At 71.5% G+C, this 113,400-nt stretch carries 110 protein-coding genes, 1 tRNA gene and 1 pseudogene (2 of these 112 running past the window's edge); 70 read left to right on the top strand and 42 right to left on the bottom strand.

Translation table 11 applies throughout. From position 1 onward, the window contains the following. Positions 1-1,651, top strand: partial view of a VanW family protein gene (locus VTA80_RS05115; protein WP_407344322.1) — the 3' portion only. Its footprint begins 254 nt before the window's first position; the window shows 1,651 of its 1,905 coding nt (coding positions 255-1,905); its start codon lies beyond the left edge, outside the window; it ends in the stop codon at positions 1,649-1,651. Between the two features lie 4 nt (positions 1,652-1,655). Here VTA80_RS05115 and VTA80_RS05110 read toward each other — a convergent pair whose 3' ends face one another. Then, entirely contained in the window at positions 1,656-1,886 is a 231-nt protein-coding gene (locus VTA80_RS05110) for a hypothetical protein (protein ID WP_407344321.1), read from the bottom strand. Between the two features lie 112 nt (positions 1,887-1,998). Here VTA80_RS05110 and fdxA point away from each other — a divergent pair, with 112 nt between their 5' ends. From fdxA to VTA80_RS05095, 3 genes are all read left to right on the top strand, one after another. Next, positions 1,999-2,325: a ferredoxin gene (gene fdxA / locus VTA80_RS05105; RefSeq protein WP_407344320.1), complete on the top strand. Its 327-nt coding sequence runs from the start codon at positions 1,999-2,001 to the stop codon at positions 2,323-2,325. Between the two features lie 63 nt (positions 2,326-2,388). Beyond that, positions 2,389-3,513, top strand: a complete 1,125-nt coding sequence (gene dapC, locus VTA80_RS05100; protein ID WP_407344319.1) for a succinyldiaminopimelate transaminase — start codon at positions 2,389-2,391, stop codon at positions 3,511-3,513. A 216-nt stretch (positions 3,514-3,729) separates the two neighbouring features. Next, positions 3,730-5,028 (top strand): citrate synthase, encoded by a 1,299-nt coding sequence (locus tag VTA80_RS05095; protein ID WP_407344318.1) that lies wholly within the window; start codon positions 3,730-3,732, stop codon positions 5,026-5,028. Between the two features lie 4 nt (positions 5,029-5,032). On the opposite strand, the gene VTA80_RS05090 is transcribed toward VTA80_RS05095, so the two are convergent. Both VTA80_RS05090 and dapD read right to left on the bottom strand, forming a co-directional pair. Beyond that, positions 5,033-5,911, bottom strand: a complete 879-nt coding sequence (locus VTA80_RS05090) for a hypothetical protein (RefSeq protein WP_407344317.1) — start codon at positions 5,909-5,911, stop codon at positions 5,033-5,035. 7 nt (positions 5,912-5,918) lie between these two features. Then, positions 5,919-6,956, bottom strand: a complete 1,038-nt coding sequence (gene dapD / locus VTA80_RS05085) for a 2,3,4,5-tetrahydropyridine-2,6-dicarboxylate N-succinyltransferase (protein ID WP_407344316.1) — start codon at positions 6,954-6,956, stop codon at positions 5,919-5,921. A gap of 331 nt (positions 6,957-7,287) precedes the next feature. On the opposite strand from dapD, the gene dapE reads away from it, so the two are divergent. From dapE to VTA80_RS05055, 6 genes are all read left to right on the top strand, one after another. Continuing rightward, positions 7,288-8,382 (top strand): succinyl-diaminopimelate desuccinylase, encoded by a 1,095-nt coding sequence (gene dapE, locus VTA80_RS05080; RefSeq protein WP_407344315.1) that lies wholly within the window; start codon positions 7,288-7,290, stop codon positions 8,380-8,382. Positions 8,383-8,404: 22 nt separating this feature from the next. Then, positions 8,405-9,241, top strand: coding sequence for a TIGR00730 family Rossman fold protein (locus VTA80_RS05075; RefSeq protein WP_407344314.1), 837 nt, complete (start codon positions 8,405-8,407; stop codon positions 9,239-9,241). Next, positions 9,238-10,191, top strand: coding sequence for a dihydropteroate synthase (folP, locus tag VTA80_RS05070; RefSeq protein WP_407344313.1), 954 nt, complete (start codon positions 9,238-9,240; stop codon positions 10,189-10,191). Before VTA80_RS05075 ends, folP begins: the two co-directional genes overlap by 4 nt. Further along, positions 10,188-11,543 carry a hypothetical protein gene (locus tag VTA80_RS05065; protein ID WP_407344312.1) on the top strand — a complete coding sequence of 452 codons (1,356 nt, stop codon included), beginning with the start codon at positions 10,188-10,190 and terminating at the stop codon, positions 11,541-11,543. The genes folP and VTA80_RS05065 overlap by 4 nt, the downstream gene beginning before the upstream one ends. Before the next feature lie 131 nt (positions 11,544-11,674). Beyond that, positions 11,675-11,842, top strand: coding sequence for a DUF3117 domain-containing protein (locus VTA80_RS05060; protein WP_130101640.1), 168 nt, complete (start codon positions 11,675-11,677; stop codon positions 11,840-11,842). A 64-nt stretch (positions 11,843-11,906) separates the two neighbouring features. Beyond that, the gene (locus VTA80_RS05055; protein WP_407344311.1) at positions 11,907-13,442 is read left to right on the top strand and encodes a leucyl aminopeptidase family protein; all 1,536 of its coding nucleotides are present in this window, start codon (positions 11,907-11,909) and stop codon (positions 13,440-13,442) included. A 42-nt stretch (positions 13,443-13,484) separates the two neighbouring features. On the opposite strand, the gene VTA80_RS05050 is transcribed toward VTA80_RS05055, so the two are convergent. After that, a complete protein-coding gene (locus tag VTA80_RS05050; protein ID WP_407345694.1) occupies positions 13,485-14,072 on the bottom strand; it encodes an O-methyltransferase in 588 nt (195 codons plus the stop codon). A gap of 223 nt (positions 14,073-14,295) precedes the next feature. Here VTA80_RS05050 and sigE point away from each other — a divergent pair, with 223 nt between their 5' ends. The 7 genes from sigE (at position 14,296) to VTA80_RS05015 (ending at position 20,540) form a co-directional block, all read left to right on the top strand. Next, positions 14,296-14,937: an RNA polymerase sigma factor SigE gene (gene sigE, locus VTA80_RS05045; protein ID WP_407344310.1), complete on the top strand. Its 642-nt coding sequence runs from the start codon at positions 14,296-14,298 to the stop codon at positions 14,935-14,937. Then, positions 14,934-15,923 carry an anti-sigma factor family protein gene (locus VTA80_RS05040; RefSeq protein WP_407344309.1) on the top strand — a complete coding sequence of 330 codons (990 nt, stop codon included), beginning with the start codon at positions 14,934-14,936 and terminating at the stop codon, positions 15,921-15,923. The genes sigE and VTA80_RS05040 overlap by 4 nt, the downstream gene beginning before the upstream one ends. Further along, positions 15,920-17,422 (top strand): S1C family serine protease, encoded by a 1,503-nt coding sequence (locus VTA80_RS05035; RefSeq protein WP_407344308.1) that lies wholly within the window; start codon positions 15,920-15,922, stop codon positions 17,420-17,422. The genes VTA80_RS05040 and VTA80_RS05035 overlap by 4 nt, the downstream gene beginning before the upstream one ends. A gap of 22 nt (positions 17,423-17,444) precedes the next feature. Next, positions 17,445-17,882, top strand: a complete 438-nt coding sequence (locus tag VTA80_RS05030) for a twin-arginine translocase TatA/TatE family subunit (RefSeq protein WP_407344307.1) — start codon at positions 17,445-17,447, stop codon at positions 17,880-17,882. Between the two features lie 85 nt (positions 17,883-17,967). Next, complete coding sequence (trpS, locus tag VTA80_RS05025) at positions 17,968-19,017, top strand: tryptophan--tRNA ligase (protein WP_407344306.1); 1,050 nt, start codon at positions 17,968-17,970, stop codon at positions 19,015-19,017. Next, positions 19,017-19,607: a 2'-5' RNA ligase family protein gene (locus VTA80_RS05020; protein WP_407345693.1), complete on the top strand. Its 591-nt coding sequence runs from the start codon at positions 19,017-19,019 to the stop codon at positions 19,605-19,607. Before trpS ends, VTA80_RS05020 begins: the two co-directional genes overlap by 1 nt. Before the next feature lie 9 nt (positions 19,608-19,616). After that, the gene (locus VTA80_RS05015; RefSeq protein ID WP_407344305.1) at positions 19,617-20,540 is read left to right on the top strand and encodes a YihY/virulence factor BrkB family protein; all 924 of its coding nucleotides are present in this window, start codon (positions 19,617-19,619) and stop codon (positions 20,538-20,540) included. An 86-nt stretch (positions 20,541-20,626) separates the two neighbouring features. On the opposite strand, the gene VTA80_RS05010 is transcribed toward VTA80_RS05015, so the two are convergent. The 4 genes from VTA80_RS05010 to sdhC all read right to left on the bottom strand — a co-directional run bounded on the left by VTA80_RS05010 (position 20,627) and on the right by sdhC (position 24,237). Then, positions 20,627-21,400, bottom strand: coding sequence for a succinate dehydrogenase iron-sulfur subunit (locus tag VTA80_RS05010; protein ID WP_407344304.1), 774 nt, complete (start codon positions 21,398-21,400; stop codon positions 20,627-20,629). Then, positions 21,400-23,313 carry a succinate dehydrogenase flavoprotein subunit gene (gene sdhA / locus VTA80_RS05005; RefSeq protein ID WP_407344303.1) on the bottom strand — a complete coding sequence of 638 codons (1,914 nt, stop codon included), beginning with the start codon at positions 23,311-23,313 and terminating at the stop codon, positions 21,400-21,402. The genes VTA80_RS05010 and sdhA overlap by 1 nt, the downstream gene beginning before the upstream one ends. 76 nt (positions 23,314-23,389) lie before the next feature. Beyond that, positions 23,390-23,857: a succinate dehydrogenase hydrophobic membrane anchor subunit gene (locus VTA80_RS05000; RefSeq protein WP_407344302.1), complete on the bottom strand. Its 468-nt coding sequence runs from the start codon at positions 23,855-23,857 to the stop codon at positions 23,390-23,392. 2 nt (positions 23,858-23,859) lie between these two features. Next, on the bottom strand, positions 23,860-24,237 hold the full coding sequence (gene sdhC / locus VTA80_RS04995) for a succinate dehydrogenase, cytochrome b556 subunit (protein ID WP_407344301.1): 378 nt from the start codon (positions 24,235-24,237) through the stop codon (positions 23,860-23,862). A 161-nt stretch (positions 24,238-24,398) separates the two neighbouring features. Here sdhC and VTA80_RS04990 point away from each other — a divergent pair, with 161 nt between their 5' ends. From VTA80_RS04990 to VTA80_RS04940, 11 genes and pseudogenes are all read left to right on the top strand, one after another. Continuing rightward, entirely contained in the window at positions 24,399-25,538 is a 1,140-nt protein-coding gene (locus VTA80_RS04990) for a mannose-1-phosphate guanylyltransferase (RefSeq protein WP_407344300.1), read from the top strand. Between the two features lie 77 nt (positions 25,539-25,615). Next, complete coding sequence (locus tag VTA80_RS04985) at positions 25,616-26,848, top strand: amidohydrolase (protein ID WP_407344299.1); 1,233 nt, start codon at positions 25,616-25,618, stop codon at positions 26,846-26,848. A 168-nt stretch (positions 26,849-27,016) separates the two neighbouring features. Then, positions 27,017-28,111, top strand: coding sequence for a BMP family protein (locus VTA80_RS04980; protein WP_407344298.1), 1,095 nt, complete (start codon positions 27,017-27,019; stop codon positions 28,109-28,111). Positions 28,112-28,257: 146 nt separating this feature from the next. Further along, positions 28,258-29,843, top strand: a pseudogene (locus VTA80_RS04975) (ABC transporter ATP-binding protein). A gap of 59 nt (positions 29,844-29,902) precedes the next feature. Further along, complete coding sequence (locus tag VTA80_RS04970) at positions 29,903-31,072, top strand: ABC transporter permease (RefSeq protein WP_407345691.1); 1,170 nt, start codon at positions 29,903-29,905, stop codon at positions 31,070-31,072. Next, a complete protein-coding gene (locus VTA80_RS04965) occupies positions 31,069-32,373 on the top strand; it encodes an ABC transporter permease (protein ID WP_407344297.1) in 1,305 nt (434 codons plus the stop codon). Before VTA80_RS04970 ends, VTA80_RS04965 begins: the two co-directional genes overlap by 4 nt. Positions 32,374-32,380: 7 nt before the next feature. Further along, positions 32,381-32,794, top strand: a complete 414-nt coding sequence (locus VTA80_RS04960) for a cytidine deaminase (protein ID WP_407344296.1) — start codon at positions 32,381-32,383, stop codon at positions 32,792-32,794. Next, positions 32,791-34,092: a thymidine phosphorylase gene (locus VTA80_RS04955; RefSeq protein ID WP_407344295.1), complete on the top strand. Its 1,302-nt coding sequence runs from the start codon at positions 32,791-32,793 to the stop codon at positions 34,090-34,092. The genes VTA80_RS04960 and VTA80_RS04955 overlap by 4 nt, the downstream gene beginning before the upstream one ends. 9 nt (positions 34,093-34,101) lie before the next feature. Next, positions 34,102-35,160, top strand: a complete 1,059-nt coding sequence (locus VTA80_RS04950) for a hypothetical protein (RefSeq protein ID WP_407344294.1) — start codon at positions 34,102-34,104, stop codon at positions 35,158-35,160. Between the two features lie 103 nt (positions 35,161-35,263). Further along, positions 35,264-35,509, top strand: a complete 246-nt coding sequence (locus VTA80_RS04945) for a hypothetical protein (protein WP_407344293.1) — start codon at positions 35,264-35,266, stop codon at positions 35,507-35,509. Between the two features lie 30 nt (positions 35,510-35,539). Next, a complete protein-coding gene (locus VTA80_RS04940; RefSeq protein ID WP_407344292.1) occupies positions 35,540-36,676 on the top strand; it encodes an adenosine deaminase in 1,137 nt (378 codons plus the stop codon). Positions 36,677-36,733: 57 nt separating this feature from the next. On the opposite strand, the gene VTA80_RS04935 is transcribed toward VTA80_RS04940, so the two are convergent. Together VTA80_RS04935 and VTA80_RS04930 are read right to left on the bottom strand one after the other, a co-directional pair. Continuing rightward, on the bottom strand, positions 36,734-38,566 hold the full coding sequence (locus VTA80_RS04935) for a phospho-sugar mutase (protein WP_407344291.1): 1,833 nt from the start codon (positions 38,564-38,566) through the stop codon (positions 36,734-36,736). Between the two features lies 1 nt (position 38,567). Further along, on the bottom strand, positions 38,568-39,413 hold the full coding sequence (locus tag VTA80_RS04930; RefSeq protein WP_407344290.1) for a purine-nucleoside phosphorylase: 846 nt from the start codon (positions 39,411-39,413) through the stop codon (positions 38,568-38,570). 88 nt (positions 39,414-39,501) lie between these two features. Here VTA80_RS04930 and VTA80_RS04925 point away from each other — a divergent pair, with 88 nt between their 5' ends. Further along, positions 39,502-40,923 carry an NAD(P)H-quinone dehydrogenase gene (locus tag VTA80_RS04925; protein ID WP_407344289.1) on the top strand — a complete coding sequence of 474 codons (1,422 nt, stop codon included), beginning with the start codon at positions 39,502-39,504 and terminating at the stop codon, positions 40,921-40,923. Between the two features lie 75 nt (positions 40,924-40,998). Here VTA80_RS04925 and VTA80_RS04920 read toward each other — a convergent pair whose 3' ends face one another. The 6 genes from VTA80_RS04920 to VTA80_RS04895 all read right to left on the bottom strand — a co-directional run bounded on the left by VTA80_RS04920 (position 40,999) and on the right by VTA80_RS04895 (position 48,075). Next, the gene (locus VTA80_RS04920; RefSeq protein ID WP_407344288.1) at positions 40,999-43,032 is read right to left on the bottom strand and encodes an endonuclease/exonuclease/phosphatase family protein; all 2,034 of its coding nucleotides are present in this window, start codon (positions 43,030-43,032) and stop codon (positions 40,999-41,001) included. Between the two features lie 135 nt (positions 43,033-43,167). Next, positions 43,168-43,683, bottom strand: coding sequence for a hypothetical protein (locus VTA80_RS04915; protein WP_407344287.1), 516 nt, complete (start codon positions 43,681-43,683; stop codon positions 43,168-43,170). Positions 43,684-43,821: 138 nt separating this feature from the next. Continuing rightward, the gene (gene efeU / locus VTA80_RS04910; protein WP_407344286.1) at positions 43,822-44,682 is read right to left on the bottom strand and encodes an iron uptake transporter permease EfeU; all 861 of its coding nucleotides are present in this window, start codon (positions 44,680-44,682) and stop codon (positions 43,822-43,824) included. A gap of 129 nt (positions 44,683-44,811) precedes the next feature. After that, a complete protein-coding gene (locus tag VTA80_RS04905; RefSeq protein WP_407344285.1) occupies positions 44,812-45,324 on the bottom strand; it encodes an NUDIX hydrolase in 513 nt (170 codons plus the stop codon). Positions 45,325-45,389: 65 nt separating this feature from the next. Beyond that, positions 45,390-47,174 carry a biotin carboxylase N-terminal domain-containing protein gene (locus VTA80_RS04900; protein WP_407344284.1) on the bottom strand — a complete coding sequence of 595 codons (1,785 nt, stop codon included), beginning with the start codon at positions 47,172-47,174 and terminating at the stop codon, positions 45,390-45,392. Between the two features lie 196 nt (positions 47,175-47,370). Continuing rightward, positions 47,371-48,075, bottom strand: a complete 705-nt coding sequence (locus tag VTA80_RS04895; protein ID WP_407344283.1) for a nucleoside triphosphate pyrophosphatase — start codon at positions 48,073-48,075, stop codon at positions 47,371-47,373. Between the two features lie 172 nt (positions 48,076-48,247). On the opposite strand from VTA80_RS04895, the gene VTA80_RS04890 reads away from it, so the two are divergent. Further along, positions 48,248-48,862 (top strand): vitamin K epoxide reductase family protein, encoded by a 615-nt coding sequence (locus tag VTA80_RS04890; RefSeq protein WP_407345689.1) that lies wholly within the window; start codon positions 48,248-48,250, stop codon positions 48,860-48,862. Positions 48,863-48,880: 18 nt separating this feature from the next. Here VTA80_RS04890 and VTA80_RS04885 read toward each other — a convergent pair whose 3' ends face one another. Genes VTA80_RS04885 through VTA80_RS04870 form a run of 4 tightly spaced genes read right to left on the bottom strand, consistent with a single transcriptional unit; the run spans position 48,881 to position 53,178 of the window. Further along, positions 48,881-50,686 carry a DUF885 domain-containing protein gene (locus VTA80_RS04885; RefSeq protein ID WP_407344282.1) on the bottom strand — a complete coding sequence of 602 codons (1,806 nt, stop codon included), beginning with the start codon at positions 50,684-50,686 and terminating at the stop codon, positions 48,881-48,883. A gap of 56 nt (positions 50,687-50,742) precedes the next feature. Then, entirely contained in the window at positions 50,743-50,985 is a 243-nt protein-coding gene (locus VTA80_RS04880; RefSeq protein ID WP_407344281.1) for an acyl-CoA carboxylase epsilon subunit, read from the bottom strand. Further along, a complete protein-coding gene (locus tag VTA80_RS04875; RefSeq protein ID WP_407344280.1) occupies positions 50,982-51,536 on the bottom strand; it encodes a hypothetical protein in 555 nt (184 codons plus the stop codon). Before VTA80_RS04875 ends, VTA80_RS04880 begins: the two co-directional genes overlap by 4 nt. Positions 51,537-51,579: 43 nt before the next feature. Further along, on the bottom strand, positions 51,580-53,178 hold the full coding sequence (locus VTA80_RS04870) for an acyl-CoA carboxylase subunit beta (protein WP_407344279.1): 1,599 nt from the start codon (positions 53,176-53,178) through the stop codon (positions 51,580-51,582). Between the two features lie 122 nt (positions 53,179-53,300). Here VTA80_RS04870 and VTA80_RS04865 point away from each other — a divergent pair, with 122 nt between their 5' ends. Beyond that, positions 53,301-54,161 (top strand): biotin--[acetyl-CoA-carboxylase] ligase, encoded by an 861-nt coding sequence (locus tag VTA80_RS04865; RefSeq protein ID WP_407344278.1) that lies wholly within the window; start codon positions 53,301-53,303, stop codon positions 54,159-54,161. An 82-nt stretch (positions 54,162-54,243) separates the two neighbouring features. Continuing rightward, positions 54,244-55,338 (top strand): adenylate/guanylate cyclase domain-containing protein, encoded by a 1,095-nt coding sequence (locus tag VTA80_RS04860; protein WP_407344277.1) that lies wholly within the window; start codon positions 54,244-54,246, stop codon positions 55,336-55,338. Between the two features lie 14 nt (positions 55,339-55,352). On the opposite strand, the gene VTA80_RS04855 is transcribed toward VTA80_RS04860, so the two are convergent. Continuing rightward, on the bottom strand, positions 55,353-56,084 hold the full coding sequence (locus tag VTA80_RS04855) for an SOS response-associated peptidase (RefSeq protein WP_407344276.1): 732 nt from the start codon (positions 56,082-56,084) through the stop codon (positions 55,353-55,355). Positions 56,085-56,178: 94 nt separating this feature from the next. On the opposite strand from VTA80_RS04855, the gene VTA80_RS04850 reads away from it, so the two are divergent. Then, positions 56,179-57,408 (top strand): multidrug effflux MFS transporter, encoded by a 1,230-nt coding sequence (locus VTA80_RS04850; protein WP_407344275.1) that lies wholly within the window; start codon positions 56,179-56,181, stop codon positions 57,406-57,408. Positions 57,409-57,613: 205 nt separating this feature from the next. Here VTA80_RS04850 and VTA80_RS04845 read toward each other — a convergent pair whose 3' ends face one another. The 4 genes from VTA80_RS04845 to adhE form a co-directional block, all read right to left on the bottom strand. Further along, positions 57,614-58,852, bottom strand: coding sequence for a pyridoxal phosphate-dependent aminotransferase (locus VTA80_RS04845; protein WP_407344273.1), 1,239 nt, complete (start codon positions 58,850-58,852; stop codon positions 57,614-57,616). A 52-nt stretch (positions 58,853-58,904) separates the two neighbouring features. Next, positions 58,905-59,033: a hypothetical protein gene (locus VTA80_RS04840; RefSeq protein WP_407344272.1), complete on the bottom strand. Its 129-nt coding sequence runs from the start codon at positions 59,031-59,033 to the stop codon at positions 58,905-58,907. A 152-nt stretch (positions 59,034-59,185) separates the two neighbouring features. Next, positions 59,186-59,653 carry a hypothetical protein gene (locus VTA80_RS04835; RefSeq protein WP_407344271.1) on the bottom strand — a complete coding sequence of 156 codons (468 nt, stop codon included), beginning with the start codon at positions 59,651-59,653 and terminating at the stop codon, positions 59,186-59,188. 105 nt (positions 59,654-59,758) lie between these two features. Then, on the bottom strand, positions 59,759-62,521 hold the full coding sequence (gene adhE / locus VTA80_RS04830) for a bifunctional acetaldehyde-CoA/alcohol dehydrogenase (RefSeq protein ID WP_407344270.1): 2,763 nt from the start codon (positions 62,519-62,521) through the stop codon (positions 59,759-59,761). Positions 62,522-62,746: 225 nt separating this feature from the next. On the opposite strand from adhE, the gene VTA80_RS04825 reads away from it, so the two are divergent. From VTA80_RS04825 to VTA80_RS04810, 4 genes are all read left to right on the top strand, one after another. Then, complete coding sequence (locus tag VTA80_RS04825; RefSeq protein WP_407344269.1) at positions 62,747-62,902, top strand: hypothetical protein; 156 nt, start codon at positions 62,747-62,749, stop codon at positions 62,900-62,902. A gap of 177 nt (positions 62,903-63,079) precedes the next feature. Then, on the top strand, positions 63,080-63,613 hold the full coding sequence (locus tag VTA80_RS04820) for a GNAT family N-acetyltransferase (protein WP_407344268.1): 534 nt from the start codon (positions 63,080-63,082) through the stop codon (positions 63,611-63,613). Between the two features lie 58 nt (positions 63,614-63,671). Continuing rightward, complete coding sequence (locus tag VTA80_RS04815; RefSeq protein ID WP_407344267.1) at positions 63,672-64,178, top strand: SigE family RNA polymerase sigma factor; 507 nt, start codon at positions 63,672-63,674, stop codon at positions 64,176-64,178. After that, positions 64,175-65,152, top strand: coding sequence for a hypothetical protein (locus VTA80_RS04810; RefSeq protein WP_407344266.1), 978 nt, complete (start codon positions 64,175-64,177; stop codon positions 65,150-65,152). Before VTA80_RS04815 ends, VTA80_RS04810 begins: the two co-directional genes overlap by 4 nt. 44 nt (positions 65,153-65,196) lie before the next feature. On the opposite strand, the gene VTA80_RS04805 is transcribed toward VTA80_RS04810, so the two are convergent. Beyond that, a complete protein-coding gene (locus VTA80_RS04805) occupies positions 65,197-65,757 on the bottom strand; it encodes an isochorismatase family protein (RefSeq protein WP_407344265.1) in 561 nt (186 codons plus the stop codon). 162 nt (positions 65,758-65,919) lie between these two features. Between VTA80_RS04805 and VTA80_RS04800 the strand changes: the two genes are divergently transcribed. Further along, positions 65,920-66,609 carry a hypothetical protein gene (locus tag VTA80_RS04800; protein ID WP_407344264.1) on the top strand — a complete coding sequence of 230 codons (690 nt, stop codon included), beginning with the start codon at positions 65,920-65,922 and terminating at the stop codon, positions 66,607-66,609. A 59-nt stretch (positions 66,610-66,668) separates the two neighbouring features. Here the strand turns inward: VTA80_RS04800 and VTA80_RS04795 are convergent, their stop codons facing one another. Next, positions 66,669-67,340 carry a M23 family metallopeptidase gene (locus VTA80_RS04795; protein WP_407344263.1) on the bottom strand — a complete coding sequence of 224 codons (672 nt, stop codon included), beginning with the start codon at positions 67,338-67,340 and terminating at the stop codon, positions 66,669-66,671. 313 nt (positions 67,341-67,653) lie between these two features. Between VTA80_RS04795 and VTA80_RS04790 the strand changes: the two genes are divergently transcribed. Continuing rightward, positions 67,654-67,938 carry a hypothetical protein gene (locus tag VTA80_RS04790; protein ID WP_407344262.1) on the top strand — a complete coding sequence of 95 codons (285 nt, stop codon included), beginning with the start codon at positions 67,654-67,656 and terminating at the stop codon, positions 67,936-67,938. 66 nt (positions 67,939-68,004) lie between these two features. On the opposite strand, the gene VTA80_RS04785 is transcribed toward VTA80_RS04790, so the two are convergent. Next, positions 68,005-68,346 carry a hypothetical protein gene (locus VTA80_RS04785; RefSeq protein ID WP_407344261.1) on the bottom strand — a complete coding sequence of 114 codons (342 nt, stop codon included), beginning with the start codon at positions 68,344-68,346 and terminating at the stop codon, positions 68,005-68,007. Positions 68,347-68,490: 144 nt separating this feature from the next. Here VTA80_RS04785 and VTA80_RS04780 point away from each other — a divergent pair, with 144 nt between their 5' ends. The 3 genes from VTA80_RS04780 to VTA80_RS04770 all read left to right on the top strand — a co-directional run bounded on the left by VTA80_RS04780 (position 68,491) and on the right by VTA80_RS04770 (position 70,766). After that, on the top strand, positions 68,491-68,799 hold the full coding sequence (locus VTA80_RS04780) for a hypothetical protein (protein ID WP_407344259.1): 309 nt from the start codon (positions 68,491-68,493) through the stop codon (positions 68,797-68,799). Positions 68,800-69,073: 274 nt separating this feature from the next. After that, the gene (locus tag VTA80_RS04775; protein ID WP_407344258.1) at positions 69,074-69,427 is read left to right on the top strand and encodes a VOC family protein; all 354 of its coding nucleotides are present in this window, start codon (positions 69,074-69,076) and stop codon (positions 69,425-69,427) included. 235 nt (positions 69,428-69,662) lie between these two features. After that, a complete protein-coding gene (locus tag VTA80_RS04770) occupies positions 69,663-70,766 on the top strand; it encodes a tyrosine-type recombinase/integrase (protein WP_407344257.1) in 1,104 nt (367 codons plus the stop codon). 77 nt (positions 70,767-70,843) lie between these two features. On the opposite strand, the gene VTA80_RS04765 is transcribed toward VTA80_RS04770, so the two are convergent. From VTA80_RS04765 to VTA80_RS04755, 3 genes are all read right to left on the bottom strand, one after another. Next, positions 70,844-71,299, bottom strand: a complete 456-nt coding sequence (locus VTA80_RS04765; RefSeq protein WP_407344256.1) for a hypothetical protein — start codon at positions 71,297-71,299, stop codon at positions 70,844-70,846. Continuing rightward, on the bottom strand, positions 71,296-71,886 hold the full coding sequence (locus tag VTA80_RS04760) for a winged helix-turn-helix domain-containing protein (protein ID WP_407344255.1): 591 nt from the start codon (positions 71,884-71,886) through the stop codon (positions 71,296-71,298). The genes VTA80_RS04765 and VTA80_RS04760 overlap by 4 nt, the downstream gene beginning before the upstream one ends. 621 nt (positions 71,887-72,507) lie before the next feature. Beyond that, positions 72,508-73,182, bottom strand: coding sequence for a CG0192-related protein (locus VTA80_RS04755; RefSeq protein ID WP_407344254.1), 675 nt, complete (start codon positions 73,180-73,182; stop codon positions 72,508-72,510). Between the two features lie 263 nt (positions 73,183-73,445). Here VTA80_RS04755 and VTA80_RS04750 point away from each other — a divergent pair, with 263 nt between their 5' ends. The 3 genes from VTA80_RS04750 to VTA80_RS04740 all read left to right on the top strand — a co-directional run bounded on the left by VTA80_RS04750 (position 73,446) and on the right by VTA80_RS04740 (position 76,636). Then, positions 73,446-74,921, top strand: coding sequence for a cryptochrome/photolyase family protein (locus VTA80_RS04750; protein ID WP_407344253.1), 1,476 nt, complete (start codon positions 73,446-73,448; stop codon positions 74,919-74,921). A gap of 141 nt (positions 74,922-75,062) precedes the next feature. Further along, positions 75,063-75,494, top strand: a complete 432-nt coding sequence (locus tag VTA80_RS04745) for a DUF3253 domain-containing protein (protein WP_407344252.1) — start codon at positions 75,063-75,065, stop codon at positions 75,492-75,494. Then, positions 75,491-76,636 carry an FAD-binding domain-containing protein gene (locus tag VTA80_RS04740; RefSeq protein WP_407344251.1) on the top strand — a complete coding sequence of 382 codons (1,146 nt, stop codon included), beginning with the start codon at positions 75,491-75,493 and terminating at the stop codon, positions 76,634-76,636. The genes VTA80_RS04745 and VTA80_RS04740 overlap by 4 nt, the downstream gene beginning before the upstream one ends. Here the strand turns inward: VTA80_RS04740 and VTA80_RS04735 are convergent. From VTA80_RS04735 to VTA80_RS04725, 3 genes are all read right to left on the bottom strand, one after another. Continuing rightward, entirely contained in the window at positions 76,623-77,438 is an 816-nt protein-coding gene (locus tag VTA80_RS04735) for an ExeA family protein (protein ID WP_407342803.1), read from the bottom strand. The genes VTA80_RS04740 and VTA80_RS04735 overlap by 14 nt on opposite strands. Further along, a complete protein-coding gene (locus tag VTA80_RS04730; RefSeq protein ID WP_407342804.1) occupies positions 77,435-79,039 on the bottom strand; it encodes a DDE-type integrase/transposase/recombinase in 1,605 nt (534 codons plus the stop codon). The genes VTA80_RS04735 and VTA80_RS04730 overlap by 4 nt, the downstream gene beginning before the upstream one ends. A gap of 92 nt (positions 79,040-79,131) precedes the next feature. Then, positions 79,132-79,500 (bottom strand): hypothetical protein, encoded by a 369-nt coding sequence (locus tag VTA80_RS04725; protein WP_407342805.1) that lies wholly within the window; start codon positions 79,498-79,500, stop codon positions 79,132-79,134. 415 nt (positions 79,501-79,915) lie between these two features. On the opposite strand from VTA80_RS04725, the gene VTA80_RS04720 reads away from it, so the two are divergent. Beyond that, positions 79,916-80,158: a hypothetical protein gene (locus tag VTA80_RS04720; protein WP_407344250.1), complete on the top strand. Its 243-nt coding sequence runs from the start codon at positions 79,916-79,918 to the stop codon at positions 80,156-80,158. Positions 80,159-80,252: 94 nt separating this feature from the next. On the opposite strand, the gene VTA80_RS04715 is transcribed toward VTA80_RS04720, so the two are convergent. From VTA80_RS04715 to VTA80_RS04705, 3 genes are all read right to left on the bottom strand, one after another. Beyond that, complete coding sequence (locus tag VTA80_RS04715) at positions 80,253-80,774, bottom strand: nuclear transport factor 2 family protein (RefSeq protein WP_407344249.1); 522 nt, start codon at positions 80,772-80,774, stop codon at positions 80,253-80,255. A gap of 64 nt (positions 80,775-80,838) precedes the next feature. Then, on the bottom strand, positions 80,839-82,110 hold the full coding sequence (locus VTA80_RS04710; RefSeq protein ID WP_407344248.1) for an ATP-binding protein: 1,272 nt from the start codon (positions 82,108-82,110) through the stop codon (positions 80,839-80,841). A 285-nt stretch (positions 82,111-82,395) separates the two neighbouring features. Further along, the gene (locus tag VTA80_RS04705; protein ID WP_407344247.1) at positions 82,396-83,214 is read right to left on the bottom strand and encodes a bacteriorhodopsin-like; all 819 of its coding nucleotides are present in this window, start codon (positions 83,212-83,214) and stop codon (positions 82,396-82,398) included. A gap of 118 nt (positions 83,215-83,332) precedes the next feature. On the opposite strand from VTA80_RS04705, the gene VTA80_RS04700 reads away from it, so the two are divergent. Beyond that, entirely contained in the window at positions 83,333-84,211 is an 879-nt protein-coding gene (locus VTA80_RS04700; RefSeq protein ID WP_407344246.1) for a B12-binding domain-containing protein, read from the top strand. 88 nt (positions 84,212-84,299) lie between these two features. Here the strand turns inward: VTA80_RS04700 and VTA80_RS04695 are convergent, their stop codons facing one another. Then, positions 84,300-84,671: a hypothetical protein gene (locus VTA80_RS04695; RefSeq protein ID WP_407344245.1), complete on the bottom strand. Its 372-nt coding sequence runs from the start codon at positions 84,669-84,671 to the stop codon at positions 84,300-84,302. 335 nt (positions 84,672-85,006) lie between these two features. Here VTA80_RS04695 and VTA80_RS04690 point away from each other — a divergent pair, with 335 nt between their 5' ends. The 3 genes from VTA80_RS04690 to VTA80_RS04680 all read left to right on the top strand — a co-directional run bounded on the left by VTA80_RS04690 (position 85,007) and on the right by VTA80_RS04680 (position 86,435). Beyond that, on the top strand, positions 85,007-85,240 hold the full coding sequence (locus VTA80_RS04690) for a hypothetical protein (RefSeq protein WP_407344244.1): 234 nt from the start codon (positions 85,007-85,009) through the stop codon (positions 85,238-85,240). Between the two features lie 103 nt (positions 85,241-85,343). Beyond that, on the top strand, positions 85,344-85,988 hold the full coding sequence (locus VTA80_RS04685; RefSeq protein ID WP_407345688.1) for an RNA polymerase sigma factor: 645 nt from the start codon (positions 85,344-85,346) through the stop codon (positions 85,986-85,988). 210 nt (positions 85,989-86,198) lie between these two features. Further along, positions 86,199-86,435, top strand: coding sequence for a hypothetical protein (locus VTA80_RS04680; protein ID WP_407344243.1), 237 nt, complete (start codon positions 86,199-86,201; stop codon positions 86,433-86,435). Positions 86,436-86,598: 163 nt separating this feature from the next. Here the strand turns inward: VTA80_RS04680 and VTA80_RS04675 are convergent, their stop codons facing one another. Together VTA80_RS04675 and VTA80_RS04670 are read right to left on the bottom strand one after the other, a co-directional pair. Further along, positions 86,599-86,979 carry a type II toxin-antitoxin system death-on-curing family toxin gene (locus VTA80_RS04675; RefSeq protein ID WP_407344242.1) on the bottom strand — a complete coding sequence of 127 codons (381 nt, stop codon included), beginning with the start codon at positions 86,977-86,979 and terminating at the stop codon, positions 86,599-86,601. Continuing rightward, positions 86,976-87,176 (bottom strand): hypothetical protein, encoded by a 201-nt coding sequence (locus tag VTA80_RS04670; protein ID WP_407344241.1) that lies wholly within the window; start codon positions 87,174-87,176, stop codon positions 86,976-86,978. Before VTA80_RS04670 ends, VTA80_RS04675 begins: the two co-directional genes overlap by 4 nt. Before the next feature lie 139 nt (positions 87,177-87,315). Between VTA80_RS04670 and VTA80_RS04665 the strand changes: the two genes are divergently transcribed. From VTA80_RS04665 to VTA80_RS04645, 5 genes are all read left to right on the top strand, one after another. Next, complete coding sequence (locus tag VTA80_RS04665) at positions 87,316-88,386, top strand: phosphotransferase enzyme family protein (protein ID WP_407344240.1); 1,071 nt, start codon at positions 87,316-87,318, stop codon at positions 88,384-88,386. A gap of 343 nt (positions 88,387-88,729) precedes the next feature. Next, positions 88,730-90,133, top strand: a complete 1,404-nt coding sequence (locus tag VTA80_RS04660; RefSeq protein ID WP_407344239.1) for a DUF4214 domain-containing protein — start codon at positions 88,730-88,732, stop codon at positions 90,131-90,133. A gap of 1,316 nt (positions 90,134-91,449) precedes the next feature. Continuing rightward, entirely contained in the window at positions 91,450-94,404 is a 2,955-nt protein-coding gene (mobF, locus tag VTA80_RS04655) for a MobF family relaxase (RefSeq protein WP_407344238.1), read from the top strand. A 35-nt stretch (positions 94,405-94,439) separates the two neighbouring features. Then, positions 94,440-94,664 carry a helix-turn-helix domain-containing protein gene (locus tag VTA80_RS04650; protein ID WP_407344237.1) on the top strand — a complete coding sequence of 75 codons (225 nt, stop codon included), beginning with the start codon at positions 94,440-94,442 and terminating at the stop codon, positions 94,662-94,664. Positions 94,665-94,878: 214 nt separating this feature from the next. After that, positions 94,879-95,559 (top strand): DUF6226 family protein, encoded by a 681-nt coding sequence (locus tag VTA80_RS04645; RefSeq protein WP_407344236.1) that lies wholly within the window; start codon positions 94,879-94,881, stop codon positions 95,557-95,559. A gap of 81 nt (positions 95,560-95,640) precedes the next feature. Here the strand turns inward: VTA80_RS04645 and VTA80_RS04640 are convergent. Both VTA80_RS04640 and VTA80_RS04635 read right to left on the bottom strand, forming a co-directional pair. Next, a tRNA-Arg gene (locus VTA80_RS04640) sits at positions 95,641-95,713 on the bottom strand. A gap of 82 nt (positions 95,714-95,795) precedes the next feature. Next, entirely contained in the window at positions 95,796-96,449 is a 654-nt protein-coding gene (locus VTA80_RS04635) for a FadR/GntR family transcriptional regulator (protein WP_407344235.1), read from the bottom strand. A gap of 84 nt (positions 96,450-96,533) precedes the next feature. Here VTA80_RS04635 and VTA80_RS04630 point away from each other — a divergent pair, with 84 nt between their 5' ends. The 15 genes from VTA80_RS04630 to atpB form a co-directional block, all read left to right on the top strand. Beyond that, entirely contained in the window at positions 96,534-97,802 is a 1,269-nt protein-coding gene (locus VTA80_RS04630; protein ID WP_407344234.1) for an MFS transporter, read from the top strand. Positions 97,803-97,839: 37 nt separating this feature from the next. Continuing rightward, entirely contained in the window at positions 97,840-98,844 is a 1,005-nt protein-coding gene (locus tag VTA80_RS04625) for a DUF4190 domain-containing protein (protein WP_407344233.1), read from the top strand. A gap of 79 nt (positions 98,845-98,923) precedes the next feature. After that, positions 98,924-100,603 (top strand): arginine--tRNA ligase, encoded by a 1,680-nt coding sequence (gene argS, locus VTA80_RS04620; RefSeq protein ID WP_407344232.1) that lies wholly within the window; start codon positions 98,924-98,926, stop codon positions 100,601-100,603. After that, entirely contained in the window at positions 100,600-101,970 is a 1,371-nt protein-coding gene (gene lysA / locus VTA80_RS04615; protein WP_407344231.1) for a diaminopimelate decarboxylase, read from the top strand. The genes argS and lysA overlap by 4 nt, the downstream gene beginning before the upstream one ends. A gap of 192 nt (positions 101,971-102,162) precedes the next feature. Then, a complete protein-coding gene (locus VTA80_RS04610) occupies positions 102,163-103,536 on the top strand; it encodes a homoserine dehydrogenase (protein WP_407344230.1) in 1,374 nt (457 codons plus the stop codon). Next, entirely contained in the window at positions 103,536-104,606 is a 1,071-nt protein-coding gene (gene thrC / locus VTA80_RS04605) for a threonine synthase (protein WP_407344228.1), read from the top strand. The genes VTA80_RS04610 and thrC overlap by 1 nt, the downstream gene beginning before the upstream one ends. A gap of 39 nt (positions 104,607-104,645) precedes the next feature. Beyond that, positions 104,646-105,587 (top strand): homoserine kinase, encoded by a 942-nt coding sequence (thrB, locus tag VTA80_RS04600; RefSeq protein ID WP_407344226.1) that lies wholly within the window; start codon positions 104,646-104,648, stop codon positions 105,585-105,587. Between the two features lie 323 nt (positions 105,588-105,910). After that, positions 105,911-108,088 carry a transcription termination factor Rho gene (gene rho, locus VTA80_RS04595; protein WP_407344225.1) on the top strand — a complete coding sequence of 726 codons (2,178 nt, stop codon included), beginning with the start codon at positions 105,911-105,913 and terminating at the stop codon, positions 108,086-108,088. A 155-nt stretch (positions 108,089-108,243) separates the two neighbouring features. Beyond that, positions 108,244-108,492, top strand: a complete 249-nt coding sequence (gene rpmE / locus VTA80_RS04590; protein WP_407344224.1) for a 50S ribosomal protein L31 — start codon at positions 108,244-108,246, stop codon at positions 108,490-108,492. A gap of 125 nt (positions 108,493-108,617) precedes the next feature. Continuing rightward, entirely contained in the window at positions 108,618-109,715 is a 1,098-nt protein-coding gene (gene prfA / locus VTA80_RS04585; RefSeq protein WP_407344223.1) for a peptide chain release factor 1, read from the top strand. Between the two features lie 2 nt (positions 109,716-109,717). Beyond that, positions 109,718-110,659, top strand: coding sequence for a peptide chain release factor N(5)-glutamine methyltransferase (gene prmC / locus VTA80_RS04580; protein ID WP_407345686.1), 942 nt, complete (start codon positions 109,718-109,720; stop codon positions 110,657-110,659). Next, positions 110,656-111,321, top strand: coding sequence for an L-threonylcarbamoyladenylate synthase (locus VTA80_RS04575; protein ID WP_407344222.1), 666 nt, complete (start codon positions 110,656-110,658; stop codon positions 111,319-111,321). The genes prmC and VTA80_RS04575 overlap by 4 nt, the downstream gene beginning before the upstream one ends. Beyond that, positions 111,318-112,448: an MraY family glycosyltransferase gene (locus VTA80_RS04570; protein ID WP_407344221.1), complete on the top strand. Its 1,131-nt coding sequence runs from the start codon at positions 111,318-111,320 to the stop codon at positions 112,446-112,448. The genes VTA80_RS04575 and VTA80_RS04570 overlap by 4 nt, the downstream gene beginning before the upstream one ends. Next, entirely contained in the window at positions 112,445-112,915 is a 471-nt protein-coding gene (locus VTA80_RS04565; protein ID WP_407344220.1) for a hypothetical protein, read from the top strand. Before VTA80_RS04570 ends, VTA80_RS04565 begins: the two co-directional genes overlap by 4 nt. Positions 112,916-113,043: 128 nt before the next feature. Beyond that, on the top strand, positions 113,044-113,400 hold the 5' portion of the coding sequence (atpB, locus tag VTA80_RS04560) for a F0F1 ATP synthase subunit A (protein ID WP_407344219.1). Its footprint extends 453 nt past the window's final position; the window shows 357 of its 810 coding nt (coding positions 1-357); its start codon is at positions 113,044-113,046; its stop codon lies off the right edge, out of view.

The following is a 113,400-nucleotide window of genomic DNA, read 5'->3' as shown; positions in this document are numbered from 1 at the left end:
CCTGACCGTCGCCGGGGTCGTGGTCGTGCTCGGCGGGGCGTACGTCGGCACGTCCTGGGCTCTCGCGGACCGGGTCCCGCGCGGGACCACCGTCGCCGGCGTGGAGATCGGCGGGCTCGACGCCGCCACCGCCGCCACGACGCTCGAGAAGGGGCTGGCCGACGTCTCGGCCGAGCCGATCCCGCTCGTCGCCGGCGAGATCAGCACGACTCTCGTGCCGTCCGACGCGGGCCTGGCGCTCGACGCGGGCGCGACCGTGCGGGAGCTGACCGGGTTCGACCTGCAGCCCGCGCGCCTGTGGCACCACATCTTCGGGGCGGGCGAGCAGCCGCCCGTCACCACGGTCGACGACAAGGCGCTCACGGCAGCGGTCGAGACCGTCGCCGGTGCGCTGGTCACGGCGCCGGTCGACGCGCAGGTCGTCTTCGCGGACGGCCAACCGCACGCGACCGAGGCAGCCGACGGGCTGGAGGTCGACGCCGCCGCCGCGGCGGACGTGCTGCGGTCCACCTGGCTCACCGCGGCTCGACCGCTGGCGCTGCCCACCCGCGTCGTCGGGCCGGACATCACGCAGGACGAGGCCGAGTCTGTGCTCACCACGCTCGCCAAGCCGCTCGCGCGGGCGCCGATCGCCGTCGCGGTCGCCGACCAGACCGTCGAGCTGCCGGCCGACGTCGTGACGTCGCTCGCCACGTTCGTCGCCAAGGACTCCGACCTCGTGCTCGAGCTGGACGGACCGGGCCTCGTCGGGGAGATCGTCAAGCGCACGACCAACCTGTTCACGCCGTCGGCCGACGCGTCCTTCGCGTTCACCGACGGGGTGCCGGCGATCGTCCCGGGCATCCCGGGGACCACGCTCGACCCGGTGGCGCTGTCCAGCGCGATCGCCGCTGCGGCCGTCTCGGACGACCGCACGGCGCGCATGGAGCTCGTCGCGACCGATCCCGCCCAGTCGACGGAGAAGCTGCAGGCCCTGGGCATCACCGAGCTCGTCTCGGAGTTCTCGACCCCGCTGACGAACGAGCCGTTGCGGACCGAGAACCTCGCGACCGGGGCCGGCAAGGTCACCGGCACGCTCGTGCTGCCCGGTGCGACCTTCAGCCTGACCGAGGCCCTGGGCCCGGTCACGGCGGCCGCCGGTTTCAACCAGGCGGGGGTGATCGTCAATGGCGAGCACGTCAAGGGCATCGGCGGCGGGCTGTCGCAGATGTCGACGACGACGTTCAACGCCGCCTACCTCGCCGGATTCGAGGATGTGGCGCACACGCCGCACTCGGAGTGGTTCACCCGGTACCCCGAGGGGCGCGAAGCGACCATCTACATCGGGTCGATCGACATGAAGTTCAAGAACACCTCGCCGTACGGCGCGTTGCTGCGCTCCTGGATCGAGGGCGGGCGCCTGCACGTGGCGATCTGGGGGACCAAGTACTGGACCGTCGAGACCAGCACGAGCGGACGCTCGGGGGTCGTGACGCCCAGCACGGTGCACTCGAGCTCGCCGACCTGCGTGTCGCAGTCGGCGGGCAACCCCGGCTTCTCGGTCACCGTGAGCCGCACGTTGTCGCTCAACGGCGAGGTCAAGGAGACGACCAAGCGGACCACGCGGTACAAGCCGCAGAACGCGATCATCTGCGACGCGCCGACTCCGTAGCCGGTCAGCGGCGCTCGCGCCGGACCGGTGCGGGCGGGATCGGCTTGCCGATCGCGATCTCCGCGGCCGGTACCCGGACGGGGCCGGTGCGGGTGGCGATCTGGACGCCGTCGTCGTCCACGGTGAGAAGGTCGCCGAGGACGTCGGAGTACCCGCCCTCGGCCAGCCGGCGCCGCACGATCACGCGGGTCCCGACGGCCCACGCGCGCCAGATCGGCACGTCATTCGCAGGCATGGCGCTCGTCACGTGGGCCGGGTCTGCTGGATGTGCGTCATTTGGTGGATACTAGAACCCCGGTGCCGATCGAGGCGCATCCGATCGGACGGGCCCCACAGGAGGATCGAACGTGACGTATGTGATCGCCCAGCCTTGCGTAGATGTCAAAGACAAGGGCTGCATCGAGGAGTGCCCCGTCGACTGCATCTACGAGGGAAAACGGTCGCTCTACATCCACCCCGACGAGTGCGTGGACTGTGGTGCGTGCGAACCGGTCTGCCCGGTCGAGGCCATCTACTACGAGGACGACGTCCCGGAGCAGTGGAGCGAGTACTACAAGGCGAACGTCGAGTTCTTCGACGACCTCGGCTCCCCGGGCGGCGCCGCGAAGATGGGCATGATCGCCAAGGATCACCCGATCATCGCCACGCTCCCGCTCCAGGTGGTCAGCGAGTAGGACGGACGTGAGCCAGCCGAGCGTCGTGCTGACCACGGCACCGCGCGTGGCGATCGCCGCCTGATGGGCCTGGCGACCGGCGCGCTACCCCAGTTCCCGTGGGACACCCTCGTGCCGTTCGCCACGATCGCGCGCGGGCATCCCCGCGGGATCGTCGACCTGTCGGTCGGCACGCCGGTCGACCCGACCCCGGTCGTCGTCCGGGACGCGCTGAGGGCCGCGGCCAACTCGCCGGGCTACCCGACCACGCACGGAACCCTCGCGCTGCGCGAGGCCGTCGTGGCGTGGTTCGCGCGCCGGCGAGGAGTGCCCGGCCTCGATCCCGTGGCCGTGCTGCCCACGGTCGGCTCGAAGGAGCTCGTCGCCCTGCTGCCGTCCCTGCTCGGGCTCGGCGCCGGGGACGTCGTCGTCCATCCCCGCACCGCCTACCCGACGTACGACGTCGGCGCGCGCCTCGCCGGGGCGACGCCCTTGCCGGCCGACGACGTCGAGGCCTGGGCGGGCGCGAACGTCCGGCTCGTGTGGCTCAACTCGCCCGGGAACCCGGACGGGACCGTGCGCTCGGTCGACCAGCTCCGCGCGGTGGTCGACGCGGCCCGGGCCGTCGGCGCGGTCGTGGCGTCGGACGAGTGCTACGCCGAGCTCGCCTGGGAGGAGCCGTGGGCCAGTCAGGGCGTGCCGAGCCTGCTCGACCCGCGCGTGACCGGTGGCGACCTGACCGGGTTGCTCGCCGTCTACTCGTTGTCCAAGCAGTCGAACCTCGCGGGCTACCGCGCGGCGTTCGTCGCCGGTGATCCGGTGCTCATCGCCGGGCTGCTGGAGACCCGCAAGCACGCGGGGATGATCGTGCCCGGCCCGGTCCAGGCGGCGATGACCGTCGCGCTCGGCGACGATGCGCACGTGGCCGCCCAGCGCGAGGTGTACCGCGCGCGCCGCGCCCTGTTGCGCTCAGGTCTCGATGCTGCCGGCCTAGAGGTCGACGGGTCGCAAGCAGGGTTGTACCTGTGGGCCCGACCCGCCGGAGCCCCCCAGGACTGCTGGACGACCGTCGCCGACCTCGCCGCGCTGGGGATCCTCGCGGCGCCGGGCGCGTTCTACGGCGCGGCGGCGGCCGGCCACGTGCGCCTCGCCCTGACCGCCTCCGACGAGCGGATCGCGGAGGCCGCAGCGCGCCTGGGCGGGAACTGACGCAAGGTCCCGTTTTCGCCCGATCCGGGTGTGACCCTCGTCACTCGGTGCGAGCACAATTGGGGCGTCCGGAAATCGTTGCGAGTCCCCGGGCGCGGGTAACGTGTGCCGTTCGCGAGCCGCTGACGGCCGCGACTCACGGCTGACCTCGGTCGCCGCCATCATTCTTTCCCCGGTGCGCGAGCAGGTCGCGTGCGGGGATGCAAGGAGGATCGCATGTCCGATGCACTCGCCGAGCCCGGCCACCTCACCGTCGCCGGGAACACGCTCGAGCTCCCGCTCGTCCGCGCAACCCAGGGCAACAACGGCATCGTCGTCTCCTCGTTGCTCAAGGAGACCGGCCTCGTCACGGTCGACCCGGGGTTCATGAACACCGCGTCCTGCGACTCCGACATCACCTACATCGACGGCGACGCCGGGATCTTGCGCTATCGCGGCTACCCCATCGAGCAGCTGGCCGAGAAGTCCTCGTTCCTCGAGGTCGCCTACCTGCTCATCCACGGCGAGCTGCCGACCCCGAGCGAGCTCGACGCGTTCATGGAGCGGGTCAACCGGCACACGTTGGTGCACGAGGACTTCCGGACGTTCATGGGCACGTTCCCGCGCAACGGGCACCCGATGGCGGTCATGTCGTCCGCCGTGAACGCGCTGTCGACGTTCTACCCGGAGTCGCTCGACCCGTTCGACCCCCAGACGGTCGAGCTCGCCACGGTGCTGATCCTGGCCAAGACCCGGACCATCACCTCGTACCTGCACCGCAGCGCCGTGGGGGAGCCCCTGCTGTACCCGGACTACTCGCGCGGTTACGTCGAGGACTTCCTGCGGATGACGTTCGCGGTGCCGTACCAGCAGTACGAGCCCGACCCGACGACCGTCGCGACGCTCGACCAGCTGCTCATCCTGCACGCGGACCACGAGCAGAACTGCTCGACGTCGACCGTGCGGCTGGTCGGTTCGAGCCACGCCAACCTGTACGCGTCGGTCGCGGCCGGCATCAACGCGCTGTCGGGCCCGCTGCACGGCGGTGCGAACGAGGCCGTGCTCAAGATGCTCACCGAGATCAAGGCGGGCGGCGGTGACGCGAGCGCGTTCATGAGTCGCGTCAAGAGCAAGGACCAGGGGGTCCGGCTCATGGGCTTCGGCCACCGGGTCTACAAGAACTACGACCCGCGCGCCGCCATCGTCAAGAAGAGCGCGCACGCCGTGCTGGAGAAGCTCGGCAAGCACGACGAGCTGCTCGACATCGCGATGAACCTCGAGGAGATCGCGCTCAACGACGACTACTTCACCGAGCGCAAGCTCTACCCGAACGTCGACTTCTACACCGGCCTGATCTACAAGGCGCTGGGGTTCTCGGACCAGATGTTCACGCCGTTGTTCGTGCTCGGGCGCATGCCCGGCTGGATCGCGCAGTGGCGCGAGATGATGAGCGACCCCACCACGAAGATCGGCCGCCCGCGCCAGATCTACACGGGCTCCGTCGAGCGGGACTACGTGCCGGTCGACGCGCGCTGACCCGCTACTGCTGGGCGAGGGTGAGCTGGACCTCGCCGGCCGGGATCGGGTCGGTGCCCGACGGCGACCAGGTGGGTTCGGCGCGGGACCAGACCTGATCGGCGACCGCCACGGCGTCGATCTGGAGGCCGTGCGCCACCGCGACCGACCAGTTCGCCAGGGACCAGGCGCGCCGCGCGTCGTCGTCGCCCGCGCCGGTGCCCAGCGCGCCGGCGTCCAGGGTGACGAGGCCGTCCGCCCCCGGGGTCACGGGCACGTCGCCGTGGTCGCGGGCGACCCGCGCCGCCACGACCGGGGCCGAGCCGGCCGCATCGGCGGCGTGGAGCTCGCAGGTCACGGCCGCGGGGGTGTAGCCCGTGAGCGCGGACGCCCAGGCGCGGGCCTGCGGCTCGTGCTGGGCGTAGGCCTCCGGGAAGCCGGATCGCTGGACCTCTTGCGCGGCTTCGGTGATCGGTAGCTGCTCGTAGCCGGCGACCTTGCTCAGCGCGTCGAAGAATGCGTTCGTCGCGAAGACGGGGTCGAGGATCTGCTCGACCGTGCCCCACCCCTGGGACGGGCGCTGCTGGAACAGGCCGACGGAGTCCCGGTCGCCGTGGTCGATGTTCAACAGCTTCGACTCCTGCAGCGCGGTCGCGATCCCGATGGTCGCCGCGCGCGCCGGCATCCCGCGACGGACCGACACCGCCGCGACGAGCGCGGCATTGTCCGCCTGCGCGGTGCTGAGGTACCAGCTCGTGCCGTCGGACAGGGCGGCGCACCGCTCCGTGAGCACGGTGGTGCCGCTGAAGCGGTCGAGCACGACGACCACCGCGGTCACCGCGAGCCCGAGCGTGACGAGCAGGGCGACGGCAGCGCGCCAGGGTCGACGACGGCGACGGGACATCCCGGCGTCAGTGCCGGTGCAGGGCGGCGTTGAGCTCGACGCCGACCCCGGACCGGGCCACGGCCTCGACGCCGCCGGTCAACGAGTTGCGGCGGAAGAGCACGCTGTCGGCGCCCGACAGCTCACGGGCCTTGACGACCTGCCCCGCGAGCGGGCCGCCGTCGTCGTCCAGGAAGCCGACGAGGGTGACCTTGGTGCCGGCCGTGATGTAGAGGCCTGCCTCGACCACGCAGTCGTCGCCGAGCTGGATGCCGAGCCCGGCGTTCGCGCCGAGCAGGGAGCGCCGACCGATCGAGACGACCTCCCGGCCGCCCCCGGAGAGCGTGCCCATGATCGAGGCGCCACCGCCGATGTCGCTGCCGTCGCCGACGACGACCCCCGAGGAGATCCGACCCTCGACCATCGAGACGCCCAGGGTGCCGGCGTTGAAGTTGACGAACCCCTCGTGCATCACGGTGGTGCCCGGGGCGAGGTGCGCGCCGAGCCGCACGCGGTCGGCGTCGGCGATGCGTACGCCCGTGGGCAGCACGTAGTCGACCATCCGGGGGAACCGGTCGACGCCGTAGACCGTGACCGGCGTCCCGGTCGCGAGGCGCAGGCGGAGCCGCGTCGCCTCGAAGCCGTCGACCGCGCACGCGCCGCGGTCCGTCCAGACGACGTTCTCGAGCTTCGCGAAGATCCCGTCGAGGTTCAGGCCGTGCGGCACGACCAGGCGGTGCGAGAGCAGGTGCAGGCGCAGGTAGGCATCGGCGGCATCGAGGGGCGCGGCGTCCACGTCGATGACCGTGCGCACGATGGCGGTGGTGACTCCTCGGGCGGGATCCTCACCTGCGAGGGCGTCCAGGCCGAGGGGCGGCGCCGCGTCGATCGGGGGCGCGCCGAGCGCGGGGGCGGGGTACCAGACGTCGAGGACCGTCGGTGCATCGACCGGGACGCCGCCGACTGTGGTGTCGGCGGTGGTGCCGACTGTGGTGGCGCTGGTGGTGGTACCGCTGGAGGCGGTCATCGTGGCCAGGCCGAAACCCCAGGCGGTGCGCGGACTCATGGGTCCTACCATAATCGGCGGCGGCGGCCCCCCTCGTGCGCGGGCGTCAACGTCGCCACCGCGCGGGCTTCGGCGTGAGCCCCGCCTGAGCTTGTGCGCGCGCACCGGCGCGGGCCGGGGATACCCGATCCGTCCGCGCGGAGCATGGGGAGAATGGGGAGAATGGGGCCAGTGCGGCTGGGGGGATCCGCGGTGGTCCCCGCCGCCCCCGTGCGCAACCTGCTCCGCGCCGATGGGCGGCGCCGGGCGCGGAATGGCAGCGCGCCGCTTGGAGCTGTGGGGGGGTGGACGGGCAGGGTCGGGGTGCAGGGGGATCGGTAGGGTCGGGAGGGTGCCTCTGACTCCCGTGCTGGACCCGACCGGTGACCTGCTCACGCTCACGCGTGCCCTGTGCGACATCCCGTCGGTGAGTGGCGACGAGTCCGCGATCGCCGACGCGGTCGCCGCAGCCCTGCGCCCCTACGCCCACCTCGAGATCCTGCGCGACGGCGACTGCGTCGTGGCGCGCACGCAGCTGGGCCGCGCGGAGCGGGTCGTCGTCGCGGGGCACCTCGACACCGTGCCGATCGCGGCCAACCTGCCGACGACCGTGGTCGGCGAGGGCCCCGACGCCGTCGTGTGGGGCCGGGGGACGGTCGACATGAAAGGCGGCGTGGCGATCCAGGTCGCCCTGGCGGCCACGCTCACGGCCCCGACCCGCGACGTGACCTGGGTGTTCTACGACCACGAGGAGGTCGAGGCCTCGCTCAGCGGTCTCGGCCGGATCGCCCGGAACCACCCGGACTGGCTCGCCGCGGACTTCGCCGTCCTCGGCGAGCCGAGCAACGCCGGCATCGAGGGGGGCTGCAACGGCACGCTGCGGGTCGAGGTGCGCGTACCGGGGGTGGCGGCGCACTCGGCGCGCTCCTGGATGGGGGTCAACGCCATCCACGGCGCAGGCGAGGTGCTGCGTCGGCTTGCCGAGTACGCGCCCCGCGAGGTCGAGGTCGACTCGCTGGTCTACCGCGAGGGCATGAGTGCCGTCGCGATCCGCGGCGGCGTGGCCGGCAACGTGGTGCCCGACGAGTGCGTGGTCACGGTCAACTACCGGTTCGCCCCGAGCATGTCGGTTGCGGACGCCGAGGCGCACGTCCGCGACCTGTTCGACGGCTTCGAGGTGACGCTCACCGATGCGTCGGCCGGTGCCCGTCCGGGGCTCGACGACCCCGCCGCGGCCGACTTCGCCGCCGTCGCCCTGGCGTTCACCGGCGGGGTCCCCGCCCCGAAGTTCGGCTGGACGGACGTCGCACGGTTCGCCGAGCTCGGCATCCCTGCGGTGAACTTCGGCCCCGGCGACCCGCTCCTGGCGCACAAGGACGACGAGCGCTGTGTGGTCGCCCAGATCCAGCTGTGCCACGACGCGCTGCAATCCTGGCTCACCTCCTGAGCGCACCTCCTAGAGTCAAGGGATGACGAGCGACGAGGGCGTGCCCACCCCGGGGAGCGGACGCCGCAGGGGCCCGGTGCTGCTGCGCCGCGGCCAGATCCCCACGACCACGGCCGACCAGCGCCTGCTGGCGGCGCCAGGGCAGGGCGCGAGCTGGCTGCACGAGGACCCGTGGCGGGTCATGCGCATCCAGAGCGAGCTCGTCGAGGGCTTCGGCGCGCTCGCGGAGATCGGTCCGGCGATGAGCGTGTTCGGATCGGCCCGGGTCGCACCCGGCCACCCCGAGTACGTGCTGGCGGAGCGGGTTGGGCAGCGGTTGGCGGAGGCCGGCTACGCCGTCATCACCGGCGGCGGGCCCGGCGTGATGGAGGCCGCCAACAAGGGCGCGAACGAGGCCGGCGGGCTGTCCATCGGGCTCGGCATCGAGCTGCCGTTCGAGCAGGGGATGAACCCGTGGGTCGACCTCGGGGTCAACTTCCGCTACTTCTTCGCCCGCAAGCTGATGTTCGTCAAGTACGCGCAGGGCTTCATCGTGCTGCCGGGCGGGTTCGGGACGTTCGACGAGCTCTCCGAGGCGCTCACCCTGGTCCAGACCCACAAGGTGACTGAGTTCCCGATCGTGCTCGTGGGCTCCGACTACTGGCGCGGGCTGCTGGACTGGCTCGGCGGCCCGGTCCGCGACCGCGGCATGATCGGGCCCCACGACCTCGACCTGATCACTGTGGTCGACGATCCCGACGAGGCGGTCGCGCACGTCGTCGAGCGCGACGAGCAGCTGCGGGCCGCCCAGGAGAAGGCCGTCGCCGAGGCCGCCCTCGCCCAGCACGCCGCCTCGGTCCACCCGGCCGAGGAGGCATGACGCGCCCGACCGGCGTCCCGACGCCCGGCTCGCCCGTCCACCTGCGCGGGCGGACGTTCGGGGTGGACCACCCGGTCGTGATGGCGATCGTCAACCTGACCCCCGACTCGTTCTACGCTCCCGCACGCCACGCGTCCGCCGACGCCGCCGCCGAGGCGGTCGCCCGGGCCGCGGACGAGGGCGCCGACATCGTCGACATCGGCGGGATCCGGGCCGGCCGCGGCCCCCGGGTCGACGCGGCCGACGAGGTGCGGCGGGTGGTCCCGCTGGTCGAGCTCGTACGCTCGCGCCATCCCGACCTCCTCATCAGCGTGGACACCTGGCGCGCCGAGGTCGCCCAGGCCGCCGCGCGCGCCGGCGCCGACCTCATCAACGACACCTGGGCCGGTCACGACCCGCACCTCATGGAGGTCGCCGCGGCCGAGGGCGTCGGCGTCGTCTGCTCGCACACCGGCGGCGCCCTTCCGCGGACGGACCCGTTCCGGGTCGCGTACCCCCGTCGCCTGCCGCCCATGCCCATGCCCGACGGCGACCGGGACCGCGACCCTCGCGACGGGGTCGTCGACGACGTCCTGGCGACGCTGACCGCGGCGGCGGCGCGCGCGGTATCGCTCGGGATCGATCCCCGCTCGGTTCTCGTGGACCCCACGCACGACTTCGGCAAGAACACCTGGCACTCGCTGCACCTGGTCCGCCGGACCGCGGCGCTCGCCGGGCTCGGCTACCCCGTGCTCATGGCGCTCTCGCGCAAGGACTTCGTCGGCGAGAGCCTTGACCTCCCCGTCGACGAGCGGCTCGAGGGGACCCTCGCCGCCACGGCGGTGGCCGCCTGGCTCGGCGCCCGGGTCTTCCGGACGCACGATGTCCGTGCCACGCGCCGCACGCTCGACATGATCGCCGCGATCCGGGGCGACGCAGCTCCAGCCCGGGCCGTGCGCGGGCTCGCGTGACCGGTCCGGCACCCGTGCGCGCGGGGGCCCAGCCCGGGCCGGGCGCGGCCCGGTCTCGCGCCGCCTGGCTCCGCCCGGCCGATTGGCGGTGGTGGGTGCAGGTGCTCACCGTGTTCGCCGCGGCGCGCCTGGTCAGCGCGGTGATCCTCATGGTCGTCGCGCAGGCGCAGGTGGCGAACGTGTGGACCCCGGCGTCCCCGTCGTACTTCGAGTACACGGGCCTGATGTGGGACGCGAGCTGGTACCGCCAGATCGCGGAGAACGGGTACCCGGCCGAGCTGCCGATCGGCGCGACCGGCTCGGTCGAGCAGAACGTCTGGGCGTTCTACCCGCTCTTCCCGTTCCTGGTCCGTGGGGTCATGGCGGTCACCGGCGCGCCCTGGCTGGTGGCCGCGCCGCTGCTCGCGCTCGTCGCCGGCGCGGCCGCGATGCTCGTGATCTACCGGGTCGTCGAGGTCGGCGCCCCCCGGGCCGTGGTGGCGCGGCCGGGCCTGCCGCTCGCGACGGTCACGCTGGTCGCGTTCTTCCCGACGGCGGTCGTGCTCCAGGTCGCCTACACCGAGTCGCTCGCGCTCCTGCTGATCGCCAGCGCTCTGCTCCTGATCGTCCGACGGCGGTACCTGCTCGCGATGCCGGTCGTGCTCGCCCTGGGGCTCACGCGCGCGGTGGCGCTGCCGATGGCGGTCGTCGTGCTCGTGCATGCGGTCTCCCGCTGGCGGGCGAGCCGCCAGACCGTCCACCCGGCCGACCCGGCCGACCCGGCCGACCCGGCCGACCCAACCGATCCGGTCGATCCGGCCGTTCCTGCGGCGCCGCGCCGGGACGTCCTGCGCCGGCGCGACGTCGTCGGGCTCGGCGGGCTGCTCGCGGCCGCTGCGGTCTCGGGGGTCGCCTGGCAGGTCATCTGCGGTGCGGTGACCGGCGTGCCCGACGGCTACCTCCAGACGCAGGCGGCCTGGCGGGCCCGGCCCGACGTCGTTCCCGTGGTGCCGTGGGTGGACATCTCCCGGTGGCTGTTCGGGGGCTGGGGTCTGGTCGTGCTCGTGGCCGTGCTCGCCGGGTTCGTCGCGCTGCTCGTGTGCCCGCCGGCCCGCCGGCTCGGTCCCGAGCTGCTGGCCTGGCCCGCCGCCTACCTCGCCTACCTCGTCGGTGTGGCGGAGCCGGGGACGAGTCTCGCGCGGTTCCTCCTGCTCGCCTTCCCGTTCGCGGCCGTGACGGCGGGGATGGTGCGATCAAGCAAGGGACGCCAACGGTTCTGGCTCGCGGCGATCGTCGTCGTGATGGTGTTGTGCCAGGTCGGCTGGGTGTGGGCGCTGTGGCGCCTGACCCCTCCGTCGGGGTGGCCACCGTGAGTTCGACACGCTCCGGGTGTCGGTGTGACCTAGAATGGTTCCGGACATCCAAGCCGTCTTCCTCGTGGCGCTCCTGATACCGGGCGCGCGTGGTGCGGTGCGGTCAAGAACCAACGAAGGAGATCGACGACATGGCCGCCATGAAGCCGCGGACTGGTGACGGCCCGCTCGAGGTCACCAAGGAGGGCCGCGGCTTCGTCATGCGCGTGCCGCTCGAAGGCGGGGGCCGACTTGTCGTCGAGCTCAACGCCACGGAGGCCCAGGCGCTCGGCGATGCGCTGACGTCGGTCGTCAGCTGACCCGTTGGCTGGTCGCGGCACTACCTCGCGTTCCAAGGCGCCGGTCGGGCGCATCCTTCCTGCAGTGACCACCGCGCGCGGTGGCGTGTCGACCTCGATTCTTCTCGGGTTCGACGACGCCGCCGCGCTCGCGGTGCCCGTTGCGCCGCCCGCCAGCGGTGAGACCGAGGTCCAGCCCCGGACCGGGACCGCGGACGCGGCCGCCCGGTACGGCATCGATCTCGGTGACCTCGCCGAGCGTGCCGGGCTGACGGGCGCTCCGGGCGAGGCCTGGACGCTGCACCTGCCGCGCCGGTTGCTCGCTTCGGGTCCCGAACTCCCCTGGGAGCACCTGCCCGCCCGACTGATCCTCGTCGGGGTCGGTGACGGTTCTCCGCAGGCGCTGCGCCGCGCCGGTGCTGCGCTCGCGCGGCAGACGCGGGGGCTCGGCCGGGTCGTCACCACGCTGGGTTCCGAGGGTGGTCCGCAGGCACCCGAGGCCGTCCGTGCGCTCATCGAGGGCTACCTGCTCGCGTCCTACCAGCTGCCCACCCAGGCCACCGGCACCCCGGCGAAGAGCCCTGCGACCGAGCTCGTGCTCCTCGGGCGGCACGGCGAGCGGGTCGAGTCGGCGATCCTCGACGCGACCGTCGCGGCCCGAGCGACCTGGCTCGTTCGCGACCTCACGAACACGCCGTCGAGCACGAAGAACCCGCCGTGGCTCGCGCAGCGCGCGGTCGACCTGGCCGGACCGCTCGGCCTCGACGTCCGCGTGCTCGGGGTCCCCGAGCTCGCCGCGCAGGGCTTCGGCGGGATCCTCGCCGTCGGGTCCGGTTCGGTCAGCGAGCCCCGCCTCGTCGTCGTCAGCTATCGCCCGGCGAACGAGACCGGAAAGCACGTCGTCGTCGTCGGCAAGGGCATCACGTTCGACACCGGCGGGATCTCGATCAAGCAGCGCGAGGCCATGGTCACGATGAAGACCGACATGGCCGGTTCAGCCGTCGCGCTCGCGACGGTGCTTGCCGCCGCCGAGCTGGGGCTCGCGCACCGCGTGACCGCCGTGCTCCCGCTCGCCGAGAACCACTTCGGTGGCTCGTCCTACCGACCGGGCGACGTCGTGACGATGCGCAGCGGGCGCACGGTCGAGGTCGCCAACACGGATGCCGAGGGCCGGATGGTGCTCGCCGACGCGCTCGCGTTCGCCGATGCGGAGCTCGACCCGGACATCCTCATCGACGTCGCCACGCTCACCGGGGCGGCCAGCATCGGCCTCGGCAAGCAGCACGGCGCGCTGTTCTCGGACGATGCGTCGCTCGTCGCCGGGCTCGAGGCGGCCGCGTCGGTCGCCGGCGAACCCGTCTGGCACATGCCGCTCGTCGAGGAGTACAGCGCTGCGGTCCGGTCGGACATCGCGGACCTGCGCCAGGTGCCGGACCACTGGAAGGGGGCGGGCTCGATCACCGCTGCGCTCTTCCTGCGGGAGTTCGTCGGCCGTCGTCGCTGGGCCCACCTGGACATCGCCGGCCCGGCGCGCACGACGTCGGACAAGCATGAGATCACCGAGGGCGCGACCGGGTACGGCGTGCGCCTGCTGCTGCGCTACCTCGAGTCGCTGCGCTGATCGGGCGCTGGGCTGATCAGGCGCTGCTGCGGGACCTGCGGGTCAGCGACGCACGCCGAGCAGCAGGCCGTCACCGGTCGGCAGCATGGCGGACACGACCCGCTCGTCCGCGCGCAGCGCGCGACCGACCTCGCGGATCACCGTCGTGATCTCGTCGCGGCGCGCCGGGTCCGCGACGCGGTCGTGCCACAGCGCGTTGTCCAGCGCCACCACGCCGCCCGGGCGAAGCAGGCGCAGCGCCTGCTCGACGTACCCCGCGCAGCCCTCGGGATCGGCATCGATGAAGACCAGGTCGTAGGCGCCGTCGGTCAGCCGGGGGAGCACGTCGAACGCGCGGCCGGAGATCGCCCGCGTGCGGGTCGGGCGGATGCCCGCCTCGGCGAACGCCTCCTTCGCGGCGCGCTGGTGCTCGACCTCGACGTCGATCGTCGTCAGCACCCCGTCGAGCGGCATGCCGCCGAGCAGGTACAGCGAGCCGATGCCGGCCCCGGTACCGATCTCGACGACCGCGCGCGCCTGCGCGCTCGCCGCCAGCACGCTCAGCACGGCGCCGGATCCCGGCTGCACCGGGACGCACCCGAGCTGGTTCGCGCGTTCGCGGGCCCGCAGGAAGACGTCGTCCTCGGGGATGAACTCCTCGGAGTAGACCCAGCTCTGGGTCTTGTCGATGGAGATGATGGCCTCCCGAGGCGGGTTTGCAGGTGGCAGGGCGGTGGGGCGATGTTACCGCCGGAACATCTGCGGTGCCCGCTCGCGTTATGACCACTCGTAGAAAGTCCCCGCACCTGGGAGACTTGAAGCCGATCTCCACCGCAGACCTCACCGACCGCTTTCCAAGGAGCTGAACCTCGTCATGGCCGTGGCCACGCCGAACCCCGCGTTGATCCCCGCGTCTGCACCCGAGGCCCAGCCCGAGGACGGCGTCGTGGACCCGTGGACCCCGCCCTCCTGGGAGGAGATCGTGCGGGAGCACTCCGCGCGCGTCTACCGCCTGGCGTACCGCCTGACCGGGACGCAGCACGAGGCCGAGGACCTCACCCAGGACGTCTTCGTGCGGGTGTTCCGGTCTCTCGGCGGGTACACCCCGGGCACGTTCGAGGGCTGGCTGCACCGGATCACGACGAACCTCTTCCTGGACCAGGTCCGCCGCAAGAAGCGGATCCGGATCGACGCGATCGGTGACGACGCGGAGCGGTACCCGGCCACCGGCGAGCTGCAGAACCCCGAGCGCGGCTTCGAGCACGCGAACCTCGACAACGACGTGCAGCGCGCGCTCGCCGAGCTGTCGCCCGGGTACCGCGCCGCCGTCGTGCTGTGCGACATCGAGGGCCTGTCGTACGAGGAGATCGCCGTCACGCTCGGGATCAAGCTCGGCACCGTCCGCTCGCGGATCCACCGCGCGCGGGCCCAGCTGCGGACCTCGCTCGCGCACCGCGCGCCGGGTGCCCTCCTGGTGGGTGACCGAGGCGACGAGGTCGCGGTGAGGCGCCCGTGACGCAGCACCTCGGCACCTGGGTCAGCGCGCTCGTCGACGGCCAGCTCGGTCCGGCGGCCACGGAGCGCGCGCTCGCGCACGTCGCCGCCTGCCCGAGCTGCGCGCACGAGCTCGTGGTCGCCCGCCAGGCGCGCGCGGCGCTGTCGGTGGTGCACGACGTCGAGCCGGCTCCCGATCTGACTGCGCGTCTCCTCGCGCTCGGCGCCGCACCGCAGGTCGACCCGACCGGTCCCGCCGGCCCCGGCGAACGGCGACCCGTCGTGCCGCTCGGGATGTCGGCGTACGCGGTCCCGGCGCGCGCGCTCAGCGGCGACCTCACGGCACGCCGGCGGCCCGGTTACCGGATCGCGGTCGGATCGCTGGCCGGCGTCGGCGTCGCCGCCCTCGGGCTGTTCGTCCTCGGGGACGCCCCACCCGTGGTGCCGTCGGCCCATCCGGCCGAGGCGCTGTCGATCCTGGGCCGCGCGAGCGGACCGGGCGAGACGACCTCGGGCTCGCTCGCCCCGGACCTCGCGGCCCAGATCTCGAGCTCGACGACGTCGACGAGCGGCTCGGGGCTGACCGAGGCCGCCGTGCTCGACTGGATGCGCGGCGCCGGCTGGACCTGTCCGGCGGGCGTGCCCGACGGCTACGAGATCACCGCCGCGCGCCTGACCGGGGACGACGACCTGCTGCTCGAGCTCGACCTGGCCGGGCCCGACGGGCCCATCGTGCTGACCGAGGAGCGGGGCCAGCTCGAGGCGTCGGCACTCGGTGCCGTCCCCACGCAGGCGGTCGGCGACCGGACCGTGTACGTGCTCAACCGTCAGCCCTGGCACGTGGTCTGGCAGTCGGGCGACACGGTCGTGTCGATCGTCGCGGACGCCTCGACGGACAGTGTGACGGCGCTGGTGGCCGACTTCCCGGCCGGCACGTTCGACGACGGCCTGCCCGCGCGGCTCACGCGTGGCTGGGACACGGTGACAGGAGCGATCGCCCACCCATGACGACTGACGACCAGGCCGCTCGCGACCAGACCCCCGGCGGCCCGACCGCCGGCGGCCCGACCCTTGGAGTGCAGAGCTCCAACGCCCAGAGCTCCGACGCCAAGAACCCCGGTATACCGGAGTCTCGTCCGGTCGACGAGCCCCGGGCCAACCCGTTCGCACCGCCGTCGACGAGCCGGTTCGCGAGCCCGGCACCCGCGCCCGCACCCGCACCGGCACCGGCACCGAACTCGTTCGCGGCACCCACGCACCGGCACGCCAGCGCCCCGCCGCCCGTGACCGGGACGTGGGGCGGCGCTGCGCCGTCGTCGTGGGGCCCGCCCCCGCGCTGGGACGTCACGGGCGACCCGCTCGAACCGCTGGCCGGACCGACCGATCGTCCGGGTCGTCGGCGTCGTCCCCGGCACACGCTGAGCGTGGCCTGGCTCGCGCCGCTGGTCGTCGTCGCCCTCGCCGCGGGCGCGGTCGGCGGGGTCGTGGCCGACCGCGTGCTGAGCGATGGGCGCCTGGCCGATGCCGGGCTGCCGGTCACCGCCGTGTCGAGCGGGGTCACGCGGGCACCCGACTCCGTCGCCGGGATCGCCGCGCGGGTGCTCCCGAGCGTCGTCTCGATCCAGGTCGACAGCTCGCAGGGGTCCTCGACGGGCTCGGGGCTCGTGCTGCGGCAGGACGGGTATCTCCTCACGAACAACCACGTCGTCGCCGCTGGGGCCGAGAGCGGCGCCACGATCGTCGTGCTGTTCGCGGACGGGACCGAAGAGCCGGCGACCATCGTCGGGCGCACCGGGGACTACGACCTGGCCGTGATCAAGGTCGAGCGCACGGGTCTGGTCCCGCTCGCGCTCGGCGACTCCGACCAGGTGGCCGTGGGTGACCCGGTGGTCGCCGTGGGCGCGCCGCTCGGGCTCGAGGGCACCGTCACGACCGGCATCATCAGTGCCCTGAACCGGCCGGTGTCCGCGGGTGAGGCGACCGACATCGCGTTCATCAACGCCCTCCAGACCGATGCCGCGATCAACCCCGGCAACTCGGGCGGGCCGCTGGTCAACGGTGCGGGCGAGGTCATCGGCATCAACTCCGCCATCGCCCAGCCGCCGGGGGCGGGGACGGTCGTGGCCGGAAACATCGGCCTCGGGTTTGCGATCCCGTCGAACCAGGCGCGGCGCACCGCGGAGCAGCTCATCGAGACCGGGACGGCGACCTACCCCGTCGTCGGCGTGCTGCTCGACCAGAGCTACGCCGGTGAGGGCGTGCAGGTCGCGACCGAGGCGCAGCAGGGCCAGGAGGCGGTCAGTGCGGGCGGTCCGGCGGACAATGCCGGGATCCGGTCGGGCGACATCATCCTGTCCATCGACGGACGCCCCGTCACGGAGGCGGACGAGCTCATCGTCGCGATCCGGGCGAAGGCTCCCGGTGAGACCGTCTCGCTGCGCGTCCGCACGGGTGACCAGCCCGAACGTGACGTCAGAGTCGTGCTCGACGAGGCCACGAGCAAGTGAGCCTCGCGGGTAGCCTGACCTGATGTTCGGCATCAATGGCAGCGAGTTCGTCCTGCTGCTCCTCGTCGCGGTCATCGTCGTGGGACCCGAGCGCCTCCCGCGCTACGCGGAGCAGCTGGGCGCGTGGGTCCGCACGCTGCGAGGCTTCCTGCGCAACGCCAAGGAGCGGGTCGACGAGGAGCTCGGCGAGCAGGCCGGCGACGTCGACTGGACCGCGCTCGACCCGCGGCGCTACGACCCGCGCCGCATCGTCCGCGAGGCGCTCCTCGACGACCCGCCGCCGCGGGCGGACCCGGGCGTGCGCAGCTACACGTCGCGCGCACGCACGGTCGGCGCGGCCGGGGCGGACGGCGCACCCGCGGCCACCGCAGCCGCGGCTGCCGCTGCCGCTGCACCCGGTGCCGATGCGGGTACACCAGTCGCCCCGGTGGGCGCGCCGTTCGACGACGAGGCGACCTGACGACCAGCCGGTGCCCGCCGGCGCGCGGGTCCGCATGGTGGGCCTTACGGTTCGAACACCCCCGCACACCTGCCAGAATGGGGCGATGCCCTCTGCGTTGAACTCACCGACGCCTGCTGCGCGGCCCCGGATCTTCTCGGGGATGCAGCCCACGTCCGACTCGCTCCACCTCGGTAACTACCTCGGGGCGCTGACCCACTGGGTCGCCCTCCAGGAGACGCATGACGCGCTCTACTGCGTCGTGGACCTGCATGCGCTGACGGTGTCGCCGGACCCGGCAGTGCTGCGGCACCGGACGCGGAGCACCGCCGCGCAGTACCTGGCCGCGGGGGTGGACCCCGCGCGCTCGATCCTGTTCGTGCAGTCGCACGTGGCTGCGCACTCCGAGCTGGCGTGGTTGCTCAGCTGCCAGACGGGCTTCGGCGAGGCCGGCCGGATGACGCAGTTCAAGGACAAGTCAGCCAAGCACGGTGCCGAGGGCACCTCGGTCGGTCTGTTCACCTACCCGGTGCTCATGGCGGCGGACATCCTGCTGTACGACACGAACCTCGTCCCGGTCGGCGAGGACCAGCGGCAGCACCTGGAGCTCTCGCGCAACCTCGCGCAGCGCCTCAACGCCCGGTTCGGGCCGGGCGCCGCCGTCGTCCCCGAGCCCCACATCGTGGCCGCCACGGCGAAGATCTACGACCTGCAGGACCCGACCGCCAAGATGAGCAAGTCGGCCGCGAGCCCGAACGGGATCATCGAGCTGCTGGACAACCCGAAGGTCATCGCCAAACGGATCCGGTCGGCGGTCACCGACACCGGTCGCGAGGTCCAGTACGACCCCGAGGCCAAGGCTGGGGTGTCGAACCTGCTGACGATCTACTCGGCCCTCACCGGCACGCCGGTCGCGACCCTCGAGGCCGACTACGTCGGCAAGGGCTACGGCGACCTCAAGAAGGACCTCGCCGAGGTCGTGATCGACTTCCTCACCCCGTTCCAAGAGCGCTACGCCGGCTATCTCGACGATCCCGGTGCGCTCGACGACGTGCTCGCCGACGGAGCCGAGCGGGCCCGGGAGATCGCAGCGACCACGCTCGCGCGTCTGTACGACCGGGCCGGGCTGCTTCCCGCCCGCGGGCGCCGCTCGTGATGCTGCCCGATCGTGCCGGCGAGCAGATCCGGATCGGGGTCGCGATTACCGTGCCCGAGCCGTACGGATCCGTGCTCCAGCACGCTCGGGCGAGCTTCGGTGACCCCCTCGCGGGGGACATCCCGCCGCACATCACGCTGCTCGGCCCGACCGTGGTCGACCCGGACGAGCTCGCCGAGGTGTCGAGCCACCTGGCGCGCGTGTCGACGAAGGCACGGCCGTTCGTGCTCCACCTGCGCGGGACGGGGACCTTCCGTCCGATCTCGCCGGTCGTGTTCATGCAGGTCGTCGAGGGCATCGCCGAGTGCGAGCAGCTCGAGTCGACCGTGCGCTCGGGGCCGTTGAGCCAGGACCTGCGGTTCAACTACCACCCCCACGTCACCGTGGCGCACGAGGTGCCCGATCCGAACCTCGACCGCGCGTTCGACGAGCTCGCGGACTTCGAGGCCCGGTTCGTCGTGAGCGGCTTCCAGTTCTACGAGCACGGCGACGACAACGTGTGGCGCCCGGTGCGGGACTACCTGCTCACCGGGTCGAACGCGCGCGCCCGGACCACGGTTCCGGACGCCCAGGGGCACGCACGCTCGTAGGCTCGCCCGATGACCCGATCCGCTCCGACACCGGGCCTCCTAGCGCGGGGCAAGGCATGGTGGGCCTGGTGGCTCACGGCTCGGCCGGCGCGCGCGAACGCGCGCTTCGGCTCGGCCGGCGGTGGGGTCCTCACGGGTGGCATCGCCTACAGCGCGCTGTTCTCCGTGTTCGCGGCCTTGACCATCGGTTTCACCATCTTCATGGCCATCCTGGGGAGCAACGAGCGGCTGCGTCAGAACGTGCTCGATGCGCTCTCCGCGTCGTTGCCGGGGCTGGTCGACACCGGTGACGGCCAAGGCCTGATCCAGCCGTCCGATCTCGTCCTGACGGTGGGGCTCAACGTCACCGGGCTGGTCGCGGTGGTCGTGCTGGTCGTGAGTGCGACCGGTGCCCTCGCCGCACTACGGTCTGCCCTCCGTGCGATGTTCGGCGTGCAGGGGGTTGCGGTGAACGCCGTCGGCGGCAAGCTGCGTGAGCTTGCCGGCTTTGCCGGGCTGGCGGTGGCGGTACTTCTCTCGGCGGTGGGAACCATCGCAGTCACGGGCGCGGCCCACTGGCTCCTCGGGCTGATGGGCGTGAGCGACGGCACGGGTCTGGTCGTGCGGATCGCGGGGCTCCTGGTCGCGTTCGTCGTCGACGCCGCGATCTTCGCGGGGATGGTCGTCGTGCTGGTGGGGGTGCGCCCGGCGCGCCGAGACCTGCTGCTCGGGTCGGTGCTGGCGGCGGTCGGGATCGGCGCGGTGCGCCTGCTCGGCACGAGCGTCGTGGCCGGGAGCGTGGGCACGAACCCGCTCTTCGCCTCGTTCGCCGTGCTCGTGACGCTGCTGATCTGGCTCAACCTGCTCGCCCGGATCATCCTGCTGGCCGCGGCCTGGACGGCCAACCCGAACGCTGACCCACCTCAGCCCGACGAGTTCGCCGTTCCGCGGTGAGGTCGCCGATCTGAACCGGCGAACTCACCCGCGACCAGCGAACTCACCCCCAGCCGGCTGCCGGCGGGGGGGGGGGTGGGGGCGAGCTAGAACGCTCGCGTGATCATGGCTCGCTTGACCTCGGCGATCGCCTTGGTGACCTCGATGCCGCGCGGGCACGCCTCGGTGCAGTTGAAGGTGGTCCGGCAGCGCCAGACACCCTCCTTGTCGTTGAGGATCTCCAGGCGCTGGGCGGCGCCCTCGTCCCGGGAGTCGAAGATGAAGCGGTGCGCGTTGACGATCGCGGCCGGCCCGAAGTACTGACCGTCCGTCCAGAACACCGGGCACGAGGACGTGCACGCGGCGCACAGGATGCACTTGGTGGTGTCGTCGAACCGCTCGCGCTGCGCGGAGGACTGCTTGCGCTCCTTGGTCGGCTCGTTCCCGCTGGTGATGAGGAACGGCATGATCTCGCGGTAGGAGGCGAAGAACGGCTCCATGTCGACCACGAGGTCTTTGATCACGGGCAGGCCCTTGATCGGCTCGATCGTGATCGGCTTGTCCGGGTTGAGGTCCTTGAGCAGCGACTTGCACGCGAGCCGGTTCTTGCCGTTGATCCGCATCGCGTCGGACCCGCACACACCGTGCGCGCACGACCGCCGGAACGTCACCGAGCCGTCGAGGTCCCACTTGACCTTGTGCAGCGCATCGAGGAGCCGGTCGGTGCCGTAGGCGCTGACCGTGAACTCCTCCCAGTAGGCGTCCTCGCCCGTGGCCTCCGGGGTGTACCGCCGGATGCGGAGCGTGACGTCGAACGACGGGACGTGGCCGAAAGCGGTCGAGGTCTCCGGCGCGGCGGTGTGCTCGTGGGTGGTCGTCATCAGTACTTACGCTCCATCGGCTCGTACCGGGTCGTGACCACGGGCTTGTAGCCCAGGACGATGTCGAACGTGCCAGGAGCAGCGGCCCCCGGGCCGCCCACAGAAGCAGCGGCCCCCGGGCCGCCCACGGAGACGACCGCTGGCGCCGAACCGGGCAGGTGGGCGTCCGACGACGCGGCGGACGCGGCGACGGCGACGGGCGCACCGACCGGCACGAGCGGCCGACGGTAGGCCATCGTGTGCTTCATGTACCCGGCATCGTCCCGGAGGGGGAAGTCCTCGCGGAAGTGGCCGCCGCGGGACTCCTCGCGGTTGAGCGCGCCGACGACGACGACCTCGGCGACGTCGAGCAGGAAGCCCAGCTCGAGCGCCTCGAGCAGGTCGGTGTTGAACGCCTTGGCCTTGTCCTGGACGCTCACGGTGCGGTACCGCTCCTGCAGCGCGCGCACGTCGGCGAGCGCCTGGCGCAGCGAGGCGTCGGTCCGGAACACCTGGGCGTTCGTGTCCATGGTCTGCTGCAGCTCGCGGCGCACGTCGGCGACGCGTTCGCCGGACGGGCGGGTCCGCATCTCCTCGAGCTCGGCGACGACACCGACCTCGGGCTCCGTCGGCAGCTCGACCCAGTCCGCGCCGATCGCGTATTGCGCGGCCGCGACGCCGGCGCGCTTGCCGAAGACGTTGATGTCGAGCAGCGAGTTGGTGCCGAGCCGGTTGGAGCCGTGCACGGACACGCAGGCGCACTCGCCCGCGGCGTAGAGCCCCGACACGACGTCGGTGTTGTTGCGCAGCACCTGGGACGTGATCGTGGTCGGGATCCCGCCCATGGCGTAGTGCGCGGTCGGGTACACGGGGATCGGCTCGGTGTACGGCTCGATCCCGAGGTAGGTGCGCGCGAACTCCGTGATGTCCGGCAGCTTGGCGTCGATGTGCGCGGGCTCGAGGTGGGTCAGGTCGAGCAGCAGGTAGTCCTTGTCCGGACCGGCCCCGCGGCCTTCCCGCACCTCGTTGGCCATCGCGCGCGAGACGATGTCGCGCGGCGCGAGGTCCTTGATCGTCGGGGCGTAGCGCTCCATGAAGCGCTCGCCGTCGCCGTTGCGCAGGATCCCGCCCTCGCCGCGGGCGGCCTCGGACAGCAGGATCCCGAGCCCGGCGAGGCCGGTCGGGTGGAACTGGAAGAACTCGAGGTCCTCGAGCGGCACGCCGCGGCGGAAGGCGAGCGCCATGCCGTCCCCGGTGAGGGTGTGGGCGTTGGACGAGGTCTTGAAGATCTTGCCCGCGCCGCCGGTGGCGATGATGACCGACTTGGCGCGGAACAGGTGGATCTCCCCGGTCGCGAGCTCGTAGGCGACGACGCCGGAGACCTTGACCTCGGCGCCGTCGGGCACCTCGCCGCCGGTGAGGTCCTCCGAGAGGAGCACGTCGAGCACGTAGAACTCGTTGAAGAACTCCACGTCGTGCTTGACGCACTGCTGGTAGAGCGTCTGCAGGATCATGTGGCCCGTGCGGTCAGCGGCGTAGCAGGACCGGCGCACGGCCGCCTCGCCGTGGTTGCGGGTGTGCCCGCCGAACCGGCGCTGGTCGATCTTGCCTTCGGGCGTGCGGTTGAACGGCAGGCCCATCTTCTCAAGGTCGAGGACGGCGTCGATGGCCTCCTTGGCCATCACCTCGGCCGCGTCCTGGTCGACGAGGTAGTCGCCGCCCTTGACGGTGTCGAAGGTGTGCCACTCCCAGTTGTCCTCCTCGACGTTGGCGAGCGCGGCGCACATGCCGCCCTGCGCCGCGCCGGTGTGCGAGCGCGTCGGGTAGAGCTTGGAGATCACGGCGGTACGCGTGCGCTTCGAGGACTCGAGCGCCGCGCGCATCCCGGCGCCGCCGGCACCGACGATGACGACGTCGTACTGGTGAGTCTGCATCTGTGGTCGTCTTCTCCTGAGCAAGGTTGATCGGGACCGCCATGGGCGCCGCCCACGGGGCGGCGGACGACGTCGGTCAGGCAGTGCAGAACGAGGGCAGCAAGCTCGCGGGGGCGCCCGCCGGGCACGGGTCGAACGTGAAGATCACGAGCGAGCCGAGCGTGACGACCACGATGAAGGCCAGATACAGCGCGAGCTTGAGCACCAGCCGGAGCCCGTCGCGCTCGGCGTAGTCGTTGATGATCGTGCGCACGCCGTTGGTGCCGTGGATCATCGCGAGCCAGAGCATCACGAGGTCCCAGCCCTGCCAGAACGGGTTGGCCCACTTGCCGGCCACGAACCCGAAGTTGATGGCCTTGATCCCCTCGCCCTGGACGAGGTTGACGAAGAGGTGCCCGAAGATGAGCAGGACCAGCACCACGCCGGACCCGCGCATGAACACCCACGTGTAGAGCTCGAAGTTGCCCCGCGTGGTCTTGCGACGCCGGTAGGGGGCCCCCGGGTCGGCGATGACGGACTTGGCCGCCTCGGTCTGCGCGCTCATCCCTAGCCTCCGAACACGTGCATCAGGTGACGCGGCAGGAACCCAGCCATCGTCACGACGAACATCCCGACCACGATCCAGAGCATCACGCGGTGGTACTTCGGGCCCTTGGCCCAGAAGTCCACGACGATCAACCGGATGCCGTTGTACGCGTGGAACACGATCGCGGCGACGAGGCCGGCCTCGGCCAGGCCCATGACCGGGTTCTTGTAGGTGCCGATGATCGCGTTGTAGGTCTCGGGCGACAGGCGCACGAGGGACGTATCGAGCACATGGACGAGCAGGAAGAAGAAGATCATCACTCCGGTCACGCGATGCGCGACCCACGACCACATGCCTTCTCGGCCGCGGTAGAGCGTGCCGGCGGGGGCGCTTGGCACTTCGAGCCTCCTACAGATGCGAGGTTGGACGACGCCGTCCTGGGTTTTGCCCACTGTAGACACGCTGTCCCCCTTCTCGGGGGAATCTGATCGGTACAGGCCCTAAGTCCTAGGCCGAATGTGACCAAAACCACACCCGTCCAATTCACTACCCTGAGGCCATGACAACTGACCCCCGCGGCCCGGTTCCCGACTTCCACGCGGTGATCCCGGCCGGCGGAGCGGGCACGCGGCTGTGGCCGCTGTCGCGCTCCGGCGCCCCGAAGTTCCTGCTCGACCTGACCGGGTCCGGGCGCAGCCTGCTGCAGGCGACCGCGGATCGGCTGACCCCGCTCGCGGGTCCGGGTGGGGTGCTGGTCGTCACCGGCCAGCGGCACGTGGACGCCGTCCGGGCGCAGCTGCCCGACGTCGGCCCCGGTGAGGTCCTGGCCGAGCCGTCGCCCCGCGACTCGATGGCCGCGATCGGTCTCGCCGCGGCGGTGCTGGCCCACCGGCACGGCGGAGAGGTCGTCCTCGGCTCGTTCGCCGCCGACCAGGTCATCCACGGCACGACGGCGTTCGAGCGTGCCGTCCGCGAGGGCATCGAGGCCGCGCGCGCCGGGTTCGTGGTGACCGTCGGCATCGCTGCCGCGCATCCCTCCACCGCGTTCGGGTACGTCCGGTCCGGGGCGTCGCTCGACCTGGCGGGCGCTCCGAGTGCCCGGCACGCGCTCGGGTTCACCGAGAAGCCGGATGCCACCACGGCCGCCGCCTACCTCGCCACCGGGGAGTACCGCTGGAACGCGGGCATGTTCGTGGTGCGCGCGCAGGTGCTGCTCGGTCACCTCGCCGAGCAGCGCCCGGCCCTGCACGACGGCGTCCGCACGCTCGCCGCCGCGTGGGACACCGCGGATCGCGACCGGGTGCTCGCGCAGGTGTGGCCGGGGCTCGAGAAGATCGCCATCGACCACGCGATCGCGGAGCCCGTCGCGGCCGCGGGCGGGGTCGCGTGCGTGCCGGGGGACTTCGGCTGGGACGACATCGGCGACTTCGCCTCGCTGGGCACCCTGCTGCCCGCGCTCGGCGGCGGGGCCGACGACGGCGCGCGCGTGCTCGGTGACGCCGCGTCGGTCGTGCGGCTCGACTCGTTCGGCTCGCTCGTGGTGCCCGGCGCGGACCGGATGGTGGTGGTTCTCGGCCTGGACGACGTCGTCATCGTCGACACCCCCGACGCGCTGCTCGTGACGACGCGGGCGCGTGCTCAGCAGGTCAAGGACGCCGTCGACGCACTGCGGGCCCGGGGGCGCGAGGATCTGTTGTAGCTGTTGCCGGCGCCGACCGGCGGCCCCGGGCTGGGCGGCCGGGGCGCCCGGTCGCCGGGGTGGCTAGGCTCGCGAACGTGCCAGCCGACGTCGCCCTTCTTACCGAGCTCGTCTCCTCCCTGAGCGCCGAGCTCATCGCGATCCGTCGTGACCTGCACGCCCACCCGGAGGTCGCCCGCACCGAGCTGCGCACCACCCGCATCGTGGCGGACCGGTTGCGCCTGGCGGGGCTCAGCCCGAAGCTGCTGCCCGGCACGGGCCTGGTGTGCGACATCGGCCCCGGCCCGGCCGCGAGCGGGCGGCGGCGCATCGCGCTGCGGGCCGATCTCGACGCGCTCACGCTGCAGGACACCTGCGGCCTGCCCTGGCACTCGACGGTGGCCGGGATGGCGCACGCGTGCGGTCATGACGTGCACACGACGATCGTGCTCGGCGCCGGCATCGTGCTCGCCGACCTCGCGGCCCGGGGGAGCCTGACCACCGGGGTCCGACTGATCTTCCAGGCCGCCGAGGAGGTCCAGCCCGGCGGGTCGCTCGATGCGATCTCGGCCGGCGCGCTCGACGGCGTGGGGCAGATCTACGCGCTGCACTGCGACCCGAAGGTCGACGTCGGGTTCATCGGCACCCGGATCGGGCCGATCACGTCGGCGTCGGACGAGGTGACCGTGACCCTGACGGGCTCCGGCGGGCACACCTCCCGGCCGCACCTGACCGGCGACGTCGTGTTCGCGCTCGGCCAGGTCATCACCCAGGTACCCGCGGTGCTCGGCCGGCGCCTGGACCCACGCTCCGGGGTCAACCTCACATGGGGCGCGGTGCAGGCCGGCTCGACGCACAACGCCATCCCGTCGATCGGCACGGTGCGGGGCACGCTGCGTTGCCTCGACGTGCGGGCGTGGGAGCGCGCCTCGAGCGTGTTCCACTCCGCCGTCGAGCAGGCTGTGTCGTCGTACGACGTCGAGGTCGAGGTCCGCCATCAGCGAGGGGTGCCGCCGGTCGAGAACGCCGAGCGCTGCACGACGGCGCTGGAGGTCGCCGCGCGCGACGTGCTGGGGGAGGACTCGGTGCTGCTGACCGAGCAGTCCCTCGGCGGCGAGGACTTCGCCTGGTACCTCACCCGGGTGCCCGGTGCGATGGCGCGGCTGGGCACGCGCACGCCCGGCGGCTACACGCACGACATCCACCAGGGCGATCTGGTGGTCGACGAGCGAGCGATCGACGTCGGCGTGCGGCTCCTGACGCGGGTGGCGCTGACCGCGCGCGAGGTACCACCTATGCCGAGGGTTGCCACGAACATTCCGAATCCATAACTATCCGTGTGGTTACCGGCGAGTATCGCCAGGTCAGGGTGGTCGGCCACTAATGTGCGAAGTACATCAGCCGGCCAGTACTGGCAGGGTCGCACCGCAACGATGCGGACGGTCTTCTCGGGTTTGCGCTGGACCGGTTCGGCGTCTACAGAGCAACAGGAGCACGACGTGAAGAAATTGACACGAGTCGCAAGTCTGGCGGCCATCGCCGCCCTGGCTCTGACGGCGTGTGCAAGCGCGCCCGAGGAGACGACCCCGTCTGCCGGTGCGAGCACGAACGCCGCCGTGGACTTCAAGGCGTGCATGGTCTCGGACGCCGGTGGGTTCCAGGACAAGTCCTTCAACCAGTCCGGCGCCGAGGGCCTGGACCGGGCCGTCAAGGACCTGGGCATCCAGGAGGTCAAGGTCGAGTCCTCCGCCGACACCGACTACGTCCCGAACGTCGACGCGCTCGTCCAGCAGAAGTGCAACCTGATCATCGGCGTCGGCTTCAACCTCGAGGACTCGATCCAGAGCGCGGCCGAGGCCAACACCGACATCAACTTCGCTCTCGTCGACAGCGCGTTCTCCGCACCTGACTTCTCCCCGGTGACGATCACCAACGCCAAGCCGTTGCTGTTCAACACCCAGGAAGCGTCCTACCTCGCGGGCTACGCCGCGGCCGGCATGACCAAGACAGGCGTGGTCGCCACGTTCGGTGGGATGCAGCTTCCCTCCGTGTCGATCTTCATGGACGGCTTCGCCGACGGGGTCACCGCCTACAACACCGACAACGGCAAGTCGGTCAAGCTCCTCGGCTGGGACAAGGCGGCCCAGACGGGCTCCTTCACCGGTGACTTCGACAACCAGGCGAACGGCCAGAACCTCGCCAAGGGCTTCATCGACCAGCAGGCCGACGTCATCATGCCCGTCGCCGGACCGGTCGGTCTTGGTGCGGCAGCTGCGGCCCAGGCCGCAGGGAACGTCACGATCATCGGCGTCGACGCCGACTGGTTCAACACCGCGCCCGACTACTCCGACATCGTGCTGACCTCGGTCATCAAGGAGATCGGCCAGTCGGTCTACGACACGGTCAAGCAGGCGGTGGACGGCAAGTTCAGCGCCGACCCGTACGTGGGCACGCTCGAGAACGCGGGCGTGAACCTCGCGCCGTTCCACAACTTCGACAGCCAGGTCCCGGCCGAGCTCAAGACCAAGCTCGACGAGCTCAAGGCCTCGATCATCTCGGGCGACCTCGTCGTCACCTCGCCCAGCCAGAACTAGGGCAAAGCGCACGTCGACGGTGGCTCCGGCAGCTCGTCTGCCGGGGCCACCGTTTTGCGTCCGGAGTCCTCGCGCGGCGGCACGGGGTCGCCAGGGGCGGGCGATAGTGTTTCGAGCAACAACGACGTTGAAAGGTACCGGGCCACGTGAAGCTGGAACTGCGCGGGATCACCAAGCGCTTCGGGTCCTTGGTGGCGAACGACCACATCGACCTCGTGGTGGAGCCGGGCGAGATCCACGCCCTGCTCGGTGAGAACGGTGCTGGCAAGAGCACCCTGATGAACGTCCTGTACGGGTTCTACGACCCGGACGAGGGCGAGATCCTGATCGACGACGTCCCCGTCGACTTCAACGGTCCGGGCGACGCGATGGCCGCCGGCATCGGCATGGTCCACCAGCACTTCATGCTCGTGCCCGTGTTCACGGTCGCGGAGAACGTGGTCCTGGGGCACGAGCCGGTCAAGGGCGGCGGTCTCATCGACCTGACCGAGGCGCGGCGCCGCGTGCGCGAGATCTCCGACCGGTTCGGCTTCGACGTGGACCCCGACGTGTACGTCGAGAACCTCACGGTCGGCAGCCAGCAGCGCGTCGAGATCATCAAGGCCCTGTCGCGCGAGGCGAAGGTCCTCATCCTCGACGAGCCGACCGCGGTGCTCACCCCCCAGGAGACCGACGAGCTCATCGGCATCATGCGCCAGCTGCGCGACGCCGGGACCTCGATCGTGTTCATCACGCACAAGCTGCGCGAGGTCCGGGCGGTCGCCGACCGCATCACCGTGATCCGCCGCGGCAAGGTGGTCGGCAGCGCGCCGCCGTCGACCCCCGAGACCGAGCTCGCGTCGCTCATGGTCGGGCGCTCGGTGGACCTCGGTGTCGACAAGTCGCCCGCCCAGCCCGGCGAGCTCAGCCTCGCGGTGCGCAACCTGTCCGTCATCGACCCTGCGGGCGTCCGCCAGCTCGACGACGTGTCGTTCGATGTCGCGCGCGGCGAGATCGTCGCCATCGCCGGGGTGCAGGGCAACGGCCAGACCGAGCTGACCGAGGTCATCCTCGGGCTGCAGTCTCCCGTCGCCGGCTCCGTGCAGCTCGACGGCCTCGAGCTCGTGGGTCGCTCGGTCCGGGAGGTGCTCGCCGCCGGCGTCGGGTTCGTCCCGAGGACCGCACCGCCGACGGCCTCGTGGCCGACTTCACGGTCGCCGAGAACCTCGTCCTCGACTTGTTCCACACCGCGCCGTTCGGTAAGGGTTTCTCGCTCTATCCGTCGGCGATCCGGGCGAACGCCGAGAAGCGCACCGTCGAGTTCGACGTGCGGACGTCGTCCGTCGACGCGCACGCCAGCACGCTGTCGGGCGGCAACCAGCAGAAGGTCGTGCTCGCGCGCGAGATGTCGCGGCCGCTGCGGCTGCTCGTCGCGTCCCAGCCGACCCGCGGTCTGGACGTCGGCTCGATCGAGTTCGTGCACTCGCGCATCGTGGCGGAGCGCGACAACGGCACCCCGGTGCTGATCGTGTCGACCGAGCTCGACGAGGTGCTCGCGCTCGCCGACCGCATCGTGGTCATGTACCGCGGCCGCATCGTCGGGATCGTGCCCGCCGGGACCGATCGCGACGTCCTGGGGCTGATGATGGCCGGCGTCCCGCTCGAGGAGGCCACGAGCCAGGCAGCCGCCCACCACACCGTGCTCGGCCAGGCCGACATCGCCATCGCCAACACCGACGAGGAGTCGAAGTGAGCGAACCCCAGGCACCTGCCGTCCGACCGCGTACGCGGGGCGAGCAGGCGCTGCACGAGATGCTGTCCAGCAACTGGTTGGTCACCCTGCTGGCGATCGTGCTGGCGCTCGTGCTCAGCGCGGTGCTCATCGCGGCGGCGGACAAGGTGGTCCAGGACAGCGCGACCTACCTGTTCGCGCGGCCCGCCGACTTCTTCGGTGCGGTATGGAGCTCGGTGTCGAACGCCTACCTCGCGCTCTTCCACGGCGCGATCATCGATCCCGGTGCGGGCAGCGCGGTACGCGTCTTCCGGCCGATCACCGAGACCATGACCGTCTCGGTCCCGCTGATCTTCGCGGGCCTCGGCCTCGGCATCGGCTTCCGCGCCGGCCTGTTCAACATCGGCGCCCAGGGCCAGATCATCCTCGGGGCGATCTTCGCGGGCTACGTCGGCTTCACCTTCGACCTCCCCCCGGTGCTGCACCTCCTGCTCGCCGTGATCGCGGGCGCGATCGGCGGTGGGCTCTGGGCCGGGATCGCAGGCGCGCTCAAGGCGCGCACGGGTGCCAACGAGGTGATCGTCACGATCATGCTCAACAACATCGCCGTGTACCTCATCGCGTTCCTCCTGACCACGTCCGCGTTCCAGCGCGGTGCGAGCAACAACCCGATCTCCCCGCCGATCAAGGACAACGCGCTCTTCCCGCTCCTGCTCGGGTCGGGTTTCCGGCTGCACGGGGGCTTCCTGCTCGCGATCGCGGCCGCGGTCGGCGTGTGGTGGCTCATGAACCGCTCGACGATCGGGTTCGAGTTCCGGGCGGTGGGCTCGAACGCGAGCGCGGCCCGGGTGGCCGGGATCTCGGTCAACGCGAACTTCGTGTGGGTCATGGTGGTCGCGGGCGCGCTCGCCGGCCTCGGCGGCGCCGCGCAGGTGCTCGGCACCGAGCACGCCGGATTGACGGCGGGGGTCGCCGCAAGCTTCGGCTTCGACGCGATCACGGTCGCGCTGCTCGGGCGGTCCAAGCCGCTGGGCACGGTGCTCGCCGGGCTCCTGTTCGGCGCGCTGCGTGCCGGCGGGTTCGCCATGCAGGCCCGCACCGGCACACCGATCGACATCGTGCTCGTGGTGCAGTCGCTCATCGTGCTGTTCATCGCCGCCCCGCCGCTCGTGCGCGCCGTGTTCCGGCTCCCCGAGCGCCGCCAGGCCGAACCCGAGATCAGGATCACCATGTTGGAGGCAGCCAAGTGAGCAGCGTCGTCGCCCCGCCGAAGCCCGCGTCCGGGTCGGGCGCTACCCAGAGTGGCCCCGTCCTCCCGCCGATCAGCTGGAAGGCCCCGATCGGGTATGCCGTCGTCGCCCTGCTGGCGATGTTCGCGTTCGCCATCGGCGCCCCCACCGGGCGTGAGACGACCTTCACCCTGTCCACCTCGAAAGACTTCTTCCAGATCGCACCGATCACGGTGCCCTCCAAGACGACCGCCTTCGTCCTGTGCCTGATCGCGCTCGGGCTCGCGGGGGTGTCGTTCTGGGCGACCCGCTCGCGGCGCAAGGTCGGCGTCTGGTTGCCGGCCGTCTACGGCGTCGTGCTGATCTTCGCGTTCTTGACCTGGGCGGTCGCCGGCAAGACCCAGCCGCTGCCGCTCACGGGGCTGCTCCAGGGGTCGCTCTTCCTGGCCATCCCGCTCGTGTTCGGGGCGCTCGCAGGGCTGCTGTGCGAGCGCTCGGGCATCATCAACATCGCGATCGAGGGCCAGCTGCTCGCGGGGGCGTTCCTCGCCGCCGTCGTCGCGTCGATCACCCATAGCGCCTACGCGGGCCTGATCGCGGCGCCGATCGCCGGTGCGCTGGTCGGGCTGCTGCTCGTGCTCTTCTCCATCAGGTACGTGGTCGACCAGATCATCGTCGGCGTCGTGCTCAACGTGCTGGTCGTCGGCGTGACGAGCTACCTGTTCTCGACCGTCCTGTCCGTCGATCCGGCGACGTTCAACTCGCCCCCGAAGCTGCCGGTCATCTCGATCCCGGTGCTGTCCCAGATCCCGGTGATCGGCCCGGTGCTGTTCCGGCAGACCGTGCTCGTCTACATCATGTACGTCGTGGTCGCGGTGCTCCAGGTCATGATCTTCAAGAGCCGCTGGGGCCTGCGCCTGCGGGCCGTCGGCGAGCACCCCAAGGCGGCCGACACCGTGGGCATCAAGGTCACCCTGACGCGCATGAAGTCCACCGTGCTCGGTGGGGCCGTCGCCGGCCTGGGTGGGGCGTTCTTCACGGTTGCTGCCGGGCTCGCGTTCGGCAAGGAGATGACCGGCGGCAAGGGGTTCATCGCGCTGGCCGCGATGATCCTCGGACGCTGGAGCCCTCGCGGTGCACTGGCGGCGGCGCTGCTGTTCGGCTTCTCGGACAACCTGCGGGTCGTGCTCGGCATCATCGGCACTCCCATCCCGAGCCAGATCATGCTGATGACGCCGTACCTCGTGACGATCTTCGCCGTGGCCGGACTGGTCGGGCGCGTCCGTGCGCCGGCGTCCGAGGGCATCCCGTACATCAAGTGAGGATCGAGTGAGCAGCATCGTGGGCAAAGACATCGACTGGGACGCACTGCGCGCGGCCGCGACGGAGGTGATGCGGCGGGCCTACGTCCCGTACTCGAAGTTCCCGGTGGGGGCGGCGGCGCTGGTCGACGACGGCCGCGTCGTCGTCGGGTGCAACGTCGAGAACGCGTCGTACGGCCTGACGCTGTGCGCCGAGTGCGCGCTCGTGTCCGGGCTGCACGTCTCCGGCGGCGGTCGGCTCGTCGCGTTCGCGTGCGTCGATGCGCACGGCAACGCGCTGATGCCGTGCGGCCGGTGCCGCCAGCTGCTGTGGGAGCACGGCGGCGCCGCGCTCCTGGTGGACACTGTGAGCGGCATCCGGCCGATGACGCAGGTGCTGCCGGACGCCTTCGGACCCGAGGACTTGGTGGAACGAGCATGAGTACCGCAGAACTTTTCGATGCTGTCGACGTCATCCGGACCAAGCGTGACAAGGATCGGCTCAGCGACGCCCAGATCGACTGGGTCATCGACGCCTACACCCGCGGGGTCGTCGCCGAGGAGCAGATGGCGGCCCTCAACATGGCCATCCTGCTCAACGGTATGGATCGCGCCGAGATCGCTCGCTGGACTGCGGCGATGATCGCGTCGGGCGAGCGGATGGACTTCTCCGGGCTGTCGCGACCGACGTCGGACAAGCACTCGACCGGCGGCGTGGGCGACAAGATCACGCTGCCGCTCGCACCCCTGGTCGCCGTCTTCGGCGTGGCCGTGCCCCAGCTCTCGGGCCGCGGGCTCGGGCACACCGGCGGCACGCTCGACAAGCTCGAGTCGATCCCCGGGTGGCGCGCCGCGCTGACCAACGCCGAGATGCTCGCGCAACTCGAGAGCATCGGCGCGGTGATCTGCCAGGCCGGCTCGGGCCTCGCCCCGGCGGACCGCAAGCTCTACGCGCTGCGCGACGTGACGGGCACGGTCGAGGCCATCCCGCTGATCGCGTCGTCGATCATGAGCAAGAAGATCGCCGAGGGGACCGGCTCCCTCGTGCTCGACGTCAAGGTGGGCTCGGGTGCGTTCATGAAGAACCTCGCCCAGGCGACCGAGCTCGCACGCACGATGGTCGACCTCGGCACCGACGCCGGCGTGCGCACCGTTGCGCTGCTGACCGACATGTCGACGCCGCTCGGCCTCACGGCCGGGAACGCGCTCGAGGTCCGCGAGTCCGTGGAGGTCCTCGCGGGTGGCGGGCCGGCGGACGTCGTCGAGCTCACCGTCGCGCTCGCCCGCGAGATGCTCGCGGGCGCCGGGGTCACGGGCGTGGACCCGGCCGAAGCGCTCGTCGACGGCAGGGCGATGGACGTGTGGAAGCGGATGATCCGCGCGCAGGGCGGCGACCCGGACGCGGCGCTGCCGTGGGCGCTCGAGACCGAGACGGTCCTGGCCCCAGCCGACGGCGTCGTCGTCGCTCTCGACGCGCTGGCCGTCGGGGTGGCGGCCTGGCGCCTGGGTGCCGGCCGCGCCCGTCGGCAGGACACCGTGCAGGCGGGTGCAGGCGTCGAGCTGCACGCGAAGCCGGGCGCCCTGGTGCGTGCGGGCGAGCCGCTCATGACGCTGCACACCGACACCCCCGAGCGCTTCTCGCGGGCGCGCGAGGCGCTCCTGGGCGCCGTGACGATCGCGCCCGAGGGGTCCGCCCCGCCGCGCACGCCGCTGATCCTCGACCGCATCGCGGCGGGCTGAGCGGTCACCATGCCGGATGCCACCGGCCGTCAGCCGCATCTGCAGGCGACCACGGTCGCCCGTCGGCTGGGCCGCGTGCTGCGGTTCGGGGCGCCGTCGGGCTGGTACGGGACGCCGGCGGTGTGGGACGGGTGGTGGCCGCCGCCGTCGGTCACGGCCACCGTCGCGGCCCGCCTGGACACCCTGCTCCCGGAGCAGCGGTCGCGCTACGACCAGCTGCTCACGATGGGCTCGGACGCGGGGGTGCCGATGGCGGTCCTCGAGCGCGCCTTCGCCGCGGGTGCCCGGCTCGACGCGCTCGCCTTCCTCGCGGCGGCCTGGCCCGAGCTGACCGATCGTGACCGCGCGCAGGTCGCCACGCCGCTCGTACCGGTCGGCCGGGCGCGCGAGGTGAACCTCGGCGACGAGCGCGCTCGCCAGACCGACGCGACGACGTGCGGCTCGGCGGTCCTCACGATGCTGGCCGCCGCCGGTGACCCGTTGCTCGCGCTGTGGCTCGTCACCGGGCGGGCCGCGGTCGGCGGGGTGCCGCGCGAGGTCCGCGCGCTGTCCGACGCCGACCGCGCCGCACCCGACGTGGCGGGCCGGTTCGGTGCCGTCCAGCGCGCCGTCAAGATTCTGTCGAACCGGTCTGCGGTCGGACCGTTCCCCTGGCCGGCGGGCCTCGGCACACCGCCCCGGGGTGCGGCGCGGGCCGCGCGGTTCCCGGGTGCCGCGTTCCGGTCGGTCCTGATCGACGACACCCAGACCACGACCTTGCGCGCCCTGCTGAGCCGGGCCGAGCGCTCGCTGGCGGCGGGGGTGGGCGTGCCGCTGTTCACTGGTGGCGACCTGGGCGGGGGACTGGCGGCGGCGTTCCCGCGGCATGTCGTCCTGCTCACGCCCGGCCCGGACCAGGCGAGCCTCGACGCGGGCCGGTACACCGTGTACGAGCCGTCGAGCGGGTCGGTGCACGAGATCTCCCGAGCCGAGCTGCTCGCCCCGGACGGCCCCGCGCCGCCCTCGGTGGCTGGTCGCACGCCTGCTGGGCCGTGCTGCCCGGGACCTGAGGGCCGGGCAGGGACCTGAGGCCGTCGACCTGCCCGCCTCGCGGGGCGGGGAGAGGCGCACTGGCGGTCGCCGTCGGGCAGGGCGACGATAGAACCACGAGCACCTGCCCACAGGAGGAGCCATGAGCACCATTCCCGGAGCTGAGGCGTGGCGCGACGCCGGCTTGGCCGAGATCGATCCGGACGGTGTGGTCGAGCTCGTGTCCGAGCCTCATCTGCTCGAGGAGCCGGACGTTCCCGTGCCGCCGCTCGACGAGGAGTACCGACCTGCCGCGCCCCGCCCCGACCTGCGCGGCGAGGCCGATCCGGCCGACGTGACCGAGCAGGCGATCGAGCTCGGGACCGACGAGCGCGAGGATTATCCCTGACGGTATGTGCCCTGACGCTACGGTTGCGGCATGACCCTCGACGTCTCCACCATCGCTGCGCTGCCCAAGGTCGTGCTGCACGATCACCTCGATGGCGGCCTGCGGCCGGCGACCATCATCGAGCTGGCTGCCGCCGCGGACCACGAGCTGCCCTCGACGGACCCGGCCGACCTCGGCAAGTGGTTCGTCCATGCGGCCAGCTCGGGCTCGCTCGAGCTCTACCTCGAGACCTTCACGCACACGATCGCGGTCATGCAGACGCCCGACAACCTGCGTCGCGTCGCGCGGGAGGCCGTGGCGGACCTCGTGGCCGACGGCGTCGTCTACGCGGAGGAGCGCTTCGCCCCCGAGCAGCACCTGCGTGCCGGGCTGTCCCTCCAGCAGGTGGTCGACGCCGTCCAGGAGGGGTTCGCCGAGGGGGTCGCCACGGCCGCGGCGACCGGTCGCACCATCCGCATCGGCACGATCGTCACAGCGATGCGGCACGCCGACCGGGCCGACGAGATCGCCACGTTGGCGCTGGCGAACCGCGACCAGGGCGTGCTGGGCTTCGACATCGCCGGCCCCGAGGAGGGGTTCCCGGCGGCGCGGCAGGAGGCCGTGTTCCGTCGGCTGGACGAGGCGAACTTCCCGGTGACCGTCCACGCCGGCGAGGCGGCCGGGCTCGAGTCGATCGCCCAGGCCGTGCACGCCGGTCGCGCGAGCCGGATCGGGCACGGCGTGCGGATCACCGACGACATCGACATCGTGCGGCCCGACGGCGTCGTGCGGCCGGACGGCGAGGAGCCGGACGTCGAGGACGAGGCCCGGCTCGGCGGCCTCGCGCACTGGATCCGGGACCACCAGATCCCGCTCGAGCTGTGCCCGACGTCGAACCTCCAGACGGGCGCCGCGGCCTCGATCGCGCAGCACCCGATCACGCTGCTGCGGGACCTCGGCTTCGCGGTCACGATCAACCCGGACAACCGGCTGCAGTCCGGCACGACGGTCACGCGCGAGATGACGCTGCTCGTGACCGAGGCCGGCTGGACCCTCGAGGACCTGCGGGACGCCACGCTGACCGCCGCGTGGAACGCGTTCATCCACCACGACGAGCGCGAGGCCCTGGTCGACGACCAGATCCTGCCGGCCTTCGCCACCTCGTCGGAGGGCCGCCACCGCGCCTGACGTAACGTCCGAGCGGTGACGTCCTCGAGGCCGTCACCGCTCGGACGGTGCGGGGGGTCAGGCGAGACCTAGGGCGACCTTGAGGTCGGCCTTGACGGCGTCCAGGCGCTCGCGGGCGACAGTCCGCGCGTGGGTGAGCGCGGCGTGGTCGGCCTCGGGAGCGACCGGGACGATCACCTCGAGGTAGCACTTGACCTTGGGCTCGGTACCGCTCGGACGCACGACCACGCGGGTGCGGTCCTGCGCCAGCAGCCGCAGCCCGTCGGTGGGGGGCAGGTCGGCGGATCCCTCGGCGAGGTCGACCACCTCGATGACCGGCGAGCCCGCCAGCGTCGCGGGCGGGTTGGCGCGCACGCGCGCCATGGTGGCCGGGATCTGGTCGAGATCGGCGAACCGCGCGGCGAGCTGGTCGGTCAGGTACAGGCCGTGCTCCCGGGCCAGGTCGTCGAGCGCGTCGATCAGCGTGCGGCCGGCAGACTTCAGGCCTGCCGCAAGCTCGGCCATGAGGAGCCCGGCGCTCAGGCCGTCCTTGTCCCGCACCCGTGTCGGGTCGACGCAGTAGCCGATGGCCTCCTCGTAGCCGAACAGCAGCCCGTCCACCCGTGCGATCCACTTGAACCCGGTGAGCGTGGCCGCGTGCCCCATGCCGTGCGACGCCGCGATCCGGGCGAGCAGGCGGGAGGACACGATCGAGTTGGCGAGCACGAGGTCGCCGGTCGCGACGGTCCCGTCCGCTCGGTGGGCGACGTCGGCGCGGTCGGCCACGTACGCGCCGAGCAGCGCACCCACCTCGTCGCCGTGCAGCATCCGCCAGCCGTCGGCGGCCGCGGTGTCGGGGCCGCGGAAGATGCGCGCGCGCGGGTCGAGCACGGCGATGGCGCACCGGTCGGCGTCGGGGTCGTTCGCGATGACGAGGTCCGCACCCGTGTCCTGCGCGAGGCCGAGCGCGAGGTCGATCGCGCCGGGCTCCTCGGGGTTCGGGAACGCCACGGTCGGGAAGTCGGGGTCCGGGTCCTCCTGCTCCGGCACGGCGTGCACGTCGGTGAAGCCGGCCGCCCGCAGCACGCGCTCGGCGACCGCGCCGCCGACGCCGTGCATCGACGTGTGCACGATCCGCAGGGTGCGCGGAGCGGTCGGGTCGGCGAGCGAGACGACGCCGGCGACGTAGTCGTCGAGCACCTCGGGCCCGAGCACGGTCCACCCGGACTCCGCCCGCGGCACTGCCGCCACGGAGGTGACCTCGCTGATCCGGGCCGCGATGTCGGCGTCGGAGGGCGGCACGATCTGGACGCCGCGCCCGGACTCGGCCGCCATGCGGCCGCCCAGGTAGACCTTGTAGCCGTTGTCCCGCGGCGGGTTGTGGCTCGCGGTGACCATGACGCCGGCATCGGCGCCGAGGTGACGCACCGCGAACGCGAGCACGGGGGTGGGCAGGGCGCTCGGGAGCAGGAGCGCCTCGATGCCGGCTCCGACCATGACGGCGGCGGTGTCGCGCGCGAAGACGGCGGAGTTGTGCCGGGCGTCGTACCCGATGACGACGCGCGGCACGGCCTCCCGGAGCGTGCCGGTGAGGTGCGCGGCCAGGCCCGCGGCGGCGCGGATCACGACCGCCCGGTTCATGCGGTGCGGTCCGCCGCCCAGCACGCCGCGCAGCCCGGCGGTGCCGAACAGCAGCGGGCCGCTGAAGCGGTCGGCGAGGTCCTCGCGCGCGTCCGTGATCCGCGCGCGGATCGTCTGGGCGGCGAGGGTCATTCCTTCGGGGTCGGGCTGCAGCGCCTCGGTGAGGACGCGCTCGAGCTCGGCCGCGGTGACCGGGTCGGGATCGTCGGCGATCCAGGCGCGGACGTCGGCGGCGAGGGCGAACGGGCTGGCTGCGTCGGTCGTGGTCATGTCAGATCCTCCGGGCGATCTCGGCGAGCAGGGCGCTGATCCGCGGTCCCGCGGCCCGGCCGGCCTCGAGGACCTCACCGTGCGAGAGCGGCGTCGGGCTGATCCCGGCGGCCGCGTTGGTGACGAGCGAGATGCCCAGCACCTCCAGGCCTGCGTGCCGGGCGGCGATCGCCTCGAGCGTGGTGGACATGCCGACGAGGTCACCGCCCAGCACCCCGGCCATGCGGACCTCGGCCGGGGTCTCGTAGTGCGGGCCGCGGAACTGGACGTAGACGCCTTCGTCGAGCGTGCCGTCCACCTCGCGGGCGATCGCCCGCAGCCGCGCCGAGTACAGGTCCGTGAGGTCGACGAACGTCGCCCCCTCGAGCGGCGACGTCGCCGTGAGGTTGAGGTGGTCGGCGATGAGGACCGGTGTGCCCGGCAGCCAGGCCGGGTTCAGCCCGCCGCAGCCGTTGGTGAGCACGATCCGGGTGGCACCGGTCGCGGCGGCCGTGCGCACGCCGTGCACCACGCGCCGCACGCCCTTGCCCTCGTACAGGTGGGTGCGCGAGCCGATCACCAGGGCGAACGTGTCGGTGCCCGCGATCCGGATCGAGCGCGTAGTCGCGCTGTGCCCGGCCACGGCCGGTGCGCTGAAGCCCGGGATGTCCTCGCTCGGGACCTCCGCGACCGTCTCGCCGAGCAGGTCGGCGGCGCCGCCCCAGCCCGAGCCGAGCACGAGCGCGAGGTCGTGCCGGGCGATCCCGGTCACTCGGGCGAGATACGCCGCGGCGGCCCGGGCTACGTCGAACGGGTCGACCCCCGGATCGTCGAGGCTGGGGGAGGCGGTGTCCGTCGTCGGGCTCATGACCTGAGGTTATCGGCCCGGGAGGGTCGAGGCCGCGATCTACCGGTTCGCGCCGTCGGCGGCGGCGCGGGCGGGCATGATGGGCCGTGTGAGCACCTCGGCGCAGGACCTGCAGCGCACGCGCGTCGTCATCCTCGGAGGTGGTCCGGGGGGCTACGAGGCCGCCCTGATCGCCCGCCGTCGGGGCGCGGAGGTCACGCTCGTCGAACGCGACGGGCTGGGCGGCTCGGCCGTGCTGACCGACGTCGTGCCATCCAAGACCCTGATCGCGACGGCGGAGTCGATGACGGTCATCGCCCGCGCGTCCGAGCTCGGGATCCGGCCCGCCGGCGCGGCCGCGGGCGCTCAGGACACCGCCGCCGCCGTGGCCGTGGACCTCGGGGTGGTGAACAACCGCGTGCTCGGCCTCGCGGCGGCGCAGTCCACGGACATCACGGCGCGGCTCGAGCGCGAGGGCGTCCGCGTGGTGCGCGGTGCCGGTCGGCTCGAGGGCCCGCAGCGGGTCGTGGTCGACGGCGTCGGTGCCTTCGAAGCCGACGTCGTCCTGGTCGCGACCGGCGCCGCGCCGCGCGTGCTCCCCGACGCGCAGCCGGACGGCGAGCGGATCCTCACCTGGACCCAGCTCTACCGGCTCACGGAGCTGCCCGAGCGGCTGATCGTCGTCGGCTCCGGGGTCACCGGGGCCGAGTTCGCGGGGGCCTACAACGCGCTGGGCGCCGAGGTCGTGCTCATCTCGAGCCGCGACCGCGTCCTGCCCGGCGAGGACCCGGATGCCGCCGAGGTCATCGAAGAGGTGTTCCAGGCCCGCGGGATGACCGTAATGCAGCGCTCGCGAGCGGAGTCCGCCGTCCGCACGGCCGACGGCGTCGAGGTGACGTTGTCCGACGGACGCACGGTGCGGGGATCCCACGTGCTCCTGGCGGTCGGATCGGTGCCGAACACCGCCGGGATCGGGCTCGAGGAGGCGGGGGTGCGGCTCGGGCCGGGCGGCCACATCCAGGTCGACCGGGTCTCGCGGACCTCGGCGCGCGGGGTGTACGCGGCCGGGGACTGCACGGGCGTGCTGCCGCTGGCCTCCGTGGCGGCGATGCAGGGGCGGATCGCGATGGCGCACGCCCTGGGCGATGCCGTCAGCCCGCTCGAGATCCTGGAGGTGGCCGCCACGATCTTCACCTCGCCCGAGATCGCGACGGTCGGCCACAACGAGGACCAGCTCAAGGCGATCGGCACGGCGTACCGGGTGAGCATGCTGCCGCTGCGCGGGAACCCGCGGGCCAAGATGATGGGCCTGAAGTACGGCTTCGTGAAGCTGTACATCCACTCGGTGACGGGCGTCATCCTCGGGGGCGTGGTGGTGGCGCACCGGGCGAGCGAGCTCATCTTCCCGATCACGCTCGCGTACGCGCACCGGCTCACGGCCGACGACATCGCCGAGTCGTTCACGGTCTACCCGTCCTTGTCTGGCACGGTCGCGGAGGCGGCCCGCATGCTCCACCGCCACACGCCTTGACGGGCCCTGACCGCGCGCCGGCCACGCCCTTGACCGCGCGCTTGACCGCGCGCTGACCGCACGCCGACCGGGGCGCTACCGCGTCGCGGTGGCCGTGAGGGTCGCGACGACCGGCAGGTGGTCGGACCAGGGGACCTCGAGGACGGCCACGTCGGAGAACCGCACGCCGTGCCCGAACACCCAGTCGATCCGCTCGACGGGGTCCGCGCTCGGCGAGGTGAGGGCCGCCGGTTCGCCCGCGGCATCGATGGCGCTGCGGTACCCCGCACCGGTGACGAGGTCGACCTCGGGCGAGCCGGGGGTGGCATTGAGGTCGCCCGCGACGACGGCGGATCCCTGCGCGGGCTCCGCGGCCAGGAGCACGCCCAGCTGGTCGAGCCGGGTGGGGGTGTTCGACGCGCGGTGCTGGAGGTGGACCGAGGTCACGCGCACCGGGGCGCCGTCGGCCAGGTGCACGGTCGCGGAGATCGCGGACCGCCGTTGCGGGCCGGCCCCGTACGGCAGCGGGTGGCGGTCGACGTCCGACAGGGTGAACCGGGACAGGATCGCGTTGCCGAACTGGCGGTCGGCCGCGGGGGCGAACACGACCTGCATGCCCAGCCGGTCGGCGAGCCACGTCGCCATCTCGGCCCCGCCGCCCATGACCCACCCGCGCGAGACCTCCTGCAGGGTGACGATGTCCGCGCCCGAGCCCTCGATGACCTGCGCGATCTCCTCGAGCTCGACCCCCGGCTCGCCCGAGACGCCGTAGTGCAGATTCCAGTCCAGCAGGCGCAACGACGACGTCGGCGCGCGCGCCTCGGTCGTCGGAGCGGGAGGGGCGAGCAGGGCGGGCACGGCCAGCGGGAGGACGACGAGCGCGGCGACGAGCGTGATGGCACTCAGCCGGGCGGGCGAGAGCGCGTCGGCGGTCGCGCGGGGCCGCCCGATCCAGCCCGCCAGGGCGAGCACGACGGCGGTCGCGACGATCACCAGCGCGTTCGGGAACCCGAGCGGGACGTCGTAGTCGACCTGGTAGCCCAGCAGCGGGAGGATCACGCCGAGGCCGGTCGCGCTCGCGGCCACCGCGAGCCGGCGGGTCGACAGCGGGGCCGGGGCCGGGGCCGGACGGCACCGCAGCGCGGTGGCCAGCACGACGGGCGCCGTCGCGATCGCCACGATCAGCGCGAGCGAGCTGGCCACGCCGGTGAACCAGAGTGTGCCGGCGACAGCCGGCGGCAGGGCGACCGCGCAGGTCCACGACCAGCGCAGCACGACGTCGGGCATGCGGGGCAGGAAGCGGACCGCCAGCGAGCCGAACAGCACGGGGATCCACCACAGCGCCCCTGCGATCGGCAGCTCGCGCGTGGTCTGGGAGGCGAGGAAGGACAGGTTCGCCAGCATCATCGCCGCGAGCGCGAGGTAGGGACCGAGCGCCCAGAGTCGACCGGGGCGCACCGGTTCGGGGGGTGCGGCGGAGCGCGCGACCGTGACGGCGAGCGCCACCGCCGCGAGCGTCAGCACGCTGACGACGGCCCAGCCGCTCAGGTCGCCGCGCCACACGGGGTCCCAGGTGTGCAGCAGGGTCTGGAGCGCGAGGCTCAGCCCGGTGCCGATCGCTACCCCGGCCGCGGTGAGCGCGCCGCCGTCGGCCTGGCTGGCCAGTGCGGCGACCGCGAGCACGAGCACCGCGATCGCCAGGGCGACGATGACGAGCCCGCCGACGAAGCGCGCATCGCCGCCAGCGCCCTGCAGGGCGAGCCGCGCGACCGCGAGCGCGATGACTCCCGCCGGCAGCGCGCGGCGCACCGCGGCGTCCGGGCGGCGGGCCGCGCCGGTGAGCACCAGCAGGACGCCGAGCAGGGCGCCCGGCAGGGCGTAGGTGAGCAGTGCGGTCCCGGCGGCCGCGAGCACTCCGGCCGTGAACGCGCGATCGAGCAGGGGGCCGCTGGCCCGCACGAGATCGAGGGTGAGCGCCGTCAGGACGGCCAGGAGCGCGACCTGCGTGAGGTGCGCCCGGTACTGCGCGAACGGTGGCGAGGGTCGCAGGGCGGGCGCCAGCCAGCGCGGCACAGGCTCATCGGGCGCCGCGGGCGGGACCGGCGGTGCAGGCGGAAAGGGTGGCGACATCGACACGACCCCAACCTACTGACCCGACGCGCGAAAGCCCCGCCCGCGCCGGGCGCCGCCGCGACGGGCGGTCGCCGAACCCCGAGAAGTGGTCGTGGTGCACGCGATGGAGCAGCCCCTTCTCGGGGTTCGCCGTCAGGAGGCGCGGCGGCCCGGTGCGGTGCGGACGGCGGGGCTGCTGATGCTTGCCGTCAGGTCGATCTGGCCGGCCGCGATCGCGAACGCGGTCAGCTGCACGCCGTCGGCCCGCAGCGCGACGGCCGACTGGAGGTCGACGACCGCCTGCGGGTCGCCGCGCGGTCCCTGCTCGACGACGACCAGGCCGGTGGGGAGGTTCGCCGCCCGCAGCCCGGAGTTGAGCAGCCCGGTGAGCTGGTTGAGCAGGCGGTGGACGGGGACGGAGCCGGCCCGGACCCCGAGGTCGAACGTCGCTCGGCCGGCGGCGAAAGACCGGAAGGTGGCCTCGACGTGCACGGTGGGGGCCACGGCGGCCAGCGCCCGCAGGGCGAACGGCGGCGAGCTGACGGCCCGCAGGTCGACGTCGGCCTTCACCGTCGCGTCGTTGCAGGACACCTCGCGGACGACCGAGGGCAGCGTGACGCCGCTCAGAGCGAGCTCGAGCGCCTCGGGAAACGACATCGACAGGCGCACGGCACTCCTCGTGGGTTCAACGGCTCGGGCGCCCGGACACCTGGCCGGGCCCCGCCGACGGGCTCACCGTCGGACGGTGCCCATCGTCCCACCGTGCGACCGCGGGCGATGCAGCACGCGGTCCGCGCGGGCGGGTCCTCAGGCTGCGACGGACTCCGACTCGCGCGTGACGGCCGGGACGCTCGCCGCGGGGCCCGGGGCGAACCAGACCGTCCGCACGAACACCGTCACGGTGGGGACCACGTACGCGAACCAGGCGAGCAGCGCGAGCCACGTCGTCGCGGGCGCGAAGTTGAAGACGCCCTTGAGCAGCGTGCCGTACCAGCTTGCGGGCGGGATCGCCGCGCTCACGTCGAAGGCCAGAGAGGTCAGGACCGGGAGCACGCCGGCCTCCTGCAGCTCGTGGACGCCGTAGGAGAGCACGCCGCCGGCCACGACGATGAGGAACAGGCCGGTCCACGCGAAGAACGCCCGCAGGTTGAGCGTGAGGGCGCCCCGGTAGATCGCCCAGCCGATGAGGATCGAGGTCGCCAGGCCGAGCGCCGCACCGAGGAGCGGGTGCGTGGTCGATCCGGTCGACCCGGCGGCGGCCCAGAGGAACAGCGCGGTCTCGAGCCCCTCGCGACCCACCGCGAGCATCGCCATGACGAGCACGGCCCACTTCCCGGCGGAGACGGCGTCGTCGAGCCGGTGGTGCAGGTCCGACTTCAGGTGCCGTGCCGTGCGGGCCATCCAGAAGATCATCCAGGTCACCAGGCCGACGGCGGCGATCGAGAGCGTGCCGCCGATGGCCTCCTGCGTCTGCTCGGTCAGGCCCCGCGGCCCGAAGGTGAGCACGGCCCCGAACGCGAGCGAGATGCTGACCGCGAGGCAGACCCCGAGCCAGAGCTGGGCCAGGGCGTCACGGCGCCCGGTCTTCACGAGGTACGCGACCAGGATGCCGACGACGAGCGCCGCCTCGAGGCCTTCGCGGAGACCGATCAGGTAGTTCGCGACCATGGGGTGCGGCTCTTTCCGGTGGGGGTTGCCTCGCTCGACGAGGGTCGAGTGAGGTACGCCTTACCTAACAACCGGGAACAGTACCTGTTTTTGGTTGACGACGACAGTCTTCGGGTGCACCGCACCGCATCAGGCGGTCGGCGGGTCCTCAAGCAGTGCGCGCAGGTGGGGCCAGGCGTCCGCGAACGCCGGCAGGAGGGGCAGGTGCGCGACGTCGTCGAGCAGCACCCAGGCGACCTCGAGGCTCTCCGAGTCGGTCGCGGCGGGCTCGAACGGAGTCAGGGCCTCCGCGAGCACCGTGGTGTAGCTCCAGCCGCCGTGGTCGAGCACGTCCTCGCCGCGCAGGCGGATGGCCGCGGCCGGGATCCCCGCCTCCTCGCTGGCCTCACGCAGCGCTCCGGCCTCGGCCGACTCGCCCGGGGCCAGCGCGCCGCCGGGGAAGCCCCAGGTGCCGCCCTGGTCGCTCCACAGGGCGCGGTGCTGGAGCACGACGGCGTCGATCGCGCCGTCGTGCGCCCGCCGCGCCAGCAGCAGGCCGGCCGCGCCGTGCAGGCCCCAGTGCCGGTGGCCCAGCGCGCACTGCGCCCAGCCGTCGCCGGGATGGCGATGGAACGGCCGCGGGACGGTGTCGTCGGAGGTCACCGTGTCGTGCGGATGCACAGTCTGGTCAGGACGCACAGTGTGCTCGGGTCGTACCGGTTGGTCGGTCAGCCGACGATGTCGCAGATCAGGGTGCCCGCGCCGACGCTCGCGCCGACATCGGCGGACAGCCCGGTGACCCGCCCGGCCCGGTGGGCCAGCAGCGGCTGCTCCATCTTCATCGCCTCGAGCACGACGACGAGGTCACCCTCGGCAACCTGGGCGCCGTCCTCGACGGCGACCTTGACGATGGTGCCCTGCATCGGGGAGCAGAGCGTGGTGCCCGAAGCCGTCGGCGTGGAGCGCACGGATGCGCGCCGCACCGGGCGGCGGGCGCCGTTGCCCCGGCCCCGGCCGAGCGAGAGCCCGGCGGGAATGATGATCTCGAGTCGCTTGCCGCCGACCTCGACCACGACCCGCTCGGTCGCCGCAGGCTCGGGCAGCTCACCGTCGGTGGGGGCGGGGGGCGCATCGGCACCAAGAGTCGCGAGCCGGTCGGCGAACGCCGTCTCGATCCAGCGCGTGTGCACCGTGAACGTCTCGAGCGGGTCGGCGGGCACGAACGCGACCTCCTCGAGCACGGCGCGGTGGAAGGGGAGGACCGTGGGGATGCCGCCGATCTCGAGCTCGGCGAGCGCCCGGCGCGCGCGCCGGATCGCCTGTGCGCGGGTCGCCCCGGTGACGATGACCTTGGCGAGCAGCGAGTCGAACGCCCCCGAGATGGCGTCCCCCTCGACGACCCCCGAGTCGACGCGCACCCCCGGTCCGGTCGGCAGCTTGAACGTGGTGATCCTGCCCGGACGGGGCAGGAAATTCGCGGCGGGGTCCTCGCCGTTGATCCGGAACTCGATCGAGTGCCCGCGGGTGATGACCGAGTCGTAGCCGAGCGGTTCGCCGGCTGCGATCCGGAACTGCTCGAGGACCAGGTCGATGCCCGTGACCTCCTCGGTCACCGGGTGCTCGACCTGCAGGCGGGTGTTCACCTCGAGGAACGACACCGAGCCGTCGGCGCCGACGAGGAACTCGCAGGTACCGGCGCCGACGTAGCCGGCCTCGCGCAGGATCGCGATGGACGAGCTGATGAGCTGGGCGTTCTGGGCGTCGGTGAGGAAGGGCGCGGGAGCCTCCTCGACGAGCTTCTGGTGCCGACGCTGCAGCGAGCAGTCCCGGGTCGAGACCACCACCACGTTGCCGTGCGCGTCCGCGAGGCACTGCGTCTCGACGTGGCGCGGGTTCTCGAGGTAGCGCTCCACGAAGCATTCGCCGCGGCCGAACGCGGCGACGGCCTCGCGCACCGCCGACTCGAACATCTCGTCGATCTCGGCCGTGGTGCGCGCGACCTTGAGGCCGCGGCCGCCACCTCCGAACGCCGCCTTGATCGCGATCGGCAGGCCGTGCTCGGCGGCGAACGCGTGGATCTCGACCGAGCTCTCGACCGGCCCGGGCGTCCCGGCGACCAGCGGCGCGCCGGCGCGCTGCGCGATCCGGCGGGCGCTGACCTTGTCACCGAGCGACTCGATGGCCGCGGGCGGCGGTCCGATCCAGGTGAGACCGGCAGCGATCACGGCAGACGCGAACGCGGCGTTCTCGGCGAGGAAGCCGTAGCCGGGGTGGACCGCGTCGGCGCCGGAGCGGCGCGCGACGTCAATCAGCTTGGGGATGTCCAGGTACGTCTCGGCCGCACGCATCCCGCTGAGGGCGAACGCCTCGTCGGCGAGCCGCACGTGCAGCGACTCGCGATCGGAATCGGCATACACGGCGACGGACGCCAGTCCGGCGTCACGGCAGGCCCGGACGATGCGGACGGCGATCTCACCGCGGTTGGCGACGAGGACCTTTGAGATGGCGGGCACGGCTCACCGTAACGCCCGCCGTCCGGCCGACCTGCACCGTGCGCCCCTGCGGGCCGAAAGATTGGCAGAACCCCCAAGGCAGATGCTGAGCCTTTGGAGGTTTCCCACGACGACGCGCGCCCGGTTCGCCTCTACGCGGGTTCCGCTTGTGTTCAGGGCACAACGCACCGGCTGTGCGCAGACGGTCGGCGTGACGTCAGCGCGCAGGGGTCGCCGTCGGGCGCCACAGGTCGGGCATCGTCACGCCGAGCTCGCCGAGCAGCTCGCGCAGCAGCGGAAGGCTCACACCCACGACCCCGTGGTGGTCACCCTCGATCTTCGTGACGAACGCGCCACCGAGCCCGTCGACCGTGAAGGCCCCGGCGACGGCGAGTGGCTCGCCGGTGGCGACGTAGGCGTCGATCTCGGCGTCGGTGAGGTCGGCGAAGTGCACGACGGTCGACGAGGTCGCCCCGAGGGTTCCGCGCGTGCCGCCCGCGTCGGGGTCCCGGTCGTCGATCAGCCAGTGCCCGGTGTGCAGCACGGCCGACCGACCGCGCATGGACTGCCAGCGGGCCGTCGCCTCGGCGGCGTCGGCCGGCTTGCCCCAGATCTCGCCGTCGAGCTCGAGCATCGAGTCGCAGCCGAGGACGACGACGTCGCTCACCTCGCCGTCCTGATCGCCGTCGGCCGGGGCATCGCCCGCGTCGAGCGCGGGGCGGTGCTCCACGACCCACTGGGCCTTGGCGTGCGCGAGGACGAGGACGGCGTCGGCCGGCTCCAGCGCGCCGAAGCGCTCGGCGGCCCGGGCGAGCACGAGGTCCTCGTCGACGCCGGAGACCGCGACGAGCGCGTCGATCCCTGCGGCGGCGAGCGTGGCGCGGCGGGCGGGTGAGGCGGAGGCGAGCAGAAGTCGGGTCACGGCCGTCGATCGTACCGGCGCCGGACGCGGGCACGGCCATCCGGATGTTGTCCGCTCAAGGTTCGGACGAGGGGTTCTGGCCCGATCTAAGGTTGGATGTGTGCCCTGCCGGGGCGCGAGCCCCGGGCCGAGAAGAAGATGAGACGAGGCGCAGGTGACGTCGGTGGACGACATGCAGGCGAGTGACGTGGCGCGGCTCGGCCGTGCCAACGCCTGGACCTTCGGCCAGATGCTGTTCTGGGCGGCCGTGAGCCTGCTCGCCTCGTTCGTGCTGTCGGTGGATGCGATCGAGCTCGCGCGCGACCCCGCCGCGAACCTCTCGTGCGACATCAACGCCGTGATCAGCTGCGGGCAGGTCGGGCTGTCGTGGCAGGCCAACCTCTTCGGCTTCCCGAACGCGTTCCTCGGGCTCATCTCCGAGTCGGTCGTCATCACGGTGGCGGTGGCGGGCCTGGCCGGCGTGCGCTTCCCGCGGTGGTTCATGTTCGCGGCGCAGATCGGCTACACGCTCGGGCTGGTGTTCGCGTACTGGATGTTCGAGCAGTCCCTGTTCGTCATCCACATCCTGTGCCCGTGGTGCATGGTCATCTACCTGTCGACCACGCTCGTCTTCTGGAACCTGACCCGGTACAACATCCGGGAAGGCAACCTCTTCCTGCCCGAGGGCGCCTCCCGCCGCGCGCAGGAGTTCGTGCGCAGCGGGAACGACGTCTACGCCGTGGCGGCCTGGATCATCCTGCTCGTCGCGCTCATCATGGCGAAGTACGGCAGCGCGATCTTCGGCTGATCCGGGCCGGTCGGTCCGTCAGCTCAGCGAGGCGCGCATCACGTCGAGCCCGACCGAGCCGAGGGCGAGCGCGCGCTCGTGGAAGGCGCGCAGGTCGAACTCCTCGCCCCGCGCACGGGCCGCGGCCGCGGCGTCGTCGCGCGCCTGCTCCCACAGGCGCTGGCCGACCTTGTACGACGGCGCCTGACCCGGCCAGCCGAGGTAGCGGTTCAGCTCGAACAGCACGAGCGCGTCCGGCATGGTGACGTTCGCGCGCAGGAACACCAGGGCCTTGGCCGCATCCCACGTCCCACCGCCCCAGCGCTCGGGTGCAGGAAGGCCGAGGTGGACGCCGATGTCGAGCACGACGCGCGCGGCGCGCATCCGCTGACCGTCGAGCATCCCGAGCCGGTCGCCGGGCTCGTCGAGGAAGCCGAGGTCACCCATCAGGCGTTCGGCGTACAGGGCCCAGCCCTCGCCGTGGCCGGATACCCAGCAGGCGAGCCGGCGCCAGCGGTTGAGCACGTCCCGCGCGAAGATCGCCTGCCCGGACTGCAGGTGGTGGCCGGGAACGCCCTCGTGGTAGACGGTCGTCTTCTCGCGCCACGTCGTGAACTCGGTGACCTCGAGAGGCACCGACCACCACATGCGCCCCGGGCGGGAGAAGTCGTCGCTCGGCGGCGTGTAGTAGATGCCGCCCTGGTGCGTCGGGGCGATCCGGCACTCGAGCGTGCGCAGCGGCGCGGGGATGTCGAAGTGCACGCCGTCCAGGGCAGCGATGGCGGCGTCGGACGTGGACTGCATCCACTCGCGCAGCTCCTCGGTGCCCACCAGCGTGTGGGCCGGATCGGCGTCGAGCGCCGCGACGGCGCGCGTCACGAGGTCGCTGTCGCTCGCGACGAGGTCGCCCTCGACCGTGACGGGTTCGCCCGTGACGTTGTCGCGCAGGCCGTCGCGTGGCAGGCCGAGGATCTCGCGCGCGACCGCCTCCTGCTCGGCGACGACCCGGTCGAGCTCCTCGAGCCCCCAGGCGTAGGTCTCCTCCAGGTCGACGGTCGCCCCGAGGAAGTACCGCGACCACAGCGCGTACCGCTCGCGGCCCACGGCGTCCGTGGTCGGCGCGTGCGGCGCGAGCTCGTCGTGCAGGAACGTGGCCAGCCGGCGGTAGGCCGAGCGGGCGGCCTCGGCGCCGCGCGTCAGCTCCGTGCGGACCGTGCTCGCGAGGGCGGCGTCCTCGGGGCCGGCCGCGGTCAGCACGGCGTCGGCGGCGTCGTCGGCCACGAGGTAGGTGAAGAACGACGACCCCGGGGCGGCGAGCTCCTCGGCCTGGGAGATGCACTCGTTGACCTGGCGGATCGCCGGGACCCGGCCGCGGGCCATCGACTCGCGCAAGGAAGCGATGTACCCCTCGACGGCGTCGGGCAGCAGGTTCAGGCGGGCAGCGATGTTGGACCATGCCTGCACGGTGCCGGTGGGCATGAGGTCGAAGACGTCCCGCAGCTCCTGCACCGGAGAGGCGATGTTGTTGAGGTCGCACAGCAGCTCGCCCGCCGCATCGAGCTCGAGCTCGAGCCCGATGCGCTCGCGCATGGCGGCGAGGGTGACCGCGTCGACGTCGTCGGTCGGGGTCTGCCCCGCGAGCTCGGCGAGGACCGCGCGGGCCGCGTCGGTGCGGGCGGCGAGGCCGGCGGGGGAGAAGTCCGTCATCTTGTCGTCGAACCCGGTCAGGCCCATCAGCGTGGCCTCGAGCGGATCGAGCTCGGCCATGCGGTCGACGTACCGGTCGGCGATCGCGTCGATCGGGCTCGGTGTGCGAATGGGGAAGGACACGGGACGGGTGGTCATGTCTCGGACCCTACCGGCGGGTACGGCCCGCTCGTGAGGGTCCGGCGGCGCGCTGATCAGCCGCGCAGGCTCCAGCGCCACGCGCCGGGGCCCGCGGCGATCGGGGTGCGCGGCCCGATCCGGGTGCGCATCGCGCGGGCCCGGTCCGTCCACGCGCTGTGGGCCGGCGCGGCGAGCTCCTCAGCCTCGCTGCCGACTGCCGCCGCGAGCCCGGCGACGAGCGCCGCGAGCTCGACGTCGTCGGGCTCACCGCGCACGACGTGGACGAACGCCGGCTCGAGGTCGGGCTCCTCGGTCACAGGTCGTCGTCCTCGTCGGTGAACCCGTCGAAGTCGGCCGGCTCGCCGCGCGAGGTGGCCCACTCCACGACGTCGAAGCCGGCGTCGACCAGCCGGGCCACGAGATCCTCGCCGCCCTGGTCGAGCAGGTCGAGCACCGAGTCCATCGTGACGTCGCTCGTCCCGCTCGGCGGGCCGACGACGAAGCCGAGGTGGAAGGCCTCCGCGGTGTCGCTCGCGGGCGGCGCGTCGAGGTCGGCCGGGGAGTGCTCGTGCTCATCGGCGTCCCAGGCCATCGACGTCAGGTCCGCGTGCAGCCCGAGGGTCGAGTGGACCAGGTCGTACAGCTCGGCGTTCAGCGTGCCGACCCGGGCCTCGAGCGCGAGCACGCGCGGGTCCTCGTCGGCCTCGTGCGCACCGAACTCGGCGCGCACGCCGACGGCCGTGCCGACGTACTCGTGCATCGCGGCCGCGAGCTCGTCGACGCAGCGGTGCAGGACGGCTCCGTCGACACCGACGAGGGGCTGGGAGGAGTGGGCTGCGCCCGACGTGTCGTGGGTGTGTTCGCTCACTGCAGGGTCCGATCGCTGGAGGGATGGCTCATCGACGTGTCGTTCACAGGGGGATGTTGCCGTGCTTCTTGGGGGGCAGGCTCGCGCGTTTGGTGCGTAGCGCGCGCAGGGCTCGCACGATCTGCACCCGCGTCTGCGCCGGCTCGATGACGGCGTCCACGAAACCGCGGTCGGCGGCGTCCCACGGGTTGACGATCGCATCCTCGTAGGCGTCGGTCAGGCGCGTGCGCTCCTCCTCGACGTCGCCGCCGGCGTCGGACACGACCTTGATCGCGGCCCGCTGCAGGATGTTGACCGCGCCGCCGGCGCCCATCACGGCGATCTGCGCCGTCGGCCAGGCGAGGTTCACGTCGGCGCCGAGCTGCTTGGAGCCCATCACGATGTACGCGCCGCCGTAGGCCTTGCGCGTGATGACGGTCACGAGCGGCACGGTCGCCTCGGCGTAGGCGTAGATGAGCTTGGCGCCACGCCGGATGATCCCGTTCCACTCCTGGTCGGTGCCGGGCAGGAACCCGGGCACGTCGACGAACGTGAGGACCGGGAGGTTGAAGGCGTCGCACGTGCGCACGAACCGCGCGGCCTTCTCGGCGGCGTTGATGTCGAGCGTGCCCGCCATGTGCTGCGGCTGGTTGGCCACGATGCCGACCGGGTGACCCTCCACGTGGCCGAACCCGATGAGCACGTTGCGCGCGTACAGCGGTTGGACCTCGAGCAGCACACCCTCGTCGAGCACGTGCTCGAGGACCGTGCGCATGTCGTACGGCTGGGCGTCGGAGTCGGGGACGAGGGTGTCGAGCTCGCGGTCGGCGTCGGTCACCTCGAGGGGGACGTCGCCCGAGGCGAACACCGGCGGGTCGCTGAGGTTGTTCGACGGGAGGTAGGACAGCAGCGACTTCACGTAGTCGAGCGCGTCGTCCTCGTCGGCGGCGAGGTAGTGCGCGACGCCGGATCGCTCGTTGTGTGTGTGGGCCCCCCCGAGCTCCTCGAGCCCGACGTCCTCACCGGTGACCGCCCGGATCACGTCCGGGCCGGTGATGAACATGTTCGAGGTGCCGTCGGCCATCACGATGAAGTCGGTCAGCGCGGGGGAGTACACCGCGCCGCCGGCGCTGGGGCCGAGGATGAGCGAGATCTGCGGGATCACGCCCGACGCCGCCACGTTGCGCCGGAAGATCTCCGCGAACTGCGTGAGCGCCGCGACGCCCTCCTGGATCCGCGCGCCGCCGCCGTCGGCGATGCCGATGAGCGGCACGCCGGTGCGCAGCGCGAGATCCATGACCTTGGTGATCTTCTGGCCGTGCACCTCGCCGAGCGAGCCGCCGAACACGGTGAAGTCCTGGGAGTAGATGCAGACCTGGCGACCCTCGATGGTCCCGTGCCCGACGACGACCCCGTCGCCCGGGATGCGCTTCTTCTCCAGCCCGAAGTTGACCGACCGGTGCCGCGCGAACGCGTCGAGCTCGACGAACGACCCCTCGTCGAGCAGGCCGTTGATCCGCTCGCGGGCGGTCTTCTTGCCGCGTGCGTGCTGCTTGGTCTGGGCGGCGTCTTCGGGTGCGCGGGTCGCGGTGTCGATCCGCTCGCGCAGATCGGTCAGCTTGGCGGCCGTGCCGGTTGCCGGGGGAGTCAGTGCGTCAGTCACAAGGGCGAGACTAGTTGGACCGCCGACGGGAGCGGGAAACCCGCAGGGTTTCGCAGCTCTTTCGCGCGGCCCGACCACGCGCGGATGGGCGCGCAACGGCGCCGGACCGAGATGATGGAGGCATGGTGAACCGACCGGCATTGCGTGCGTCCGTGCTCCGCGAGCTGCTGATGGCGCCGAGCGGTCCGCTGGGGCGGCTCGAGGTGGTGGAGCGCGCCGGATCGACCAACACGGCGCTCGCGGCCGCGCTGAGTCGGGACCCGGCGGGCTGGCCCGGCGTGGGACTGCTCGTCGCGGACCATCAGGACGGCGGTCACGGCAGGGCCGGTCGGGACTGGCTGACCCCGCCGCGCGCAGCCCTGACGCTGTCGATCTCGGTGTGGGCGAGGTCCCCGGTCGGCTCCCTCGGGTGGTTCCCGCTGCTCGCCGGCCTCGGGGCGGTGCACGCGCTCCGCGCGACCGCCGGGGTCCAGGCCCAGCTGAAGTGGCCGAACGACCTGCTTGTGCCCGATCCGCAGGGGCGTGAGCTCGAGGGCTGGGGCACGCTGCGCAAGGTCGGCGGCATCCTCTCCGAGGTCACCCCGACCCCGGCCGGGCCGGCGGTCATCCTGGGCATCGGCGTGAACGTGACCCAGTCCGCCGAGGAGCTCCCGGTGCCGAGCGCGATCTCGCTCGAGCTCGCGGGGGCGCGCGAGCTCGACCGCGAGGTGCTCCTGGCCGCCCTCGTCGCCTCCTGCGCTGACCTGTCCGAGCGCTGGGTCGCTGCCGGCGGCGATGCCGCGGCGGCGGGGCTCGCGGACGAGGTCGCCGCGGTGTGCGCCACGATCGGCAAGCGGGTGCGGGTCGCCCTGCCGGGCGGCAGCGAGCTTCTCGGCGTCGCCCGCCGGCTCGGTCCCGACGGTGCGCTGATCGTGCTCGCCGACGACGGCACGGAGCACGTGGTGCTCGCGGGCGACGTCCTGCACGTGCGGGCGACCGGCTGAGCCGGCCGCGCCCGGGAGATCTCGCCCGCTGCACGCCCCGACGTGCCAACGGCGCGCTCTCCCGGTGAACTAACCTGCTCGTGTGACCTACCCCACGTTTCCGGCTCCCGAACCCGACCAGCCGGCCGCGGGTTCGACCGTCGACGAGCTCGACTCCCTCCTGCTCGGCGGCGACCGCACGCTGACCCTGCGTGATCTCGCCCGGCGATCCATGCCGGGGGTCACCGTCACGGATGCCCGCCTGTTCTGGTCGACGCTCGGCCTGCCGCACGCGGATCCGGACGACGCGGTCTTCACCGAGGACGACGCCGCGGCGCTGGCCCGGATCACCGCGCTGGTCGCCTCGGGGCAGATGGAACGGCGCACGGCGGTCACGCTCACGCGCGCGCTCGGGCACACCTCCGAGCGGCTCGTGCTGTGGCAGGTCGAGGCCCTCGTGGAGGACACCGCGGCGCGCTACCAGCTGGACGACACGAGCGCGCGCCTGGTCGTGCTCGATCGGCTCGCCGAGATCGGCCCGCTGCTCGAGGCCCAGCTGGTGCACTCCTGGCGGCGGCACCTGGCCGCCATGGCGGGGCGGATCGCCGCGGAGTTCGGCGAGGCGCACCGGGCGGACCAGGTCGACCCCACCGCGCTGCCGCTCGCGCGCGCGGTCGGGTTCGCGGACATGGTCTCGTTCACCCGGCGCACTGCAGGGCTGGGCCCGACGGACCTGTCCGTCTTCGTGCAGCGGTTCGAGACCGCGGCGCGCGACGTCGTGACGGCGGCCGGGGGCCGGGTGGTCAAGACCATCGGTGACGCCGTCCTGTTCATCGCCGACGACGTCGTGACCGGCGCGAACGTCGCGCTCGGCCTGGCCCGCGTGCTCGGGCGCGAGCTCGACGTGGACGCGGAGCGGGGCGAGGGCGGGCTCGCCGAGGGCGCGCGAGGTGTGACCCCGGTCCGGGTCGGGTTCGTCCAGGGGCGCGTGCTCTCGCGGTTCGGCGACGTGTTCGGCGCCTCCGTGAACATCGCGGCCCGCCTGACGGACATCGCCGAGCCGAGCACGGTGCTCACCGACACGGCGACCGCTGACCTGCTGAGGCTCGACAGCCGCTTCGTCCTGGCGGAGCAGCCCGCCCGCGACCTCGCGGGTCTGGGCTCGATCGCCCCGGTCCTGGTGAGCGCCGCGGGCTGAGCCCGTCGAACCGTTCAGACCGGCGTGATCAGGTCCGGGGTGTTGTGGGCGACCTTGTTCACCGCGGTCGAGACGGGCGTCAGCGTGAGCTGCGGTGCGGGGGCGGTCAGGATCGCGGCCGCGCCGGCCGCGTCCACCGCGGGATCGAGCCAGGCGTCCCAGTGATCGGGCCGGAGCATGATCGGCTGGCGGTCGTGGACCCGACCCATCTCGTCGACGGCCGTCGTCGTGACGATGGTGGTCGTCACGAGCCAGCGGCTCGGGTCGTCGGGCTCCTTGGTCGGGTCCTTCCAGAACTCGTACAAGCCCGCCATGGCCAGCGGTGCGCCGTCGGCGGCGTGGATGTAGAAGGGCTGCTTGACCTTGGAGAGCGCCCCCGGCTCGGGCGCCTGCCACTCGTAGTACCCGTCGGCCGGTACCAGGGAGCGCCGCGTGGAGAACGCGCGCCGGAAGGCAGGCTTCGTCGCCAGCGTCTCGGCGCGCGCGTTGATCATCGTGCTTCCGATGCCGGGGTCCTTGGCCCAGGACGGCACGAGGCCCCAGCGCGCGGTGCGCAGCGTGCGCTCGATCGCGCCGTGCGAGCCGTCCTCGAGCCGCTCCGGACGTTCGACGACCATCCGCACCAGGTCGGTCGGCGCGACGTTCCACGATGGCGGCAGGAGTCGGACGTCGTCGGCGATGCGCGCGATGTCGAACTGGTCTGCCAGGTCTTGGTCCTCGCGGAACGAGGCGTAGCGGCCGCACATGTGCCCAGCCTGCCTCAGCAGCGCAACCCCGGGGGCGTTCTGGCGTGATCTGCGTGCGCTGAGTGCGGGGCCGATCGATGGGAGAATTGCCTCGATGACTACCGGCGGCCCCCCGACCCCTGCCGACTACCGGCCCAACGCCAAGTACGTCCTGCTGCTCGGGTTGATGTGCGCGCTGCCCGCCGTGAGCAGCGACATCTACCTGCCGTCCCTGCCCGACGTCGCCCGCGACCTGGGTACGACGCAGACTGCCGTGCAGCTGACGATGACGGGCGTGCTGGTGGGCGGCGCCGTCGGCCAGCTGGTTGTGGGCCCGCTCTCGGACCGGTTCGGGCGTCGGCGCCCGGTGCTCGTCGGCATCGCGCTGCACATCGTGATCTCGCTGCTGTGCGCGGTCGCGCCGGGGATCGGGGCGCTGATCGCGCTCCGGGTCGTGCAGGGCTTCTTCAACGCGGCGGCCACCGTGGTCGCGATCGCCGTCATCCGGGACCGCTTCGTCGGGTCGGACGCGTCCCGGCTGCTCTCGCGCCTCATGCTCGTGATCGGGGTGGCGCCGCTGTTCGCGCCTTCGGTCGGCGGGCTGATCGCCGGGCAGTGGGGCTGGCGCGCGGTGTTCGTCGCGCTCGCGCTGTTCGGCGTGGCGCTGTGGGTCGTCGTCTGGCGGCGGCTGCCCGAGACGCTGCCGCCCGAGCGGCGCCGGGCCGCGGGCCTGCGCACCGCGCTCGGCGGCTACGGGGTCCTGCTGCGGGACCAGCACTTCGTGGCGATCGCGGTGCTGCCCGGGCTCGGGATGGCGGTGCTCATGAGCTACGTCGTCGGCTCGCCGTTCGTCTTCCAGGAGGGGTACGGGCTGTCCGCTAACCAGTTCGCGCTGCTGTTCGCGATGAACGGGGTCGCGCTCGTGGGCGGCGCGCAGATCAACGCGAGCCTGGTCCGTCGGGTCGCGCCGATCCGGATCCTGCGCGTCGCCCTGCCGTTGCTCGTCGCGGTCGCCTTCGTGCTGCTCGCCGTCATCCTGACCGGGGCCGGCGGGCTGTTCGGGCTGCTCGCGGTCCTCTGGGTCATGCTCGGCCTGATCCAGCTCCTGCCGCCGAACGCGTCAGCGATCGCGCTGACCCGGCACGGCGCGATGGCCGGCACGGCGGCGGCCTTCATCGGTGCGATGCAGGCGGGGATCGCCGGGGTCGTGAGCCCGCTCGTCGGCGTGCTCGGCGGGGACGCACGGGCGATGGGCCTGGTCATGGTGGGGAGCACGGTCACGGCGCTGCTCGTCCTGGCGCTGGCCACGCCGGCCTACCGCCGCGGCGGATGGCTCCGCCTGTAGCCCCGGGCCTCCTCGGACCCCACCATCTCGCGGCCGGGTACAGCATTCGTCGGTGCGGAGCAAGGTGCTGATGTGGCGCAATCGGTCAGCCGAAGCCGCCCGCGCAGCACTCTGACCCCACGCGTCGCATGCTCCGCGCGGACGAGCGGGTGACTGAGGATTGAGGTCCCGGGGCGGAGGTGGGGCCGGCGCGGCCGGGGGTCGGTCAGCGGTGCAGCGCCCCCAGGCGGTCGACCGCCTCGCGGAGCACCGACTCGCGCTTGACGAACGTGAACCGGACCGCGGACCGCAGCGCGCCGTCGGCCACGGAGCCTGCATGCGTGAACGCGCTCACGGGAACACCGACGACGCCGGCCAGGTCGGGCAGGCGACGGCACAGGTCCGCGCCGTCGTCGAACCCGAGCGGCGCGCCGTCGGCCACGACGAAGTAGGTGCCCTGCGGGCGGACGACGGCGAACCCGGCCCGCTCCAGGCCATCGCACAGCAGGTCGCGGCGCGAGGCCAGCGACGTGGCGAGCTCGCGCACCCAGGCGGCCGAGTCGCCATCGGCCAGGGCGACGGCGATCGCCGGCTGGAACGGAGCGCCCGACACGTAGGTGAGGAACTGCTTGACGGTCCGGACCGCCTCGACCAGCGGGGCGGGCCCGCTGACCCAGCCGATCTTCCAGCCGGTGAACGAGAAGGTCTTGCCGGCCGAGGAGATCGTGACCGTGCGGTCGGCCATGCCCGGCAGGGTCGCGACCGGGATGTGCGTGGCGTCGTCGAACACGAGGTGCTCGTAGACCTCGTCGGTGACGACGATCGCGTCGTGCCGGCGGGCCAGCTGCGCGATGAGGTCGAGCTCGGACCGGGTCAGCACGGTGCCGGTGGGGTTGTGCGGGGAGTTGAGGATGACGAGGCGGGTGCGGTCGCTGAACGCGGCACGCACGGCGTCGGGGTCCAACCGGAAGCCGTCGGGCCCCCGCGTCAGCGCCACCGTGGTGTGGGTGGCGCCGGCGAGGGCGATCACCGCGGCGTAGGAGTCATAGAACGGTTCGAGGGTGAGCACCTCGTCGCCGGGCCCGGCGAGGGCGAGGACGGTGGCGGCCAGGGCCTCGGTCGCACCGGTGGTGATCAGCACCTCGGTCTCGGGATCGAGCTCGAGACCGTAGTAGCGGCGCTGGTGCTCGGCCACCGCCTCGCGCAACGGGGCGATCCCCGCGCCCGGCGGGTACTGGTTGTGCCCGGCCGCGATCGCGTCGATCGCCGCGCGCTTGATGGCGTCAGGGCCGTCGACGTCGGGGAAGCCCTGGCCGAGGTTGACCGCGCCGGTGCGGGCCGCGAGGGCGGACATCTCGGCGAAGATCGTCGGTCGAGAGGTGCCGTCCGGGGCGATCAGCCCGGTCGCGCGCAGGACCTCGCGCCACCGGCCGGGGACGAACGAGGACTCACGCATCGGGGGCATGCCGCGAGGCTACGCGGGGTGGTGCGCGGTCGGGGTGCGGTGCGGCGCGCGATCAGCCGATGCCGGCCGCACCGGCCAGGCCGGCGAGGACGAGCAGCCCGAGCGACAGCCAGGCCGTGACAGTCGACCATGCCGGGGTGTGCCCGGGATGGCCCTGTGGGCGAGCGTCGTTGACGGTCATACCTAAGTGATCGGCATCGTGGGCCGTCATGACACCGGTTTGGCCATGTGAATACGGAAATCACCCGCTCGATCGCTCTTTCGCGGGGCAAATCCGTCGCGAAGTGCGCAGATCGCGCGGGCACGGGGGCGAACCCGTGCCCGCGGGGCCGCTCAGCCCTGGGTCGCCTCGAGTTGCGCCTTGAGCTCGTCGATCTTCGCGGAGAGGGCCTCGAGCGTGGTTTTCGCGGCGCCGTCCACGGTTGCGGCGGTCGTATCGAGCTTGGCACGGGCGTCGGTCAGAGCGGTCTCGGCATCGGCGACGGCCGCGCTCGCCGACGAGCTGGAGGCCTTGGCCGAGTCGAGGGCCGCCTTGGCGTCGTCGATCGAGGTGGTCGAGGAGCTGATCGCGTCCTCGGCGGCGGCCTTGGCCTCGGGGGTCAGATTCTCGAGCTGGGCCTTCGCGTCGTCGATCGCGGTGCTGGCGGAGTCGGCCGCCTTCTTGGCACTGTCCACGGCGGACGAGATCGAGGCTCCCAGGTTGGAGAGGTCAGGGGCCGAGTCACCCGAGCAGCCGCTCAGGGTGAGGACCAGTGCGGTGCCGACGGCGGCAACGGTCATCGGGATCTTGGAGGTGCGCATGGTTGTGCTCCTGTCGATCGGGAACGTCCCATTGTGCCCGCAACGGCCCTGTGCCCCACCGGGACTTCTGGTGGGGCACAGGGCCGAGGGGGGTCCGTCCAGGCCTCAGGAGGTCGCGAGGACCTCGTCCGCGGCGTCCTGATCTGCGTCGGTGTCGTCCGGGACGACGTCGTCCGCGGCGACCTGATCTGCAGCGACGTCGGTCGGGGCGTGCCCGACCGCGGTCTCGGCCCGCTCGGCCCGACGTGCGCGCACGTCCGCGACCGACGTGCCGTAGTAGGCCGCCGTGAGGAGCTCCTTCATGTCCGCCCGCATCGGCATCCGCGGGTTGGCCGGGGCGCACTGGTCTTCGTAGGACCCCATCGCCAGCTCGTCGAGCCGACCGATGAAGTCCGCCTCGGACACGCCCTGCGCGGCGAACGACGACGGGATGCCGACCTTCGAGCGCAGCGCCTCGAGCGCGATCGCGTAGGACTCGACGCCCTCCGCCGGGGTTGCCGCCGGGAGCCCCAGCGTCGCCGCGATGGCCTGGAACCGCTCCGGGGCGACGTAGCTCTCGTACTTCGGCCAGCTCGTTAGCTTGGACGGGATGGACCCGTTGTAGCGGACCACGTGGGGGAGCAGCACCGCGTTGGTGCGGCCGTGCACGAGGTGGAAGGTCGACCCCACGGTGTGGGCCATCGCGTGCACGATCCCCAGGAACGCGTTCCCGAAGGCCATCCCCGCGATGGTGCCGGCGTTGTGCATCTTCTCGCGTGCCTCGGCCGTCTCCGGCGCGCCCGGCTCACCGTTGACTGAGGCCGCGAGGTTGTCGAAGATCAGCCGGATCGCCTGCAGGGCCATGCCGTCGGTGAAGTCGTTCGCGTAGACCGACACGTACGCCTCGGTCGCGTGGGTCAGGGCGTCGAAGCCGGAGTCGGCCGCGAGCGACGTGGGCATCATCGCGGTCAGGACCGGGTCGATGATCGCGACGGTCGGGGTCAGGGCGTAGTCGGCGAGGGGGTACTTCTTGCCGGTGACGGTGTCGGTGATCACCGCGAACGGCGTCACCTCCGCGCCCGTGCCCGACGTCGTCGGGATGCAGACCAGGCTGGCGAGCTTGCCCAGCACCGGGAACCGGAACGCGCGCTTGCGCACGTCGAAGAACTTCTGCTTGAGGTCCGAGAAGTCGATCTCGGGGTGCTCGTACAGCAGCCACATCACCTTCGCCGCGTCCATCGGCGACCCGCCGCCGAGCGCGATGATCGTGTCGGGGCGGAACGCGCGCATCTCGGCGGCGCCCTTGAGCACGGTCGTGACGGACGGCTCGGGCTCGACGGAGTCGATGATCTGCAGCGAGACCTTCTCCCCGCGGCGCGAGAGCACATCGAGCACCTTGTCGACGAAGCCCAGCCGGGTCATGGTCGTGTCGGTGACGATGGTGACCCGCGAGACGCCCTCCATGTCGGCCAGGTAGCGGATCGCGTTCGGCTCGAAGTACGTCTTGGCGGGGACCTTGAACCACTGCAAGTTGTTGTTCCTTCGCCCGATCCGCTTGATGTTCACGAGGTTGATGGCCGAGACGTTGTTCGAGACCGAGTTGGCGCCGTACGAGCCGCAGCCGAGCGTGAGCGACGGGATGAACGCGTTGTAGATGTCGCCGATGCCGCCGAGCGAGGACGGCGCGTCCCGGATGATGCGGATCGCCTTGACGCGCGTGCCGAACTCCTCGGCGAGCTTGTCGTCGCGGGTGTGGATCGCGGCGCTGTGGCCCAGGCCGTCGAACTCCACCATCTGCTCGGCCAACCGGATGCCGTGCTCGGTCGAGGTCGCGCGCAGCACGGCGATCACCGGGGTGAGCTTCTCGCGCGTCATCGGCTCTTCGGGGCCGACGGCGGCCACCTCGACCATGATGATCGACGTGTCGGCGGGCACCGTGAAGCCGGCCTGCTCCGCGATCCAGGTGGGGCTCTGCCCGACGACGGCCGCGTTCAGCTTGGCGCCGGCGCAGTTCTTGTCGTTGGCCGCGACACCGAAGATGAACTTCTCGAGGAGGGCCTTCTCCTTCCTGTTCACGCGGTACGCGTGCAGCACGGCGAACTCGGCCATCGCGGCGTCGTAGATCTCGTCGTCGAGGATGACGGCCTGCTCCGAGGCGCACACCATCCCGTTGTCGAACGCCTTGGACAGCACGACGTCGTTCACCGCGCGCTTGAGCTTGGCCGACTTCTCGATGTAGGCGGGCACGTTGCCGGCCCCGACGCCGAGCGCCGGCTTGCCGCACGAGTACGCGGCCTTCACCATCGCGTTGCCGCCGGTCGCGAGGATCAGCGAGACACCCGGGTGGTTCATCAGGATGCTGGTGGCCTCGAGCGAGGGGTGCTCGACCCACTGGATGCAGTGCTCGGGGGCGCCGGCCGCGATCGCCGCGTCGCGCACGATCCGGGCCGCCGCCACCGAGGAGCTCTGCGCGGCGGGGTGGAACCCGAAGATGATCGGGTTGCGCGTCTTGAGCGCGATCAGCGACTTGAAGATCGCCGTCGACGTCGGGTTCGTCACCGGGGTGATGCCCGCGACGACGCCGACGGGCTCGGCGATCTCGGTGATACCGGTCAGCTCGTCGCGGCTGATGATGCCGACCGTCTTGAGGCTGGCCATCGAGTGCGTGACGTGCTCGCACGCGAAGATGTTCTTCACAGCCTTGTCCTCGAAGATCCCTCGGCGGGTCTCTTGGATAGCGAGGTCCGCCAGGGCGCCGTGCTGGTCCAGCGCTGCGACCGTGGCCTTCTTGACGATGTGGTCGATGTCGGCCTGGGTGAAGGTCGCGTAGGCCGCCAGGGCCTTGGTCGCGCCGGCGACAAGCGCGTCGATCTCGGGGGTAGCACTCACGAGGTCTCCCGTTGATGGGGGTGGACTGGGGGTGGGTAGAGATCCGCGTCGACCTCGTGCGCCCATGCTGTCAGGGCGATTCGCCGGGATTGTGCGTCGAAGGTCCCGCGCGCTCGGGCCACGCCTCCGCGCGTGGGGCCCTCCGCGCGTCGTCCCCCGCGATCGGAGTAGCGTCAAAGACGTGGCTCACACGTTGGTGAGGCACGTCAGAGGGGGATGGGAACAATGAGTGACATCAGCGAACACACTCAGGTGTCGTTCGAGGTGTGTCCGAAGTGTGGCGCGATGGTCGGGGATCTGACCAAGCACGACAGTTGGCACAGTGTGTCCAACAGCACCGCCGCGGAGATCGAGGCGGGTCTGCACGGCGCTGGGATCTGACCGGAAGACCGGGGAGCGCGCAACGCCTCCCCGATGCCCGCGAAGTAGCCCGCGCGTGGACGAGGTGGGCGGCTGTACCGGCTCGGAGAGCGACTTCCGGACACGCTTCGGACGTGGCCGTCCGGGCTGGTATCAAGCCCGCCGGACCTGCCTGGCGGCGGCACCTCAGGTGCGGTCGTGACCTCACCTCGTTGGCCGGCCGCGGAGACCATCGACTGCGCCCGCCTGGTGCTGGAACCCCTGAGGCGTGAGCACGCCGGGGACCTATTTCGCGTGCTCGACGACGAGCGGCTGCGCGGGTTCATCGGGGGCCGGCCTGCGACGGAGGCGGAGCTGGCCGCGCGCGTCACCCGGCAGATCCGCGGTACGTCGAGCGACGGTGCGCAGGGATGGTGCAACTGGGTGGTTCGCCATCGCCAGACCGGGTCGGTGATCGGCACGGTTCAGGCGACGCTCCGCACCGAAGCCCCGGAACGCGTCGCCGCCGAGGTCGCGTGGGTCATCGCCACACCGCAGCAGTCCCACGGGTTCGCCTCCGAAGCGGCGACCGGGATGGCTCGCTGGCTGCTCGCCAACGGCGCGAACGTGCTCATCGCCCACGTCCACCCGGATCATCAGGCGTCGGGCCGGGTGGCCCGACGGATCGGACTCACGCCGACCGCCGTCGTCGTCGACGGGGAGACGCGGTGGTCCACCGAGCCCGAGGACTGAGGCAACTTTTCGTGGGGTCCAGCCGGTATACCTGGTAAGGGCAACGCGAGGGGGAGCTGTGGACCCCGCGGAGGACTTTCGGGGATTCGTGGTGGACCGGCAGCGGGCCCTGCTGCGCACCGCGTGGTTGCTGACCGGCAACTGGTCGGCGGCGGAAGACCTCGTCCAGGCCGCCCTGATCCGGGCCTGGCCCCACTGGGAGCGTGTGGGCGGCGGCGTGGCCGCGTACGCGTACGTGCGCCAGGTCATGGTCAACCTGTCCATCGACTGGCGGCACCGCCGGTGGCGCGGCGAGGTACCGACCGAGCACCTGCCCGACGTCATGCGGGCCGCCGGGACCGATCTCGACCTGCAGCAGGTGCTCGTCGGGGCGGTCCGCGCGCTGCCGCCACGCCAGCGCGCGGTCGTCGTGCTGCGCTACTTCGACGACCTGTCCGAGATCGACACCGCGGCGGCGATGGGTTGCACCGTGGGGACGGTCAAGAGCCAGACGTCCAAGGCGCTGGCTACGTTGCGCGGCAAGCCCGATCTGGTCGACCTTCAACTCCTGGGAAGTGCACTGTGAACCGCGACCTTGCTCAGCTGTTGCAGGACGCGGTGCCGGAGCCGACCGGCCGCCTGGACCCGGACGCGATCCTGCGCACGGCTGGCCGGGCTCGCCCCGCTCGCCGGTGGGCTGCCCCCGTGCTGGCGGTGGCCGTGATCGTCGTCGCGGTCGGGGTCGTGAGCCCGCAGTTGGTGACGCGCTGGCGCGACGAGGCGGCGACGCCGGCCGTCGCTGAGGTCCCGTTGGTCTTGTCCGCGCTCCAGCACAGGGTGCCGTTGCCGCAAGTGGCGGCAGGCGCGGCGGTCGGTCTCGGCGGGATCGAGTACGTCCATCCCGGTGAGGGCAGCCTGGTGGCGACCGTGGGCGACGACGAGATCTACCTCGCCGAAGCCTCGGGCGACCGGTTGTGCGTCTTCGTCGGCAACGAGCTGACCGGGGGTGGTGCCAGCAACGGGTGTCAACCACGGTCGGACCTGCTGACCACGGGCGTCGGGGACGACTACGGCGGCGGCCTTCGGCGGACCGCCGACGGGATCGTGCCGACGTTCTGGCGGTTCATCGTGGCCGCGCCGGACGGTTACACGCTGGCGACGGCGCAGGGCATGACCGCTCTGATCACCTCCAACGTCGCGGTGCTCGACCTGGACACCACCGAGGCCGAGGTGACGATCTCCGGTCCGGCCGTACCGCCGGTCACATTCCACTTCGGCGTTCCCGGCTCGCTCGATGGCGCGACCCCGCCGACCCTCGAGGAGTACGCCCGCGCAAATCTGGAGAGCCTGGCGCGCGACGCCCAGGCCTACCGTCAACAGCACGGCACGACCGCCGGCTTTGCGGACTCGGTCACGGCCGATTCCGACCCTCGGAGTGGCCGCCTGATCCCCGTCCTGACCAACACCACCGCCACCGCCGACCTCGGCGACGGTCGATGCCTGACCATCGACCTCCTGACGGGCACGATCCACGATGCCGCGTGTCCGGGAGGCGAGTGACTGCCGCCGTCGTCGGCGCGAAGGGCCTGCTCGCGATCCGCAGCTCAGGCCGTGGTGCCGAACGTGACGTCTTTGGTCTCGACCGTCCCGGCCGTGCGCCCCGGCGCTTCCTGGTAGGTCCAGTACAGATTCGTGTGCGAGATGACCTGCGCGGGCGGTGGCGCACCCCACTCGGTCTTGTCGCCGGTCGTGTGCGCATCACTGACGAGAGTCGTGTCGTATCCCCGGACGAGGGCGCCGTGCAGCGTCGACCGGATGCACTCATCCGTCTCGGCGCCCACGACCATGAGTCGACCGACCCCGAGGCCGGACAGCGCCGTCTCGAGGGTGGTGTCCTCGAAGGCGTCGCCGTAGCTCTTCGCCACGAGCGGCTCGGTCTTCGCCGGAGTGAGCTCCGGGACGATCCGCCACTCGTTGCTCCCGCTTGCCAGCTCGCCGTCCGAGTGCTGGACCCAGATCACGGGAACCCGTTCTCGCCGCGCCTTCTCGACCAGCGCGCCGATATTGGCGACGACTGCGTCCCGCGCGTGGGCCCCGTCGACGACGCCGTTCTGCACGTCGATGACGAGGAGCGCCGTGTTCGGTCGATTCTCGATGGTGGTCATGGTGTGCCCCTCGCTCAGCGTCGGGATCTGTGCACCTCACCGTAGGTCGCGCCACCGACAGCGGGCACCTGGTGCGGGCCGAGCAGCACGCAGGGAGTGCTCGACGGCGATCTCGCGCGCGGTTTGATCGGTGCAGCAGGTGCGTCGCACTACGCTCCGGGCGTGACCCGTCCTCGAGCGACCCTCGCGGCCGCGGCTCTTGCCCCTGCCTCTGCTCCGGCCCGGGCGCGACGAGCGAGCGCAGTCTGTGCGTTCGTCGTCGCTGCCGCCGTGACCGCCATCGCGATCCTGACGGTGGGTCTGGGCCGGGTGCCGCAGTCGCCTTCCGAGCTGCTCGCGTGGAGTCAGGCGGCAGGCACCCCGCTCGCGCTCCTGAACGAGACCGTCGTGATCGGCGCGGGGCTCCTCGTGCCGGTTGTCCTTGCACTGTGGCGCGCGTGGGCTGCCCGCGACCGGACCGCTGTCGCGATCGGACTGGTGCTGCTGGGCGCCGTCGTGCCGTTGACGTGGACGGTCGGTCTGGTGCAGGGACGGCTCGTGTACCCGATCGGCACGCTCGCCATCACCGACCCGGCGGGGCTCGCGCTCATCACCACACTCTGGCTCGGCGGTGCGCACATGATCAGCCTCGTCCTCACGGCGGCCACGGCGTGCTTCGGCTGTGGACTCGTTCGCATCCGCAGGCTTCGCTGGCTCGGTGTCGTCGGGTTCGTTGCCGCCGCATCACAGCTCCTGCTGGCCTACGCCTGGTTGCTGCCACCCGGTGCATCCGCGGTGCTGCTCCTGCCACTGAGCGCCTTCTTCGTCGGCGTGGGAGCTGACCTGCTCCGGGGCCACCCGGAGCCCCACTGACTCCCGGATCGTCGACGCACACGCGTCGGGGAGCTCCGTCGGGCGACCCGGCGGAGGTGTCAACGCACCGGCTCGATGATGGCACCTTCGGCCGGCAGACCGGACTCAACGATCCGATTCGTGCCCCGGTGATGCTCCCGGAATCGCGCGAAGGCCATCGGGACACCGCGTGCGGCCATGGGGTCGGCCGCGTCCATGACCTGCAGATGGACGTGCGGCTCCGTGGAGTTTCCTGAGTTTCCGCACGCGGCAAGTTGTTGCCCGGGGCGCACGACCTGGCCCTGAACCACGCGGATCGAACCGCGCTGCAGGTGAACCAGTGCCACGTACCCATGCCCTGCCGCGAGCTCCAGCACCACATGGTTGCCGGCAAGGGCGGCGGCACCTCGCCGAAGCCGACCCGCCTGACCAAGCATGTACGGGACGAGGGCAAGTTGTGAGCGCCTGGCCGGGTGGTCCAGTTCGCCCTCGTGGACACGAACCACTGTTCCGCCCGCCGGCGCCAGCACGGGTGCCCCGAACCCCACAAACCGCTCGGGCGGCTCGGTGGTCAGCAGGGTCCGCCAGTCACGTTCGGCTGCGCTGCGTCCCTGAGCGTCAACGGGCACCAGGTCGATGGCGTAGGTGGTGGCCATGACATTCGAGCCGTGGCTCGGCACCCGCCGTGCTGGGGAATTCTGCACGCGGCAGCGCCCTGCGAGCGGCAAGCCCAAGACGACCGCTTCAATCACCCGGACACGCTAACAGGGCGCCTCTCGCGATGACGGCGGGTGCTTGATCGGCCTTTCTAGGCGTTTGACGTGCGCAAACGCCGTCCTGCCCGGTCTGTAGTCGGACGTTCCCGCGGGAACGTCTGATTTCATAAACTGGGACGAAACCATTCACCTGATGGTCTTCTAACCCCGCCGACACACGCAGGTGTCGCCGGGATTCCCGGAATGGGTGCGGCCCTGCCGCTACGGTCGGAGCAATCCGGGTGTTCAAACGCGTGTTGGGGATGTCATGAGGGGTCGAGCTCGGCTTGCCGTTGGTGCTCTCGGCACTGTGGCGCTGGCTGCGATGTTGACGGCATGCAGCGATCCTGGTGACCTGACTATCAGCAACGAGAGTTCCACTGGGGTGACCGTCCTGGTGGGGGACCAGGTGGTCAAGGTCCCCGAGTCGGGAGGGACGGTCCTCCTCGACTACGGATGCACGCCGGGTGACGTGACGGTTGTCACCTCTGGTCCGGCGGTGGTGCTCCCCGGGCCGGTATGCCCAGACACACAGATCATGATCCGCCGCGACGGCACGGTCGAGCTGCAGCCCGCCTCAGCAGGCAGCACCTGAGCGACGGTCAGGATGCGTTGGCTGGCGATGGGTTGCTCGATCTCGGCTTCGCCCGAGGCCAGCGACTCATGCGGGCACCGACGGTTCGGGTGTCACGTCCACGGTGGGGGTGGCCTTGATCTGCAGGACCAGCGAGTCGGCGCCCTCGGCCCACTGCTCGCGCGAGCGGATCACGGGGTTGACCTGCATGCCCAGGCGGACCTGCGCTCGGTCGGCGGCGTCGTACACGTCGACCCGGGCGACGTCGCCCACGACGAGCACGTCGACGTCGTTCGGCGGGAGGCCGGGGGTGCCGTGGTAGCGGGCCGCCCACGATCCGTAGATCAACACGCGTTCGGCGCCTGGGAGGTCGAACTCCTGCCCGATGACGGTCTGCGGTCCGAAGGTGCCCTGCAGCAGCTGGGTCAACGGGGCCGCCGACCGGTTGGCGAGATTGGCGCGCAGGAGGCGGGACCTGCCGATGGTGCGGGGTCATGTGAACGCCGGACTGCGCCTGAGCGAACAGCGGGCCGAGGCCCCGGCCCGGGCGTACAGGCGCACTAGCCTCGCCACATGTCGAGCTGGAGTGGCGTTGAGCCGGACTCAAAGCTGGGAACGTCGCTGCGCAAAGGCCAGCGCCGCGCGCTCTACCTGTTCGTGTGCGTTGCGCCGCTCTTCCTCGTGTTGTTCGTCGGCGGAGCCGTGTCCACCATCCGAGACATGAACGGCAGTCTGACCGCGTACTTCGAAGAGGGCACCAAGGCCGGTCCCGCGTGGATGTGGCTGCTGGCGTTCGCGCTCGGATCGATCACCATGGTGAGTGTTGGAGTCTGGGCCGTGTTCGTACTCGTCAAGGACTCGCTTCACCGTCGATCCACCTGACGGGATGAGCCTCGTCCTCGTCATCAGGGCGCGGGGCGTCTCGTCGCCTAGAGGTTCACCGGCGGGACCGGCACGAGACGGCGCTCGTACAGGCGGCCCCGGACCCGCGCCTGCCCGCTCATCGGTTGCGGATGGTTGTGCGGGATCGGCACCGACCATCACCTTCTTCCATTCAGGTCGCCGGCGACCCAGCACGTAGCGACAGCCAAGGGGTCAACTTCGAGAGACCAGGTCTTCTGCGGACGTGCCACCGACCTCCTGACAATATGGAGACATGGAACGTGTTGTGGGGATTGGCGGGTACTTCCTGCGGGCTGTTGACCCCGAGGCCCTCGGAGAGTGGTATCGCGCTTGCCTGGGCTTGGACGCTGACGAGAATGGGTTGTGGCATCAGGCCGCTGGGCCGACGGTTTTCGCGACGTTTGAGTCCGAGACCGACTACTTCGGGTCCCGTACCCAGCAGGCCATGCTCAACTTCCGGGTTCGAGACCTGGACGCGATGCTCGCGCAGCTGCGCGACTTCGGGGCCAACGTTGACCACGAGACGCAGGTCATGGAGGGTGTGGGTCGGTTTGGCTGGGTGACCGATCCTGAGGGGAATCGGATCGAGCTCTGGCAGCCTGCCTGACCGCGTGGCTGGCCCCCGAGTCCGACCGCCATGACACAGGGCGACGTTCCTGCAGTTCAAAGGGTGCCCGCGAAAGGATTCGAATCATAGAAAGGGCGCGGAACCGGAATGAACAGAAATGAACGAAAGTGCTTCTGAACTGCGGGTATGTTGACATTTCTCGTCTGCCGGGGTGAACTGAGTGGGGTCCTGTGGGGCGTCGCTATGACACGGTAATGACACGAGGTGAGCGACAATGGCAGCTCGGAGAGCGGCTTTCGGGCACGTCCGGAAACTCCCGTCCGGGCGGTACCAAGCCCGCTTCACGGTGCCCGGCAGCGTGTGCACCGAGTACGTCAACGCTCCCTCCACCTTCGCCACGAAGGCAAGTGCGACGCTCTGGCTGGCCAAGCAGCGCACCCTGATCGCCGAGGGCAAGATCGACCCGACCACCGTCAACATCGCGTTCGGCGACTACGCCCAGACGTGGTTGGCCGGTCGCCGGCTCAAGTCGTCCACGCGGGTGCTCTACGACCGGCAGCTGCAGCGCGCGCTGCTGCCGAAGTGGGGTGGGTGGAAGCTCAGGGAGATCACGCCCGCCCAGGTGCGCGCCTGGTACACCACGCTCCTGCCCGACAAGCCCACCGAGCGTGCTCACCTGTACGGCCTGCTGCGCACGATCCTCATCACCGCGTGGCGTGAGGACCTGATCTCCTCGAGCCCGTGCCGCATCGCGGGGGCGGGCACCTCTCGGCGCGCGAAAGCGATCCGACCGGCGAGCCTGGCCGAGCTTCAAGTCTTGGCTGCGCACATTGAGGAGCCGTGGCGGCCGATGATCCTGCTCGGCGCGTGGTGCGCCCTGCGGTTCGGCGAGGTGACCGAACTGAGACGTCATGACATCTCCCTCGCCGACGGCGTCGTCCGCGTGGAGCGGGGCGTCACCTGGCTCACGGGTGCGCCGGTCGTCGATACACCCAAGACCGAGGCGGGGGCGCGCGACGTCGTCATCCCGCCCCACCTGCTCCCGATGCTCACCGAGCACCTCGCGAAGTTCGTCGGGCCTGAACCAACTGCACTGCTGTTCCCGGTCGCGACGGGCGGTGACCTCCAGATTTCGCCGCACCGGTTCCGGTCGCACTTCACGCGGGCCAAGGTCGCGGCCGGTCGGCCAGATCTCACCTTCCATGCGTTGCGCCACACAGGGGCGGTGCTCGCGGCGGCGTCCGGGGCGACCGTTGCGGAGCTCATGGCTCGACTCGGCCACACCAGCGCGCAGATGGCCATGCGCTACCAGCACGCCGCCGCGGATCGCGACCGCGTCATCGCGGAGGCGCTCTCTCGCCTTGCCACCGCCGGGTGATGACCGTCGAGCCGAGGCAGGCTCCCGGGGCTCGGCGGAGCCGCCTCGCCCCGCGTCCAACTGGCGTGCGTGTCGGGTCAGAAGCTCGAGAGCGTCGGCAGAAGTTGCTGGGCGGCACGGAGAAGGTGCTCGGCGTCGGAGATCGCTGTGACCGCCTCGCCGGGTGTGGTGGTCTCGCCCGGTCCGGTGGGGTATTCGAGCTCGTTCCTCCGGCGGCGCATCGCGCCGAACGATCGGAACCCGTCGCCGAACTGGGCGCGGAGGGCGACCTCGACGACGTAGTGCCCGCCCGACGTCGTGGGACGAAGTCCTTGCTGGGCGAGCAGCGTCGTGGCGGCGTACCGGGTGGCGTCGTACGCGAGGACGAATGCGCTGTCGGGGTCGTCCTGAGCGATCTCGCTCGCGGTCGCTACGGTTCGCGCAGCGCGCTCGAGCAGGTGCTTGCCGTTGGCTTGCCCGCCGGCGACCTGCTGGAGCTGCTTGCTGGCGATGAGCTGCTCGATCTCGGCTTCGCCCCGTGGCCAGCGGCTCATGCGGGCACCGACGGTTCTGGTGTGACGTCCAGGGTGGGGGAGACCTTGATCTGCAGGACCAGTGAGTCGGCATCCTCGGCCCACTGCTCGGGCGTGCGGATGACGGGGTTGACCTGCATGCCCAGGCGGACCTGAGCCCGGTCGGCGGCGTCGTACACGTCGGCCCGGTCGACGTCGCCGACGACGAGCACGTCGACGTCGTGCGGCGGGAGGCCGGGGGTGCCGTGGTATCGGGCCGCCCACGATCCGTAGATCAACACGCACTCGACGGCGGGGAGGGCGAACTCCTGCCCGATGACGGTCTGCGGTCCGAAGGTGCCCTGCAGCAGCTGGGTCAACGGGGCCGCCGACCGGTTGGCGAGATTGGCGCGCAGGAGGCGGGACCGGCCGATGGTTCGGTCCTGGAGGATGCCCGCCTCGACCAGGCGCTGGGCCTCGCGCTGCAGCGTGGTCAGCGGCACGCCGAGGCGCGTGGCGAGGCCGGTGAGGGTGTATTCGTCCTCGGGGTGCAGGAACAGCCAGGCGAGCATTGCTGCCTGGTGCTGGGACCGGAAGATCGGCAGAAGCGCCGGGGCTTCACTACGCATAGATGGAAGGTATCACCCGTCTATGCGTAGTGGAAGGGCAGAGTCAGGGCGGTCGGATCGCCCTCAGGCCAAACCTGTCGACCTGAGGGTCCCTGAGCCGGCACCCGGGGGAGCCAGTCCAGCAGTGTCGGCGCGACGCCGGTCAGCGCCAACTACGTGGTGTTCACTCCCCCGCCGACAGGAGCGCGAGGTAGCCGTCACGGGGCCCGTCGCGCGGAGCCCCGAACCCGTCGACTTCGAACATGAGCGCCAACATGCACCCGGCTGTGACCATCACGCCGACTGCGGCGAGGCCGCCGACGGCAACGGAGCGGGCGACACGTGAACCTCGGGCACAGTTGGGCCGCGTCCAAGTCGAGCCCGAGCCGTGCCGTCGGCGCTTGGATCACCTGGTCAAGCAGACCGTCCTTGTTGACGTCCTCGGCGGAGGCGACAGTTTCACGCACATGCGCCGCGACCGGACCCACTCGCACGGGCGACTCGGTCGATCCGCCCTGAGTTGGCGGTCCGAGACCGAAGGTACGCGGAGCATGACCGAGGAGGCTTCCGAGGTGATCAGATTCATCCCGTCGCGCTCGTCCCCTGACGCTGGCTCAACGCCTGCTATCCGTTGCTTCCGAATCAGAACGCGAGGACGAGGGCCAGTGGTTGCGGTTCGAGTTGGCCCGACCACGTGCCGGTCAGTACGCCCGTCTCCTCGTCGTCGGCGGCGAGTGCACTCGCACGGTGCACCGGGAGTCCGTCGGGGGTCAGTACGCGCAAGATCACGAGTCGCAGCAGACCTGCCATCACAACGGTCGAGCGCTGCTCGTTCCTCATCGACACGCTTTCGATCGACGCCAGCGTCTGTGCCACTCCGTTCGTGCGGCTGCCGACGACGAGAGCGGTCGGCGCGCGCAGAATCAGTTGACCGTCAGTGTCGATGTACTGGTCGGCGTGACTGCCGCCGGTGAGCGCGGCGGTCGCAAGCGCCGCCAGGTAGGCGGGATCTCCGGCTGCGTCGTATACCCACCGCTGCCCCAGCACCGAGTGCTGCATCGTGCCGATGAGCGATGCGTCACCGCCGTTGAGCGGCGCCCCGCGATAGGTCAGGGGCACCTGCAACACCGGACCGTCCCCGACCCGCACGAGCAGGGTCTCGATCCCGACCTCGCCTTCGGGATCGTCGAAGCGGAACGACGCGATGCTCACCAGACCAGCGTCGGTGTTGCCTTCGAACCACGGTTGGGTCGGCAACCAGCCGGCAACCAGTTCGAGCTTGGTCGGCCGCAGCTCGGCCCGGTACAGGATCGCCATGGGACCGATGCTATCGACGGCGTGCCGGCGTCCGAGGGGCTGTCAGGACGTACCCGGGGGACCGTGTGTCGATCAGGCGGTCTCGAGCACGTCTTCCGAACCGGCGAAGTCGCTGATCGCCTCGACGCTCGTCGGGGCTTCTGTGCGCTTCCGGTTGAGCGACCTCAACGAGCGTCACTTGGCGACCGCCAAGTGGTGTGGTCACGCCGAGGTTTGCCGCGCTTGGAGCGTCCGCGCGGCACGGCTGTGCTTGACTCGGTGAGGTGACGCGGAGATGGCTGTTCGGTGACCAGCTCGGCCCGCACTTCCTTGATGGCACCGACCAGCAGGTGCTGATGGTCGAGGCGCGCGGGGTCTTTGCCCGTCGAAGGTTCCATCGGGCGAAGGCGCACCTGGTGCTCTCCGCGATGCGTCATCGGGCTGCCGAGTTGGGAGACAGGTGCAGCTATGTGCGCGCTGAGACCTATGCGGAAGCGCTCGATGTCGTCGATGAGCCGCTGAGCGTCTGCCATCCGACCTCGCATGCGGCCTTGCGGTTCGTCCAGGCCCGGGGCGACATCGAGGTGGTGCCAGCGCGGGGTTTCGCCACGTCCACCGAGGACTTCGACCGATGGGTGCAGTCTCGGGGGCGGGGGCGACTGGTGATGGGCGACTTCTACCGGGACACTCGCCGTCGGCTGGGGATCTTGATGGAGGGCGAGGAACCTGCGGGAGGTAGGTGGAGCTACGACGCCGACAACCAGGAGCCACCGCCTCGTTCGGCGTCGCTCGGTGTTCCCGAGCCCTGCTGGCCGACGGAGGACCAGATCGACGCCGAGGTCCGGTGCGACCTCGACCGTTGGGAGCGGGACGGGCACGTCGCGTTCCTCGGGTCAGATGGTCCGCGGCGGTTCGCTGCCACCCGCGGTGAGTCGTTGGCCGGTCTTGATGACTTCCTCAACCATCGGCTGACCGGTTTCGGGCCGCACGAGGACGCGATGTTGTCCGGCGACCCGTGGATGGCGCACTCTTTGCTGTCCGCGCCGTTGAACCTGGGCCTGCTCGACCCGGTCGAGGTGATCGCCCGGGCGCAGGACGCCTACCGCAGGGGTCTCGCCCCGCTGGGGTCGGTCGAGGGTTTCATCCGGCAGATCATCGGTTGGCGCGAGTTCGTCTGGCACCTGTACTGGCACCTACCGCCGTCGTATCGCACGCGTAACGAGCTGCAGGCGCGGAACCCGATGCCGGCCTGGTTCGCTGACCTCGATGCGGAATCGGTTGACGCGGCCTGCCTGTCCGATGCCCTGAGCGGTGTACGTGACCGCGGCTGGGTGCACCACATCCCGCGGCTGATGGTGCTAGGGAACTACGCGATGCAGCGCGGGTGGGACCCTACGGAGGTCACTGATTGGTTCCACCGGGCGTTCGTCGACGGCTACGACTGGGTCATGGTGCCCAACGTGGTCGGAATGTCGCAGTTTGCCGACGGTGGACTGATGGCCACCAAGCCGTACGCCGCCGGTGGCGCCTACATCAACCGGATGAGCAACTACTGCTCCACCTGCGTCTATGACCCGAAGAAGCGAGTTGGCGGCGATGCTTGCCCCTTCACCGCTGGGTACTGGGCGTTCCTGCACCGAAATAGGGAGCGGCTGGCCACGAACCCTCGCATGGCCCAGGCCCTCAGTGGCCTGGACCGACTCAGCGACCTTGATGCGGTGATCGATCAAGAAGCCGCCCGCGGGCCCGCCGCACCCTGACGCGACGCTCGCGGTCCCCATGAGCGACTGATCGCCCGCTTGTCTCATCTTGGTGTTGCCACCTTCCGACCAGGTGTACTCGCAGGGGAGATAGAACGACGTCGGGTTGCGCTCCCGCGGTTCGAGTCGCACGCTGAGCCGGTGCCAGACCGCCCCCGCCCGCTCTCGGGCCGCCGCGGCGCGGTGACCGGGTCGCGCCAATCGAAGACGTGCGCGTCGTGCGGGCGGCAGATTGCCTGGCGTCGAGCGTGGGAGCTTCACTGGGAGCAGGTCCGCTACTGCTCGCAGTCCTGCCGCGCGCGACGCGTTACCGACTCCGATCGCGCCCTCGAGCGGGTGATCCTCGACCTGCTCGCCGCTCGACCGCGAGGTGCAACCATCTGCCCGAGCGAGGCTGCCCGCGTCGTGGGTGGCGCCGATGAGGCGCTGTGGCGGCCGTTGATGGAGCCGGCCAGGGCCGCCGCGCGTCGTTTGGTGGCCGGTGGTCAGGCCGAGATCACCCAGGGCGGCCGGGTTGTCGACCCGTCCACGGCGCGGGGCCCGGTTCGGGTTCGCCGGGTGACCCGCGGGTGAGCGCCGACCTTGTCCTGCCGGTGCCGAGCCTGGGGCCGGACGCCGCTGCTGCTTGGGTGGGTGCCCACCTCGGTGACCTCACCGACGGCCACGTCGGTGTGAGCCCGGCCTTTCGCGGTGGCCAGCGTGCTGCGGACCAGCGGCTGGCAGCGTTCGACGTCGCGGGCTATGCCGCGCGGCGCAACGAAGTCTGGCCGATCGACCGGCGGGGTTCATCGGCGCTCTCGCCGTACGTGCGTCACGGACTCATCAAACTTCCCTCGTTGTGGGCTCACGTGGGCGATGGACCGGCTCGAGATGTGGCGAAGTATCGATACGAGCTGTTGTGGCAGGAGTACGCACGGCACGTCTACGCCCGGTTCGGCACCGCAATGACTGGGGCCGCACGATTCGTGGTCTCGGGTCGCACGGTTGGCGGCCCCCCGCCGGCCGACGTCGGCTGGCCTCGCGACATGGCCTGCCTCGAGCTCACCGTCGGCGAGCTCGAGCGCGACGGTTGGGTGCCCAACCAAGCGAGAATGTGGCTGGCCTCGCACTGGACGGTCCGCGCCCACCTCGGCTGGCGGGACGGGGAGGACCTGTTCTTCCGCCACCTGCTCGACGGCTCGCGCGCGGCCAACCGGCTCGGGTGGGCCTGGACCGTGGGTGTGGGCACCGGCAAGCCCTACGGCTTCTCCCGCCAGCAAGTTGAGAACCGCGCGCCCGGGCTCTGCGCACAGTGCGCGCTCAACCGCGACTGCCCGGTGGGGTCGTGGCCGCACGCCCCCGCTCCCGAGCGGGCCACTGACGTAGACCCGCGCTGGCGACACGACCCCGACCTTGCCGCCACCACCGGGCCGACCGCGCCCCGCCGAGATGGAGCGGGCGCGGCAGAGATCGTGTGGCTCACGGCGGAGTCGCTCGGCGACGACGATCCCGCCCTGCTCGCGCACCCCGACGTTCCGGCGGTGTTCGTGTTCGACATGCCGTTGTTGGCGCGACTGCGACTGGACTCGCGGCGACTGGTGTTGACCGCCGCGTCAGGTGAGGATGGCGGCGTCATCGTCGGTGAGGACGTTTTGGGGGCAAGGCTGAACCCCGCCGGTTGGTGTGCCGGCGGGGTTCGTGGTCGTGGTGTCGCGTTGGTGGTCAGTCTGTCGTGACCTCGGTGACTGCCGCGCGGGCGGAGGACTCATCGACGATGGTCTTGTTGGTCGCGAACGCTGCGACGAGGGCTTGGACGGCGAGGTTGTTCACCGCGCGGGGCAGGCCGCGGCTGACTTGGTGGATCAGGGCGGTCGCGTCGTCGCTGAACAGGGTGTCGGACCGCCCGGCGAGCTTGAGGTGGTGGATCAGGTACGTCTTGGTCTCGCCCGCGTCCATGCCGGTCATGGCGTAGCGCAGCGCGATTCTCTGGTCCAGCGCGGCGAATGTGCCGAGCTTGATCCGCCGGCGCAGGGTGGGCTGCCCGACGAGCAGGCAGGCGAACGGGCTGTGACTATCCATGTCCGCGTTCGTCAGGAGCCTCAGTTCCTCGAGCTGGTCGGCGCCCAGGAGGTGGGCTTCGTCCAGGACGAGGACCACGCCCCGGCCGCGTTCGTGTTCCTCGGCGGCGAGCAGGTCGCACGTCTGTGGGATCAGGGATGCTTTGTGGAACCTGGGGGTGCCGCCCAGTGCGGTGACGATCCCGGCGTAGAGGCCGCGGGCCCCGACGGCGGGGTTCGCGAGGTAGATCACGGTGGTCCGGCTGGCGTCGAGACCGGCCAGGGCGGCGCGGATCGCGACGGTCTTGCCGGCGCCGACCTCTCCGGTGATCACCCCCAGGGCCCGTTCCGATACGCACCATCCGATCCGCGCGACGGCCTCGGCGTGGGCGGTGTGGCGGTGCAGCATCTGGGGTGCGAGACCTCGCCCGAATGGCATCCGGGTGAAGCCGTAGTGGGCTTGCAGGTTCTCGATCGTCATCGCGGGTCCTCATCGCTGTCGTGGTCGGGGGTGAAGCCGGTGAAGCCCGTCAGGTCGGCGAGGTCGAGCTGTCCGGGCAGCACGCCGGTCGGCAGGTTGGCGTGCAGTTCGGCGCGCATGGATGCCAGGTCGGCCTCGACGGCGCGCACGTAGGCGGTGTTGCGTTCGGTAGCGGCGCTGAACGGCCCGTCTCCGAACGGCCTGTCTCCGACGAGGGTCGCGTCGCTGGCGATGCTTTCGGCGAGGTCACGGCCCTGGTTGGCGGTGGGCAGGTCGGTGTAGTTGATGCGGGTGGCCAGGACCTGGGCGTGGCGGTCGGCGACCAGGGCGAGGTAGTCGATGCCGGTGGCGGTTGGCGGGGCCGGGGCGATCTCGGGGTGCGCGGCGGGGTGGATGTGGCGGGAGATCTTGTGCGGGATCGCGGTGCCCATCGGGCGGCCCTGGAAGCGGACGTCCAAGGTGGTCAGGTCGAACGGGTCGAAGACGACCTCGATGCGGCGTCCGACCAGGGCAGCGTCGACCTCGTAGGTGTTGCCGTGCAGGGAGAACGTCGCGGTCTTGGTCACCGTGCGCCGTGCCGACCACAAGAACGCCTCGCGCAACGCGGCCGGGCTCGGCAGGGCTGGTGGGCCGGGCGCGAGGAACCGTTCCATGGGCGCTTGACCCGTCTCGCTGTGAACTCGCGGGTGGTAGACGGTCTCGACCCACCCGGCGAACAGTTCATTCATCCGGGTCAGGTCCCCGACGCCGGCCAGGGCGCCGGGTGCGGTGAGCTCGACGAGGAACTGCTCGCGGACGGTCCTGAAGAATCGTTCGATCTTTCCGCGCCCGGCGGGCTGGCCGGGTTTGGAGTGCGTGAGGCGGATCCCCAGACACGCCAACGCTCGCATCAGCGGCGCGGCCACGAACGCGGAGCCGTTGTCGACGTATACGACGCCCGGGACGCCGCGGGCGGCCAGGCCCGCGCGCAGCGCCGCCTCCAGGCGCACGGTGTCTTCGCTGTGGCCCCACCGGTAGCCCACGATGGCCCGGGAGTGGTCGTCGATGAACGCGAACAGGTACGTCTTGCGCCCACCGACGACCGGGCCGTGCAGAGCGTCACCGGTCCACCGGTCATTGGGTGCCGCGGCCTCGAACCTGCCGAACGACTTCGGGGCCATCCCGTCGGGGCGGGTATTGAGCTCTAACCGCACGAAGTGGCGCTGCAACGTCCGCTCCGAGGGCGCCGTGCCGGCGTGGGCGGCCAAGATCGCACCGACCTGCGCGGCCGTGCGGGCCGGGACCTCCCGCTTCAACGCTGCGGCCAGCGCGAGGACCCCGCCCGGGGTGCGGGGCTCGGCGTAACGAGCAGCCGGCACCAACGCATCGAAGCCGCCCGCGCGCCAGGCCCGGATCCACCGGTCCAGGGTGACCCGGGAGACCACCACCCGTGCCCCGAACGGGCCCGTGTGCTCGGTCGCGGCGAGCTCGCGCACGAGGATGCCGCGCTGGCGGGTGCTCAACGCCGGATCCGCCGGCTCCCGGATCAGCGCGTAACGGAACAGCCCGATGTCACGGGCCCTTTCAGCGCGAGCGTCTTGCGCCTGGTCGTGCTGTGTCATCGGTGCCTCCAGCTGCTCGGTGACCACGGCGTGATCAACAAGGCGCAGACTCCCGGACCCACCAAGCCCCGCCCAGGGTCAACTCGTGTTGGTCACCGCCCACCCACCGGCAACGGACCGAGCAGCAGTCCGCCGCTGGCCGCGGACGCGAACTGCCACGGCGGGCGCGGCCCGAACCTTCTGGCCGCAGCGGCCGCAGCCAGGCCCAGCACCTCCACCGCATCGCCAAGCACGCACGTGCGCACGGCGACCGGACCGGTCAGCGGATCCAGGGCATGCAGCAGACCGGTGAACGACACCCACCACCCGTGGGCCCGGGCCGTGAACCGGCGCAACCAGCCCCGCACCGTGCTCACCGGCCGACCCAACGCCGTCGCGATCGGCCGATGCCCCGCCCCGCCGGCCTTGGCCACCAGTGCCGCGCCGATCACGACCGCGCTATCAGCACGACGCACCAGCATCGAGGCGCTGATCAGCACATGCGTTACCCCGCACCCCGGACACGACGAACGACGCGGACGCACCACGAGCACCGCCGCGCCCCCGTTGTCACCGCGGATGTGACGGGTCCGGGCATGGCCCCAGGGCCTGAGCTCACCGGCGCACCCCGGACAACGCAGCACGCCACGACGCAGGAGTCGGTCGACCTCGAGCGGGTCCGTACCTACGATCAGCAACGGGTGCCTCCAAGCACCAAGCGACGGCCCTCCCATCCGGCCAAGGATTAGGGGAGGGCCGTTGCGCTTCCATGGACGTCGTCACGCTCTCGTCGCCAACGAAAAAAGGCAACCCCGCAGGGCTGCCCAAAACGCGTCATCACCGTCAGCGACGCCAACCCATCCCCACGTCGTCAGCCACGGCGTCGCTCAACAACTGGTGTTCCTCACCGAGACGCTCGCCGATCTCGCCAGTCGTCGCGAGGTGCGGATCCTGCGTGGCGACCCGCGATCGGCGCTCACCGGGCTCCGGCTCGCCACGACGTTCGCGCCGGTGCCCGGCTGGCGGGCGCGCTCCGCCGTGGTGCGGCCCGTCATGGTGTACCCCTGGCCCTGGCTGGTGCCACCCCACGCCGGCCCGATCGGCTCATTCACCGCCTGGCGCGCCGCAGGCCAGGCGTAGCTCACCGGTTGCCGTGCGGCTCGCAAGAGCGCTGGAGGGCGTGCTGCTCGGCCGGGACGTCGTCCTCCCGGGTTGTGGCTCGTTCCCCGCAGGCTCAGTTCTGGGTGGCGAGCAGCTCTGGCGGGACGTCCTTGGATATAACCGAGCAGTGCCAGCGCGACTCGACCCAGCGGGCTCCGGATCGCTTCCAGATCAGCGTGGCGATGCAGTCGAACGTTGCGGTGAACGGCCCGACGGTCAGCGTCTGGCGGAACTCGAGCACCCCGTACCCCAGGTCGGCGCCCGCGCGGGCGTCGTAGGCGAGCACCTGGCTGTCCGTGGCAGCGCCCATGGTGTCCAGCGTAGAGAAGAGGGTGTGAAACCAGTCTTCCCATTCGGGCCGGGTGCGGATGGGCACGGCCGCGCCGTCGGGCGCGACATCGACGATGCCGAAGTCGTCGTCGCACAGGTCGGCGAGCGCATCGAAGTCGTGGTCCCGGACGCACCGCAGCAGGGTGAGAGTCTCCGCGAAGAACGCCTTGCCGACGTGCTCGGCTGGCGGCCGGTCCAGCGGAGACTGGGTGGACCGGGCCGGGGGCTGGGCGTGGGGCGTGTTGACGTCGCCGATGTCGGTCATGGGGCCAGTGTGCACCGTGGGCATCGAGATTCGGGGCTCTTCGCCGGCCGACGCTGGTCGCGCGTTAGGACCTCTGGAACCGTTCGATGTCCTTGGTGAAGGCGGCAATGTCCGCGTCGTCGAGGGTGGGTCGGGTCTGGTTGAGTGCGTCGAGGTAGACGTCGGTGCTCGGGCGCACCCGGGCGCCGGAGTCGAGGCTGGCCTCGAACGTGTACTGGGCTACGAGCTGGGTGGCGTGGCCGATGTCCGCGGGGGTCAGCCCGGCGCTGGCCGCGACCAGAACCTCGACATCAACGTCGAGGCCCGCCTGCCCATCGGTGGCGCGGTGCCACAGGGCCGAGCGCGCCTGGGCGTCGGGCGGGCCGATCGGGATGACGTAGTCGAACCGCCCGTGCCGCAGGAAGGCGCCATCCAGTCTGGCAATGCTGTTCGTAGCGCACACGAGAAGCCGTTGGGGCCGTTCGCGGAAAGCGACGATCGACTTCAGCAGCTCATTGACCACGCCCACGTCGACGCGAGCCTGCTCGCGGTCGGCGGCGATCTCCTCGACCTCGTCGATAAAGACCAGCACGTGCTCCATCCGCGCAACAGCGGCGAACGCCTCGGAAAGCCCGCCGGCCAGACCGCTCGCCGACCCGGCCAGCCGTGACGGGAACAACTCCACGAACGGCCATCCCAGCCTGCTCGCGATGGCCCGGGCGAACGTCGTCTTGCCTGTGCCTGGCGGACCGAACAGCATGACCGCACGCGGGGCACGCAAGCCGTGCTCCTCGGCGAGGGACGCGTGGGACAGCGGCAGCACGATCCGGCGCTCGATGAGCTGCTTCTCCAGCGACATCCCCTGCACCTGCTGCCACAAGTTGGGCGGTGGGACGGCGCCACCCAGGGAAGCAGCGGTCTCGACGTCACCGGCTCGCAGCTGCTCCAGCTTCTCGAACCACACGATGTCCTCACGCTCGGCGAAACCGGAGTTCCGCAGCGCGTCGCTCCCGGTCTCACCGGCGGGCAGAGCACAGCTCAGGCGACGCGCCCCTGCGGCCACCAGGCGCTGCTCGAGCAGCGCCAACAATTGACTGCCCAGGCCCTGGCCGCGCCACTGCGGGTGCAACGCGATGCGCAGCACCCAGCCACGGTCGCCGTCGACGCGTCCCACCGCGGTCCCCACCAACCGGCCGCCGGACTCCGCCGCGACCGCCGGCTGACCGGAGACAAGGCTCGCCACGACCTCCGACAGGGGGAACAGCGGCCGTTGGTCCACCGACGACGACGCGGCGTCGAGGCCGACAGCTTCCTCCAGGTCGTCGTCGGTCAGGTCACGCAGCCGCCACCCCGTCATGATGCCCTCCAGTACGCCCGTGCGATGGGTTGCCTCCCCGCGGGCGTCCTGGGCTCATCGGGTCGGGGGCGGTGCAGGGGCCCCGCGCGCCGGCCCGGGGCCAATGTTGCGCAGCATCTGGCTCATCAGGGGGAGGTCCATCCCGATGTCCTTGTTGGTCCACGGGCTGGCCAGGCACATCACGACGGTCTGGAGCCGGTGCCGCCGCGCTGGCCCCGGCGGCGATCTCGGTCAAACTGACCCGCGCCGCCGGAACCCTGGCCTCGAGATTGTCGTATCGGCTGCTCAGGTGCGGTCGAGCTTGATCGGGGAGTCGAGCGTCGTGAGCTCGGCATCGAGGCCTGCGTCGATCGCCTGCTCCTTCGACTTAGCGAGCGCGATCGCGAGGACGAGCAGCCCGAACAGGGGCTTGGCGAGCACGTCGGCGATGGAGTAGCCGACCTGACGGACGACCTCGGCCTGGGCGGGGTCGCTGATGAACGAGGGGGACAGGTAGGCCAGCGGGTACACGCCCCAGGTGATGAGGATGATGTAGCGCAGGCCGTCCACGAGTGTGCGCACCCCGGCCGGCTGGCGCCCGAGCGAGCGGCCGAGCTCCACGAAGAGCACGTACAGGATGTACAGGAACGGGATGGTCGAGGCGATCCCGTAGAAGGTGCGTTCGGCGGACCCGACGGCGGCGATCTCGCCGGGGTACCCGAGGGCGATCATCGCGACCGCGGCGACGCTGAGTCGGATGAGCAGGCTGCGGGTCGTGGCCTTGGCCAGCTTGAGCACGATGACCAGCTCGGTCAGCAGCAGGGGCACCGTCAGGAGCCAGTCGACGTACCGGTAGGCCTCGTTGAACGGTGCGCCGTCCTGGACGTAGCTGCCGTCGACGTACGAGAACGCGTCTTCCCACGATCCGAAGATCCGGACGTAGTGGTACAGGGCGATCGCGACCACGACGGTCGAGATCGTGACGGCAAGCTGGTTGGCCGGGCGGACCTGGTTGCGGACCAGCAGGAAGAAGATGAAGGCCGCCCCCATCGAGGCGATGACGAAGGAGAAGGCGTTGTACACGAGGGAGAACTGCCCCGCGGTCAGCACGAGCATGGGATCCATCAGTGGCTCCTTGGGAAGTGTCCTGGCGGCTGCCCGGACCCGGTGGAGTCATCTCTACCAGTTCAGTCCATTTTAGTCTAGATATGTGTTCAATCTCATTCGTCGCTATCATCGGCGGGTGGTCGACCCTCCTTCACTGCCGCTGCGGGACGCAGCCGACGAGCTCGGCGTGCACTACCAGACGGCCTACAAGTGGGTGACGTCAGGCGCCCTGCCCGCCACGATGGTCCGCGGGCGCTACGTCATCGACCGCGCGGACCTGGTGGAGTTCGCGCGGCATCGAGACGAGCCTGCAGCGCCGCGGGCGGGGAGGTCGGCGCACCGGCCTGAGCACCTGGACAAGGAGGCCGAGCGTCTGCATGTCGCGCTCGTCGCGGGCGATGAGTCGGCTGCCCGCCGGATCGCCACAACGCTGATCGAGAAGGGGGTGCCGCTCGCCACCGTGCTGCAGGACGTGCTCTCCCCGGCGCTACGCCGGATCGGGGCGGCCTGGCGTGCCGGGGAATCCTCCATCTGGGTCGAGCACCGAGCCTCGGCCATCGTCGAGCGACTGCTCGGTCACGTCCAGCGGGAAACCCGGGGGCGACGTCGGGGCACCGTCGTGGTGGCGGCGATGTCGGGCGACCTGCACAGCCTGCCCTCGGCCATGGCGGCCGCCGCGCTGCGCGAAGACAACTGGGCCGTGCAGCACCTCGGTAGCGACGTTCCCGCTGAGGAGCTGCTGCGCTTTTGTGCCGAGCACGACGTCGATCTCGCCGTCATCACCGCAACGACCGACGACGTCGCGCCGGCCGCCGAACGCGCCGCGGCCGAGCTGCGGGCTATCGGGATCGCGACCCTTGTGGGGGGTGCCGGTCGCACGCTCGGTGAGCTGCGGATCGAGGCCCGAGCGGCCGTGGGTGGCAAGGGACCGTTCGGGCGCCCGAACGCCGAACACAGGGGCGCGCGCGAAAGGCCCATGCCCCGCGACCCGGGCACCCCGCAGTCTTCGGGATGAATCCCGAACTGCGTCCCATACGCACTTGCGAGTCGGATCCTCGGCTCGCGCTGGGTGCAACTCGGGCGCGGCGAGCATCGGGCGGGGGTCAACGGCCGGCTGTGTCGAGGGTGTCGTGGCGGTCGCTCGTGGCGATGCCGGGTTCGGCTTTGTGTCTGCCGTCGAACTGGCACCAGCACCGCGACGGCACCGCGGTCGCCTCGGGCTCGGGCCCCATCATGATCCGTCGAAGGGGCCACCGGGTGGATGTCGTGCTGCGCCACGGCGGCTCGAGGGACGGGCGCCCCAGGAGGTATCCCTGGGCGCACGGCAGCGCGGCTCGATCGCCCATCACCGCTCGGAGCCTGTCGAGCAGGCCGCGCAGCACGCCCCGGTCCGGCTCGCTCATCACGCCGGCCGGTGTGGTGGGCAGCAGCACCGACACCGCGGGGTGCCCGGTCGCGCGCAAAGGTGCGGCCACCAGATCGGCTGGTGGCGGGCTGGGGACGTGCCGAGGTTCGGTCCAACGTCCAAGAGGGGCGGGGCGGGTACCTCCGGTGGGTGACTTGCCAACCGAAGGTCTCTCCCAGCCGGAGCCCGCTGCACCGGGCCCCGGGGGGCCGTCCTGACGACGCAGCGCTCGGGGATACTCCCCTTCGTCGAACAAGAACGGTGAAGCCTGCTTCATGCGATGTGGCAAGTCCCCGGGTATCGCGCGACGCCTCGAGTGGTGGACAAGTGAGCAGCTGCCCGGTGGCGGGCCGGTGTACTCGATGTGAGAATCCGAGAACCATTCCTGATGCGAGGAGAGCTCCCATGATCGTGCAGCAGATGAACAAGCTCGGTATCTCCAGTGACATCCTGCAGGTCGCCGGTTTCGTCTCGATCGTCGCCTCCATCGCGACCTGGCGGATGGCCAAGGGATCCGGGGACATCGCGCACGCTGAGCGATTCGGCATCTTCGTCGGGTTGTGGGCGCCGACGTTCTTCGCTCTGGCCGGGCAGCTGGCACACGCGGAGGACCACGACCAGAGCGCCGCCACCGCCTGAACGTAAAGGCCCACCTGACGCCGAACACTCGGGCCAACCTGGTCCGGGCACCGATGCCTGAGCCAGGCCAGTCACGGAGGATGGACGCCAGGTCGGTCCTGTGATGGACACCAGGGGGCCCAGGGGCGGACGGGACCCTGAGGCGGCGTCAGGCGCCATCGCCGGCCGAGGTCTGAGCCCGGGTGGAGATTCGCAGGTCGAGGCAACTGACGCGGACGTCGGCGACGGTTTTCGCGCCGGGAGCGAGGACGCACTGCGGGAGACCTACCGGCGCTGGTCCCAGCTGGTCTACTCGGCTGCGTTGCGATCGGTGGACAATTCCGATGATGCCGCCGAGATCACCGCCGAGGTCTTCCTCGAGGCATGGCGGGGGCGAACCGCATACTTGCCCACGGCGCTGAGCCTGCCCGGATGGTTGCTGACCATAACCCGGCGACGAGTCCTGGGCCGGGATCAGACCCGGCCCCCTGGTGCTGCGGCGCATGCGGCCCTGGGCCTCGTCGGCGCGCAGACCGACGAGGTGGCCTGCGACTTCGACCGGGTCGCTGGCACGATCCTGGTCGCCAGCGAGCTCGATCGCCTAGCTGAGCCCGCCCGGCAGGTCATGCGGCTGGCCGTCTACGACAACCTCACCCACCGTCAGATTGCCGAGCGGCTCGATATGCCGACCATTTCCGTCCGCAGCCACCTGCGAGAGTCGCTGTGCCGACTGCGTGCCGCCGTCTCGACTAGCGACGCGGCACGCTAGTCCGACCGTCTTCGAGCTCTGGGCCGCGGGGATCGCCCGGAGGTGATGACTGCGGCTCGCCCCAAGAACGACGTGGGCACCGTGCTCGAACTCATCTCGTTCCTGTCCGCAGCGACGAACTCGATGACCACCGACGCCGGACTCACGCTCTAGACGATCGCCTCGCTCGCCGACAACACCCGCAACGTCCGCAGCGGCGACATCACCTTCATGACGATCCCGAATGGTCCGGACCCTGCCGATCACGACCGGGTTGTCTGGACGGCCTCGTCCGACGCTATCTGGTGGATTGAGGTGCAGGACCTGCCGATCGTCGCCACGGAAGAGCCCGCCGCCCCGGCCGCTCCGAGCACCACCGGACCCGTCTCCACGCCGATACCGACGTCAACCAAGACCGCCGGTCGGGAGCCGTTTACGGGCGCCGACACCACCGCCGTATGCGAATGACCGTCCCGCGAGTTGCCCAGCCAGAGCCCCTGCCTCGCGGAGCACTCGCTCGCTACCTCGAAGCACGCCAACCTGCACGCCCGGGATCAGTTGAGCGGCCGGCTCGGCAGCTATCGACGGCCAAGATGCGCGTCGGAGATCAGGCGACTGCGCGGTGGCAACGCTAGGGCGTTGTCCATCGACGCAGGATCTTGGCGACGGCCGGGACGTCGACGAGTTCGCCGCGAGCGATGACCATGATGGTCTCGAATGGGGAATCCTCGACGATCCGCACGGTCCGGCCGTTAAATTCATAGAACGTGACGACGCCGAACCAGCCGAGCCGCTTGTTCCCGTCCACCAGCGCGTGATTGAGCACGAGGGAGAGCAGCAGCGCGGCCGCCTTGTCATCCAGCGTCGGGTACGCGTCCTGCCCGAACACCACCGCGCGCGGCCGAGCGAGCGCCGACTCCAGCAGCCCGTAGTCCCGGACCTCGGGTGCGTGGCCCAGGAACAGCTCCGCGGCGATGAGGAGATCTTCGAACTCGAGGTAGTCGAGACTCACCCCTGCGCCAGCCGGTCAAGGAGCTCGGCGTCCCGGTCCATGATCTTCGCGAGGATCTCGTCACGACGACGGTTCCGCTCCGAGGTGTAGCGCTCGATCGCATCCGCGGCGACCGCCTGCATCGACCGCTGCTCGCGTTCGGCGGTCACGCGGAGAGCTTCTTGCTGGACGTCGGTGAGACGGAGTGTCATAGCCACACGCCGATGATACCAACGTGGTACCACGCGGGGAAGTGGTGACGAGAGTCGCGTTGCCACGTCGACGTCCGACTGCGAATCAAGGCGCCAACCACGCGCTGGTTGACGACAGCTTTGCGTCGTTGGCGCGGTACCTGTCATGACCGTCGATGATGGGGTTGTGCAGATTGATGTGCTCAGCGTGGCGTTGGGGGCTTTCGAACTCGGAGACGTGGACGTCTCGATCACGCCCGGCGCCCGGGGCGCGCAGGGCCAGGTGTGGCGGTTGGCAACGAAGACACGGGCGTTCGCCCTCAAACAGGCGTTTGCGGGTGCACCTTCCGCGACCGCGAGCGCGAGGGTGGAGGCTGAGATCGCCTTTGCGCAGCGCGTCGCCTCGGCGGGAGTCCGGTTGCCGACGAGTCATCTCGATCGGACCGGGCGGTACGTGGTGCCGCTCACGGGTGGGGGGTGGCTTCGGCTCTACGACTGGGTCGAACTGCGGCCCGCCGACCTCACTGCCGCCGCTGACGCGCTCGGTGTACTTCTCGCCCGGTTGCACCGGGGTGCCCCAGCGGCGGACCAAGAGCCGGGAGGTGGGCCACCGGACCCTTGGTACGAGGTTCCGCCAGAGCGGCACGAGTGGGAACCTCTGGTGATCGCCGCCGATGAAGCGGACAGACCCTGGGCAGCGCGGCTGGCCGCGGCGGTGGACGGCCTTCCCTCCCTACAGGCGCTGCTTTCTTCGAGCGACCCGACCGGTCTGCGGGTCTGCCACCGCGACTTGCATCCCGGCAACGTGCTCGCCGATGCGGACGGTGAGCTCGTCGTCGTGGACTGGGAAGCGCTCGGGCCCGCCGAGCCGGCCAGAGAGCTCGCCCGCGCACTGGTGGCCTTCTTTCACGACGGCCGTCCCGACCTTGAGTCGATGCGGTCGGCGTACCGGTCGTACGTCGCGGCGGGCGGGCCGGCACGACTGTGTTCGACCGCCGACTTCACCATGCTGATCGCCGCCCATTTGAACTTCCTGAACCTGCAAGTACGTGTCGCGCTCGACCCGACGGCTCTCAAACGCGACCGCATCTGGGCCGAGCTCGAGGTCGATGAGGCGTTACGCACCCTGCCCACACCTGATCTGACGGCCCGAGTCCTCGATGCCCTCCTGTCCCACGGGGCGTTGCGGGCTGATTCGAGTGGGTGGCCCTCTTCAGGACCGCCGGCACCCCACTGACAAGACCTCCCGCTGGGTAACGACAGCTAGCCGCTGGGCAAGGTCCTCTGCTTGGCCCATTGGAGCACACAGCTTCACTCCGCGACCCCGTCAGGGAGCTCAGCGAGCATTGCTTCGCGTTTTCACCCGCCCACCCGAGGTCTCGTGTCTCCCCAGCCCGCGGATCTGCGCTGTAGTTGGCGATCACCAGTTGCCGGTCGCTACGCCGGCGCTTCGACCTTGCTCCCGCGGCCACTTGTGGATGGCCGAGAAACGAGACCCCCCAGTGACCGTGTCGTTCCGTGCCCGGCAGCGGAGCCTCTGGTCCCGTCTCGTTCCCACCGCGCTTGTCGCTTCCCTGCTCATGGCACTTGCGGCGGGGCCGGCCACGGCCGGTGCCGGCATCGATGGCGTGACCGTACCGCTCGACGCACCGACGTCACATTCGCAGGACATCCGGTGGGGAGGCAGCGGCAACCCCGCGGCGGCTGCGCTCCCGGCAGGTGCTCCGTCGTTGCGGTACGCGTTCCCGGCTCGGGTCACCAGCACGGACGTCAACCCCGCGAGCCTGCACCTCGAAGCCTGGAGCGCCGCTGGGGTGTCCATGTGCCCGTCCACCACGGCCGGCCTGCACATGGACGGGTGGGACCTCATCGTTGACCCAGCCGCGATCTTGGCGAGCACTCTCGCGACCTGCGCATCGGAGGACTGGTTCAGCATCCGGCTGCTGGGTTCGGGCAACTTCGACACCCTTGACCTGTCCGTCGAGCTGTACCTGGCACCGGGCAGCGCCCCGGGTGAGGTGCGCGTGGACCTCTTCGACGCGGTCCCGACGATCGATTTCCACTCCTACACGACAACGCCGGCCCGTGCTGCGCCCGGCATGGTCCTCGACTTGGTCGCCGAGCCGGACTTCTTCTACTACGACTACGACTCGCTGCACGTCCTCGTCGTCGACTCGGCAGGGAGGTTCCTCTCCGAGCTCCCGCGGGCGAACCGGGTGGTCTCCAACGACTCGACTCGACTGACGATCACCTTGCCCGCGGACATGCCAGCGACGGCGGCCGGGCTTCAGATCACCCTGCAGGGCTTCATGAATGGCAAGAAGGCTGTCACCGTCCCCTTCACGACGCCGATCGCTGATCCGGTGGGCGCCTACGTGACCTCCGTCTACGAAGACCTGTTCAGCCGGCAGCCGGACGCGGTCGGGCTGTCGACCTGGTCGAGCGCGCTGCGCAACGGCGGGGCCTACGGGACGGTCGCCGATGCGATCACGTACTCCGACGAGAACCGCATCCGCATGATCGCCGCCGCCTACAGGACCTACCTCGACCGGGCGCCGGACGCCATAGGTGGCCGGAACTGGCTCGATGCCATGCGTGCGTCCCTGCACATCGAGAACATGCAGGCCGGGTTCATCTCCTCCCCGGAGTACTACAACCTCAGCGGCAGCACCGATCGCGGCTGGATCACGCACCTGTACAAGAAGGTGCTGAACCGTGAACCGGCGAACAGCGAGGTCGACTCCTGGCAGCGTCGACTCAACGCCGGCACCTCGCGGACCGAGGTCGCCCTCGGGTTCCTCTATTCGACGGAGCACCTGACCACCGTCGTCGACGGCTACTACATCAACCTGCTTCACCGGCACATCGATCCCACCGGCACACTGACCTGGATCCGCCTCATACAGGCCGGCTCCCGAGACGAACAGATCATCGCCGGGATCGTCTCCTCCCAGGAGTACCGCGCCAACGTCCCGCGCTCGTGACCGAGTTCTGGTGCCGAAGCCGCCCAAGAACGGGCAAAGGCGAGTCGTACTGCACTTGGGGCCCTCTCCCCAGAACCGCCACATAATGCCACTTAAGACACGTCGTCATCTCTTCTCGATCGCAGGTGCCAACGCTCGCTGCGACTGTCTGGCGCGCTGTGTCCGAGCCCCCGCTTCCGCGTCACCTTCGACCTCGACGTCGACGTCGACCAACGTGAGGCAACCGCGACTCTCGTCGAGGCCAGCGCGCTCCGCCTATTGCCAAAACCCTGACACTTAGCGTTTGCCCAGTTCAGGTGGCACGACAGCACGGCTCGTGGCGGGAAGTGTCAGGGTTTCGGCAACCGGCAGGTCGGCCTGGAGCCCTCATGCGCTGACAAGTGTCAGGGTTTTGGCAATACCTCGGCGTTCAATCGGGCGCCGTCAAACACGTCCTCGCGGCGTCGGCGCGCCCGTCGCGACCAAGGCGAGTGCGGTGGTGGTCCGCGACGACACCGGACACGGTGCGGGACGCTTGCTCCCTCCCGATGGGGGAGCCGCGGCCCAGCTTGCGCCCAGTTGGCCAGTCGCCGGCGCTCACCCCGTCTATTCGGGCAAAGTCCCCACGTTTCGCTCGCACCAGGCCTGCGGAAAGTGATGACGGCCGCCATCGTCGATCGTGACGCCCCACCGCACTGTCGACGAACTCCGCGCCGCCCCTGCCATGGCCGCCGATCCAGCCGCACTCGGTCGCCAACCCGTGAACTTTGTCCGGTCCGTGGCCGCGCCTCGTGCCAGTCGCGATCGCGACTCCCAGAAGCAAGCATCAACGGGCTCACTCCTCTTGCACCGAGTGCTCGAGCGGGGTTGCCATTCGGCTGACAGTTGCCGTCGAGTACTGCCCGCCGACGGCCGACGTCGTCATCCTGCCCGTCATCGTCGTCGACCCCGTCGTCATCATCGGCCCCGTCTTCGCGCAGGCCCTCTGAGCGCGTGGCCGGCCGGTCGACGCAAGAGCCTCCGGGCTGAGCCCGGTGTTCTGCCCAATGGGCGCACCCCTTTGAAGGAGAGGGGCTTTCGGTGACGTCCAGCGCGTGTGCGCACGTCGGGTGCTCTCTGTGGTGAACAGGAACCAGGCGATGGGAGATCCGTGAAATCTGATCGGGCTCCAACACCGTCTTCTGCCCTTTTGCTGCACACCTGCGGGTAGAGGGGCGATGCGAAAACTCGGGCCGGACCCGACCGGGTCTTCTACCCCTTGCCCACATACCTGCGGGGTACAGGGACGCACCACACGCACGACGGCGAGCGGAAAGGGGGTGGTGGGGATGTTGTCGATGCACAAGCTCACCTCCCGTGACGGGTACCGGTATCTGACCCGGCAGGTCGCCGCCGGCGACATCCCCCTCGCGCCCGGCGATTCCCTGACGGCGTACTACGCCGCGAGCGGGAATCCGCCCGGGCGGTGGACCGGCAAAGGCCTGCCCGGCCTCGGCGAAGGCAGCGCTGCCCGGCTTAAGGCCGGAGCGGTCGTGACCGAGGACGCCATGGGTGCCCTGTTCGGTCGTGGTCACGACCCGCTCACCGGCACCCCGCTCGGCCGCGAGTTCCCCACCGCCATCACCGCGACGAACCCCGACGGGTCACCGGGCAAGGTGTCGCAGGCGGTGGTCGGGTACGACTTCACGTTCACGGTCCCCAAGTCCGTCTCGGTCCTGTGGGCACTCGGCGATGACGACACCCGGGCGAAGGTGCACGGCGCGCACCGCGACGCGGTGGACCAGGCGTTGAAGTTCGTCGAGGAGCAGGTGGTCCGCTCGCGGGTCGGGCCCAGCGGTGCCCGGCAGATCCGGACCCGGGGGATGCTCGCGGTCGCGTTCGAGCACTTCGACACCCGGGCCGGGGACCCGAACCTGCACACCCACGTCGCGGTGGCCAACAAGACCCAAGGCATGGACGGGCAGTGGCGGTCTCTGGATGGCAAGACGATCTTCGCCGCCACCGTGACCGTCTCCGAGCTGTACGACGTGCTCCTGGCCGACGGGTTGGCGCGGGTGCTGCCGGTGTCCTGGTCGCTGCGCGAGCGCGGCCCGCGGCGCAACCCGGCGTTCGAGGTCGACGGGATCGGTGAGGACCTACTCGCGGAGTTCTCCACCCGCTCCGGGCAGATCCACCACGCTGCCGATGCGTGGGCGGAGCAGTTCCGGGTCGAGCACGGGCGCGACCCAAGCCGCCGGGAGACCACGAAGGCCCGCCAGCACTTCACCTTGACGACCCGCCCCGCCAAGCAGGTGCACCGGTTGACGGACCTGTTCACCGAGTGGGCCAACCGCGCCCGCGACCGCACCGGAGCCGAGCCCCGGGATCTGGCTGCGCGGGCCCTGGCCGGCACCTACGGGCGAGCCCTGCACGCGCACGACGTCGGGCCCGAGGTCCGCGCCGCCATCGCCGCCCAGGCACTGTCCGCCGTGCAGGAGAAGAAGGCGGTGTTCACGACGTTCAACCTCGGTGCCGAAGCGCTGCGGGCCTCGAAGCTGCTGCGGATGGCCGACCCGGTCGAGCGGCGCCTGCTACTCAAAGCGATCCTGACGGACACGCGGGCGGCGTGCGTGCAGCTGGATGACACCCGCACCCCCGAGTCCCGCCGGGTCGGGGAGGACCTGTTCACCACGCCGCAGATGCTCGGCGCCGAGCGGGTCCTGATCGACGCCGCCGAGATGACGGGTGCCCCGGCGCATGCCGCCGACCAGGTGCCCGCGTTCGCGCGCGGCTACCTCGACGCCCTGGCCCCCGACCAGCTCGCTGCCGCGCAGGCCGTCATCACGTCGGGGAACGTGCTCGACGCGATGGTCGGCCCGGCCGGATCGGGCAAGACCACGACCCTGGCCGGGTTGGCCGCGTACTGGGGTCGGTGGATCGGGCCGGTCATCGGCCTGGCCCCCTCGGCCAGCGCCGCCCACACCCTGGCCACGTCCCTGGGCACCCAGTGTGAGACGACCGCGAAGTGGCTGTACGAGAGCGCCGGCCAGGGCGCCGCCAACCGGGGCGCCATGTTCGACGCCCTGGAGCAGATCCGCTGCGACCCAAGCCTCGGGACCTCCGGACAGCGCCAAGAGTCCGAGGCGCGGCAGTGGGCGGTGCGCACCATCCAAGACCAGTGGCGATTCGCCCCCCGCCAACTGGTCATCATCGACGAAGCCTCCATGGCCGACACCCGCACCCTGGCCGACCTGACCGCCCAAGCCCAAGCGGTCGGGGCGAAGGTGCTCCTGGTCGGCGACCACCTGCAACGCGGGTCCGTGGACGCCGGCGGCGGGTTCGCGATGCTCGCCCGCCGCGGCCCCACCGCCGAACTCACGTCCCTGTGGCGGTTCAGCCACCCCTGGGAAGCGCGCGCCAGCCTCGAACTACGCCGCGCCCACCCTGGCGCCCTGGACACCTACGACGCGCACGGGGCCTTCACCGCCGGGACCGCCGACCAGATGCTCGACACCGCCCTGGATGCGGTGACCACCGCCCGCGACCAGGGGCGGGTCGCCGTCCTGCAGGCCGTGGACACCCGCACCGTGACCGAGCTCAACGCCCGCGCCCACGCCGCCGGCGTCCTGGACGGCACCATCTCCCGGACCGGAGTCAACCTGCACGACGGCCTCACCGCGGGGGTCGGGGACCGGATCGTGACCCGCCGCAACAACCGCCACCTGCCCACCGGCGACGGGTACGTGCGCAACGGCGCCCTGTGGGACGTCACCGCCGTCCTGCCCGGCGGAGCCCTCCTCGCCCGACCCGCCAACCGGCCCGATCATGCTGGGCCCGACGCCGCGCCGGTCCGGCTGCCCGCCGCGTACGTCGCGGCCCAGGTCGAGCTCGGGTACGCCACCACCACCGCCCGCAGCCAAGGACTGACCGTGGACGAGACCCACACCATCGCCGCGGTGGGTATGGGCCGCGAAGACCTGTACGTCGCTATGAGCCGTGGCCGCGACCTCAACCGGACCTACGTCATCACCGACACCCACGACGACGACTGCCTGCCCGCCGCCGGGGGACCCGCCCCCACCGCCCGCGACGTCTTGGACCAGATCCTGGCTACCACCCACGCCGAGCTCACCGCCACCGAGACCTGGGCCGTCTACCACCCGGACACCCCGTCCCCGATCCCACCCCGGCGCCGGGACTACCCCGGCCCCGACTGGCACCCCCACGGCCTCGAACGCCGACGCCGTCCACAGAACACGCTGTCGGCAGAACCGACCTACCCCACGCGCGATGGACCCGCGATCGGACGCTGACCTGCACCTACCAACGCGCGACCGAAAGGAATGCCATGTCCCTCACCGTCACTGATCCGTACCGCTCGGAGTTCATCACCGTCGCGGAAGCGGCCGAGGAGCTGCGCGTCACCGAGCGGTACATCCGCAAGCTCATCGCCAACGGCGACCTCAGCGCCGTCAAAGTCGGCAGCCGCTTGGTGCGCATCCACCGGGCGAGCTTGGCGGAGATCCTGCGTCCGATGCACGCCGTCGCTCCGGCGCCGAGGCGCTGCCAATAGGCGGTGCGGCGGAACACCGGGGTCTACTTCCTGACCTTCTTGAACCCCTCGCGGGGACAACCCGTGTGTGCCTTTACCGCCAGGTCGGCCGCACAGCGCCACTCAAACTACCGATGACGGGCGGTGAGCGGCAGAGCCGAGCGAGTCGCGGCGGCGACCGGACGACATCGGAAAATCGCGTGCTGTCGGCGACCCGCGACCGTAGGTTCGTGCGGTGGTCACCGTGATCGATCTCCAGGCGCAGGTCGCATCGCGCTTCGAGCTGCTCGACCTGCCCGAGTGGGTCAACCCGCACCCGAACATGGCATCGCCCCGCGCGCAGGAGTACTCCCGGGTCACCGATCCGGAGCGCTGGCGGGTTGTCCACTCTCGCGCGCGGCTGTGGGCTGCGGTGCTCGAGGACATACTCGGCGCGCACACGGAGACGCTCGTGTCCGGGTCGGGTGCGCCTGATGACTACTCGCGCACGTTCGACCGCGGCGTCCGGCTCACATCGCGCCGGCCCGGCGCACTGCCGCTGCTGTTGCTCGAGCGCGACGTCCCCACCCTCGCGGGTGGCGCCACGTTGGCGGTGCTGGACATCGAGGTGGGCGATCTCGGAGTCCGCGTGGCCTCGTTGCCGGACTGCGGCTGTGACGCGTGCGACTGCGGCTCCAGTGATCTGCTCGGCGCTGTCGACTCGACGATCGGTCACGTCGTCGGTGGGCCGTTCGTCGTCCTGCGCGGCAAGAAGTGGCGAGCGCAGTGGCATCCGGGGGGAGGCTCGGCCAGCAGTGAAGGACGCGGACCGGATTTCACCAAGGTCATGGATCTGTGCCGACGCCTCGCCGAGGGCGAGACAGTCCGTCTCCCGCGGCACACCGAAGCTCTCGTCGGCCGGTCCTGGCTGAGCTGAGAGTGGGCGGGAGCGCCATGCCTGCGGCCGTTCGCTATGACACGCGAATGACACGGGATGACGTTCCTGCAGGTCAGAGGGTGCCCGCGAAAGGATTCGAACCTTCGGCCTTCCGCTCCGGAGGCGGACGCTCTATCCACTGAGCTACGCGGGCCAGTGCCACGATCTGGCACGGGGCAAGACACTACCGCACGTGGGCGGGCATCAGCGCTGGGCGCTGACCCCACCCGGGGAGGTCAGCGCTCGCCGAGCTGAGCCGACAGGTACGCCGTGATCTCGTCGGCGGCCCGGTCGGCGTCCCCGGCGGCGATCGCGTCGACGAGACCGTCGTGGTTGTCGTTCGTGTGCGCGGGGCGCTCGAAGTTGAACCGAATGTTCTCCCCGATCGCGCCGACGAGGTTCTCGTACAAGGACAGCAGCACCGGGTTGCGTGCGGTGCGGGCGATCGCGCGGTGCAGGTCCAGGTCGGTGGACACCATGGCGTCGAGGTCACCGGCGGAGTAGGCCGCGGTGCGCGCGTCGCGATGCGCGATCAGCTCGGCGACGTCGGCCGGCGTCCGGCGGTGAGCCGCGAGCCGGGCGGTCTCGACCTCGAGCGAGCGCCGCACCTCGAGGACGTCCCGCTGCCGCGCATCGGCGATCTCGCGGCCGATCGTGACCCCGAGCTCGGAGAGCGCGACGACGTACGTGCCTGACCCTTGACGCCGCTGGAGCAGCCCGGCGTGCACGAGGGACTGGACCGCCTCGCGGACCGTGTTGCGGCCGACGCCGAGCATCTCGGTGAGGGCGGGTTCGGCTGGGATGCGACTGCCGACGGGCCACTTGCCACCCGTGATCTGGGCGCGCAGCTGGTCGACGGCCTGATCGATGAGACCGGTGCGGCGATTCATCCCAGGTATTCTCCTTGAGTAGCGATGCGGTGCAGTCAACTCCCCTCGCTGCTTCCGCGCCAGTTTGAGCACAGATCGGGACCCATGACCACCCTCGCGGCGCGGCGTCCGTGGCGTGGGCGGTGGATCGCACTGCTCGGGATCGTGCTCGTGGGTCTCAATCTGCGGATCGTCGTGGGCGCGGTGTCCCCGATCCTCGCGGCCGTCCGGGTGGACGTCGCGCTCACCGATCAGCAGGTCGGCATCCTCGGGACGATCCCCGTCGCGTCGTTCGCGGTCTTCGGTTCGCTCGCCCCGCTGCTGGCTCGCAGGTTCGGGCTCGAACGGACCCTCATGGCCGCGATGGCACTGTCGGCGCTCGGCGAGATCGTCCGGTCGACGACGAGCACCTCGGCGGGATTCCTGGGTTGGACGGTGATCGTCCTGGCAGGGATGGGGATGGGCAACGTGCTCCTGCCCCCGATCGTCAAGCGCTACTTCCCGGACCGGATCGGGGCCGTGACCGCCGCGTACTCGATGGCGATGGCGGTCAGCACCACGATCCCCGCGCTGCTCGCTGTCCCGTTGGCGCAGAGGTTCGGCTGGCGCCTCACGCTCGCGTCCTGGTCGGTGATCGCCGTCGTCGCCGTCGTCCCGTGGGCCCTGGTGATCGCCCGATCGGTGGCCCTGCGCGCCGAGCGCGCCGCGCGTCGTCGTCGTTCGCGGGTGGACCTGGGGCAGGGCCTCGCGGGGACCGACGTGCCCGACGGCGACCGCGGCCGGGTGGCGCGCACCGCGCTCGCGTGGAGTCTCGCGGTGCTGTTCGGGATCAACTCGCTCAACAGCTATGCGATCTTCGCCTGGCTGCCGCTGATCCTCTCCGACGCCGGCCTGACCGCCGTGGAGGGTGGACGTGGGCTGGCACTGTTCGCGATCCTGGCGCTGCCGGGCTCGTTCCTCGTCCCGCCGCTCGCCGCGCGGATGCGCAACCCGCTCCCGCTGATCTATGCCTTCGCCGCGTGCTTCGTCGTCGCCTACCTCGGGCTGATCCTGTCCCCCGGGAGGGGGACCTACCTCTGGATCGTGTTCCTCGGGATCGCGCCGAGCGTGTTCCCGCTCGTCATCACGCTGCTCAACACGCGGACCCGGACGTCCCAGGGTGCGGTGGCGTTGTCGGGCTTCGTCCAGGGGATCGGCTACACGCTGGCCGCGCTCGGACCGCTCGTCGTGGGGATCCTCTACGGCGCCACGGGGACCTGGACGGGATCGCTGGGGTTCCTGCTCGGCACCGTCGTGGTGCTCGTCGTCGCGGGGACCGTGGCGTGCCGACCCGGGATGCTCGAGGACGTGTGGGGCCGCAAACCCCTACGCTGAGCAGGGACAACACATCTGTGCTGTCCCATGAACAGGCGTGCTCCGCACGTCGGCCGACCACGCGCGGCCCGACCAGGACAGGAATCTCGTGAGCGACGACCAGCAGGGGCCCAACGAGCGCAACGAACCGCAGCCACCGGCATGGGGAACCGAACCCGGCCAGCCGGTCCAGCCCACGCCGTACGGCGAGCCGGTCCAGCCGGCCCCTTACGGCGAGCCGGTCCAGCCGGCCCCTTACGGCGAGCCGGTCCAGCCGGCCCCTTACGGCGAGCCGGTCCAGCCAGCCCCCTATGGCCAGCCGGGCCAGTACAACCAGCCCCTGCCCTACGGTCCGCCGCAGCCGGCGACCACGGATGGCATGTCGATCGCGGCCCTCGTCACGGGCATCATCGGTCTCGGCGCCGTCCCGGTCGTGCTCGGCATCCTCGGGCTCAAGCGGACCAAGGAGCGCGGGACGTCGGGTCGCGGGCTCGCGATCGCGGGAATCGTGCTGGGCGCCGTGGAGCTCGCGATCGGTGCGGTGCTCGTCGCCATCGGCCTGATCGCTTTCCTCGGGCTCGCCACGATGGACTCCAACTCCAGCTCTGGTTCCGGTGACCCGACCACCGTGCAGTCCGAGGCGGCCACCCCGACCACCGAGGACTCGCTCGGCGCCGACACCAGCGGCACCGCCCTCCGCGACATCGCGCCGCTCGAGGTCGCGGGCTTCACCACCGCAGGCCTGGTCCCCGACGACGTGCTGGTCCAGGCCGGTGCGTTGGAGTCGTACACCGCGAGCTACACCGACGGCACCAGCGTCGTGGCGGCAGTCCTCACGGACTGGACCACCGAGGCCGAGGCCCAGGGCTGGGCCGCGACGCAGAACGCGGCGTTCACCCCGGACCAGCTCACGGACTCGGGTGACGACGGCAACGGCATCACCTACCAGCTCTACGAGGTCGGTGACGTGACGACCGTCGTCGCCACGAACTACACCGCCGCGTTCACGCTCTCCGGGCCGTACGACGCCGTCGTCGCGATCTACCAGGAGTACCCGCTGTAGCCACGCGCACGCTCGGGCGAGCGCTCACCCCCGTGGGCGCTCGCCCGAGCCGGTCCGCACACTCGGTAAACTCCGCCCGGTGACACCTGCGAGCCTTTCCGACGCCCTGCGCGCTGCCCTGACCGACGCCGTCGCCGACGGCACCTTCGTCCTCGACGCGGCGGACATCCCCGCGACGGTTCACGTCGAGCGTCCACGCCAGCGCGAGCACGGCGACTGGGCGACCAACATCGCGATGCAGCTCGGCAAGAAGGCCGGCCTCTCGCCGCGCGCCTTCGCCGAGGAGCTGGCCCGGCGCCTCGTCGTCGTGCCCGGGATCAGCGCGGTCGACGTCGCCGGTCCTGGCTTCCTCAACATCACCCTCCTCGCCTCCGCCGCGGGCGAGCTCGTGCGCACGGTCGTCGAGGGCGGCGCCGAGTTCGGGCGCGGCGACGCGCTCGCGGGGGAGTCCATCAACCTCGAGTTCGTCTCGGCGAACCCGACCGGGCCGATCCACATCGGCGGCGTGCGCTGGGCCGCCGTCGGCGACTCGCTCGCGCGGATCATGCAGGCGGCCGGTGCCCGGGTCGCCCGGGAGTACTACTTCAACGACCATGGCGGCCAGATCGACCGGTTCGCGCGCTCGCTGCTCGCTGCGGCCCGCGGCCAGGAGGCGCCCGAGGACGGGTACGGCGGCGCGTACATCTCCGAGATCGCCGACCAGGTCATCGCGGGCGCCGCGGCCGCGGGCCAGCCCGACCCGCGCACCCTGCCCGACGACGAGGCGCAGGAGGCGTTCCGCGCCGCGGGCGTCGACCTCATGTTCGCGGAGATCAAGTCGTCGCTGCACGCGTTCGGCGTCGACTTCGACGTGTACTTCCACGAGAACTCGCTGCACGAGTCGGGCGCCGTCGACCGTGCGATCGCCCGCCTGCGCGACCTGGGCCGGATCTACGAGAAGGACGACGCGACCTGGTTGCGGACCACCGACTTCGGGGACGACAAGGACCGGGTCATCATCAAGTCCGACGGCGAGGCCGCGTACATCGCCGCCGACCTGGCGTACTACCTGGACAAGCGCGAGCGCGGGTTCGACCGCGTGATCATCATGCTCGGCGCCGACCACCACGGGTACGTGGGCCGCATGATGGCGATGTGCGCCGCGTTCGGGGACACGCCCTGGACCAACCTCGAGATCCTCATCGGCCAGATGGTCAACCTGCTCAAGGACGGCCAGCCGGTCCGGATGTCCAAGCGGGCGGGCACGGTCGTCACGATCGACGACCTGGTGGACGCCGTCGGCGTGGACGCCGCGCGGTACTCGCTGGCGCGCTCGTCGACCGACTCGATGCTCGACATCGACCTCGACCTGCTCACCAAGGCGACCAACGAGAACCCCGTGTTCTACGTCCAGTACGCGCACGCCCGCACCACGAACGTCGCGCGCAACGCGGCCGACGCCGGCGTGCGCCGCGAGGACGGTTTCGACGCCTCGCTGCTCGACCACGCGGCCGAGGGCGTGCTGATCGGCGCGCTCAGCGAGTACCCGCGCGTCATCGCGCAGGCGGCCGAGCTGCGCGAGCCGCACCGCGTCGCGCGCTACCTCGAGATGCTCGCCGGGTCGTACCACAAGTGGTACGACCAGTGCCGGGTCGCGCCGTTCGGCGACGAGGAGGTCACGGACCTGCACCGCACACGCCTGTGGCTCAACGACGCCACCCGCCAGGTGCTCGCGAACGGCCTCGGCCTGCTCGGCGTGAGCGCCCCGGAGCGGATGTGACCGACGTCGCCGGCACCGGGCTCGCCCCGGCGCTCTGGTCGTCCGGCGTCTCGCGCGGGGACGACGGCGCCCTGCGGGTGGCTGGCGTCGACGTGCGCGAGCTGGCCGCGACCTACGGCACGCCCGCGTACGTGCTCGATGAGGCGGACTTCCGCGCACGGGCGCGCACCTACCGGGACGCGTTCGCGCGCGCGTTCGCGGCGATCGGCACCGAGGTCGACGTGTACTACGCCGGCAAGGCGTTCCTCTCGGTCGCCGTCGCGCGCTGGGCGCACGAGGAAGGGCTGCGCGTCGACACCGCGACCGGCGGTGAGCTCGCCGTCGCGCTCCGCGCGGGCATCCCCGGAGCGGACATCGGCCTGCACGGCAACAACAAATCCGACGCAGAGCTCTCTCGCGCGCTCGACGCCGGGGTCGGCCGGATCATCGTGGACTCGCTCCCCGAGATCGAGCGCCTGGCCGACGCCGTCCGCGCGCGGGGCGACGGCCGGCGGGCGCCGGTGATGGTGCGCGTGACCACCGGCGTGCACGCCGGCGGGCACGAGTACATCGCGACGGCGCACGAGGACCAGAAGTTCGGCCTGTCGATCGCCGGGGGACAGGCCGCTGCCGCGCTGCAGGCCGTCCTCAAACGGCCCGAGCTCGAGCTGCGCGGGATCCACTCCCACATCGGTTCGCAGATCCTGGACCCGGCCGGGTTCATCGAGGCCGCCCGCAAGCTGCTGCGCCTGCGCGCCGAGCTGGCCACCGACACCGGGTACCTCATGGGCGAGATGGACCTCGGCGGCGGGTATGGCATCGCCTACCTGCCCGACGACGTGCCGATCGACCCGGACGCCGTCGCGCAGGACCTGGCCCGCGTGGTCGGGGACGTGTGCGGCGTGCTCGGGACCCCTGTGCCGCGCATCTCGATCGAGCCGGGCCGCGCGATCGTGGGACCGACGACCTTCACCGTGTATGAGATCGGCACGGTCAAGCAGGTCACCGTGGACGGGCCGCCGGCCTTCACCCGGACGTACGTCTCCGTCGACGGCGGCATGAGCGACAACCTGCGCCCGGCGCTGTACGACGCGCGGTACACCGCCGTGCTCGCCTCCCGGGCGGGCAGCGCCGAGACGGTGCAGTGCCGCGTGGTCGGCAAGCACTGCGAGAGCGGCGACATCGTGGTGCACGACGTCCTCCTGCCCGCCGACGTAGCCCGCGGCGACCTGCTCGCGGTCCCCGCGACGGGTGCCTACGGCCGGTCGATGGCGAGCAACTACAACCACGTGCCGCGCCCCCCGGTCCTCGCCGTCACGGCCGGGACGGTCCGCGTCCTGGTCCGCCGCGAGACGGAAGCCGACCTCCTCGCCCTCGACGAGGGCTGAAACCCCGCTTCTCCCCGCCCCGGCAGGGGTCGCCGTATCCTGAGACGGCCGTCCACCGGACCTCGTGGGCGGGAAGGATTCGATCGCCGACCGTCGGTCGTGGCATCCTGCGGGTCGCAGGCCTCCTGCGGTCGCAGGCCTGCTCACCGGCTCGGTACGCGCAGTTCAACGGACGAAGGGTGGGGCGCACACGTGGCAGCTCCGGACGGTGCGCCACTGGGCGCCACACAGGGGCGCGCACTGCGCCTCGCGCTGCTGGGCTGCGGGGTCGTCGGCACGCAGGTCGTCCGCCTCCTCACCGAGCAGAGCGCTGACCTCGCCGCCCGCGCGGGCGCGCCGCTCGAGCTCGTCGGCATCGCTGTGCGCGACCTGACCGTGCCGCGCGACGGCGTCGACCCGGCATTGCTCACGACCGACGCCGCAGCGCTGGTCGAGCGCGCCGACATCGTCATCGAGGTGATGGGCGGCATCGAACCGGCCCGCTCGCTGATGCTGCGCGCGATCGCGGCGGGCGCGAGCGTCGTCACGGCCAACAAGGCGCTGCTCGCCGAGGATGGCCCGACGCTCTACGCCGCCGCCGACGCCGCCGGGGTCGACCTGTACTTCGAGGCGGCCGTCGCCGGCGCCATCCCGCTCGTGCGCCCGGTGCGCGAGTCGCTCGCGGGCGACAAGATCCGGCGCATCCTCGGGATCGTCAACGGCACCACCAACTACGTGCTCGACCAGATGGCCACCGAGGGGCTCGACCTCGACAGCGCCGTCGCGCAGGCGCAGCAGCTCGGTTACGCGGAGGCCGACCCGACGGCGGACGTCGAGGGCTTCGATGCCGCGGCCAAGGCCGCGATCCTCGCCTCCATCGCGTTCCACACCCGCGTGCCTCTGAGCTGCGTGCAGCGCCAGGGCATCACGGGCGTGACCGCCGACGACGTCGCCTGGGCCGCGCGCACCGGGCACGTGGTCAAGCTCCTGGCGATCGCCGAGCTGACCGACGCCGGGGTCTGCGTGCGGGTGCACCCGGCCCTCGTGCCGGCGAGCCACCCGCTCGCGGGCGTGCACGGGGCGTTCAACGCGGTCTTCATCGAGGCCGAGGCGGCCGGTGAGCTGATGTTCTACGGCCGCGGTGCCGGCGGGGCCCCGACCGCGTCCGCGGTCCTGGGGGACGTCATCTCCGCGGCGCGCCACCGCGTGCTCGGCGGTCGCGGCCCGGTCGAGTCGCGCTACGCCGACCTGCCGATGCTGTCGGCCTCGGCAGCGCTGACCCGTTACCAGGTCCGGCTCGACGTCGTCGACCGCCCGGGGGTGCTCGCGCAGGTCGCCGCGGTGCTCGCGCAGCACGGCGTCTCGATCGAGGCGGTCCGGCAGGCGCCGCGCGCGGACGACGGCGACCCGATCGCGCCCGCCGATCCGACGGTGCCCGCTGATCCACAGGTGCCCGCCCCGCTCGCGCACCTCATCATCACCACCCACACCGCGACCGACGCCGCGCTCGCGGCCACCGTGGCGGCGATCGCCGAGCTCGACTCGGTGGCCCGCGTCGTGTCCGTCCTGAGAGTCGAAGGAGCCTGATGGCCCACCAGTGGCGCGGAATCATCGCGGAGTACGCCGACCGGTTGCCCGCGCACGTGCAGACGCACGTCGTCACGCTCGGCGAGGGCGGCACGCCGCTCGTGCCGGCACCGGCCCTGTCGCGCCGGACCGGTGCGGAGGTGTACCTCAAGGTCGAGGGGATGAACCCCACCGGGTCGTTCAAGGACCGCGGCATGACGACGGCGATCTCCGCGGCGGCATCGCGCGGCGCGAAGGTCGTCGTGTGCGCGTCGACCGGGAACACGTCCGCGTCCGCCGCGGCGTACGCGGTCGCGGCCGGGATGGTCTGCGCGGTGCTCGTCCCGGACGGCAAGATCGCGATGGGCAAGCTCAGCCAGGCGATCGCGCACGGCGCGCGCCTGCTGCAGGTGGACGGCAACTTCGACGACTGCCTGATCGCCGCGCGCAAGCTCGCCGAGGCCTACCCCGTCGAGCTCGTGAACTCCGTGAACCCGGACCGCATCCAGGGCCAGAAGACCGGCGCGTTCGAGGTCGTCGACACGCTCGGCGACGCGCCCGACATCCACGCGCTGCCGGTCGGCAACGCGGGCAACATCACCGCCTACTGGATGGGTTACCAGGAGTACGCGGCATCCGGGCCCGCGACGCGGCTGCCGATGATGTGGGGCTTCCAGGCCGCCGGCGCCGCGCCCATCGTGCTCGGCCACCCGGTGAGCGAGCCCGAGACGATCGCCACCGCGATCCGGATCGGCAACCCGGCGTCGTGGACGCAGGCAGAGACCGCCCGGGACGTGTCCGGCGGCCTGATCGAGGCAGTCACGGACGAGCAGATCCTCGCCGCGCACCGGATCCTGTCGCGCGAGGTCGGCGTCTTCGTCGAGCCCGCCTCCGCTGCAGGCGTGGCGGGGATCCTCATGCTCGCCGAGCAGGGCCGTGTCCCGGCCGGCGCCCGGATCGTCGTCACCGTCACGGGCCACGGCCTCAAGGACCCGCAGTGGGCGCTGCGCACGGCCGACGGCGCCGAGGTCACCCCGGTGCGGGTCAGCGCGGACGTGGTGTCCATCGCGCACGCGCTCGAGCTCGGCTGACGCGCAGGGCGTTGAGAGGGCGACGATGAGGGGGCAACCATGAGGCTCGGTCACGACCACGTGCGGGTGCGCGTGCCCGCGACGAGCGCGAACCTGGGCCCGGGCTTCGACTCGCTCGGCCTGGCGCTCGGGCTGCGCGACGAGCTCGAGGTGCGCGCGCTGGGCTCGCCGGGCGTCCTGGTCGAGGTCAAGGGCCAGGGTGCGGGCGAGGTGCCCGATGACGAGACCCACCTCGTCGTGCGCGCGCTGCGACTCGCGCTCGACCACGTCGGTGCGTCTCAGACCGGGCTGCACCTCACCTGCGTCAACCGGATCCCGCACGGCCGCGGACTGGGTTCGTCTGCCGCCGCCGTCGTCGCGGGGATCTTCGCGGCGCGCGGCCTGATCGGCGACCCCGACGCGCTCGACGACGCCGTCGCCTTGCGGATCGCGACCGAGCTCGAGGGGCACCCGGACAACGCCGCGCCCGCGATCCTCGGTGGGGCGACCATCGCGTGGACCGATGCGGGTGCCGACGGCCCGCGCGCCATCCGGATCGCGATCGACCCCAGGATCACGCCGGTGGTCCTCGTCCCGAGCACACGGCTCGCGACCTCGACGGCCCGCAGCGTGCTGCCGGCCACCGTGCCGCACGCGGATGCCGCCTTCCAGGCGGGACGGTCCGCGCTGCTGATCGAGGCGCTCACGCGCCGCCCGGACCTGCTGCTCCCGGCGACCGAGGACCGCCTGCACCAGCGCTACCGCGCGGGCGTCATGAGCGAGAGCCTGGCGCTCGTCGACGCCCTGCGCGCGCACGGCGTCGCGGCGGTCGTCTCGGGCGCGGGACCGACGGTCCTTGTCCTCGCGCGGGCGACCGGCGGTGGCTCGACCGATGCCGACGAGGCCGTGCGGGCCGTGTTCGGCGGGGTCATGGGCGGCTGGCAGGTGCTGCGCACCGGGGTGGACGACGGCGGCGCCCGGGTCGACCGCATCGAGGACTAAGGGCTTCGCAGGCCAGGCTTCCCTGCCTCGCCGGAGCCCGGCCCGTGCGTCCCGCCGTCCGGTTCCGCGGTCCGCACGCCGAGAGCGGAATCCCGGCCTGGATGACGTACCGGTGCTAACATGAGCGAGCCCCCTGGCTTTGATTCCGAGACTGCGCTCGTGCGCGGCGGTGCGAGCCGGAGGCAATCCAGCCCCACGTTTTCCGGCGTCGTCGTATGCCAGACGTGTGGCTTGAGCAACGATCCGGCCGTCTGGTGCCGGACGTAGATCGCGGCCCACCATCATTGATCTGGCTGGCCGCCGACGAGGGGGAAGGATCCTTCGTGACCGAAACCATTGATGCCGCCGTGAACGGTGCCTCGAAGAGCGACGCCGTGAATGGTGCGTCGAAGAGCGCCGCCGTGAATGGTGCCTCGAAGAGCGCCGCAGGTGGCGCCGCCCGGAGCGCCGCGATCTCCGCGCTGCGCCTCCCGGAGCTTCAGGCGCTCGCGTCCCAGCTCGGGGTGACCGGTACGTCCAAGATGCGCAAGAGCGATCTCGTGGACGCCATCAAGGCAAACCGGGACGGTGGCCGCTCACGGACGAGCGAGCCGCGCCGGACGACCGAGGTCGCCACGACGACGGGCGGGACTGCTGTTGCGGCCCCTGTCGTCACCGCTCCCGTGGTGACTGCTCCTGTGGTGACAGTTCCCGTGGACGGCGCCCCGGCGGCTGTCGCGACGAGCGAGCGGGCCCCGCGCACGCGGCGCCCCGTGCGCGCGGAGCAGGCGGAGGCGACCGAGCACGGCGCGTCCGACGAGCGTTCCATGCCGATCCTCGACGTACGCCGCGCGGTTGCCGAGTCGCGTCAGAACGACGCACGGCACACCGAGACCCGGGACGACCGCGCGGCTCGCGCGATCGACGCCGTCGGCTCCGTCGCGACGTCGATCGACCGTCCCGAGCGCGGGTCGCGGCGGTCCGGCCGCGGAGTCGGCGCGCCGCAGGGCGAGCAGACCGAGCAGGTGTCGTCGGAGTCCGGCGACGACCGCGCGCAGCGTCAGCAGAACCAGCAGTCGAACCAGCAGGGCGCACAGCAGACGCAGGGCGTCCAGCACGCACAGGGCAACGGGCAGGGCGCGCAGCAGACGCAGGGCAACCAGCCGCGTCAGAACCCGAACCGTCCGGCGCACCAGAACGCTGGTCCGGACGAGGACGACGAGCGCGGCGGCCGTCGCCGTCGCAGCCGCGACCGGTACCGCGACCGTGACCGCAGCAAGCGCACGCGCGGCGGCCGTCCGGGCGGCGCCGAGAGCCTTGTCGGCTACGAAGAGGTCGAGGTCAGCGAGGACGACGTCCTGCTCCCGGTCGCCGGGATCCTCGACATCAAGGACAACTACGCGTTCGTCCGCACAAGCGGCTACCTGCCGGGCGACAACGACGTGTACGTGGCGATGGGTCAGGTCAAGAAGGCGGGCCTGCGCAAGGGTGACGCCGTGACCGGCGCCGTCCGCCAGCCGCGCGAGGGTGAGGTCCCCAACCCCAGCGCCGGCCGCAACAGCAAGTTCAACGCGCTCGTGCGGCTCGACTCGGTCAACGGCCGCAGCCCCGAGGAGGCGCACGGTCGCGCCGAGTTCGGCAAGCTCACGCCGCTGTACCCGCAGGAGCGCCTGCGGCTCGAGACCGAGCCGAACATCCTCACGACCCGGGTCATCGACCTCGTCTCGCCGATCGGCAAGGGGCAGCGCGGTCTGATCGTGTCCCCGCCCAAGGCGGGCAAGACCCTCGTGCTCCAGGCGATCGCCAACGCGATCACGACGAACAACCCTGAGGTCCACCTCATGGTCGTGCTCGTCGACGAGCGTCCTGAAGAGGTCACCGACATGCAGCGCACGGTGAAGGGCGAGGTCATCGCCTCGACCTTCGACCGGCCGGCGGACGACCACACCACGGTCGCCGAGCTCGCGATCGAGCGGGCCAAGCGCCTCGTCGAGCTGGGCCAGGACGTCGTCGTGCTGCTCGACTCGATCACCCGGCTCGGACGTGCGTACAACATCGCGGCCCCGGCATCGGGCCGAATCCTGTCCGGTGGTGTCGACTCGAGCGCGCTCTACCCGCCGAAGCGGTTCTTCGGCGCGGCGCGCAACATCGAGCACGGCGGGTCGCTGACCATCCTGGCGACGGCCCTGGTCGAGACCGGCTCGAAGGCCGACGAGGTCATCTTCGAAGAGTTCAAGGGCACCGGGAACATGGAGCTCAAGCTCTCCCGGCAGCTCGCGGACAAGCGGATCTTCCCGGCGGTGGACGTCGACGCGTCCGGCACGCGCCGCGAGGAGATCCTGGTCCCGGCGGACGAGCTCAAGATCAACTGGAAGCTGCGGCGCGTGATGAGCGCGCTGGATCAGCAGCAGGCGATCGAGCTGCTGCTCGGCAAGCTGCGCGAGACGCGGTCGAATGTCGAGTTCCTGCTGCAGGTCCAGAAGACGACCGGTCCGCTCAACGCGCAGGACCGCGACCGCTAGCGGCTCGGGCACCTCCGGGTGCTCACGCACGACAGCGCTGCGCCGAATCGGGAACAGTTCGAGCCCCGGCGTGGTTCTGGCACAATGTCCTACCGGTCTCCGGTTCACGTGGGCGCGCCGCGCTCGCGACCCGGAGCAGCTACCGAGGAGTAAACGTGAAGAACGGCATTCACCCCGACTACGTCCTGACGACGGTGATCTGCACCTGCGGAAACACCTTCACCACGCGGTCCACCGAGAAGTCCGGTGAGGTTCGCGCGGACGTCTGCAACGCCTGCCACCCGTTCTACACGGGCAAGCAGAAGATCCTTGACACCGGTGGCCGCGTGGCCCGGTTCGAGGCCCGCTACGGCAAGAAGAAGGTCGCCGCGCCGGTGGTCGAGGAGACCGTCGCCCCGAGCTAGCGACCGACCTGCGCCGGTGGATCCGGGGCGCCGCCCTCCATGGCGGTCCCCGGGCCCACCGGCGTTGCTGTGCACCCGGCGCCCACCGCGCGGGGACGATCGACGGGTGTGACGGAAGGCGTGTCATGAGCGAGGACTTCGGGGTCGTGGAGCCGCTGCTCGCGGAGCACGCCCACATCGAGACCCAGCTCGCCGACCCCGCGGTGCACGCCGACGCCGGCCGCGCCCGCACGCTCGGGCGCCGCTACGCCGAGCTCGGCCAGGTCGTGGCGACCTACCGCGCCTGGCACCAGGCCGCCCAGGACCTCGCCGAGGCGACGGAGATCGCGCAGGACGACGCGTCGTTCGCGGCCGAGCTGCCCGCGCTCGCCCAGGCCACGCAGGAGGCTGCGGACCGGCTGCGGCGCGTGCTGATCCCGCGCGACCCCGACGACGCGCGCGACGTCATCCTCGAGATCAAGGCGGGCGAGGGTGGCGAGGAGTCGGCGCTGTTCGCCGGCGACCTGCTCCGGATGTACCTGCGCTACGCGGAGCGGCGCGGTTGGAAGACCGAGCTCATCGAGGCGACCGAGTCCGACCTCGGCGGCTACAAGGACGTCCAGGTCGCGGTGAAGAACCGCGGTGGCCTGCCGACCGACGCGGGCGAGGGCGTCTGGGCCTCGCTCAAGTACGAGGGTGGCGTGCACCGCGTGCAGCGGGTGCCGGTCACCGAGTCGCAGGGCCGCATCCACACGTCCGCGGCCGGCGTGCTCGTGCTGCCCGAGGCCGACGACCCGGGCGAGGTCGAGATCGACCCGAACGACCTGCGCATCGACGTGTACCGCTCGTCCGGCCCCGGCGGGCAGTCCGTCAACACCACGGACTCCGCGGTCCGCATCACCCACCTCCCGACCGGCATCGTCGTGTCGATGCAGAACGAGAAGTCCCAGCTGCAGAACCGCGAGCAGGGCATGCGCGTGCTGCGCGCCCGGATCCTCGCGGCGCGCGCGGAGGCCGAGGCCGCCGCGCTGTCGGTCGCGCGCCGGTCCCAGGTGCGCACGGTCGACCGCTCCGAGCGCATCCGGACCTACAACTACCCCGAGAACCGCATCGCCGATCACCGCACCGGCTTCAAGGCGTACAACCTCGACACCGTCCTCGACGGCGATCTCGAGCCGGTCATCCGCAGCGCGATCGAGGCCGACGAGTCCGCCCGCCTGGCCGCAGCCGGCGCGATCGTGTGACCCTGGCGTCTGCCGAGCTCCCGGCGGGACTGGCGGAGGCGTTGCGGTGGGCGCAGGGCGTGCTGGCCGACGCCGGGGTGCCGTCGCCGCGCGTGGATGCCGAGCTGCTCGCGGCGCACCTGCTGGGGATCTCCCGCGGTGAGCTCCAGGCGGCGGCCATCCTGGGCCGGCGTGCTCCCGCGGGCCTCGCCGACCTGGTCGCCCGCCGCGCGACGCGCGAACCCCTGCAGCACCTGACCGGTTCGGCGCCCTTCCGCGGGCTCGAGCTCGCCGTCGGCCCCGGCGTCTTCGTGCCTCGACCCGAGACCGAGCAGGTCGCGCAGGTCGCCGTCGACGAGGCAGCTGCGGTCGTGCTGCGGTGCGGCGCGGCGCTCGTCGTCGACCTGTGCACCGGGTCGGGAGCGATCGCCCTCGCGGTCGCGCACGAGGTGCCGGGCGCCGTCGTGCACGCGGTCGAGCTCGACGTCCTCGCCCACTCGTGGGCCGAGCGCAACGTGCGCGAGGTCGCCGCGACGCTGCCGCCGACCAGCCGGGTCGTGCTGCACCGGGGGGACGCGCGCACCGCGCTGGCCGAGCTCGACGGCACGGTCGACGTCGTCGTGTCCAACCCCCCGTACGTCCCGCCGGGTGCGGTGCCGATCGATCCCGAGGTCGCCGACCACGATCCGGCCGTCGCCCTGTACGGGCTCGGCGCCGACGGGCTCGAGGTCCCGCGCGGGATCGTCGCCGCGGCGGCGCGGCTGCTGCGCCCGGGCGGGCTCCTCGTCGTCGAGCACGCCGAGGTGCAGGACGGCGCCGCACGGGACATGGTCGACCGGACCGGCGCGTTCACGCCGGCCCGCACCGGGCACGACCTCACGGGCCGTGCGCGCATGGTGATCGCGCGCCGCTCGGGCGTCGGTGCACCGGGGCCCGCCGCCGACGTGGAACACTCGCGATCGTGAGTGAGCCGAGCCGTCTGCAGGATGTCTCCGACCCGAACACCTGGGGAGCAGCCCTCGATGAGGCCGTGAACGCGGTGTCGCGCGGCGCGCTGGTCGTGCTGCCCACGGACACCGTCTACGGCATCGGCGCCGATGCGTTCAACCCGGACGCGGTCGCGGCGCTGCTCGCGGCCAAGGGCCGGGGCCGTCAGCTCCCGCCGCCCGTGCTCGTCGCGGACGTGCGCACGCTCGACGGTCTCGCGACCGACGTGTCGCAGGTCGTACGCGACCTCGTGGCGGCGTTCTGGCCGGGCGGGTTCACGGTGATCTGCCGGGCGCAGCCGTCGCTCGCCTGGGACCTCGGCGACACCGGTGGCACCGTCGCGCTCCGCATGCCCGACCACCCGGCCGCGCTCGCCCTGCTGCGCCGCACGGGACCGCTCGCGGTCTCGAGCGCCAACCTGACCGGCCGACCGGCCGCGCGCACGGCGACCGACGCGTTCGATCAGCTGCGCGGCACGGTCGCGGTGTACCTGGACGCGGGGGCCGCACCGGGCGGCGTCGCCTCGACGATCGTGGATGCGACCGGGGACGTGCTCCGCCTCGTGCGGGCCGGCGCCGTCGACCTCGCCACGCTGCGCACGGTCGCCCCGGTCGTGGACCCGAGCGAGGAGACCGGGTGAAGGCCTACCTCCTCGTCCTGCTCATCGCCGCCGCGGTCACCTACGTCACCACGCCGATCGCGCGCTGGATCGCCCTGCGGTCGGGCGCGATCACGGCCGTGCGGGCGCGCGACGTGCACTCCATCCCGACGCCGCGGCTCGGCGGCATCGCGATGCTCGCGGGGATCGCCGTCGCGCTCGTCGTCGCGAGCCAGATCCCGTTCCTCGGGGGAGTGTTCGAGGACTCGCACCAGGCCTGGGGCATCCTCGGCGCCGCGGCGATGGTCTGCCTGCTCGGGGTCGCGGACGACATTTGGGACCTCGACTGGATCACCAAGCTCGTCGGGCAGGTGCTCGCGGCGGGCTTCCTGGCCTGGAGCGGGGGCGGCGGCGTCGTGCTCTACCAGCTCCCGATCGGTGGCGTGACGGCCGGGTCGCCGCGGCTGTTCCTCTTCCTCACCGTGCTCACGGTGGTCGTGGCCATGAACGCGGTCAACTTCGTCGACGGGCTCGACGGGCTGGCGGCCGGGATGATCGCGATCGGCGGGACGGCGTTCTTCATCTACACCTACCTGCTCACCCGCGAGGCGAGCGACGGCGACTACTCCAACCTCGCCACGCTCGTGATCGCCGTGCTCGTCGGCGCGTGCCTCGGCTTCCTGCCGCACAACTTCCATCCGGCGCGGATCTTCATGGGGGACTCCGGCTCGATGCTGATCGGGCTGCTCATCGCGGCCGCCGCCATCGTCGTGACCGGTCAGATCGACCCGGGGGTCGTGTCGAACCGGCAGACGATCCCGGCCTTCCTGCCGATCCTGCTGCCGATCGCGGTGCTCGTGCTGCCGCTGCTCGACATGGGCCTGGCGGTGATCCGGCGGGTGGGCGCGGGCACGTCTCCGTTCCACCCCGACCGCATGCACCTGCACCACCGGCTGCTCGCCCTGGGGCACTCGCACCAGCGGGCGGTCGTCATCATGTACCTGTGGACCGCGGTGTTCGCCTTCAGCGGCGCGGCGCTCGTCACGTTCTCGACCACCACCGTGCTGGTGGTGATGGGTGCGGGGGTGCTCGTCGCGACGGGGCTCACGCTCGGCCCGCTGCGCGGCCGCGCCCGGACACCCGCGCCCGATGAAGGGATCCACCCATGACCAGTCCCAGGCCCGACGCCACGAGCCCCGACGCCACGAGCCCCGACGCCGCCGGCGACGTCTTCCGTTCGGCGCTGCGCGACATGCTGCTCCTGCTCGGGGTCCTCACGGTCCTCGGCATCGGGGTCGGCTACGTCGTCGCGGGCACCGCCGGGGCCTGGGGCGCGGTGATCGGGGTCGCGCTCGCGCTCGTGTTCTCCGGCACCACCGTGCTGTCCATGCTCAAGACGTCGCGGTCGTCGCCCACGACGATGGCGGCCGTGGTGCTCGGCGCCTGGCTCGGCAAGTTCGCCGTCCTCATCGCCGTTCTTGCCGTGCTGCGCGACCGCGAGTTCTACAGCAAGGGGGTGCTCGCCGTCGTGCTGGTCGTCGGGGTGCTGGGCTCCGCCGTGCTGGACTTCCGCGCGGTGAGCAAAGGGCGCGTGCCGTATGTCACGCCGACCGACGACGGCGCCTCGCGGAACTGACCCCTCCCGGCAGCGCCAATGAGTTACGCTGCCAACCGATCCACCCAGGCAGGTACGACGGATTGCCCCGTTTCCGGGCTGTCCGCCAGCGCCGCCGTGAGCACCGGGAGTACGCACTGTCCAGCCTCGTGACGTTGCTTCCCTTCACCGCCTTTGCCGCCGGTGAGGGCGACGGTGGGTTCCACGCGCCGTCCATCACAGATTTCTTCCCCGCGCCGATCCTGTTCGAAGGCACGATCTTCGAGTTCAACCGGATCCAGATGGTCCGCCTCATCGCCGCCGTCGTCATGCTGACGTTTGTCATCATCGCCGCGCGCCGCGCGAAGCTCGTGCCGGGTCGCTCCCAGAACGTCATGGAGCTGCTGCTGAACTTCGTCCGCGTGAACGTGGCCGAGGAGATCCTCGGTGCCAAGGGGCGCAAGTACGTCGCCATGTTGACGACGATCTTCTTCGCGGTGCTCGCCTTCAACCTCACCGGGGTCATC

Origin of the sequence: Pengzhenrongella phosphoraccumulans, assembly GCF_045689905.1 — a bacterium.
In the GTDB taxonomy this organism is placed as follows: Bacteria; Actinomycetota; Actinomycetes; order Actinomycetales; family Cellulomonadaceae; genus Pengzhenrongella; species Pengzhenrongella phosphoraccumulans.
This window is presented reverse-complemented; position numbering and strand designations above follow the sequence as displayed.

Coding starts and splice junctions, on each gene's coding strand:
- VTA80_RS05110 (WP_407344321.1), bottom strand. CDS start 1,886: ATGCCTGCGAATGACGTGCCGATCTGGCGCGCGTGGGCCGTCGGGACC.
- dapC (WP_407344319.1), top strand. CDS start 2,389: ATGGGCCTGGCGACCGGCGCGCTACCCCAGTTCCCGTGGGACACCCTC.
- VTA80_RS05095 (WP_407344318.1), top strand. CDS start 3,730: ATGTCCGATGCACTCGCCGAGCCCGGCCACCTCACCGTCGCCGGGAAC.
- VTA80_RS05090 (WP_407344317.1), bottom strand. CDS start 5,911: ATGTCCCGTCGCCGTCGTCGACCCTGGCGCGCTGCCGTCGCCCTGCTC.
- dapD (WP_407344316.1), bottom strand. CDS start 6,956: ATGAGTCCGCGCACCGCCTGGGGTTTCGGCCTGGCCACGATGACCGCC.
- VTA80_RS05075 (WP_407344314.1), top strand. CDS start 8,405: ATGACGAGCGACGAGGGCGTGCCCACCCCGGGGAGCGGACGCCGCAGG.
- folP (WP_407344313.1), top strand. CDS start 9,238: ATGACGCGCCCGACCGGCGTCCCGACGCCCGGCTCGCCCGTCCACCTG.
- VTA80_RS05060 (WP_130101640.1), top strand. CDS start 11,675: ATGGCCGCCATGAAGCCGCGGACTGGTGACGGCCCGCTCGAGGTCACC.
- sigE (WP_407344310.1), top strand. CDS start 14,296: ATGGCCGTGGCCACGCCGAACCCCGCGTTGATCCCCGCGTCTGCACCC.
- VTA80_RS05035 (WP_407344308.1), top strand. CDS start 15,920: ATGACGACTGACGACCAGGCCGCTCGCGACCAGACCCCCGGCGGCCCG.
- VTA80_RS05030 (WP_407344307.1), top strand. CDS start 17,445: ATGTTCGGCATCAATGGCAGCGAGTTCGTCCTGCTGCTCCTCGTCGCG.
- trpS (WP_407344306.1), top strand. CDS start 17,968: ATGCCCTCTGCGTTGAACTCACCGACGCCTGCTGCGCGGCCCCGGATC.
- VTA80_RS05020 (WP_407345693.1), top strand. CDS start 19,017: ATGCTGCCCGATCGTGCCGGCGAGCAGATCCGGATCGGGGTCGCGATT.
- VTA80_RS05015 (WP_407344305.1), top strand. CDS start 19,617: ATGACCCGATCCGCTCCGACACCGGGCCTCCTAGCGCGGGGCAAGGCA.
- VTA80_RS05010 (WP_407344304.1), bottom strand. CDS start 21,400: ATGACGACCACCCACGAGCACACCGCCGCGCCGGAGACCTCGACCGCT.
- sdhA (WP_407344303.1), bottom strand. CDS start 23,313: ATGCAGACTCACCAGTACGACGTCGTCATCGTCGGTGCCGGCGGCGCC.
- VTA80_RS05000 (WP_407344302.1), bottom strand. CDS start 23,857: ATGAGCGCGCAGACCGAGGCGGCCAAGTCCGTCATCGCCGACCCGGGG.
- VTA80_RS04990 (WP_407344300.1), top strand. CDS start 24,399: ATGACAACTGACCCCCGCGGCCCGGTTCCCGACTTCCACGCGGTGATC.
- VTA80_RS04970 (WP_407345691.1), top strand. CDS start 29,903: ATGCTGTCCAGCAACTGGTTGGTCACCCTGCTGGCGATCGTGCTGGCG.
- VTA80_RS04955 (WP_407344295.1), top strand. CDS start 32,791: ATGAGTACCGCAGAACTTTTCGATGCTGTCGACGTCATCCGGACCAAG.
- VTA80_RS04950 (WP_407344294.1), top strand. CDS start 34,102: ATGCCGGATGCCACCGGCCGTCAGCCGCATCTGCAGGCGACCACGGTC.
- VTA80_RS04945 (WP_407344293.1), top strand. CDS start 35,264: ATGAGCACCATTCCCGGAGCTGAGGCGTGGCGCGACGCCGGCTTGGCC.
- VTA80_RS04940 (WP_407344292.1), top strand. CDS start 35,540: ATGACCCTCGACGTCTCCACCATCGCTGCGCTGCCCAAGGTCGTGCTG.
- VTA80_RS04935 (WP_407344291.1), bottom strand. CDS start 38,566: ATGACCACGACCGACGCAGCCAGCCCGTTCGCCCTCGCCGCCGACGTC.
- VTA80_RS04930 (WP_407344290.1), bottom strand. CDS start 39,413: ATGAGCCCGACGACGGACACCGCCTCCCCCAGCCTCGACGATCCGGGG.
- VTA80_RS04920 (WP_407344288.1), bottom strand. CDS start 43,032: ATGTCGCCACCCTTTCCGCCTGCACCGCCGGTCCCGCCCGCGGCGCCC.
- efeU (WP_407344286.1), bottom strand. CDS start 44,682: ATGGTCGCGAACTACCTGATCGGTCTCCGCGAAGGCCTCGAGGCGGCG.
- VTA80_RS04890 (WP_407345689.1), top strand. CDS start 48,248: ATGCAGGCGAGTGACGTGGCGCGGCTCGGCCGTGCCAACGCCTGGACC.
- VTA80_RS04885 (WP_407344282.1), bottom strand. CDS start 50,686: ATGACCACCCGTCCCGTGTCCTTCCCCATTCGCACACCGAGCCCGATC.
- VTA80_RS04865 (WP_407344278.1), top strand. CDS start 53,301: ATGGTGAACCGACCGGCATTGCGTGCGTCCGTGCTCCGCGAGCTGCTG.
- VTA80_RS04855 (WP_407344276.1), bottom strand. CDS start 56,084: ATGTGCGGCCGCTACGCCTCGTTCCGCGAGGACCAAGACCTGGCAGAC.
- VTA80_RS04850 (WP_407344275.1), top strand. CDS start 56,179: ATGACTACCGGCGGCCCCCCGACCCCTGCCGACTACCGGCCCAACGCC.
- VTA80_RS04845 (WP_407344273.1), bottom strand. CDS start 58,852: ATGCCCCCGATGCGTGAGTCCTCGTTCGTCCCCGGCCGGTGGCGCGAG.
- VTA80_RS04840 (WP_407344272.1), bottom strand. CDS start 59,033: ATGACCGTCAACGACGCTCGCCCACAGGGCCATCCCGGGCACACCCCG.
- VTA80_RS04835 (WP_407344271.1), bottom strand. CDS start 59,653: ATGCGCACCTCCAAGATCCCGATGACCGTTGCCGCCGTCGGCACCGCA.
- VTA80_RS04825 (WP_407344269.1), top strand. CDS start 62,747: ATGAGTGACATCAGCGAACACACTCAGGTGTCGTTCGAGGTGTGTCCG.
- VTA80_RS04805 (WP_407344265.1), bottom strand. CDS start 65,757: ATGACCACCATCGAGAATCGACCGAACACGGCGCTCCTCGTCATCGAC.
- VTA80_RS04780 (WP_407344259.1), top strand. CDS start 68,491: ATGTCGAGCTGGAGTGGCGTTGAGCCGGACTCAAAGCTGGGAACGTCG.
- VTA80_RS04775 (WP_407344258.1), top strand. CDS start 69,074: ATGGAACGTGTTGTGGGGATTGGCGGGTACTTCCTGCGGGCTGTTGAC.
- VTA80_RS04770 (WP_407344257.1), top strand. CDS start 69,663: ATGGCAGCTCGGAGAGCGGCTTTCGGGCACGTCCGGAAACTCCCGTCC.
- VTA80_RS04765 (WP_407344256.1), bottom strand. CDS start 71,299: ATGAGCCGCTGGCCACGGGGCGAAGCCGAGATCGAGCAGCTCATCGCC.
- VTA80_RS04760 (WP_407344255.1), bottom strand. CDS start 71,886: ATGCGTAGTGAAGCCCCGGCGCTTCTGCCGATCTTCCGGTCCCAGCAC.
- VTA80_RS04755 (WP_407344254.1), bottom strand. CDS start 73,182: ATGGCGATCCTGTACCGGGCCGAGCTGCGGCCGACCAAGCTCGAACTG.
- VTA80_RS04735 (WP_407342803.1), bottom strand. CDS start 77,438: ATGACGATCGAGAACCTGCAAGCCCACTACGGCTTCACCCGGATGCCA.
- VTA80_RS04730 (WP_407342804.1), bottom strand. CDS start 79,039: ATGACACAGCACGACCAGGCGCAAGACGCTCGCGCTGAAAGGGCCCGT.
- VTA80_RS04725 (WP_407342805.1), bottom strand. CDS start 79,500: ATGCTGGTGCGTCGTGCTGATAGCGCGGTCGTGATCGGCGCGGCACTG.
- VTA80_RS04715 (WP_407344249.1), bottom strand. CDS start 80,774: ATGACCGACATCGGCGACGTCAACACGCCCCACGCCCAGCCCCCGGCC.
- VTA80_RS04710 (WP_407344248.1), bottom strand. CDS start 82,110: ATGACGGGGTGGCGGCTGCGTGACCTGACCGACGACGACCTGGAGGAA.
- VTA80_RS04705 (WP_407344247.1), bottom strand. CDS start 83,214: ATGGATCCCATGCTCGTGCTGACCGCGGGGCAGTTCTCCCTCGTGTAC.
- VTA80_RS04690 (WP_407344244.1), top strand. CDS start 85,007: ATGATCGTGCAGCAGATGAACAAGCTCGGTATCTCCAGTGACATCCTG.
- VTA80_RS04685 (WP_407345688.1), top strand. CDS start 85,344: ATGGACACCAGGGGGCCCAGGGGCGGACGGGACCCTGAGGCGGCGTCA.
- VTA80_RS04680 (WP_407344243.1), top strand. CDS start 86,199: ATGACGATCCCGAATGGTCCGGACCCTGCCGATCACGACCGGGTTGTC.
- VTA80_RS04665 (WP_407344240.1), top strand. CDS start 87,316: ATGACCGTCGATGATGGGGTTGTGCAGATTGATGTGCTCAGCGTGGCG.
- VTA80_RS04660 (WP_407344239.1), top strand. CDS start 88,730: ATGGCACTTGCGGCGGGGCCGGCCACGGCCGGTGCCGGCATCGATGGC.
- mobF (WP_407344238.1), top strand. CDS start 91,450: ATGCACAAGCTCACCTCCCGTGACGGGTACCGGTATCTGACCCGGCAG.
- VTA80_RS04650 (WP_407344237.1), top strand. CDS start 94,440: ATGTCCCTCACCGTCACTGATCCGTACCGCTCGGAGTTCATCACCGTC.
- VTA80_RS04635 (WP_407344235.1), bottom strand. CDS start 96,449: ATGAATCGCCGCACCGGTCTCATCGATCAGGCCGTCGACCAGCTGCGC.
- VTA80_RS04630 (WP_407344234.1), top strand. CDS start 96,534: ATGACCACCCTCGCGGCGCGGCGTCCGTGGCGTGGGCGGTGGATCGCA.
- thrC (WP_407344228.1), top strand. CDS start 103,536: ATGGCCCACCAGTGGCGCGGAATCATCGCGGAGTACGCCGACCGGTTG.
- thrB (WP_407344226.1), top strand. CDS start 104,646: ATGAGGCTCGGTCACGACCACGTGCGGGTGCGCGTGCCCGCGACGAGC.
- prfA (WP_407344223.1), top strand. CDS start 108,618: ATGAGCGAGGACTTCGGGGTCGTGGAGCCGCTGCTCGCGGAGCACGCC.
- VTA80_RS04565 (WP_407344220.1), top strand. CDS start 112,445: ATGACCAGTCCCAGGCCCGACGCCACGAGCCCCGACGCCACGAGCCCC.